We start from the raw sequence: 115,343 nt of genomic DNA, 5'->3' as shown, positions 1-115,343 counted from the left end.
CGATAATTCCTAAAAACACCTTCTGTATCTAACAAAACCGGAAATGATACATCAAGTTCATCTACAAAATCCCGAACACTTTGTTCACTCATTTCTTGACTGGTAATATTAACACCCATTACAACAACGTCTTCGCTATATTTTTTATGGAATTTATCTAGTTCGGGCATTTCATTTTCACAAGGCTCACACCAAGAGGCCCAAAAATTAAGAATAATCGGTCTACCTTTATAACTTGATAGTCTCGTTGGTGTACCATCTAATGCTGGTAAATCAAAATCTATTGCAGACTCACCAGCGCTATTATCCACACTACTTTGTTGTTCGGTAAAGTGCAGAAAGAAGGCCGTTATAACCAATGAAGCAATAATTAAAACACCCAGTGTTTTTTTCATTTTTTCTATCCCCATCTTCCTTTGGATATGGATCAAGCTTAATTTTCCTACTATATATTATTCTACTAACTCTTTATATCACTTATATTCAATAAGTTTCTACAATATGTAATTCTCCTCTAGTTTCAATAAAAAGAGTTCTAATCACGTTTCTTGGATGAGGTCGATTATTGAAAGTTTAATATATTATCCCTTTATTAGAAAACACATTGACTTCATAATGTTCTAGGTCGTCTTTGGATAAGTTTTCTGTTACATACTTTTCAACTTCGGCTATAACATTTTTATTATAAACTTCTATCCAGATAACTGGATCTGTATCGCCAATTTGGATGCTTTGCACTTCAAATTTATCCCATAAAGAATTAACAACTACCTCTGTACTATATGGCTCTTTTTGTGTATACCAAAATAACGCAGACCCTACAATAACACATGCTAAAATTAGTAATCCAAACTTGCTTTTCATCCCATTTTCACTCCCAGCGCTCACTATTTGTAATCCTTTGCAACCTATAATACCAAATAAATCCAGTATTTTATATAACTAAGCTGCTAAATATATCTACATTGCCTATATATCTACATTGCCTTAAAATTAAACAATATGGCCCTAAAAGTTGTCCCACCAACATTTAGACGTAGATACCATGCTAAGGCATTTTTTAGAAGTGAAATAGTATTTTTTCTTACTCTAAGCTGATTCCCTATAAGGTGAATAGTCCTTCGAAAGGGGAATTTCTTTTAGGGATAGGTTTAAGGGAACAAAAATAACCTGTTTTTAACTATCTGGACGTTGTTAATAATAACTCCCTAAAACGACCATTTAAGGGAAACGTCTTAAATTCAAAGATTAAGTCTTAGCTAGGGAAATGTGATGAAACGATGGATTTATCCCTAACATGAAAAATGAGCGCTAACCCTTGTTACAGGATTGCGCCCTTTAGTAGAATAATCTAACTGTATATTATATAAATGATGCTCAACTTTTTTAACACCCATCATATTAACTAGTCTTTATTTTTATTTGAATCCATTATTGATCCAATTACTATTCCAATAAGCATTCCTAATCCAGGTCCAAAAGCCCAAATTAGTGGAAATTCAAATAACATTCCAACAATAGATGAAAATGCAGCGCCTCCAAGCAATCCGAAGGCAACTCCAAAACCCACATATGAGTTCCTATAATTATTATCTTGTTTTTTGATAATATTATTCTTTTCAATCATATTTTACCACCTTCGCCTGATTTCAACCCTTTTACTTTTACTGTCCATTTTTCTTCAACTGGTTAAATATTTGCACAAAAATATGGCCCAGTGACAATAAACTCATTGGGATGTACCCTTTGTTTATTTCAATCTATAAATTAATTGAACAACGTCAGAAGAAAACTTTTTGGTTTCAACTATTTGTAACTTCATTCTCTTGTTTATATCTATAAATAAAGGTTTTCCTTCTCCCAAAATAATTGGATGAACAGATAATCTTAATTCATCAACAAGTCCTAAATTGATAAAAGTTGTAATAAGACTTGATCCACCATATAGCCAGATGTCCCTACCGGGCTTTTTCTTTAATCTATTAACTTCTTCAACAATGTTATCATTTATTAATATCGCTCGACTATCAGTTTCTTTTTGTGTTCTGGAAAACACATACTTCTCTTTGCTATGAACCAATTTCCACATTTCTTTATCGATATCCGAGTCTTCATTTTTTGGAATATATTGCCCCCATATATCGTAGCTTTTTCTACCATATAGTATAGTATCAATTTGATTCAAAAATTTATTGAAATCCATATCAGGATCCATAATGCACCAGTCAACTTCTCCATTCGGCCCTTCAATAAATCCATCTAAAGTAACTGCTAAATCTAAAATCACTCTTCTTGCTCTCTCGTTAATGGTCATATTTTTATCTCCTTTTATCTTATAGAATTTCCCCTAATTGCTAAGATTATAGGTATAAACTATACTATACGTAAAACATGACAAGTAATGACGTGATTAAATGAAAAAGGTGAAAAAATGTCAAAAGCCAAGCGTCTATTAGATATTCTTATGTTTGTTACGACTAAAAAAAAGTTTACTGCACAAGAAATAGCAGATGAATTTCATATATCCATTCGTACTGTACACAGATACATATTAGATTTATCTGATATGGGATTGCCAATTTACTCAGAACAAGGACGTAATGGTGGATATACAGTATTAACGAGTAGATTTCTTCCTCCAATTTTATTTACAGAAGAAGAAGCTGTTTCTATCTTCTTTGCTTTTCAATCTCTAAATTACTATCGCAACTTGCCATTTGATACTGAAATTTCCTCGGTTGAACATAAATTATATAGTTCGCTCCAGAGTGAAGCTAAAATAAAAATAGATAAAATTTGGTCTTATATTGCTTTTTGGAACCCCAAAAGAACGATTGATACTCCCCTTTTAAACGATGTTTTAAAGTATTCTATTGAGAATAGAAATTTACACATTCAATATGAATCTAGATCAGGTATAAGGAAAAAATACATCCGTCCTATCGGTGTATATGCCCATGATGGATTATGGTATTTGCCTGCTTACGATTATCATAAGAATAAAATATTACTGTATCGTGTAGATCGTATTCTTTCCATTTTATCAACTGAAGAAAACGAAGATGAATTCATGAATTTAAAAGAATGGTTCAACTTTATTGAAATAAAAAACCCGATTCGACTGCATGTGCATTTAACTATGGAAGGTGTCCGTCAATGTAAAAGTGTTCCTTATTTTGAGGGTTTTGTAGTCACGCAAGAAGATGGAACTGGATACATAGATACAATCATAGATAGTGGTGAACTTAATTTTATAACACCACTATTTTTAAGACTTGGAAGTCACGCACGAATTTCGGAACCAAAGGAATTAATCGTTGGATTACGTAAACAAGCGGAAGAAATTTTAACAATGTATCAAGATGATAATTGAAATATATTTTTTTTCCTAATCCACTATTAAAAATTAGGAGCACCTGTTTTAATGTTCGCCTTTTTTAACTTTTCTGCCCGTTTAGTTTAAGTATAGACCTTTATACTATCACTTTGCTTTAAAATTGTTATTAAACAATCTGGCCCTTAATAGAATACTTTGTTTCAATAAAGCCGACACAAAAGTCAATAGTGGCTACTATAAAAACCACTCCTAAACGCCCTTCAACACCAGGTCTTTCGTGTCGCTCAGTAGGTCAACCGGATTCATAGGCATAGATTAATATATATTATAGAGCTTCTTTCGTTAACCTCTCCAACTCTTCTTCAATTCTCCCCACATCAATTCTTTCAAAAAGTGGTTTTATTTCTCGAAGTGGGAAGGATAAAATCTCAATTTCTTCCCATTTAAGTTCTTCCAATCCCAACATCACTTTTATTTTTTCACTAGAGAAAGGTAAAAAAGGATTTAACAATTGTGCAAGGTTTGCAATGATATACACACAATTGGCCATCGTCTTATCACAGGAGGGCTTATCTTCTTTAATTTGAATCCAGGGCTTTAGCTCATCAAAATATTTATTTGCATACCGAACAAATTCAAAAATTTGCTCTAATGGCTTTTTAAATTGTCCCTCTCTTAGTAAGCAGCCAACTTCTTTATAGAGTACCTCCACCTTAACCTTGGTTTCTGAATCAATCTTCCCAAGTGGTGATGTACTTGCGTAAGATTTTTCAATAAACTTTAATGTTCGATTAACAAAGTTCCCATATGCTCCTAGCAATTCACTGTTGTGACTATAGATAAATTCGCGCCATGAGAAGTCAGTATCTCTATTTTCAGGGGCGTTGATCGTTAGAAAATACCGGATGGAGTCTGCATCATATCTTTCTAACATATCTGGAACCCACACTGCCCAGTTTTGACTTGTCGATATCTTCCGTTTTTCAAGTGTTAAATACTCATTGGAAATGATGTGTGTTGGTAAAGCTGGATTATTGGTACCCAGTAAAATGGATGGCCAAATGATTGAATGAAAAGGAATGTTGTCTTTTCCGTGAATGTAATAGGAAGTGGTCTCTTTATTCCAAAAGTCTTCTATCTTTTCGTTATGTTGCTTTGCCCATTCCTTACTCGCTGTTAAATAACCTGCAACCGCCTCAATCCATACATAAATCTTCTTCCCATCAAAACCTGGGATAGGAACGTCAACTCCATTAAGTAAATCGCGGGTCGCTGCTCGATCCGGTACGCCATCTTTCAAATACCTTGATGTTAAAGCAATGGCATTTCCCCGCCATCTATTTTCTTGTTCAGCTTCCTCCACTAATGCTTCCAAACGTTTCTGAAAATGACTAAGGGAAAAATAGAAATGCTCGGTTTCTTTTATAGTGGGTTGGTTCCCACAAATTTTGCATCGCTTTTCTAATAAATCCAGTGGATCTAAAATGGCAGAACAATGATCACATTGATCCCCTCGTGCTTTCGCGCCGCAATTCGGACACAGCCCTTCCACAAAACGATCAGATAGGAATTGTTGATCTGTCTCACAATAGGCCTGCTCTATTCTCTTCTTGTAAAGATATCCATTTTCTAGCAGTTTTAAGAATATTTCTTGGACGGATTTATGATGGTGTTCTGCGTCAGTCCGTGTATATAAATCATAGGTAAAGCCTAGCTTGCTAAAACTCTCTGTAAATTCTTTATGATAACGATTTGCTATCGCTTCTGTTGTTGTATTTTCTTGATTTGCTCTTATGGAAATGGGTGTGCCGTTGCAGTCACTTCCTGAAACATATAAGACCTTTTCTCCTTTCTGTCGGTAATGCCTTGCTAAAATATCTCCAGGTAATAATGCCGCTATATGGCCTAAGTGCAAGGAACCATTGGCATACGGCCATGCGCCTCCAATAAAAATCGTCATCTTCTCATCCTCCTAAACTCAAATAAAAAACCTCGCCCATAGACAAAATGATTGTCTAAGGACGAGGTTTATCTCGTGTTACCACCTTAATTTACTAGTAATTCGCATTACTAGCCTCCATAAGTACGAAGTGAAACACATCACTCTTATACTCTGACATTTGTAACGAGTGCCAAATCTCGTCAAAGTCTATTTCTTTATTAAAAAGTCGACTTTGCTGCTCAAAGGCCATTTTCAATCAACTATTCTCTGCCTCTTTTCAGCTACCGAAGCTCTCTGTAAGAAAATGAAGGTTGATTTACTTTCCTTATCGTCGCGTTTATGTAATATTTTTACTTATTATGACATAACTGTTTGAAAAATAACAGAATTTTTTAAAAGCTCCTTATGTGGCAGGATTAGAAGAAGCTGCTGCATGATCTGCTTTCACACAATCGATGGCAACCACGATGGCAAGAACAATGGTCTCCATCTCTTCTTCTTGTATTTGTACATGGTAGCTATCCCCCCAAGTAAACCACTTTTTGGACACTTCTCCCACGATCTTCCCATGTTGAAGAACTTGAAAGTCCATATCCCACCAATTTCCACGCACCTCAATACCTGCCGCATCAATAGTATATCGTGCCTTCAAAAAAGAAAATTCTTTGTTTATTGTAAGTATTTCTTGACCATTAACTTCCACCATAAACTTTGGCAAAAAGGTGAACATTTTTTTCGTGATGAGTGCCACTTCTTCTCTTTTAGGGTTCAAGATGGAGAAAGTTTTAGGCAGCCGCAAAAAGCTCCCCTCCACAAAATAGATGTCATTCTCCTGTTGATCCTTTACCGTGAATTTCTCACTTATGCTAAATACCTTTTGTTTAATGAATAGCTGTCTCATCTTACTTCCCCCTAATGGCTTTTATTAATTTACGTTTAAGTAGAAGAAATGGTTTCAACATTCATTTACTGATGTAAACATTTTATTTCCCCTCTAAAATATGTATACTTTTATACATTGGGCTTTCATTTTCATTTTCAAAGCTTTCTAGATATGCATATGGGTCTCATTGACCTATAGCCAAGATTAGTATTTTACTTACTTTTAAAAAAAATCATAGGGAGATTACACATGATAATTCGAGAAATGAAAAAAGAAGACAATGCAATAGTTAAAGAAATCATCCAAAATTCTTTAGAATCCCTTGGTTTAGCCAAACCAGGGACTGCATATTTTGACCCTCAACTTAACGACCTGCATGATTATTATTCTAATTTGGATCATGCTAAATATTGGGTAGTCGAAGTGCGAGAAGAAGTGGTTGGCGGAATTGGTATTGCGCCATTTAACAAGGATGAAAAAATTTGCGAATTACAAAAGCTTTATGTACGTACCAATGTGCAAGGGTTGGGAATTGGAAAAAAGCTGATGGAAACCGCTCTGTCCTTTGCCTCCCAACATTATGATAAGTGTTACTTAGAAACAACAAAAGAGTTGAAAACCGCTTGTGTATTATATGATAAATTTGGATTCACCTTATTACAGGAGCCACTACCAGGTTCTGAACATTCCGCAATGGATGCATGGTACCTAAAGCAGCTGACACCTAAAGGGGCTTAAAACCTATCCAACAGTAGATTTCAGACTATCAACAATCCAGTTACCTCTTTTATCACCAGTATGCTTACTTGCAAAAGAAGAAGTTGTAAGAGGATGTTGAATGCTGAACTCATTAAGGGATTTTATAAATAAGCATCACGACAGCCTAAATCTAAATTTAGCTTATTTTTCCACTACTAATATGTCCCCTCCTTCTTGGGAGAAAGAATCTTTGAACCAACCGGTATGTTATTTGACGTGCCATCTTTAAAATCTGTATCTACTTTATTAATCTTGTTTATTTCACCAATTAGCTCGCCTTTTGTTAAGGTTAATTTATCAACCCAATCCATATTTGTTTTATAAATCATCATATTGATAGATACCAGCTTTCGAATCTAGGCTTAATACCTCCTCTGTATCAATACTGTGAATTGCAACTTCCCCTCCACCCGTACATCCAATGAGAGATATTAATACACTTATTACTATTAAACATTTATTCAGCACATTTTTCTCCCCTTAGAGCCATGTCCTATATTGGATAGCCCTGCTTACTTCTTGATACCAATTATTTCAAACCCCCAACATTTACACAAAATGAAAATTCAAAAAAAGCTTACCTTTATATAGGTAAGCTTCCACAGGTCTAATTTAGGCAATAAAGATTTATGATATTACTTATGATAAGGAACATACCCCGACTTTTCGACCAGTGATTGGCCTTCTTCCGATTTGATCCATTCTAAAAATGATTCAAGATTGGGATTTGATGCACTGGAGAGATGCACAGCATAAAACGGACTGACAAATGGGTAGGTATCCTTTTGAATAGATTCAATGGAAGGTGCCACTCCGTCCACCTTTAAGTGCTTGATTTTGTTGTTTTGCACCATCGTTTCCGAGAAAAAGCGGAACGAGAAGCCAATGGCATTTTTCCTATTTTCATAGTCTAAGGTTTCGTCAATGATTCCCCCCATACCTGAAACTCGCTGGTCACTTGGCGGGTCCATTAATCGTTTGGTTCCCATTACTTTTCGAAGCATCTGCTGACTGCCACTGTCTTCTGGTCGTTGGAACGCTAGGATTGGCTCATCGTTTCCTCCAAGCTCTTTCCAATTCGTGACTTCACCAGAGTAGATGTTTTGAATATCCTCCACGGTAAGATTAGAAACGGGATTATCCTTATGGACAAAGAAGACAAAGGCTTCTTTTCCAACTGGCGTTAACACCAACTCTACGCCTTTTGCCTCGGCTTGAGACTGAATAGAACTTGGAGGTTCTGGTACAAATATGAGTTCTCTTTCTTCTTTAAGAAGACCGGCCCACGCTCCTGAGGTCTGTGTGGATTGCACTTCACTCATGGTCGAATCATATGTCCCTTCTGGGTATACAGCCTGCGCGAAAGAGGCAAATACAGGGTATAATGCCGTTGAACCGTCTAGCTTTAATAGTGGTTTTTCAAGCTGCAAGGATGCTTTTTCTCCCAAATCAGCAACCCGTTTATTATTTTGGAATGGTTCGTATTGTCCTAAATCGACATCTTGGGTGCTCATTATTTTTAAGGAATCTTGATACCAAGCTTTACTACCTTCAACTCCTACAAAAAGAATAAATACACTAATCAAACAGAGAAATGTGTATTTCACTACCTTTTTAGCAAACTGTCCCCACACCCATAGATTTGCAGAAATGAGCAGTGTGAGCACAAAGGCAGCTGAAACAAGACCGTATAGATCTTTCCCCGTGGATATCGTTAAAATAATTGATCCGTAAAACCCAAAATACAAAATAGCAATTGTAATAATAATGGATCCAAGAATTCTCATGTTTTCCCCTTTGTAAAAATGTTTTAGTAAAACTTACCCCAGGTGTAATTTTACACTAAAAAAGTAGAAGTATCCATATTATTTAGAATTTTATCGAAATTTTCATTAAATTCAATAGGCTTGTTTTATGTGTTGATTGTTCAGCCTTCCAATACATTACCGTTTTGCACGATTAGGAGAAAATCGATCAGGAGCCTCGGGCTGGACATTTAAAGTTGGTTCAAACTGGGCAAGAGCAATAATTAGCTTCTGGATGTAAAAGTAACTCACATCTACCTATGCCCATCTTTCCTCGCTTGAATATAGCCATAATACGCACATGTCCCATTTTGGGATAAGTCTTTTACTTCAAAGCCACACTTCTCATAGAAACTGAAATTGTTAGCGGAGGTGTGTGCAAACCAATCACCGTGGGGAAGTTTTTGAACACAAAGTTCTACGATTTTCTTACCGATACCATTCCCGCGATAATCTGATAAAACAACTAAGTCCACTATGTTAGCAACCATTATTTGATCTGAGATCACTCTAACCATCCCAATCATCTTGTTTTGGTCCCACACCGTAAATGCCCACGTAGAGTTTTTAAAAATAAGCGAAAACTTTTCTTTTTGCCAAGAGGGTGTATTCCTCGCCCAACCTGCATCCTCAAACAAAGCTTCCACATATTCAGCAGGAACCCCTTCTGTTCCTTCCCTTATTACGAAACGCTTAAAGTATTGGTACATTATTTTAACACCCCCTATAGTTAGGTCATTTTCCACTCTTTATAACTTTAAAAGATAAACTCGACAGAATAAAAGCCAGTATTATTAGGAGAGGCGCTACCATAAATAATCCTATAAAATCCGTTTAAGATTCCACGGGACAAAAGCATTCCAGAATATACCCATCGCCTTCCATAACACAACAAATATAATCCAAGTAAAAACAATATATAATATTTTTTCTAACCCAAGTTTCAATATAGACATTCTTTTTCCCCTTATTGCGAGATAAATGGCCGTTTATTGAACAAAAAAGCTATGGCCCATAGACAATTATAAATATCATTAAAGATAGGTTAAATACAATCAATATCTTTGTAAAGATATTCCTGAAAGCTAGAACAGAAAAAAACATAGAAATGACAAATGAAGAAATCCCAACTTTTGAGGGGAAATATGTCACATCTAAAATTCCTACCATGGGAAAAAGTAAAATGAGGATGGATATAGATGTAAATACGAAAGAAAAAAGAAATGCAAGAGTGAGATAAACGAATGTAGCCATACTTCTTATGTGTTCTTTTTGTTCAATATTATTTACCATTTTATCTCCTTTCTAAGAAAGTATTATTACTATCAATTAGTCAATAACTTTCGAGATAAATCTTCTGTCTCCTTCCCCGTCTTTAAAATAGTTGTACGGAATATATAAAAAACTCCCATTTAGTAAGTTTGCCAACAATAATCTCTACTCCTTTAATGAACATCTATTTAACCTTATCGGTATACTTTCTTCCCCTATGGGAAATATAAGGAAAAAAGTTTAGGTGTGTATATGACAACAGTTAAGCCCCATTTATCTAAGGTATTGAATGACAATTTATCGTCCATACAAAAGCTTTTTCATAATAATAAGGAATTAATTTTCCGACCACTCTTTTATCCAACTAATCCTTCCATATGTTTGGTGTATTTAGAAACTATTACAGATAAAAAAATGATACAAGAACATATCCTCAGTCCTTTATTAAAAATGGGACAAATTACAGGTAGCCATAATGAAGTCATTGAAAACACGATTGAAATTTCTAAAATCAAAACAGTTTCTCTTTTAGACGATGTAAAGAACGAATTGTCTGCTGGGAATACGCTCATCTTCATTGATGGGCTGGACCAAGCTATCGCGGCAGACACGGCCGATTGGAAGGATCGGTCCCTTGCCCCTCCACAGACACAGCGTGGGTTAAATGGTCCCCAAATTGGGTTTACGGAGCTGGCCTCTAATAATCTTTCACTTATAAAAAGAGTTATTAAAAATAATCAATTAACGATAGAAGATCAAAAGATAGGAACTGAAACAAATACGGGTGTATATCTCTTATATTTAGCCGATAAAGTGGATCCTGACATTTTGCATGACGTTAAAAGAAAAATGGAATCCATTGACCTTAAGTCTATTCTCGATTCATCTTATATTCAGGAAAGCATAACTAGTGATCAAATAACTCCATTCCCATTGGTATTAACGACAGAACGTCCGGATGTGACTTCTGGACACATTATAGAAGGTAAAATAGCGATTCTATGTGATGGCTCTCCGAATGTTTTGATTGTGCCGTCATTATTTATGCAATTTTTCCAAACAGCGGATGACTATTATGAAAGCTCAATATTCGACTTTGCACGATTAATTAGAATCATATCCTTTGTTATATCTATCTTCCTGATACCTTTATACATTTCCTTTACATTATTTCATCAAGAGCTGGTCCCTAGTGAATTACTCATTAGCTTAGCGGCACAGAGGCAAATTGTCCCCTTGCCTTTAGTAATAGAAGTGATTTTTCTTATGCTGATTTTTGAAGTGATCTTGGAGAGTTCCATCCGTTTGCCAACGGGGATTACATTGGCATTTTCAATCATAGGTACCATCATTTTAGGACAATCTGCCGCTGAAGCTGGGCTTGTTCAATTATCTACTTTAGTCATCATATCAGCTACCTATGTATTAAATTTTGCAGTACCCATTCACCCATTTGGAAATGCAATTAAAATCATTCGCTATATCCTGGTATTTCTAGCCAGTACCCAAGGTTTATTGGGACTCATCTTGGGAACCATTGTATTGATTAACCATCTGTCTTCTTTAAACAGTTTTGGTGTTCCATATTTATCACCAATTACACCAATAAATACAATCGATCTAAAAGATACATTTATTCGTTTTCCATTGAAAAAGATTATAAATACTCCAAAAAAATATAATAAGGATGACCTTAAATAAAGCGGTAAATGGGGGGATGTAATTGAAATATCTTTATATGCTTTTTATCCTATTATCAATGACTTCTATTTTTTTCACTCCTGCGGATAAGCATGAGTTAAACGAACTTTCCTTTTCCTTTGCGATTGGTCTTGATTATTTAAAAGATGGATATGAAGTATCCCTGCAATTAATCAATCCAGCTGCAATCTCTGGCAATGCACCCACTCAAAATTCACGCTATATTGTGTACAAAGCATCAGGAAAGACAATTGATACGGCACTAGAAAGAATTTCAGTTAACATTTCTCGATTTGTGCTTTTAAGTCAGGTGGATGTGGTTATCCTCAGTGAAAAATTAGCTCGTGAGGGGAAGATACAAGAGATTGCAGATTATATTTTGAACTCCCCGCAGATTCCTTCAAATGCATATATTGTAATAACCAGAGGTGTAAATGCTAGTGAATTATTAAAGGTCTATTCACCTGTAGAAGGAACTTCTGCGTTTGAAATAACAAATATTATAAAAAAAATCGGAAGGGATATTCCCAAAACCTCTTCTCAACTCAAAGTAGATGAGATAAAAGAAGGAAAGGATATAGCATTGCCTTTTATTGAATTAGTAGGTGATCTTGAACAAGGACAGGAAAATGGAAATTTCGAAACAACCAGCCCATCCCATACAGCTTATGGAGGATTGGCTTTATTTAAAGATGATAAGCTTACTGCCTTTATTGACTATAGAGATGGAGGATATCTGTCCTTATTACAAGAAAGCGCATCCGGATTCACAATAGAAGCTGGCTGTCCAAAAGAAGAGGACGATTATTTCGCTTATAGGGTTTTCAGTAATAATACTAAAGAAAGTAATATAGAAATCCAAGGAGAGAAATATATCTTTCATTTTGATTTGCGACTGAAAGGGGACATTAACCAGTACCATTGCAATTTGAACTTAGATGATCCTAGAGATGTTGAGAAGCTTGAAGAGAAAGTAAAAGAAACGATAAATATCGAAGTACAAGAACTTCTTAAAGTGGCTCAGGAAAATGAATTGGACCCAATTGGGTTAGGTCTTATACTAAGCGAAGATAATCCTAAAGAATGGAAGAAAATCAAAGATGAATGGCCATCACTCTTAAAGAACGCTGAAATTAAGCTTAATACAAAAATCTCCTTTCAACATCTTGGGAATTACAAGTCAGGACGTGAATAGGTTGGAAAAAAAACATATCATTGGATTATCAGAAATCATGTTTGCATTGCTTCTTTTTTTAATTGGTAGTTCAGTAATCTGGGGGATAAGTTTAACTGCAGAAAAGAATTCTTGGGTTGCCAGTCTTATTGCAGGTGTTATCGGTCTGTTATTATTTCATATGTTTGTTTATATTTGGAGGAATAATAATTTTCAAAACTTAGCTTTAATTTTAAATGAGAATCTTGGTAAACATGTTGGATTCGTTGTTTCTGTTGTTTATGTTCTGTACTTTGCTTATCTTGCTTCCCGCGTTTTATCGGATTTAACCTTTTTTATAAATGGTAAATTGCTGTATACGATGCCCCCCTTTTTTGTTAAATGTTCGATCTTTCTAATTATTGTTTATACCTATCTAAAAGGTATGGAGGCTTTCATCCGATCTGCAGTCATTTGGGGTACCATTACATTGCTATTTCTCTTAATACTCCCATTAATGATATTTTTTAGCGGAAGTTTTAACTGGGAATATGTAGAACCTATCTTTTCATTTAACTTTAATAAAATAGCTGAATCCATTCCCACTATGATTGCATTTCCTTTCAGCGAGATTATTGCATTTTTAATGATATTCCCTTTTTTAAAGCGTAAAGACAGAGGGGGGGTTTCAAAAAAAGGAAGCATCATTATAATTATTTTCACAGTACTAATGTCCATTTTCTCCTTTCTAATCATAGGCGTGCTTCACCCGTTATTGGCGAAAAATTATACTTTTCCTTTTATCACTACAATAGAAAGGGTTACTGTTTTTGATTTCATTGAAAGGCTGGACATATTTGCAGTTATTCTTTTTATCATTGGGGGATATTTTAAAATTGCTGTCTTCACTTTTGCAAGCATTCACCTTGCAAGGGAGAGCATCACACGAATGAACCTGAAATTTCTAGCTTTATCTATCCTAGTATTAATTTTTTTGTCCTCCTATCCTTTTTCAGAAAATATAGCACAGCATCTTCAAGTTGGTCTTGAAGTCATACCAGCCATAATCCACTTACCACTTGGGGTTCTTTTACCTATGTTGGTTTTTATAATTACGATTATCAAAAGGACAAAAGCATAAGTAAGGACTATAGCGATTCATGGCTTTATATACAAATTTCAAAATACTTGTATATAAAGCCCATTTGAGGAATCGCCAACTCTAGATAACTAGTAAAATTTAATTTCCGCTCCAAAACAAGAAGATTTATCTTTCATAGCCTTTGTCAATTTCCCCCTCAAATTCACTAGCCATTCAGGTTCATTTTTCCACTTTTCTTCTGCAGATCTTAATATACGGGCATAAGCATATAAATTTGCAAAGCGTTTACATGCTGGCAATAAAGATGTCATATCATCGGAAAGCTCATATTCAGTTAGATATCCTTCCATGAAGCATTGTTTTTTGGGTTGAAAAGAATCAGGAGTAATAGAATCTTGCAGGCTTTCTAGTGCTTGCTCGATATCCATTACATACCAATGATACATAGCATCGTCAAAATCAATAATGTTAAAGGACTGAAACTCTTCCTCGTAGAAGACATTATCCATTTCAAAATCATAATGAATGAGACCAAAATTCTTATTGGTAATAGGAATAGAATCAAAATAATTTTGAAGTAATCTTGCTTCCATTAATGCTTGTTTTTCATTTGGAAAATTTATTAGAAGAGCTTGAATCCAACTCAACACATCACTATATGACCAACGCTTGTTTATATTAGGTTTATACTCACTAGATAACTGATGAAGTTTCCCCAATGCTTTTCCATAATTAAAAATGAGAGTTTCACTTAAATCGGTTTGATTTAGTTGTACCCCTGCTACTCGTTTAAAGACGGAGGCATAGTATTCTCCCCATGGCGTTTGAGCTTCCACAAGTTCCACCCCATTTTTTGAGTGAACTGTTTCTAAAACTCCATACTTTTTAGAACTCAAGTAAGAAATAAATTCGAGTTCTCCTAAGATATTTTCTCTCGACTTCTCTGACTTGGGAGCAAATCTCAATAATTGTATTTTTCCTTGGGTCTTAAAAGGATAAATGGCATTGGAAGATATTCTATAATATTTAAACAAATCAAGAGATTCTTGATCATACTCCCAGTTTCCCAATAACATTTCTGCTAACGATGCATTATCAAAAAGAAATTTTAATTTCAACATAAACAGCACACTCCTATTTCTCTAAAAAGATTTGACGCATCTGGTTTACCTCCATGCAAATTTTGAAGATAACAACTGGAAAACAAAAGCCACAGAGTTATATTAAATAACCCTGTGGCTTGTATAATCATCAACAAACTTTAAATTGCCCGACCTTTTAAAGCACGAATCAACCAACCTCTGCTAAGTACAACCGTAAGAGTGAGTGGCAATTAAATTTAGTTTCCAAGGTTATCTTCTTAAAATTTGTCATTGCATATCCTCACTCCCTTCCTGAATATTATGAAAATTATACCATTTTAGATTTCCCATTTCAATCACTATTTTTATCAAAATTGAATGTTGCATTACATTACTCTGTAGCAAATTTTATGCAATGTAAAAATGCTGAAATTCCTCTTGACCCCGTTGCTATTATTAGTAGAAACGACGATGAGTCGACATAGAAAATGGGTCTCAAGAATATACCCTCTACATAGAATGTACAAGTTGTATCTATTAATTAATTGGGGTGGAATTATTGAGTATCAGTATTTTAGTCAGCTACATTTTCTTAGGGTTAACATTAGCTGCACCAATTGGTCCAGTTAATTCTGCTAGACTTGATAAAGGAATTAAGAACGGCTTTTGGCATGCGTGGATGGTAGGAGCAGGATCCATGATAGCTGATGCTATCTTTATGCTACTGGTTTATTTGGGGATGGTCCAATTTTTAGGCATTCCCATGGTCCAGATTTTCCTTTGGTTATTTGGCGGCTTTATCCTTATTTATTCGGGGGTAGAGAGTATATTAGGTGTAAATTCCATAAATTTGACTGCTATCAGAAAAAAAGAATCATTATTTAAGTGTTTTATCACAGGTTTTATCATGTCCATCACCAGCCCATTATCTATTCTTTTCTGGCTGGGTATCTATGGATCCATACTAGCAAAAACAGCACAAATGAACGGGACTGGTGATTTGTTAATCTATAGTTGTATGATATTCATCGGTTTAACATTGTGGGATATTTTTGTTGCTGCATTGACAACTGGTTTTCGTAGATTCTTGAGTTATACAAGCATCAAGGCTATATCAATCATCTCTGGTGTTTCGTTAATTGGATTTGGTACTTATTTTGGGTATCAGGGAATTAAAGCTCTCTTTAGCTAACAATTATTTAAGGTTAATACAAAAAAACAGCACCATTGAGGTACTGTTCCTTTTCTACCTTGATTAAGTTAAATTTCAATGATTATAGGTAAGATCATTGGCTTTCTTCTAATTTGAGTAAATAAATATTGGCCAACCGATTTTTTTATGCTTTGTTTAATTATGTTCCATTGGTGTTTATCTTCTCTTTTCAAATCGTTAACCGTTTTTATTATAAGGCTATTAACGTCTCTAAGTAGTTTTTCGGAGTCTCTATGGTAAACGAACCCTCTGGAAATGATGTCGGGATCATGGACTAGCTTTGCTTCCCTTTTACTCATCGTCAAAACAATTACAAGCATGCCATCTTCAGAAAGTTGTTTGCGGTCGCGCAGTACAATATCACCAACATCCCCGACTCCCAAGCCATCTATAAATGTGTTTCCTGTGGGGATTTTCCTAGTTTGGCGGGCAATGGAATCGGTGATATCTACAACATCACCGTTATTCATGATGAAGGTGTTTCCTTGCTCTATTCCAACTGATTCCGCTAATAAACTGTGATGATATAACATTCTATACTCCCCGTGAATCGGAATAAGATATTTTGGTTTCATCAAAGTAAGCATCAGTTTTAAATCTTCTTGGTAGCCGTGTCCTGAAACATGCATTCCAGATGAACTTCCGGTTCCGTAAATCACTTTTGCTCCGAGTGAAAGTAAATTGTCTACAACTCGTGTGACATTGCGTTCATTTCCAGGTATTGGACCTGCCGCTATAATAACTGTATCCTCCGGGAGGATTTCAACCCCTCGAAAATTTCCTGTTGATAGTCTAGAAAGGGCTGCTAATGGTTCCCCTTGACTACCTGTACAAAGAATAGCCACCTTTTCAGGAGCCATTTCATCGATTTCGTGTTGTTCTATTAACATTCCATCGGGAACTGTTAAATAACCTCTCTCCATGGCCACATCCACTACATTGACCATACTTCTTCCTAGCAACGCAACTTTTCGATGTGTTTGATGAGCAGCGTCAATCACTTGCTGAATCCTATTTATATTTGATGCGAATGTAGATAGAATCACTTTCCGTGTAGCTTTTCTAAAGGCATCCTCCACATGTTTACCTACCATTTGTTCCGACGGGGTAGAACCTGGACGCTCGGCATTGGTACTCTCAGACATTAGGAGAAGAACTCCTTCTTCGCCGATTTGGGCCATTTTATGAATGTCTGAATGCTCATTATTAGCGGGAGTCAAATCAAACTTGAAATCCCCCGTATGTACGATTTTTCCCTCTGGTGTATGAAAAACAACCCCCAGGCAATCGGGAATACTATGATTCACTTTAAAAAAACTTACACTTATTTCATCAAAGTTTAAGGTCGAATTCGAATCTATTTCAATTAGTTCCGTTTCCCTTAAAAGTTTATGCTCCCCTAATTTCAATTCAATCAATCCCAAAGTGAACCGTGTGGAATAGACGGGTACATTAAGTTTTTTTAAAAAGAATGGAATTCCTCCTATATGATCCTCATGACCATGTGTAACAATTAATGCCTTTATTTTATCTTTATGCTCAAGCAAGTAGGTGATATCAGGAATGATCAAATCTATCCCTAACAAACTTTCATCCGGGAACTTATTCCCACAGTCGATAATCACGATATTATTTGAATATTCAATGGCATACATATTTTTTCCGATTTCATTCAGCCCACCCAAGGCGAAGATAGATAATACATTCTCGTTTGTCCTCAAAGAATTTCCCCTCCAGATCGATATTTATTTTTACTATCTCCATTGAGGAATCTATTTATTAAAGGAGCTTCCGATTTACCTATTCTCTATGAACTCACTATAACTGTTTGCACTTTGTTAAGTATAAAAAAAGCGCTAATCCATGGTCCAGGATTGCGCCATAATGGAATGACTGTTATTTTGTATTATTTACCCCTAAAAAGTATAAGGCATCTTTAACAGTTGAAAAAGCATGTATGTTTTTCAAAGAAAAGTCATGTTTAACTGCTTCTAGCGCTAAATCTGGCCTTATCCCTGTCAATATGCACTTCACACCAAGTAACTTTAATACATTTTTTATATCAAATAGGTAGTTTATCACTAAATTATCAATATTATAAATCCCTGAGCAATCTATAATCAAACGGTTAACATCTTGCCCTTGTACATTAATAGGTACTAATTTCAAAAGTTGTTCCGCTCTTTCCTGATCTATTGCTCCAAACAAAGGAAGAATAGCAATACCATTCAAAAAGGGGACAATTTTTGATGCTAACTCATTGATTTGCCTATTCATTTCATACTGGACTTTTTCTTGTTGTTTTCTTCCGGTGATGTCTTTCACATAAGTTTGGATGGCTTTTGTTTCACCTATCTTAATGGGGTGACAATACAACTCAACATCAACTGAAGTGCCATCCATCCGATAGATCGTTTCTTCTATCACCTCAGCTGGTTTGCTATAAGCCCCCAATATTCTTTTGGTGATAGCGGGTTTTGAGGTATCTTTGAAGATATCTAAAGGACTTGCCCCAACAACCTCTTCCCTTGAACCACGAAAAAACTTTTCAGCAGCTTCATTTATATATAGTATCTTTAATTGTGAATGGACAATTAGTGGTTCAAGAGAATATTCAATCACTTCTTTATAATTTATACCTTCAATATTATCACTCATTATCTTCACTCCTTACATCAAGGGTAATTCATTTTAGAGATGTATCCAAGTAAAAAAACTTAATCTTCTTGTTTTTTTTCATAACAAGAGATTTTCAAATTCTAATACCCACCTGTTAAAGCAATTTTGCCAGCTCATAATATAAGGGAATTCCGATGATTAAATTTAATGGAAATGTCACCCCTAGCGATAATCCCAAATAAATGGATGGATTCGCTTCTGGTACAGATGTTTTTAAAGCGGCTGGTGCAGCAATATACGAAGCACTTCCTGCCAGGACGCCCATCAATGTAGCCCCTCCTAGTGATAAACCAATCATGCTTCCGATTAATACTCCTAATGTACCTAAAAACAAAGGGGTAATCAAAGCAAAAATCAACAGCTTCACTCCATGCTTTCTTACTTCTGGCAATCGTTGTCCCGCTATGAGTCCCATATTCAATAAGAATAGAATGAGGACACTATTGTATAAATCTATAAATAGAGGTTTAACCTTTGGGACCACCTCTTCTCCAAGAGCCAAGCCGATAAATAAACTCCCGAGTAAAAGCAAGATACTTTTTCCAAAGAAACTTTCTCTTATCACCTCTTTGTCAAATAAAGCAAATGATGCCGGGATAAACCCAATGCTATGAGACGGCACATTTAGTGAGACTTCGTTTTTTTCCATTATTTTCATTATCAAGATGGAAACCAATATAGCTGGACTTTCCATCAACACAACCATTGCATTCATAAAGCCTTCATAACCTGTGCCTTTGCTATCAAGAAATGAAATAGCGGCACCATATGTAACAATACTTATGGATCCATAAGTAGCTGCAAGACCAATGGAGTTTTTAAAGTCTATTTTCATAAAACGGAGTATAAAGAGAATGATAAAAGGAATCATCCCCCCTATTAGCAGTGTTGCCATAACCGGCCTTATTACAGTGTCAAGAGAGTACTGGGATAGTTCAATTCCCCCCTTTAACCCTATGGCAATCAGAAGATAAATACTCAATCCCTCACTTAAACCATTTGGAAACTTTAGATCTGATTTAAAAATGGCTGCCAATAGTCCCAATATAAAAAATAGGACAACAGGTGATAATAAATTTTGCATAATAATTTCTGCCATGGCCGTCTATCCTCCTAACTATTTCAAAAAAAATACCGACAAATTCAGAAAAACTCGCTCGTAATAAGCCAATTCTCCATCCATTTGTCGGTTTACCTCCAATTGTTTACACCTTTGGAAAGTCTCCCTGTTTCTTTATTTTTTTACAATCATCTCTTCGTAATTAGTACCTAGCTTGAACACCATGACCCTTTCTCCGGTTACAGTACTAATATCTGTATAAAAGCTTTTCGTTTCTTCTCCAGTAATTTGTCTAATAATCTCTTTGAGCTCTTCAATTCCAGACTCTACCAAATCGGAACGAGTTCTTTTTATGGATATCATCCCTTCTTTCGTTCCACATATAGTCAGCTCTGCAGGTGATAATATTCCTTTTAGATTCACAATGATCATATCACGCAATATATCTGTTTTTACTGACACAGAACCACGACCCAAATAGTCTTTTTCCCATTGTGTCAACGCTTTACTAATTTCAGATTCAATCAATCCTTTTGATTTCACAGTTATTCCTCCTCTTACATAACCAATAAAAAAATCGGCATACTTCTTAACATTATTCCCTTGTTAAGAAATATACCGATTTATCGTAATCTCTTCCTAGAAATGTGCCAGAAAAGACTTTTTCACCCTGCCAATCATCTATTAACAGTGTGCTAAAGCATTCTAAGTACTCAGAAAGAACCTTGATCTGTCGGCTATTCATTTAATTAATACTTTACTTATAAAGAGGAAGTATGTCAATCCCATAATAAATTATTCTTTATGGGTGATCAAAATCTTTCTTCACCCTCTTTCAACGTCCTCTATTGTTTTTTTGATATTAGTTCCTATCAACACCCAGGCCTCTTTCGCTCTTTCTTTTGGTCCTATATGGGTAAACGCATGGAAACACCCTTTAAAAAGCTCGTCCTGAACAGCTACCCCTGCTGCTTTTAATTTCTCTACAAAACACTCTGCTTCTGGCCTGAAAGCGTCATTTTCTGCGATTAGGATCAATGCGGGAGCTAAGTGCTCACTAATCTCAGCGCAAATAGGAGATGCAAGAGGATGCCTGGCTTGGTCTTTTCCAGTTAAATAACACTTGTTTATAAAATTTGCAAATTGCGGATATCGTGAACGCCAACGATAAGGTTCTGGTTTATCTGCATGGGCGGTGACAAAATCCAGCATCGGACAAGAAAGCACTTGTAATAGCGGCTGACTATCACCCATCTCTTTGAGGTAGAGACAAAGGGCCGCTGCGATGTTTGCACCTGAACTTTGGCCACCAACCATGATTTTTTCTGCATCAATATTTAATTCATGGGCATTTCTTTTCAACCATTGGATAATTTCATAGCCTTGTTCGATCGGTTTTGGAAAAGGATATTCCGGAGCTTTCGCATAATCAACATTAAGAACTACACACGCTGCCTTATTGCAAAGAAAACGGCAATACGGATCATCCATTTCCTTATTGTTCATTATAAATGCCCCACCATGAAAATTGATGTAAACAGGGAGCCTATTTTGTTTTGCTTCCAACGGATAATAGAGGGATATATTAGTACGCTGTACAGAGTTTTCAACCAACACATCTTTTTTCAGTTTTACATCCTCTACAGGAACCATAGGTATTTTTTGTGTTTGATTAGGGAAGGTGCGAAGTATTTTCACCACAATAGCAGTGAACATAAAGGTAACCTCTCTTTTTACGTCATTTTATTTTCAGCTGCTAATCTCGAATGAAGAGTCTACCTAAAGCCTTCTATATATAAGCAGGTCTGTTTACTGCATATAACCCCATATTTTAGTTTCCAACGAAGGAAGGTGATTTATGTAAACAACTCCATCTTTATATTCTTAGGGAAACCACCTTTATGTCCATTAACTGAATTCCATCATTTATTCAAAAAAAATTGACGCTTACCTATGTATATAATAGGTAGACGTCCAATAATCGGATAACTTCCTCCCCGCTGAATTATACTTAGGCGCAAAAAATCCATCTTTTACTCTTGATGGGAGGTATCGTTAAATCTTTTTTCACTCTTCGCATCTAACTTATTTGGCACCATTTTGTAGGATTGTATCTTAGGAAATATCACTCTCCGTTTATACACCTCGTTAATACAAGTATATCTAAGATATTTGGTGAAATATTATTACTATAAACCGCAAAGGGAGGTGGCTATAATGGATGCACAACGAGCACAAGAAATCGCTTCTTCGCTAACTATGGCTAATGTAACATATAATGGCGAAGGAATTTACATTGAGCACGTGGATCAACAATATGGAACAGCTACCATTCATTACCTTAGTAATCCAAATGAAAAATACAGTGTTCCTGTTACGAACTTAAATGAACAATAAAAGTATCCCTACCTCCACCTTAACAGGTGGTGGTTTCTAATTCTATTTACTACATAACCCACTACCATTATTGTTCAATGGCCGTGCCATTATGTGAGCTGACTTTCAGCTATTTTTAAAAATAACTAACTAGTTAGGAAAAGATGAATCAATTTGAATTAATAAAATATATTAGATTATCCGTCCATTCACCGAATTCATGTATGAAACCTTTTCTGATACATTCAAATTCCATACCAATGCTCTCTGCTAATTTAATGGAAGGTGTGTTATCGATGTTGATATGTGCCTCTATACGATGATAATTTAATTGCTCAAACGCAAATTTAATGGCTGCTTTTGCAGACTCCCTACCATATCCTTGTCTCCAAAACTGATTATGGATGGTATAACCAAATCGTGCCCATTGAAAATCGTCCCTCATAATGGTAGAAAAGTCTATTGACCCCAAATGAGTATGATCCATTTTCCGAAAAATCCCGAATATGTACACCTTATCATTTAGAGCCATTTGTTGATGATTATCTATCAATTCTCCAAACCAATTTTCAGTACAAATACTCATATCTATTTTACCTTCATCGTATTTATGTTGAGAAGGCATCCTACTCTTATATTGAGTAAGCCAGTTCATATAATCTTCTATACTATATGGCCTAATAATTAGTCTATCTGTCTCCATAGTATTGTTAAAACATTTCAATCAAACACCTCATTCCTCTTGTATCTACAAATAAGTGTTCCACCGTATGGCTTGAACAATGGATTTCTATGTCCTAATTACAGTGTCGGCATTTTTTAAAGGATGAAAGGTATTCATGTAATATTCTTCAGCCTTCCAATATCTCTTTTCAAATTTTACAAGATCAAGTTTGGCAGCTTCTGATTCGCGCGCAAATCTTTTATTTCGAGCACAATCTAAAAATATGATGTTGTGATAAAAATCTTTCCATTCTTTGCGTTGGAGGAACACTCCTTCTATTACAATCAACCCACCTTTAGGTAACTTAATTGTTCTAGTATCAAGTTCATCAGTTTTATCATCGTAAAATGGCAATTCAATATGGTTACTGTTTAAAAGTTTTTCAAAGAAATTTTTCCTCAAGCCATCTACATCCCACTGCAAATAAAAATACTCATACCATTCTTCAAATCCCGTATTATAACGTTGACTGCGCTTAACTATGTGATCATCAATATGAAAGATAGTAAACTCAATATTTTCCTTTTCAAGTAATGTACTGAGTTCTCCTACTAAAGTTGTTTTCCCGGAACGACTAAGGCCATCTATTGCTAATATGCTTCTTTGACCAGATTTAACTAATGCAAATAGGTTTGAAAAATTAAAATCATTCATTAACATGCCGATCCTTCCTCTGAATCCACTTGTTCAGAAATCCCCAAATTTAGGAAGAAGGATTTCCTTTTATCTCAAATCTCCCTATCAAATGTTAATCTTTAAATGCTAATCCAGCCTCTTCTAATGAAGTTTTCATTGTTGGTAAAGAAGCTGGTCCAATACCGTGGAGTTTAAGTATTTCTTTTTCGGTGTACATAGAGAGTTTTTGCAACGTGTCAATCCCTTCGTGAACTAAGGCACTTCTAGCAGGTGAACTTAATTTCGATAGGAAGCCACTATCGGGTTTATTCTGTTCATCACAAGTAGGACAACTAGGACAGTCACTACTTTTGAAATATTTATGCCCTTTTTCACAAACTCTTAAGGTTTTTTCTGTTTTCAAGTTTATCCCTCTTCCTATTCATTAGTGATACATGATTCATTAAGTAGTATGTTCTTACCTAATCCTTGTTTCGCATGGAAACAGCTTTTGCTTTATTTTGCGTGATATTCAATAAGTTAAGCATTTCCCCCATCACAGTAATGATGGATTTTTATGGGAGCTCAGATCAAACGTTAGAAAATGTATGAGAAGTTAGGAATTTAATAAGTTTTTCATCTGTTTGCTTTGAAGAATTACCTAGCCAAATGAGATGTCCCCATGTGTCAAGAAGACATAATTCAGAAGTATGAATATTTTTATGAGCATAATAAGGGTGTTCTAAAGGTACAGAACCATCATGTTTACTGTGCATAATAAGAGTTGGACAACTTATAGCCTGTAAATTATCAATAGCTAACTCATCTATCTGTACTAGGTCGATAAAGAAACCATATCCAGATCGTTGACGATTATTCATTTTTCTTATTGCTTCCACATCCTCTTTACTTAACATACCATTTGCTTCATCAGGTGTTAATTTACTAAAGGAAGGAAACATTTGATTAAAGATAAATCGCGGGAATAAATTATTTATAAAAGCTATTAATTTCCACGTGTATTTTTCTGTTTTAGGACGGAATAATACCCTTGCAGCTTTTAATTCCTTATCCTTCGGAGTAAGCCATTCTTTCGTGACAGCAGATTGTAAAGTAAGCGAACAAACCATTTCAGGATAATTAGCAGCAAAATATATACCACTAGGACCACCTGCGGAAATTGCCACAAGGTGGACTTTTTTTATATTCAAATGATTTAGTAACTTCATATAATACTCACATGCAACAGATAGACTTTCTCCTAATTCTTTGGACGTACCTCCATACCCTGCCCTTGAAGGAGTAATGATAGAAAAACCATTCTCTAATAATGTTTTATACCCTAATTCTTCCTTACAATTTGAATGTCCACCGTGCATGATAAAGATTGGTTCACCTTCACCAATAATAGAATATTCGAGAGTTACCCCATTTGCAGAAAATTTCTCTATTCTTCTCTCCATAAAACAGCCTCCTTTTTTACAAAGAAATCCTTCTGGGACAATCCTCTTGTTTTAATAAAATGGTCTTCTGCTTAATACCAATTATTTCAAACCTGTTTGGTTTCTACAAGCATTTCTTGCATACAAAGGACTTCCACCTCTCAGAATAGAAGTTGTAACTCTGTTGTAACTCCTCTTTTATACACTTCAACTATTAATGTAGAGGGGTTGATTTACTTTTATGTCTGGTAAACGTTTGTGGCTGATGTTGGTTGCTTTGATATTGGTATGTGCAGGTACATTGTTTCCAGTTTCTTATTCTGCCGCAGGACAGTTTTTAAACGGTTCATATGGTGGCAAACCATATAAGCTATATGTTCCAAATGGTTATGATTCCAATAAGAGCTACCCATTATATGTCATGCTTCATGGATGCACACAGGATGCCAGTCAATTTGCAACTGGAACTAAAATGAACGCCCTTGCAGATGAGAAACATTTCTTGGTTCTATACCCAGAACAAACAAGCAGCGGGAACTCAAATAAGTGCTGGAACTGGTTTGAAACTGCACACCAGTCACGTGGAAACGGGGAGCCTGCAATTATTGCTGGCATGGTAAATACAATAAAAAACAACTATTCCATTCAGGAAAATCAAGTGTATGTAGCTGGACTTTCAGCAGGCGCTGCCATGAGTGTCATCATGGGGGCCACTTATCCTGACCTCTTTTCTGGCGTTGGTGTTGGAGCAGGTCTTGAATATAAAGCAGCAACAAGTATGACTGGTGCTTTTACAGCGATGTCAAGCGGTGGTCCAAATCCAGTTCAGCAGGGATATGCGGCATATCAGGCAATGGGTAATCGCGCTAAAGTGATGCCCGTCATTGTTTTCCATGGTTCTTCGGACTATACGGTCTATCCTGTTAATGGCGATCAGGTTATATCACAATGGTCTATCACAAATGATTTTTCCCAAACCGGAACGAATAATGGCTGGATTGATGACCAACCTGAGCGAACAGAAAGCTTCACGGTGTCTGGAGGCAGAAGGTATAGTATCAGTGATTACGAAGGTGGGGACGGAATTGTCTGGATGAAGAAGGTTACGGTCCAAAGCATGGGGCATGCCTGGTCCGGCGGGAGCTCACAAGGAAGCTATACTGATCCTCAAGGTCCTGATGCAAGTAGGATGATGTGGGATTTCTTTAAATCTATTAATAATGACGGTGGTGGCGAAAACGATACAACTGCACCGATAACTACAGCAAATCCAAAAGGAGGGACATATAACCATTCATTACAGGTAGCGCTGCAGGTAAATGAAGAAGCTTCTACTTATTACACAATAGATGGTTCAGAACCGTCTATTCAATCCACAATGTACACGGAACCAATTCTAATCACAGATAATACTACCCTGAAATTTTTCAGCCGTGACCCATCTGGGAACTCAGAGTCCATTCAGCAGGAAATCTATGTGATCGATGAATCCGCTCCTCCAAGCGAAGGGCTAACCATCCCTTCACTTGCGACGGAAAATGGCTTCGCTGGCCAGCTCACAGCTGATGGAAAAGGAACAGGCGATATTAAGGTAGGTGATAAGGGCATGTACAACATAGACACATATAGGGGCATTATTTCATTTGATACGAGTACCCTGGGGCAAACAACAATAGAGTCTGCAGTCATCCGTCTGTACACCAAAACTCTCACAGGAAACGTTTCATCGATTCAAGCTGATATCAAAAATGGAACCTTTGGTACCGCGGCGATAGAACAAAGCGACTATTCCGCCATTGCCAGTCTTCATAACATTTTAAGTATACCTTCACCTCCTGCCTCCGGTCACATCGATTTAGCACTGCCGGCAAGCGCTTTGTCGGAAATCAATAAAAGCGGGAAAACCCAAATAAGACTGAAAGCAACAACCACTCCGGGCTTCAATATAAATCAAATTGAGTTCTATGGAGGAGGAAATGGCGAAAAGTCTCCTGTTCTTTTCATAAACGGGATAAACGAATGATGCAGTGCCAGCCTTCTATAAATTGAGCATATAAAAAAACGATTAGTGGGACTAACCACTAATCGTTTTTTGACATGCAACTGTCATCCAATACTTCCTTGCCACGATATTTTATGTATAAAATTACTTTACAGTCTCTTTCGTAACAATACAATAATCCCAGAAAGAAATATAAAGGATTCGTATAATTCACTCAAAGTTCAATCTAATATTAAGCGATCCTCAATACAGTAATCACTCCGGTTAAGTAGACAAATAATCTTCATTTATTTGATAAAAACATGAATTTCATCTTTATTACTTTTACTAATTTATCTAATAACATATTCGCTTTTTTCGTATATTCGCTTCCACCATCTTTAGACTCACCTAATATTTCTTCTATATAGGCTGTTACATAAACAACCATTGTCTGTGTTTTTTCGAAATACACCTCATATTATTCTTCTGGGACCATGCCAAATTTCGTAGCCTGAGCATCTGCGAACACACGAATGTCATCGGAAGGATAATTACTACTTTCACTTTTCATTTTTTGGATTTCTTGTAGCTCTTTTGAAATATCAATGTTTAAATCCTTTACTTCTTGTTCAGTTAATTTTGCTTTTATCGTTCCATCTAGATAGTCAATTATCCTATCGTCAGAATATAAGAACCGTAAATCCCCAACAGTTATTTCTTCACCTCTTACAATTACTGCAACTTTAGTATCATCATAATCCGACATCACACCTTTATAACATCCAACTACGACAAGCAAGCAAATTAGGGATAGATAAATAAACAACCTTTTCAAGTGGTCCTCCTTTCTATTTCAAAACCAGATGTATTACTAACCGCTACTAAAACTTTTTCGTCAAGAGAAAGACGCTTTTCCTTACTTTCAGAAAAGCGCCATATAATATGACACAACTGAGTATCTTTGATTGAATGTTATTTTTCAGGTTTGAAAATAGTTCTTTGGACAGGAACGCCTCCCATTGAAATATTTCGTTCTATGAAAATATAGGCACGACCATCTATAATAAATTTTCGATTTCCTTGATAACTGACCTTTCTTCCTCGTTTAATTAGTTCACCCTCTATAGCTTTAACGTATTCTGTAAAATCCGTATATCTCTCCTCAAGGTCAATGATAATATGGTCTTTTCTATATCCCATAAGCCAATTAAAACCAAACAAGCATAGTCCAAAAATTATTAATATTAAAGTTATCTCCATATCGGTTTCCCTCTTTTTTGTTCTTGAGTTTTATATCTCTCTAATATTACTATACGATTTAGAATATGTTTCGTTTCATAATCATCAAAGATACTCAATAAAATCCTAAGTATACTTATTATTTTGCGAGTAAAAAATAGCAACTGAACGAATTCAGTTGCTATCATTAACGGTATAAAAGAATAAGGAATATACCTACTTCCTAACAATTCATTTTGTCAAAACGTCCATTCATACTTTCAGCAATATTTTTTAGTTCCACTGCACGAGAAGCAATGAATGCTTTCATATACTTTTCTAAGAACAACTTATCTGCTAAAACACCAATTAGGCCGAATGGCGATTTGTACTGGAATTTATCGATCATTATTGTACCACCCGCTTCTTCGGTAAATTGATGGGTGTGAGTAAAGGATTGGAAAGCCCCCTTCACCATGATATCTACAAATTTATAAGGGGGTTCCATTAATACAATTTTGGCTGTCAACCTTTGCTTGATTCCAAAGTGAATTGCTTCCCAGGTAACAGTATCTCCTTCTTCTAATAACCCTTCTGTTACTCCACCAACAGCTCTTTCCTTTGTTTTAATGGTAGTTTGAGTATGTATATCTACATTCCTTGCTAAGTCAAAACATATTTCAACAGGGGCTTTAAAAAACTGTTGGTGCTCAATCACAGGCATGTAAGATTCTCCTTTTACTAGAACTCTCTAACAAAATTTTGTTGTACCTCATTTTCACAAAATCTCTGGATACTTGAAAACTTTATTTAACGACATTTTCTTTATGTTAATATTCAATTACTATCTCCCCTTCATCTGTAGGTACCTCAAATCCTTTAAGGAAGGAAGTTAACACTTCTTCTGTAATAGGGAAGGCAGCATTTGCATCAAGACGCTGACTTCGTATCTTGAGTCGTTTTCGCAAATCATTAGGATGAACTTTCAAATATATAAGTTTCCATTCCCCTCCATTCTCTTCTATAAGCCGTTTATATTTGGTTCTTCTTGAGCGTTGCCAAAAACTGAAGTCCACGACCACATGTTGTTTATCTTGAATTAATTTTACTAGTAATTTACACAACTTATTTTCTGCAGCTTCTTTGTATTCCTCATACTTATCGGTTGGATAGTCGATCCCATAACGACCATTCGTAGCCCAAATTTCTTCATCGATGGATAGACGTATAAAACCTTCTTCTTCTAATTGTTGAGCGAAAGTCGTTTTTCCAGAACCTGCTACACCGCACATCATTACAACTAATGAACGGAAAGTGTCTCGTTTACTAATAATTAGGTCATCAATGATAGACTTTTCAACCATCCGTATCCCCCCTACTTAAAAATAGAACTTTGGTGGAATTCACTTTAATCCTATTCTAAACTATGTATCTTCTTCTTTGGTAACCACTGCCTTGAAAATGTGACTTGTGCGTAATAAGAAAAGCGATAATTCAAAGAATGAATTACCGCCCCATATTTATTTTATAAAACGAAGAAAACGTTTTTTACCAATTTGTAGTACTTCACCATTCATCAATACGCGATCTAGTTCATCGATGCTTAATTTTTCTTTATTGAGTTGAACACCGTTTTGTCTGATTAAGCGCATGAATTCGCTTTTGCTTTTAACAAAACCTTGCTCGACTAGTTGCGGAATGATGGCTAGGACTGTCTCGGTTCCTATTTCTATTAATAACTCTGGGATGTCATCTGGTATTTCTTTTTTGCTAAAGGCCGTTTCATAAAATACGATGGCTCTTTTTGTTTCTTTTACTCCGCAGTATAGGTTTGTAATGATTTCAGCTAATTGAAGTTTAATATCTCTAGGGTTCGCTCCTTGTTCCAACTGTTGAATCCACTTCTGGATCTCACTCGGATGTTCATCCGTTGCTAATTCAAAGTATTTGATAATGAGTTCGTCTGGAACCTCCATCACTTTTTTAAACATTACTTCGGCTGGTTCGTTGACCCCGATGTAATTACCAAGGCTTTTACTCATTTTCTCTACTCCGTCCAACCCTTCAAGCAGTGGCATGAAAATGGCAACTTGCTTTTCTAATCCCCATTGTTTTTGAAGGGTGCGTCCCATGAGAATATTAAATGTTTGGTCTGTACCACCTAGTTCAATATCTGCTTGGATTTCCACTGAATCATACGCTTGCATTAGCGGGTAGAAAAATTCGTGAATGCCAATCGGCACTTGGTTGTTATATCTTTTTTGGAAATCGTCACGCTCTAGTATTCTTGCCACCGATGTTGTGGCTGCTAGTTTTATAACTTCCTCAAAGGTTAGTTTAAATAGCCATTCACTATTAAAACGGACCGTGGTTTTTTCTGCATCCAATACCTTAAAGATTTGCTCGCAGTATGTTTGTGCATTCAGTTTTACCTGTTCATCACTCAAAGCTTTCCGTCCTTTGGCTTTTCCTGTCGGGTCCCCGATACGCCCAGTGAAATCCCCAATGATGATGACGATTTTATGGCCTAAATCTTGCATTTGTTTCATTTTTCTAAGCACCACTGCATGACCCAAATGAATATCAGGAGCAGAAGGATCGAGTCCCAATTTTACAGTCAGAGGCGTCTGCGTATCATAGGACTTCTCCAATTTCGCCAATAACTCTTCTTTACTTACTATTTCTTGAGCACCCTTCATGATGATGGTCAATTGTTCTTCTGGTTTTACCAACATACTAACATCTCCTTGGAATATTATTTCTAATATTGCAAGCTCTATAAGAACCAAAGGAATAAAAAAAAACGCCCTTTTGGATTAACCAAAAGGACGATTCATCTCGTGTTACCACCTTTAATTCATAAGCAATTCACATTGCCTACCTTTGAAAGTACAGTCATATGACGTGACGTATGACGATACTCCAGCACATGATTACGGGTGCTTCACCGGTGTAGCCTACTCAGTTCAGTCATGACTTTTCGGTACACAGCTCCAAGATGTATTCACAATCGTTCAACATGCACCTCTCATCAGCCGGTAACTTTCTGTCTGTTTACATGATTGCTACTCTTTATTATCATAGCTTTTGTTCTTATACTCCGAAATGTTTAAAACAAATCTTCGTTATGCAGATATTAATAGTTATTCTATCGATTTATTACAAAATGTCAATAGATTTATTTTTGCTTATAATACGTAATCCCCAATGCAAAGGCAAGCACAAGGCCTTTGACTATGTCCATTGCATAGTAAGGAACGGACATCATGACAAGGCCATTTTGCAGGATACCGATTAATACCGCACCAATAAATGTGCCGAATGCATTTGGTTTGCCGGCTCCAAGGACGGCAAAGCCTATGAACGCGGCCGCAACAGAATCCATCAAATATGGTGTACCAGCATTGATTTCCGCTGTCATGATTCTTGATGCAAGCACCATCCCTCCGATTGCTGCTAATAAGGCGGAAAATAAATAAGCCGCTACTTTGTATTTGTTCACGGCAATACCCGAAAGCTTTGCCGCTTCAGCATTTCCACCGATGATGTACATGAATCTTCCATGTTTCGTGTAGGTAAGGAAAACATGCACCACTACCACAATCGTCAGCATGATGACGATTATCCATGGGACCTGTCCAAATTTCTGAAATAATGGACTGATGGTTCCCGTTGCAAATGTTCCATCAGGCATGACCATATTTTGTGAAATCGTGGAGCCTTTTGTATAGGTTAAAGCGATTCCCTGGATGATGAACATGGTCGCAAGGGTCATCAGCATATCAGGGATTTTCAGCTTTACAATCATAAAAGAATTGAAAGCCCCTACCAACAGTGCAGCTGCTATGGCTGAAAAGATTGCCACTGTTGTATTTTGCGAAAACCAGACAAACATGGAGATCACGATGGCATTGGATAGGGAAGCAACAGACCCTACGGATAAGTCAAAACCATTCACTGTCAGGGATATGGTGATGCCAATCGCGATAATGGTTACTATCGAAATGGACCTTAAGATATTGATGACATTATTGGATTGGATGAATGCTGGATTTGCTAGGGCAAACACGGCAATCAATACAAAAATAGTAATGATGGTCCCGTATTTGTATAAAAAATCAAACCATTCAAAACGGAATGTAGGTTTCGCATTCTCTTGTACTGGTATGTCAGTTTTCATTACTTTGTCCCCCTGTTGAGAAATATAAAAGCTCTTGTTCGTCTGTTTCTGCGGTGGAAAGCTCTTTTGTTACCTCGCCGTCGTAGAGGACATACACCCTATTGGTCAGGCCGACGATCTCAGAAAGCTCAGATGATGCGTAGATGATGGCTTTACCGCGTTTCGCAAGGGCAGCTATCAGTTCAAAAATGTCTCTTTTTGCGCCAACATCGACCCCTTTTGTCGGCTCGTCCAAAATGTAAATATCCGCATCGGAGACCAGCCATTTTCCGATGGCGATTTTTTGTTGATTTCCTCCTGAAAGTGTATGTACGCTTGTGTCGGGGGATGGCGTTTTAATGCCTAATGCTTGGATAAGCTCTTGGGATTTACTTCTCTGTGCTTTTTTATCAAGGAAATGTAAAGCTTTAGTGAACGCATGAAGATTTGCGGAAATTAAATTAGTTTGCACCGATTCATGGAGGATGAGACCCTCTTTTCTCCGCTCTTCTGGAATAAATGCCAGCCCGTTTTGCACTGCAATATGAGGGCTTTTCAAACTGACCTGTTTCCCTTTGATTTGGATGGTCCCAGTAGCTTTGGCTGCATCTCCAAACAACGCCTTGCACAGCTCTGTTTTTCCTGCTCCAACAAGTCCAGCTATTCCCACTACTTCTCCAGCCTTTACATGGAGGCTAATATCTTTCACTATAGCTTGGTCGCTAAGTCCTTCCACTTCTAGCAAAATCTCACCAATGGTAGGGTTGTGTTCCGGAAACTGCTGCTCCAGCTTCTTACCAAGCATCCACTCTACTATCTCTTCTGGTGTCAGTTGTGCAACCGTATCCCGTTTGACTACCTGTCCATTTCTCATGATCGTTATTTCATCACAAATCTCTACGATTTCGGGAATTCGGTGGGAGATGAAGATGATCCCTACCCCTGCTTCTTTCAATCTCTTGATGACGGAAAATAGTTTTTCTGTCTCCCTGTTGCTAAGAGGGGCTGTTGGTTCATCTAATATCAAAAACTTACAATCTGTTGAAATGGCTCTTGCCAGGAGGACCATTTGCTTCTCTGCTAATGTTAGCGAGCTTACAAGCCGTTTGGTTGAGATAGTACTATTCAATTTCTCCAATTGTGTGGCTGCTTTTTTATGAACATTTCTCCATCGGATCCACTGCTTGCCTCCGGAATGCTGCACCGTCTCTTGAAGCATGATATTCTCTGCTACCGTCAGAGTCGGAATCAAAGCCGCATCCACTTCCTGATAAACGATTTGCACGCCGGCTTTTTGGGAGTCAGTTGGTTTCGAAATAGATAGTTGCTTTCCTCCGAGTTTGATTTCCCCGTTAAAATGAGCGTACGCTCCAGCCAGCACCTTCATCAACGTCGATTTCCCGGCACCATTGGCTCCGATTAATGCGTGAACACTGCCTGGTTTTGCGGAAAATGTTACTTGGTCCAGTGCTTTCACTCCAGGGAATTCTATAGATATATCTTTCATTTCAAGTGTTGTGTTAGTCATTCTGCTCCCCCTTTCTTCCAACATACAAACACTCTCTCCTGATGAAGAGAGTGCTGTCTATTATTTTTTGTAATGCTCTTTCAATGTGTTCATCCACTCTTCTAAGAAGGCATCTGACTCTCCCCAGCCCTCCACGACTGATGAGAGGTTCCCCATGTTTACCGCTTCACTTGATTGTTGTAGCTCCTCTTGAGAGATTAAGGATGCTTCCAAATCATATGTTTGCGGCGTTTCTTCCCCTGCAAGTTTTTTAGCAAGTAGGCGAAGATTTACAGCACCGATCAGTTTCGGATCCACAGCTGCTGTGTATTTCCACGGGCTACCTTCTGAACTGATTTCCTGAAGGTCCGCATTGGAGACATCAATTCCATAAATCTTGATTTCTTCACGACTTGCTTCTTTTAAAGCACGAGCCGCTCCTACTGCAAATGCGTCCCATGTAGCAAAAATAGCATCTATGCTTCCTTTAGGGTGCTTGTTCAACATTGCCGCAACCGCGTTTTGTGTTTGAACCGAAGTATCTGCCGCCGCAACTCCAAAGCGTTCCACTTCATTCAGCCCAGGGTTGTTCTCTAATGTCTCTTTATAGATATTGTTGCGTCGAACCATCGGAGGAAAACCGTCTACCCACAGATACACCACATTTGCTTCCCCATTAAAATCATTCACCATTTGATCAAGCGCTAACTTTGCCAGCTCCTCATCATCTTGAGAAGTTAGCGTTACTCCTTCAATGTTTGCAAGATCTCCATTGGAATCAAACGTCACCACTTCTTTCCCACTATCGACAAGCTGCTGAACGCCTTCCACCGTTGCCGCATCATCGCCATGAGATATGACGACTCCGTCATAATCTTGGTTTACCGTTTGATTGATCGCATCATGGAATTTCGCACTGTCACCATTTGCAGTAAATACATCCACTGTAAACCCGAGTGACTCCCCTTCCTCTTTCGCCCCAGCTAAAAATTGAGCCGTATGATCATCCCCACCAATCTTACGGATCACCTTAATTTTTGCCCCTTCTCCATCTGCAAACTTCTCTGGTACATTTTCAATCGGACCAGTAGGCTTACTGCTAGCGGCAGAATCGCTGCCTCCGCTGCACCCTGTTAGTAATAAAGTCGCTGTTGTTATTGCTACAATTCCTTTTTTAAAAAAGTTTCTGTTCATTCTATTTACTCCCCTTTTTGTTTTAGTGCTTTAATAAAATAAAAAACCTCTCCAAGAAAGAGAGGTTTGAGCGCTAATTGAAAACAAAAAGACTTGTCCCTCTCTTATCTTTCAAAACATCACTGTTTTGCAGGATTTAGCACCAATTCCAAATGGAACGGTTGCTGGGCGTCATAGGGCCAGTCCCTCTGCCACTCTTGATAAGAGATCGAAATATTTAGTTTATTAAAAGAATTAAGTATTACTTTACCGCCTTAAAGAAGAAGTGTCAATGATTTTTCATTAATTTTTTTATGGATATTAAAACTAGGGGGTTTTCGAATTAATGTCCGCCATCTTCCCCTCCGTCTTCACTGTCTTCTGCACTATCATTATCTGCTTCCTCCGCATTCTCAAAAAAATCATTTATCTTTTCCACTATGCCTTGCTTATGAGGATTGTCTGTATTCATATTCTGAGCATTAATAAAACTTTCTATAGTAAAAATTTGTACCGCCTCTTGTTTACGCCTACCAATAAAGAAAAGATAAAGACAAATGATCGTTAATACTAACAATACAAAAACGATTGACAGCCATACCATTGGACTCAATGTTTTGCCCCCTTGTTTAACAAATAGGGAAAAAGATAAAGACTAGATATCCCGTTAAGAGAAATACATAAAAAGGTAGTTACGATACTATATGTGCCAGGCTGTCATAATAGTAAACAAAATGGGATTTAATGATGAACAAGCCGGAATTGGTCTTTATTTTGATGAGGAACTCTTCGTTCCAATATTTATGAAATAGGCGTACTCAAAAGGGCGACCATACGACCTCTTATGACACGCGTTTTATCCTCTTACATCCTTTTTCGCGATGAGGACCTCTCTTTTCTCTTTCTCCCCAAACTGGCGTCCTCATATGGCCGATGAGGACCTCTCTCCTCCCTTTCTCCCCAAACTGACGTCCTCATGAGGAAGATGAAGACTTCTCTCCTTAGATTTTATCTTATTAGAGGTCTTCATCTCACCGCACAGAAAATTAGTTACCTTCTCTCACAAAAAAAGAAAAGCCCCACCAAAATGGTGAGGCTTTCCCTTCATATATATTTATTTAGCTACTACATAAACACGCGTTTCATAAGGCTTCAATGTCAACTCAGACACATTTTCATGCGCAGCAACTTCATAGTTTTGAAGACGAAGGTCTGCAGATGCTACCTCAAGGGTTTCAAGCTCTACTGTTACTTCTTCTTCACTCAAGTTACAAAGTACAACTGCCACTTTATTATCAAGTGTTCTTGTGTAACCGTAAACTTGTGTATCATCTTCAAGAATCAGATTGTATTCGCCATAGACGAATACTTCTTCCTCTTTACGGATTTTAATCATGTCTCGATAGAAGCTCAATACAGAATTCGGGTCATTCCATTGCTTTTCCACATTGATGGTTTTGTAGTTTTCATTCACGCCCATCCATGGAGTCCCTGTGGTGAACCCTCCGTTCGGCTCGGCATTCCATTGCATAGGAGTACGAGAGTTGTCACGGCCTTTAGCCCATATGATTTCCATTACTTTTTGAGCATGCTCTTCGCCTTTTGCACTTTCAATGTCATAAAGGTTTTTCATGCCGACATCATCGTAATCGTTAATGCTGTCAAACTTCACATTCGTCATTCCAAGTTCTTGACCTTGGTAGATAAATGGAGTTCCTTGCATCAGGAAATACAATGCGCCTAGGGACTTCGCACTTTCCACTAGGTATTCTTTATCATTACCCCATGTAGAAACAGAACGAGCTTGGTCATGGTTTTCAAGGAATAGTGCATTCCATCCATTCCCTTCCAATCCTTTTTGCCATTTCGTCAATGTTTTCTTTAGCTGAAGAAGGTCTACGCCGCCTTCTGTTCCTTTTTCCCAAAGACCAAGATGTTCAAATTGGAAAATCATATTGAACTTACCGTTCTCTTCGCCAACCCACTCATCTGCTTGGTTCAGCTTCACACCATTTGCTTCCCCGACTGTCATGATGTCATAGCGTGCAAACGTTTGCTCTTTCAATTCCTCAAGATGCTTTTGAATTCCTTCCACATTCATCATGTAGTCAAAAGATGGAACATAGTCTAAACCTTTTGGGTTAGGCAGGTCTGGGAAGCCAGGCTCTTTTTTGATATGAGAAATAGCATCCACACGGAATCCGTCAATGCCTTTATCCAACCACCAGTTGATCATATCGTACAATGCAAAGCGAACATCTTTATTTTCCCAGTTCAAGTCAGGCTGTTCTGTTGCAAAGATGTGCATGTAATACTGACCAGTCTTCTCATCCAGCTTCCATGCTGGACCATTGAAAATACTTTCCCAGTTGTTCGGCTCCTTGCCATCTTTTCCATCTTTCCAAATATACCAATCGCGTTTAGGATTGTCCTTAGAAGATGCTGATTCAATGAACCATTCATGCTGATCAGAAGTATGATTGATTACTAAATCAATGATAAGCTTCATGTCGCGGTTATGCACTTCTTCCAGTAACTCATCGAAATCCGCCATGTTCCCGAAGTCTTCCATGATATCTTGATAATCACTGATGTCATAGCCATTATCCACATTCGGAGACTTATACATCGGACAGATCCAAATAACATCTATACCCATATCTTTTAAATAATCTAATTTAGAAATAACTCCTCGTAAATCACCGATACCGTCCCCATTGGAATCCATGAAACTTCTAGGATATACCTGATAGGCAACTGCTTCTTTCCACCATATCTTTTTCAATCTTGATACACTCCCTTATTAACTACTGCACTCAACAATGATAACGGTTGCATTTATTGCGTAACCGTTTGCACAAATCTACAAAAAAAAAATAACCTGGAATAATTCCACTACTTTACTATACCATCTTTTTCACTAATTTCAACTTAAATTCTGATTTTGTTTTTATTCATGAAATGAACATAGATGGTAACACTAACTGTTAGGAATATTTTAGGAGGTTTCGAACCATGAAATATTTATGGATTTGTTTGTTAGCCATCACGTTTATATTCACCCCCTTCACTACTAATGCCGCAATAAATGACCAACCAAAGGCAGCTTTTACAAGATACCACTCATTGTGGCTTTTTGATGGCAAAGAGGAGAGAGTCCTACACGAGAATATTAATGTAGGGAAATTCAGCTGGTCCTTTGATGGGAAATGGCTCGTATATGAAGCAAGACAGATAGATAAGGAATCAGAAGAACCAGAGATATGGTTATATAACACAGAAACCAACAGTTCCACCAAGCTCAAAATCGTTGGTCATGACCCATTATGGAATCCGGTTGACCATACATTTGCATTCTTGACTGGATCCATCCTGTGTGTAGTAGAACTCTCTTCTGGTACGCCGATTATTCATCAACTTACTGGTGGTGTATCTAATTTTACTTGGGACGGTAATGGAGTCAATTTGATTGCTTCAGCAAGTGCGGCATTATTTCCAGACGGTTGGAGCCATCCTAGACTCTACGAAGTCCATTGGGGGATAGAAAAAGAAGAACATGAAATGGATGTAAAAGTCACCCCTCTCCACACCATTGGCTCTCCCCTGAAGTATGAAGACATCTCTATCCTATCGGTGGATGTGGAGAACTTCTCCTGGTCACATGATGGAAAAAGCTTAGCAATGGTGGTCGCGCCGACTGCTTCGTGGTCTGCAGACAGCAACATGCTCAGTGTGTATGTGAAAGAAAACAAACTCTTCATACCACTTGGAGAAATCTTGCTTGATCCGAAATGGATAAAATGGGCGCCAACCAAGCCGCTACTAGCTTCTATTCAGGGCGGTGGCCGCATGACAGGGGGCGTCAAAAATAAAGTTTTAACGACCAGCACCATCATTCCTAATTATAAAAAGACACATACGCCAAAAGGGTTTGCGGATGTAGACTTTGACTGGGTGGATGATGAAAGAATTGTGGTGGCACGGGGCCGCGAAACCAGTGACAGCACGGAAAGATTTAACTCTTCATTATATTTGGTCGATTTGAAGGAAAAAAAAGACCAGAAAGTTTCTGAAACCCCTGATGGTTATTCTGATGGAGAACCTGTGGTGTTACGCAAGGGTGCTTCGTTGGCTTGGGTTCGGGAAGATGCAGATGGAAGAAGGCATATTTGGTGGAGTAAGTCAGATGGTACAGACGGACGTATGCTTGTGGAGAATGTGTTTGATGTTGTTTGGTTTGGGAAGTAGGTGGTTGGTTTTAGGGTTTGTTTTGTGGTGGATTACTTTTGGACTACTTAAGATATGTCGGAGCTGTGGAAGTTAGATTGTACGGCATGCTTATTTTAATGAAAAAGGGTTCAAAACAGTGTGATGTTGGGGTGGCTAAATGGATTCGGACAAATATCGGGTGAGTTTGGACATTTTTGAGGTAGAAAAATGTGGTGTTCGGACAATTGGACATGGCTGTTCGGACAGGAATTTACAAGGTTTGGACATTTCAGAATTTGGTTCGGACATTTGAAGCCAATCTTTGGACAAAATCGCAAAAACTTTGGACAACTTCGGTAAATCTTCAGACATTTACGTATCCGCTGCCGAATATGATACCGCCAAGATCACTAACGCATACGCGGAACCAAACAGAACAATAAAAAAATCCCGCCTCCAAAGCGGGATTTTCACTTTCTAAAAACTACGCTCTTGAAACGTAAGAAGCGTCAGTTGTATTGATGATCAATACGTCTCCTTCATTTACGAAGAACGGTACGTTCACTGTCACACCAGTTTCCATCACTGCTGGCTTAGATCCGCCGGAAGCTGTGTCGCCTTTGATTCCTGGCTCTGTTTCAGCCACTTTTAGTTCTACTGTATTTGGAAGCTCGACTCCAAGCGTCTCGCTTTGGTACATCATGATGGCAACTTCCATGTTTTCTTTCAAGAATTTCAATTCGTATTCGATTTGAGCAGATGGAAGCTCCAGCTGGTCATAGGATTCGTTGTCCATGAATACGTGCATGTCGCCGTTTGCATAAAGGTATTGCATTTTGCGGTTGTCGATCTGTGCTTTTGCTACTTTTTCTCCAGCACGGAACGTTTTTTCTTGGATGGCACCATTACGTAGGTTACGCAATTTTGAACGTACGAATGCTGCTCCTTTTCCTGGCTTAACGTGTTGGAAATCCATTACACGCCAAATGCCGTTGTCTACTTCGATGGTTAAACCTGTACGAAAATCATTTACTGAAATCATTTATTAGTTCCTCCTAAAGCTATGTAAAATAATGCCCTACACGTATTGTATCCTTGAGTGCCATACTCTAGTCTACACCACGTAAGATACATTTTTACAAAATAATAAGTTCTTTTGTAGAGAAGGAAAGTGTTTCGTTACCTGTTTCTGTAACGATCGTATCGTCTTCAATACGCACTCCGCCTAGTCCAGCAACATAAATCCCTGGTTCTACTGTTACAATCATTCCCGGTTCTAGTACAGTTTCTGATTTCACAGATAGAGAAGGACCTTCATGTACTTCCATTCCAAGTCCATGGCCTGTAGAATGACCGAAATACTCTCCATATCCTTTTTCCGTAATGTAATCACGTGTCAATGCATCCGCTTCACGGCCGGTGATACCCGCCTTGATGCCTCTCATGCCTCGTAACTGTGCTTCCAATACAGTATCATAAATCGTTCTCAGCTCATCGCTTGGCTCTCCAACAGCAAGTGTACGTGTGATATCGGAGTTGTAGCCTTTATAATAAGCTCCAAAATCAAGCTTGACAAACTCACCTTTTTCAATCACTTTATCTGAAGCGACACCATGAGGTAGGGCTGAGCGGTAACCAGAAGCAACGATAATGTCAAAGGATGAGGAAACGGCGCCTTGCTTTCTCATGAAGAATTCCAACTCATTGGAGACATCCAATTCTGTCAGACCTGGCTTGATGTATGTAAGAATGTGTTCAAAAGCTGCGTCAGCAATCTGTGTAGCTTCCTTTAATATCTTAATCTCTTGTTCACTCTTAATCAAGCGTAACTTTTCAATAACGCCAGAAACAGGGACAAGATCTGTTTTAATGGTTGTTTTGTAGTTTAAGTACGAGGAAAAAGTGACATGGTCCTGTTCGAAGCCAAGCTTAGCTACACCAAGATCTTTCACTACACTGGCAATTTCGTCTACTAGCCCACCTTTATGCTGGACGATATCAAAGCCTTCACACTGTTTGGCCGCTTGTTCAGTGTAACGGAAGTCCGTGATGAATACTGCTTTATCTTCTGTTACTACTGCCACTCCTGCCGATCCGGTGAAACCTGTGATGTATTGACGGTTCTTTCCGCTCGTAATCAGTAATGCATCAATACCTGAAGCTTGAAAGCTCTCTCTGAGTTTTGTTAATTTTGTCATCTTGCTATTCCCCCTTGTTCTGATTCAATAAAGCTAGTAGTGCTAGTTCGTAACCGTAAAAGCCAAGCCCCACTATCTGGCCTGCTGTTACAGGTGCGGTGACGGATGTATGTCTGAATTCTTCCCGCTTATGTATGTTGGAAATGTGCACTTCCATTACCGGTACAGATATGCTTGCAATGGCATCGCGGATGGCATAGCTGTAATGGGTGAAGGCGCCTGGGTTAATGACAATCCCATCATAGTGACCTTCAGCATCGTGAAGCTTATCGATAAGCTCCCCTTCGTGATTACTTTGAAAGCAAGTAAGTTCACACGAATGTTTGTCTGCAAATTCTTGAAGTTGCGCTTCAAGATCCTGCAATGTTTGACTGCCATATACTGTGGGTTCCCTTAGTCCTAATCGATTTAGGTTAGGGCCATTAAGAACAAGTAAGCGCATTCTTCAATCTCCTTTTCAAAACAAAAACACCTTTATTCCATAAGAAAAAGAATGTCCAATTACTGAACATTCTATCACATTCTTCTATTTGCTACTACTCATTAGATGAGGATTGTGTATGTTGTTTGGAGTGCTGATTTTGGTTCTGCATCTCATTGTGTTCAAAAGAAATGGAGTAGCCCACAAAAACCCCGAATAAAATGTATAGGCATACATTCGTCACGTTTGTGTTCAAGGTAAGTTCCATTACTGTCTTTATGGAAGGAAACATCGGATTCAATAGAAAGAAAACAAGGCCCCATAGCGCCAGTCCATAAACTATACCTATCCAGAACTGCTGGAATTTCTTAAATAAGGCGGCATAAATGAGAGCCGCCCCAATGCCGAACAAGCCCAGTACAATGACACTGATGATGTGCCCGAGCCACCCTTTCTTCCAATCCCCCAACGCCCAAGGCTGAAGCACCACATTCGGGCTGATTTCCGTGAAGCTGAACATGTACGCAAAATATCCAATCAAGCTCCAAAACACACCACCGACAAACCCGGTAATGATGACTTTTGTCATAAAGCTCATCGGTTCTTCTCTTTGGTTTTGTTCCAATTGCTTATTTTCACTCATCGCACTTCTTCCTCTCTTCCGCATGTATACACATATCTTTCCATAAGAAAAGCAGAACCATACAGAAAGCCCCCATTTTTTCCAACAAAGAATCTCAGGGAGTAGAGGTTTTTTGAAGATTCGGGTAGAATATTAAGTAATAGAAATTTTTTTCTTCTTAGAAAAGTTAGGTTGGTGCTATCATGTCAAAAGATTCAAAACCTGTTTATGGAGGACAGGCTGTGGTGGAAGGTGTGATGTTTGGTGGAAAACGCCATTACGTGACTGCAATCCGCAGGAAAGATAATTCCATCGAATACCTTCATGTACCAAGAAAAACAAATCCGACATTACAGACTTTAAAAAAGATCCCTTTTTTACGTGGTATCGTTGCTATTGTGGAAGCAGCAGGTAACGGATCCAAGCATCTGAATTTCTCCACGGAGCGCTATGATGTCGATCCAAGTCAAGATGAGGAAGAGATTTATAACAAAAAAGAGCCATCCAAACTTGAAATGATATTAAGTGTTGCTGCAGTTGGTATATTATCTTTTATCTTTGGTAAGTTCATCTTTACTCTTGTCCCCGTTTTCTTGGCCGAATTGACAAAACCGGTTTTCCCGGGTGATTTTGCTCAAGTTTTTATTGAAACGGTTTTTAAATTGATGCTTTTATTAGCATACATATACTTCATATCGTTTACCCCGATCATCAAAAGGGTGTTTCAATATCATGGTGCGGAACATAAAGTGATTAACGCTTACGAAAACGGGAAAGAATTAAATGTAAGCAATATCCAAGCACAATCTAGATTGCATTACCGATGCGGGAGCAGCTTCATCCTATTTACGGTTGTTGTTGGCTTCTTCGTGTACCTGCTTGTACCGACAGACCCTTTATGGGCGCGTGTATTGAATCGTTTAGCACTCATTCCAGTTGTACTGGGAATTTCTTTTGAAGTTTTGCAGCTTACTAATAAAGTGCGAGATATTCCTGTTTTGAAAGTCTTAGGCTACCCTGGACTTTGGTTGCAATTACTGACAACAAAAGAACCAACGGATGACCAAGTGGAAGTGGCCATCCTTTCCTTCAACAGACTTTTGGAACTCGAACAAGATTCGGAGAAAAAGATTACCGAAGAAATAGTATAAAAATCCGCAACAAGCCTTATCCTAGAAAATATACTATTAAAACAATCAGTGGTGGTAACCGTTAAAACAAGTAAACTGGTTACCTGGGAGGTGGCGAAAATGAAAAGAAGCTATCGAAAACCTATTTTCTATACACTCGTTTCCTTAGCAGCTTTTTATTTAATCATTCAGTTGTTCAGTAATCCAGGAGGGTTATTTACCAATCTCCTTTTAATTGTAGGGGGAGCAACCGTTTTCTATCTAATTTTCCGCTATTTTATCCAGGGAAGACTTGGAGGCAAAACGGATGCTAGGTATAGTAAAGCTGTCAAGCAATCGAAAAAGAGATATGCATCCACAGCAGGTACAAAACCAAATGTGAGTCCCATTACAAGCAGAGACCGGGCAAGCTCCAAACCTTCCGTACCAAAACGCAAAGCCCCATCCCATCTGACCGTCATCGAAGGGAAAAAGGGCAAAAAGAAAAACCGGGCTTTCTTCTAAAAAGAAAGTTCGGTTCTTTTTATTAATAGCACCACTTCATTAAAAATGCCTCTGCTCTTTTCTTACCGATTTCCACAAGTCCTCTTTTCCGTTCTTCTGTCAATGCAAACTCCGTCACGGCAATATGGTCCATGGGAATAAAAATGATGTCCTTCTCATGGCGGCTTGATATATGCTTTGCGTCATGTGCATCTTTCATTGTTTCAAACAAGGCACCAAACATTGTGATGGCATTATTGATCCGATTAACAGGACGGTCCTCCTGTTTCGCACTTAGCTGAATCCCTAGTACAGGCCTTACTTTAGGTATCCGGTCGTTATCGAAAAGCCAGATTGGAAAATTACTTAATACTCCACCATCAACAAATAGAAACGTCACTCCTTTTCCCTTAATTTTGACTGGCTCAAAAAAATAAGGGATGCTACAACTCATCCTTACCGCTTTTGCTACCGAAAACTTCTTGGGGTCCAGATGGTATTTAGGAAGATCATCCGGTAAGACTGCAATTGTTCCGCTGGTCAGGTCGGAAGCAATGATTCTGAGATGGTCTTTTGGAAGATCTCCAAATGTCCTCACACCTTTTTCTGCTAGTTTCTGTTCTAGCCACTTTTCTAACACGTCTCCTTTATATAGACCAAGTCTCCAATACAATAGGAGCCACTTGGTGATAGGTGATGGCACCAGTGTTCTTCTCTGATCAAGAAAGTTCATAATGTCTGTTTCATCAAGCATCTTATATATTTCATTGGCTGTGTAGCCGGCTGCGGTGAACGCAGCCACAATGGAACCCGCACTTGTTCCTGCCAGCCGCTGTAATTTCAGTCCCCTACTTTCGACTGCTTGCAAGGCGCCAATTAATGCAAATCCTTTTATGCCTCCCCCAGAAAACACACCGTCAATCTTCATTGGCATCCCCTCCATCACAATTACACCGAGTCTTACTTCTTCCTTTTACATCTTTAATAAGAAAGAAGGTGAATTATACCGTTTAACTTTTTGAAATCAAAAAAAGAGACAGACCCCTCTGCCAAATGACAAGGTCTATCTCCTTATTGATTATCTTCATTTTGCTTTTGGATGGTCTGCAGTGCTTCCACACGATCCTTCTCTTCTTCAAAGTATTGAACAAGATCTCCGATACGATCTATCGCATTCCAACTCAGGTGATGTTCGATTCCTTCCACATCCTCATAGATATTTTCTTCGTCCACACCTATTACTCTTAGGAACTGCTCGAGCAATTCGTGACGATATACCAACCGCTTACCGATCTTCTTTCCTTTGGAAGTCAGCACCAGGCCGCGATATTTTTCATAGATTAAGTATTGGTCCTTATCTAGTTTCTGAACCATTTTTGTTACAGAAGAGGGATGTACAGCCAATGCTTCGGCAATATCTGACACACGCGCATATCCTTTATCTTCAATTAACATGTATATCTGTTCTATGTAGTCTTCCATACTTGGGGTAGGCATAATATCCCTCCGTTTCCAATCCACGTTCTAAGCCGTCATTTAAAATGATACCCCAAGTCTCAAAGTATGACAAGTTAGGGTTTTATTACAGTAGAGTTTCCGATGAAAACCAGTCACATCCTATCATATTCGTAGGAATTAAAGTGGAAGATTTGAATATCTACTTTCACTTCTTTCAACGATTCTTTTTCCAGATAAAAGCTATTGGAAGCTTTTAATTTCTTAAATGCTTTAGGATGTTTCCTATACCATTTCTCACCAGCATTAAGTAAATCGAGTTTACTTTCCACCCCTTTATCATATAGTTCCATTACTTCCTTTTTTATGTTCTCTTCCAAGTTTTTTTTCAACTCATCTACTGAAACATCCTTTAGCTTTTCTAGCAAATCGGCCTTTGTGGATAGTTCAATAGTAAATGCCGGTGAAGGGGTACCTTTCTCATAGGTGATTTTTAATTTAGGGCTGGCAAGTTTCACTGCAGCCACTAGTTCTTCCCCATCCATCACCTCACGATCAATAGCAATTTCACCACCCACCAACCAGTCTAGAAAAACCGCATCATCTATAGGAATGTTTTTTACATACGATTGTTGTTGATAAACAGAGTACCCATTTAAGTAAAGCACTGGGAAATCCTTATCCGCTTGCCATGTACCATCATCAATGGAGACGGACGGAAGTTTCGCGATACCCATCGGCTCGTAATACGACCTCAAAAAATGTAAAAGGCTAGTTGGCTGTAATTCGTTTTGAGCAAGACCTTGTGTTTTTCCTTTGAATAATACCGTATATACGGCTGGGTAGTTAAATAAAGCTTTAACGGAAAAAATTTCTTCAATACTTTCTTCCGTCGTCACAACCCGCAGCGTATGTCTAAGTGATTTGTTTCTGGCTATCTCCTCTAAGACTTCCTTTGATTTGCTATTAATCAAACGTTGACTCACTAATAAGGTTCTTACATGTCCAAAATAGATCGGTGGTTCAGACTTCTTATATAATTCACTTACAGCAAGGTTTAACGTCTTTCCCCTAGCGGTTCCGACAAAGCTTGGAACTTCTTCAACCGGCTTTCCTCCTTCCTGTTTCGCCACATTGGCAAAATTCAACCCTTGGAGGTAAACGATATACTCCTCTTCTTTTTCATCATAGTCCATACCAATCGCTACTATGTAGGTAAGGTCCTGGATATTCTTTATGCCTCCGCAACCCGTAAGTAATAGAACACTTATAATGATGGGTATGATTCCTTTCCTGCTCAATTCTGCTCCCCCCTTGTGGCGTCATCCGGGCTGGTAGATGTGTTTCTCGATTTGTAAAATTGCACAGGCGGTCTTAAGAAAGATTTCACCGCTTCTTTTAGTTTCACTGGTGCCAGGGAACCAAAGTATGGAACCCCAAAAGAAGATAATGTTGAAAAATAAAACACGGTTAAGATGAATCCCAAGACAATCCCGAATAAACCAAAAAATGTACTCAATAAAATAACGGAAAAGCGAATGATGGTGATAGCTGAACTTAATGATTGGTTAACTAATGTAAAGGATGCAATATAGGTGATGGCAGCAACCACCAACATGGTGGGGGACGTCAATCCAGCTCTAATCGCAGCATCCCCGACAATCAATCCCCCGAGAACGGCTACAGTCTGTCCAATAGCCCTGGGAAGCCGTACACCAGCTTCATTGAAAAGCTCAAAGAGGAACAAAATGATAAACATTTCAATTGGTGCGGAAAGTGGCAACCCAAAACGTGAGACAGAGATGGTGGCAACAAGCAGATATGGGATTTGTTCGATATTGAAAGAAGAAAAAGCAATCCATAATCCTGGTAAAAAACCGGAAACCATTATTCCGAACATCCTAATCAATCGTTCAACCGAAACAAACGCAAAATTCATATAGGTATCTTCAGGCGATTTTGTTTGAAGTAGTAAATTTACAGGCGCAAATGACGCAGTCGGGTTTCCATCTACCAATAATGCAAAACGCCCTTGGTTTAAAGTTTGTACAACAAAATCCGGTCTACCTGTAAAATCCATGGTGGGAAAGACAGAAAATGGCCGATCACGAACACAGGATTCCAATTCATAAGCACTGGTCAAGATGTCCAATTCCACATTATTTAATTTCTTTCGAATTTCTTGCAGGACCTTTTTATCGATAACATCATCAAGGTAGAGCAAAGCCACTTTCGTCTTACTTCTCTTTCCTATCGTAAATTTCTCCAAGCATAGCGAAGGGGTATGCAATCTCCTTCTGATTAAAGAAATATTGGTTCTTATATCCTCAACAAAGCCATCCTTAGGTCCTCGAATGGAAGTCTCAAGAGCCGATTCCTCCGGTTGGCGCTTAGGAATCTCTCCAGCTTTCATACTTAAAAGGCTATTCTCTATGTAAAAAATCACATCTCCATCAAAAAGCAAAGAAGCCACATCTTCCAACGATTTGGAGGTGACCTCTTCCACTTGGAATAGAGTCTGCAGATGTAACTTGACGGAGGCTTCCTTACACTCGCTAAGCTTGGGTAAGATATATTGATTTAAATACTGAAGGTCGACGAGGCTGTCTATGTATAGAAGTTCAAAGGTTTCTGAATCTGTACGGTGTTGATTAAAAACTACATCCTGGCTATGACTAAATTGAGACTTTAGCTGCTCAACTTTTTCATGGATTCTATGGTTATGATCCTGACTTGTTGTATTTGTCATATGATTCCTCTCTTTTCCTCATCACAATTATCAGTAAGGCTGATATTAGTATTTGAAAAAGAAAGAACGCCATACATGCTGGTAAAAAATAACGATAGATAAACTCATAGAAATAAAAAGTTTCCACTTCGATCCACATTACCCCGAAAAAAATCAGATAAATCCCTCCAACTAATATCGGGTTCAACTTATAGTGCTTTTTCTTTTTGGTGAAGAATGCGGCAGCAAGGTATATGAATAATCCGATTCTTATGACGGCACCGCTAAGCCATTGATAGAGAGCAAAAAAGTCGAGATGTGAAATGTACTCCCCAATCGTTAATACCCTCCATTGCTCATAGGCCGGATAGCGGAAAAAGGCGGATTCAACCGGGCCAAATTCCATGATGGCAGCAGTCAATGGACCCAGGATTAAACCCGCCAATATGGTAAGCAGAATGAAGAGTTGATGGAACTTTATCGGAGATTGTGAGTAAGGTTGCAATAAAACGATAATATAGATTTCAAGCAATCCAGATAAAGTATAAATAACCCCTTTAAATACCGGCATATAGCCTTCACTCAACAATGGGAATAACAGGCTTGGATCCTTAATGGAGGTATTGGTGATAGCAATGAAGATACCAAAAAGCATTACTAGCGGGAGTAAAAATCCACTAGTAATAGCCATATATTTAATCCCGCCAAGTGTAACGACGAAACATACCAAAATCATGATGAAATTAATCATCGTAATAGATGCATCTGATAAGAAATAGGCATTCAGCCAAATCATTAAATCTCGTAAGGTGATGTAGGAAGCCGTGAAAAGAAACAGGACGACCGGGAAAGACAATATAGCGGATACTAATTTGCCAAAGCGTTTTTCAACCATAGGAAAGAACCCTTGATCAGAGCTGTTTTTGGCTATAAAATAAACCAACCATAAGAAAATAATGGCTATGGGGTAGGCAATGATAACACTTAACCAACTGTCCCTTCCCGCAGCATTCAAAAGGTTCGGTATTAAGATTACGTGGTTCAGTAATCCTGTTGATAATACCAACATCATGAACAGCTGTCTTGGAATCAGGATTTTCGTGACGTTTTGCATAGGCATCTCCAGCTTCATTAAAGTATGTTTAGCTTCACCTAAAATTGATAAATTATGCCATTTCTCAACTGGATTTTAAAACACAAAAAAAACGAGAAGAGACCTCTAAGGGTTCCTTCTCGTTTTTTAATCTACCTTATAATCCGCATTTCAGTTGCGCACCACAGTCTGTGCATGTATTACATCCACCGATTTCTTTTACCGTACCAACACGGCAGACAGGGCATGTATTCCCGACTTCTGATCCGTATTGAACATTGGTCGAGCGCAAATCGTTGATTGTTTCCACAAGTACGACCGGCTTTTTAACCACATCTTCCATTTGGATCTGTTCACCTTCGTCCATGGTGTTTTCTTCCGCTTTCAGGGTTAGGACTTGTGAGTCACGGCTTCCATCCACATAGACGGTACCACCCTTAGCTCCACCTTTATAGAGGCGTTCGTACACTTTTTTCACTTGATCCACTGTATATCCTTTTGGCGCGTTAACCGTCTTGGAAATGGAACTGTCAATCCAATTCTGAATGATGCATTGGACATCAGCATGTGCTTCAGGAGCAAGCTCCATCGCAGAGATGAACCAGTTTGGAAGGTTTTCCGCATCTGCTTCTGGATTCGCCTCCAAGTATTCTTGGACGATGTCCGCTTTGACTTCAATGAACTTCCCTAGACGTCCACTGCGGAAGTAAGAGAAGGAGAAATAAGGCTCAAGTCCAGTTGATACTCCTACCATTGTTCCTGTAGATCCAGTTGGAGCTACCGTTAATAGGTGCGAGTTACGGATACCTGAAGTCATGATGCCTTCTTTGATATCTTCCGGCATTTTGCTCATGAAGCCTGTTTTCGTGAATGCATCGCGAAGGCGATTCGTTTCCTCTACTGTTGCACCATCTAAGAACGGGAAGCTACCCTTTTCTTTTCCAAGTTCAACCGAAGCACGATATGCAGTAACCGCGATTGTTTCGAAAACTTTATCTACAAGCTCGTTACCTTTTTCAGAGCCGTATTCTGTTTCACAATAGATTAGAAGATCGTGAAGACCCATTACGCCTAAACCAACACGACGCTCTCCTAATGCTTGCTTTTTATTTTCCTCTAAGAAGTAAGGCGTAGCATCAATAACGTTATCCTGCATTCTAACACCGACTTCTACTGTTTGCTTAAGCTTTTCAAAGTTTACTGTTTTGGTTTCCTTGTCCGCAAATTGAGCAAGGTTGACTGCAGCTAAGTTACAGACAGAAAATGGTGCGAGGGGTTGTTCCCCACATGGGTTGGTTGCTACAACCTTTTGTCCGTATGCTTTTGCATTTGTCATATCGTTGGCATTGTCGATGAAGAAAATGCCGGGTTCAGCTGAGTATGTCGCACAGATATTGACTAAGTTCCAAAGCTCTTTTGCTTTAATTTTTCTGTATACTCTCACCTTGTGACCAAGTTTCTCCCACTCTCGCACATCTCCAACTTCTGACCATTGCTCATTGTAAACGGCCATCTCATCTTTATCATATGCTTCCACATCAGGGAAACGAAGATCAAAGTCAGCATCGTTTTCAACAGCTTCCATAAATTCTTTCGTAAGCGTAATGGAGATGTTGGCACCTGTCAGGAATTCTGGGTTATGAACCGTATACGTTCCGCCCACTTTAAGCTTCTGCTCTGCATCTTTGATGATGGCTTCTGTAAATCCGCCGTAACCAGGGATGTGTTTGAAGTTTGTAACAGATTGGTACATGGTGATTTCCTGATCTGTCAATGGTGTAAACTTCAGCTTATCCTCTGCCGCTTTTTTGATGCTTTCGTCATTTGTATTTTCAATTAGGTACCGAAGAATTCTAGGGTTTTGCATTTTGGAGATGATGAATTCTACGATATCTGGGTGCCAGTCTGCTAGCATGATCATTTGAGCTCCACGTCTTGATCCACCTTGTTCCACAAGATGCGTCAATTTTGCAATGTCATCCAACCAGGATACACTACCTGAGGATTTACCGTTAACCCCTCTTGCAAGGGCATTTCGTGGACGAAGTGTTGATCCGTTTGTACCAACTCCGCCACCGCGGCTCATGATTTCCATTACTTGTTTGCGGTGTTCAGAGATTCCTTCACGCGAATCTTGTACAAATGGCATCACGTAGCAGTTGAAGTAGGTTACATCTGTGTCTGCCCCAGCTCCGTACAACACGCGTCCTGCCGGTACGAAATTCATGTTAACTAGCTCATGATAGAACTTTTCAAACCATTCCTGGCGCTTCTCTTCTGTGGTTTCTACCGCTGCCAAGCCTTTGGCGTTACGTTTGGCAATTTGCTCGTAGAAGACTTCTAGCGGCTTTTCAATAACATCCAGGGAACGAACAACAACGCCCGTTTCGGCTTCACCTTGCTTTGTCAAAACTCCGCGATACTCTTCTTCAATTAATACGGAAGCCTTTTTGGTAGACCAGTCAATGTCTTGTATGTAACCAAGACCTCTTGCAGGGAATTTTGGGTCTTCTTTAATGGTTAGTACCACAAAGTCTCCAGCTGTAAGTGTTACTTTCTCGGTATCTTTGAATGCGTAACGATCGAGCATGACCAGGCGGGAAACACCTTTATGTGTGGTGGTCATGTCCTCTGTGATGGGGTGTACTTGAGGAAACAAGCCGATGTCCTTGTTCAAGCGTTCTACATTGATTTTCATTTTGTTTTCATTAATAGCAATGGTCATTATTACAACTCCTCTAAATCTCCTGATAAACTTTATAAAAATTCATCTTAAATTTAATTACACATAACTTACCATACATATACCCGTTTAGACAAGCATTACACCCATATATAGTATGTTTTTATTTTTCGACACTACTATATATTGATTTTCTGCGAAAGAAATCTAAATTTGTCAAATTGTAAAAGCGTCAATTTAGAGAGGAAATTCAAGAGAAACGAAGATTACATTCTATTTTCGATGCATAATGACCTTTTTTGTCGCTTGCGCATTTTTACGAAATATAGCGAGCCTATTGTATCAACGTTTTGAGAAAAACCTTCCTATTTGGCGAAAAATATTTTTTTATTTTCTTTTTTGAGTTTTACATATATAGTCGACTCTTTACACTACCCTACTACATGTAGTGCAAAACAAAAAGATAACGAGAATGAATTTCTCGTTATCTTTTATAATTCCACTCGTTTGTGGAATATTTCTTTTCCATAATTGCATGTACTTCAGCCAACTCTGCTTCCGTCAGCTCATGTGGTTCAAGCGTGATATTTAAGCCTTTTTCAAATCCCATATAAAACGCCTTTTTAGCTTCCTCCATGGTGACTGGGGTGTCACGTAGCGCATTGATGGCCACTGCTTTATTTTTGAAGTTCTTCTGCATCCGTTCCTTCACTCGTTCACTCGGGTAGTTGAATAGACTAAAAAGTAGATCCTCATCTATATCCAGGAGAATGGAACCGTGCTGCAGGATAACACCCTTTTGACGGGTCTGCGCACTGCCGGCAACCTTTCTTCCCTCCACTACAAGTTCATACCAGGATGGCGCATCAAAACATACGGAAGAACGAGGGTTCTTTAATCCTTCCTTTTCCTCTTCCGTTCTTGGAATCGCAAAGTACGCATCCAGCCCCAGCGCCTTGAATCCTTCCAAGATACCTTCTGAAATCACCCTATATGCTTCGGTGACCGTTTGCGGCATTTCTGGGTGTTCTTCAGATACGATGACACTATATGTCAGTTCCTTGTCATGAAGGACGCCTCGTCCACCTGTTGGTCTCCTTACAAAACCGAGTCCTAACTCTCTTACACGTTCCATATTGATTTCTTTTTCTACTTTCTGAAAATAGCCAACAGATAAAGTAGGAGGGTTCCAACCGTAAAAGCGAATGGTGGGAGGAATCTTGCCTTCACTGTGCCATTCTAATAACGCTTCATCAAGCGCCATATTAAATGCAGGAGATTGATCCTTAGAATCGATGAATCTCCAGATTTCATTGGTCATATTATGTACCTCATTTACTTCTATATGATAGATTAGTCTACCAAAACTCCCTTTTGATTTCAAAGTTAAAGCTTGGTATTTTTTAATCTGGATAGTAGAAAAGGATGACATTTCTCGTAAGCTTTTATATAATATACTTTGGTAGAAAAAGAAAAAGAGGGGTTGTCTAGTTTGGCTTTGTACGTAACATTAGGAATCTTGGCAGCATTTATTGTCTATTCAGTGATCATGTTCATCTACCAACGTAAAATTCTAACAACCTTAACGGAAGAAGAATTTCGCGCTGGTTATCGTAAAGCGCAACTGATTGATGTCCGTGAACCAAAAGAGTACGAAGGCGGGCATATCCTTGGCGCAAGAAACATTCCTCTATCTCAGATGAAAATGAGAATTAGAGAAGTACGCCAAGACCAACCAGTCTATATTTATTGCCAGAACACTATGCGCAGTGGCCGTGCAGCTCAAATGTTAAAGCGTAAAGGCTACACGCAGCTTTATCAACTTAAGGGTGGATTCAAGCGCTGGGGCGGTAAAATCAGAACGAAGAATTAATAGATAAGAGCACTCACCAACTGATACTGTGAGTGCTCTTTTGTGTTTATTGGGCAGTGTTGTGTAATGTTTGGTTGATTTGATCAATGTGACGACGCTCATGGAATCCTATCAATTGGACCCATTGCTGTGCGGAAAGATCGCCGATCCAACGATGTTTGAAGCCATATTTATGTAATGCAATATCGTCGACTTCTTGAATGAATGTATTTAGGTTAGTTCTGGATTGCTCCAATAGCTCGATTAGCTCTGCTTTGGTGTAAGGGTGTTCAGATGGCGTGATGTCTTCTGGCGCTTCCACCTTATATGTTCTATTGGCCAACATTTTTGCCAGGGGCAAATCCTTTTCTTCTACTTCGCTTTCCGATTCTATCGCTTTCTTTAAGCCGTTGGTTATCTTGTTTTCAATTAGGTAAAGGTGCTCAACGTTTTGAGAGACGGTCCAGAGGTTGTCGTGCTTTTGGTGCAGTTGTTCTTCTGAGATTCCTTCTAGTAGTTCAAGCAGCTCTTCTCTTGCTTTATAGGTTTGCTCATAGTACATTTGCTTTCCCTCCCTTTGTTTCTAATTTTATCTTAAGGCTTTTGGGGGAGTTTGAGAAGTGATAAGTAGTCGGGGCTGATGATGATTTTTTTGAGGACAGAGATGTTTTGTGGCCCATTGGGGTTTATCAACTAAAGTTTGGTGGGTTATCAACCGAGTTTTGATTTTATCAACCAGCTTTGGTGGTTTATCCACCAAGTTCTGATTTTCTCAACCAGCTTCGATGGTTTATCCACCAAGCTGCCAAATCTCCCAATCAACCCCATTCCAAGGTAGATTTTTTGTGAAATTGGATGTGAACTTATACTTCAAGGAACATTTGAGGGAGTTCTAACCCCAAAAAGGGATTAAAAGGACTCGCTTAACCAGTAGTGGAGGTGATATATCAAGGAAAAATTAAATATATTATGAAAAAAATTAATATATCATGAATTTTCAAGATTTATCATGAAATTTTGAAATATATCATGAAAAAACAGATTATATCATGAATTCGACACCATTCATCAGAATTCGATCCACAAAGTAAGGGCATTCTCTAACCACTTATCCCCCCTCTCCTAAATTCCAACAATCAAAAAAGAGAACAGGCGTCCCTGTTCTCTCTCTCCTTTCAAAATCCCAATCAAGCTTCCTTCTGATAACGCAACACAGGCTTACGAGCTGCAAGCGTCTCATCTAATCTCTTAATCACCGTTGTATGAGGTGCTTCTTGCACCACTTCCGGATTTTCTTCCGCTTCACGTGCAATCTGGATCATCGCTTCAATGAAGGAATCCAATGTTTCTTTTGATTCCGTTTCCGTCGGCTCGATCATGATGCACTCTTCCACATTCAATGGGAAGTAGATGGTTGGTGGGTGGTAGCCGAAGTCAAGCAGGCGCTTGGCGATATCCAATGTACGTACACCTAGCTTCTTCTGACGCTTACCACTCAAGACGAATTCGTGCTTGCAATGTCTGTCAAACGGAAGGTCGTAGTGCTCTGCCAGACGACGCATCATGTAGTTCGCGTTCAGTACGGCATATTCCGTTACTGCTTTCAATCCATCCGGCCCCATGGAACGAATATACGTGTAAGCACGTACGTTGATGCCGAAGTTTCCGTAGAATGGCTTCACACGGCCGATGGAATCTGGACGGTCGTAATCGAATCCGAATGTGCCGTCATCTTTTTTCACTACCAATGGCTTTGGCAAGTAAGGGATCAAGTCCGCTTTTACGCCGACCGGTCCGGAACCAGGGCCACCACCACCATGAGGGCCAGTGAATGTTTTGTGTAAGTTCAAGTGAACCACATCAAAGCCCATGTCCCCTGGGCGGGCCTTGCTTAGTACTGCATTCAAGTTTGCTCCATCATAGTAAAGCTTTCCGCCTGCGTCGTGGACAATGCGAGCCATCTCCAGGATGTTTTCTTCAAAAAGTCCAAGTGTATTTGGGTTGGTCAACATCAAAGCAGCTGTGTCTTCCCCAACTACTCTGCGAAGATCTTCTAAGTCTACCAAACCGTTCTCATCAGATTTTACCGTAATGGTTTCTAGGCCTGCAACTGTTGCAGATGCCGGGTTTGTTCCGTGCGCGGAGTCAGGAACGATTACCTTTGTACGGTTATGGTCATTGTTTGCTTCATGGAAGGCACGGATCATCATAAGCCCTGTCCACTCCCCATGAGCTCCAGCTGCTGGTTGTAGAGTCACTTCGTCCATTCCTGTAATTTCAATCAGGTGCTCTTGCAAGTCGTGCATCAACTCCAATGCCCCTTGGACAGTTGACTCATCCTGTAACGGATGAATATGTGCGAAACCAGGGAAGCGTGCCACATTTTCATTGATTTTCGGGTTGTATTTCATCGTGCAAGAACCTAGCGGGTAGAAGCCGGAGTCCACACCGTGGTTACGATTGCTTAATGCTGTATAATGACGCATGATATCAAGCTCGGAAACTTCCGGTAGTTCCGGTGCTTCCTCGCGGATGTATGCAGCTGGGAAAAGTTCCGCTAGATCCACTTCAGGTACATCGTTTTCAGGCAGGCTGTATCCGATACGACCTTCTCTGGACATTTCAAAAATGAGTGGTTGATTTTGTTTATTCATTGGTGATGAGCCCCCAATTCTTTCGCTAGTGTGTCGATTTCTTCTTTTGTACGCAACTCCGTAACCGCAAGTAACATATGGTTTTCAAGTTCAGGGTAGTATGTCCCTAAGTCGTAACCACCGATCAATCCTTTTTCAAGAAGCTTGCGATTGACTTCTTTGATTGGAGTGGAAAGCTTTACAACAAATTCGTTGAAGAACGGACCGCTGAATGTTACCTCCATCCCAGCCGCTTCCAATGTTCGCTTGGCGTATTGCGCTTTCTGGATGTTTTGTACAGCCATTTCCTTTACACCTTTTTTGCCCAGTGCCGTCATGGCTACAGAAGCAGCCAGTGCGTTCAATGCCTGATTGGAACAAATATTAGAGGTCGCTTTGTCACGACGGATATGCTGTTCACGTGCTTGGAGCGTAAGAACGAATCCACGTTGGCCTTCCTCATCCACCGTCTGCCCTACTAGTCTACCAGGAACTTTACGCATCAATTTTGATGTGACGGCAAAATAACCACAGTGAGGTCCACCAAATTGTGTAGGGATACCGAATGGCTGTGCATCACCTGTAACAATATCAGCGCCGAACTTTCCTGGAGGTGTCAATGCTCCAAGTGCCAGCGGGTTAGAGGATACAACGAACATTCCTTTGTCTGTATGTGCAAGCTTCTCAATCTCTTGAAGCGGTTCGATTTGACCAAAGAAGTTTGGATATTGAACCATGACTGCCGCAACGTCTGAAGACATCATTTCTTCAAGTGCCGCTACATCGGTCACTCCGTCTTTTGTTGGAATTTCTACAACTTCCACATATTGACCTTTTGCGTACGATGTCACCACCGCTTTCGCTTCAGGATGTACAGCACCAGAGATAAGCACTTTCTTCTTTCTTGTATGGCCGCAAGCAAGCATTGCTGCTTCTGCGAAGGAGGTTGAGCCATCATACATGGAGGAGTTCGCAACGTCCATTCCCGTTAATTCGCAGATCATTGTCTGGAATTCAAAAATTGCCTGTAGCTCACCTTGGGAGATCTCGGGCTGATAAGGTGTGTATGCTGTGTAAAATTCAGAACGGGAAATGACGTGATCTACGATAACCGGCATGTAGTGATCATATACGCCTGCTCCCAAGAAAGAAGCATGCTTTCTTAAATCTTTGTTTTTTGCTGCCAAATCACTAAGTTCGCGCATTAATTCTGATTCAGATTTTGCCTTTTTGATTTTCAGTTCTCCGTCATAGCGGACGCTTTCCGGGATATCTGAAAATAGTTCTTCTATATTTTCTACACCTATTACTTGCAGCATTTCCTGGATGTCTTGGTCTGTCATCGGTAAATAACGATGTTTCATGTGAGTTCCCCTCTCCGGTTTGTTATGGGTTATTTAAAAGGCAGTTTATTAAAATGAAATGTTTCTAGCTGTTGCTTGAAGCAAAAGGCGTAGACTCCAGCGGGAGAGTAGCGACATCTTTAGACCCCTCAAGTGTTGCAAGGACGCTCAAGGTCGCCCCGCGGAAAGCGAAGCGTTTTGCGGAGAGCAACAGCGACATTTAACACCTTATTTCGAAAATCTAGTTTTTTGGTCTTTGGTAAAAAGGTGTTTTAACGACTTTTGCTTTTAGGCGTTTTTTACGCACCTGTACTTCTACTTCCGTTTCAAGCTCTGTGAAATCTTTTTCCAGTAGCGCGAGTCCGATGTTTTTCTTTAAAGTAGGAGACTGTGTACCTGTTGTCACCTCTCCGACTTTTTCATCCCCGACGAACACTTCATAGCCATGTCGCGGAATCCCTTTGTCTATCATTTCAATTCCAACCATGCGGCGAGGAGCTCCGTTTTCACGTTGTTCTTTTAGTACTTCTTTTCCAAAGAAATCTTCTTCTTTGTTCGTCTTTACCGCGAAACCAATCCCTGCCTCGATGGGAGTAATGTCTTTTGAAAGCTCCTGGCCATATAAAGCAAGGTTGGCTTCAAAACGTAGTGTATCTCTGGCACCTAATCCGCAAGGAACAAGTCCATCCTCTTTTCCAGCATCAAGCAGCATGTCCCATAGTTGTACTGCGTCCTCTTGCTGACAATAGATTTCAAAGCCGTCTTCGCCTGTGTAGCCGGTTCTGGAAACAAGCGCACGTACCCCATTGATCTCAACATTGTCATTAAATTTAAAAAATTTGATTGCTGAAAGGTCTGTGCTTGTCAGCTTTTGAAGGATTTTCTCTGCTAATGGTCCTTGGATTGCCAGTTGCGCAATGCTTTCAGAGATATTGATTACTTCCACTTCTTCTGTTACGTGGCTTTTTAACCAGTCGAAGTCTTTTTCAATATTGGAAGCATTCACCACAAGCAAATAATCTTCGTCCGCCTTTTTGTATATGAGAAGGTCATCCACTGTTCCTCCGTCTGGATAGCACATCGCTGTATACTGTGCACCGCCATCCTTCAACTTGGAAACATCATTTGTCATCATTTTCTGTAGGTAAGCTAGACTGTCTTTTCCTTTTACTTCAATTTCTCCCATATGAGAAACATCAAATAAACCGGCTTTGGTACGTACCGCTTCGTGTTCATCTTTGATACTTGAAAATTGAACCGGCAAATCCCATCCACCAAAATCGATTGTTTTTGCACCATGGTTTTTGTACGCTTCATATAATGGTGTTTTCTTAAGTTCAGTCATTACTTTTCTCCTCCTTTTTCTTCCCAAGGCTCTGTTAAACACCGCTGTTGATTTCCGCCCTAGGCTTCGCTTTCCTAGGGGCGTTTGGGGAGCCTCCTCGGCTTCGCCTGCGGGGTCTCCCCTATACGCTATCTCCCTTAGGAGTCTTCGCCTATTGCTTCAATCAACAGCTAGGTTGCTTAGAATCAACCATATGCTTTAACAGAACCATTTCCAAAAAGAATTTCAACCTACTAATTTCCTTTTACTCCTCAAAAAAGGACAGAGAAACTCCTTTTTCAAAAAAAGAGTTCTCTGTCCCTTGCACCTGAAAGTTTACCTTATGTAGAAGGCTTTCCCCTTTGGTGGTTTGTCCATGCAAACATGAATAAACGCTCTCCAGAGTTGCGTCCAACAAGAGTCTTTTTGCCTGAGAGATTCACATATAGTCTGCTTGCTCCTTCGGCGCTGCCGTATCTTGATGGACAGTCTCTCCCCTTGTTCTCATTCGCAATATAATATTTTTTTCAAACATGGTCATACTAGATAAGAAGCTACAACATTCATGTTTATTTTGTTAGGTAAAATCGCCTTTCAAAGCTCACTATTATCCTACCATTAGACAAAGGATTCTGGCAATACAAAAACACTGATCATTATTATTTTTATATAGCTAAATGTTCGGCTTTAAACAAGTGATTTATCAATATTTTCTAATGAAAACGCTATCCTTTTACAACATACTATAAATTGGATAATTCAGAAAGGATGCACATCGATGAATGTAGAGATTATTTTTGATAAGGAATGGCAGGAAGAACTCCTGAAACGAATGACAGACGATGGACCTTGGGCAAACTTCGAGTTATTCAAACTAGCATTGGAAGTAGAAAGCCATCTTAGCATCCCTGAGTTTGAAGGGCTGCTTGCTCCTTCCCACCTACCACAGCTGACACCACTTCCTCATCAGTTGGAGGTAGCTAGAAATGTAGTGGAAGAAATGAACGGCAAAGCCATACTTGCGGACGAGGTAGGCCTCGGCAAGACAATCGAAGCAGGTCTTATTCTCAAAGAATATATGATTCGTGGACTGGTAAAGAAAGTATTGATCCTAGTCCCAGCTTCCCTTGTATCCCAATGGGCCATTGAGTTGAATCAGAAGTTCTACATTCCTGCAATCGGACAGAAGAAAAGCTACGTGTGGGAGCAGTGTGATGTGGTGGTGTCTTCTATTGACACAGCTAAACGAAGTCCTCACCGCGAGATCATCAATAGTCTTGAATATGACATGGTGATCATTGATGAGGCTCATAAACTGAAAAACAATAAAACAAAAAACTATGAATTTGTGCAGAATCTGAAGAAGAAATTTTGCCTACTCTTAACGGCCACCCCTATCCAGAATAAAGTGGAGGAGATCTTCAACTTAGTTTCTCTACTTAAACCAGGCCATTTGGGAAGTGAGAGCAATTTTTCCGAGGTATTTCGCGCAAAGGATCGAAAGCTGGATAACGATGAGTATTTAAAAGAACTGGTGAATAAGGTCATGATACGTAATAGGCGTGGTGACACTGGTATTGATTGGCCTAAGCGGAATGTGGAGTCGTGTCTCATTGAGTTTTCAAAAGAGGAACAGGACCTTTATGATGCGATCAATCAGTTAAAGGCTGATCCTTATGTACCGATTACAAGTCAGTTTTCTATTATGACGTTGCAGCGGGAAGCATGTAGCAGTCGGGAAGCCGTTTACTATACGGTCAAGAACATGATTGAAAGGAAGCAGCAGGATAATCCGCATTACCAGCCTTCACAGGGCCTTCTGAATATATTTAAAAAGATTGATTTGGTTGGAAGGAATTCAAAAGCTGAAAAAGTGTTGGAGCTGATTCGTAAAGTGAAAGACAAAGTGATCATCTTCACAGAATACAGAGCCACTCAGATGTATCTCCAATGGTTCCTGAAGCAAAATGGCATTACCTCCGTTCCGTTCCGCGGTGGATTCAAGCGTGGGAAGAAGGATTGGATGAGGGAATTGTTCAAAAATCATGTACAGGTGCTGATTGCTACAGAGGCCGGGGGTGAAGGGATCAATCTTCAGTTTTGTAACCATATCATCAATTATGATTTACCTTGGAATCCCATGAGACTGGAGCAACGTATCGGACGTATCCATAGGCTTGGACAGGAACGGGATGTTCATATCTACAATTTTGCAACAAGCAATACTGTGGAAGAGCATATTTTAAAGCTGCTTTATGAAAAGATAAACCTCTTTGAGCGGGTCATCGGAGAACTTGATGATATCTTGACGAAGATGGAAATCAAAAACTTGGAGGAACATATCCAGGATATTATGCTTCACTCCAAGTCTGAAGGTGAAATGAAAATAAAAATGGAAAACCTCTCATCTATCATTGAATTTGCGGATCAGATGAAAAAGGAGGAAGAACCACATGCAGCAGCGGGAAATTCATAGATTTTTGGAGCGTTATTTTACAGCAAACAACTGTGAAATAGTCGAAAATACCAATAGTCACCTTGCCGTCCAGTTGACCATTGATATGGACAAGGAATTGATGAACCGTCCTTTTTATTGGCACTATCTCGAGAAAACGGGCGGCGTGCCAAATCCGATGAAAATGACCTTGATCACAGACAGCAACAAAGCACCTGAGGGCCTTAAAGGCGACCATGTTCATTTCGGCTCCCCCAGGATGCACCAAATTTTCGAGTCCGCGAAGAGTCTTGCAGGGTATATTCGGTTGTATGAAAATGTTCCTTCTCATACAGGCGGGGGTCATCTTCCCCTTCACCCTTGGCTAAATGTAAATATGAAGGTAAGTTATCAGTGTGACCGCAAAAAAGATGTGATTATGTCTCTGGGAATTCATCTCATTACAGGGACCATCCTGGAAAAATTTCAAAATGAAGTGGAAAAGATTAATTTGACACCGAAAATTCCTGATTTTTGTTTCACTATGACCCCAATTATCAAGCCGGCAAGTGGTCTTTCGAGGCTTGAGCATTATGTAAATGGATATATCGCAAGTCAAGATCATCAATGGGCAGAAGACGCGAGGAAAAGGTGGGATCAAGATCTTCAGCTCTTAAAGCATTTTTATGAAGATGATGAAGAAAAACCTGAGTCTTATGAAACCGAGATGAAGGCCCTTCAAGAGCAATATGAGCCTAAAATTCACGTAACGATTATTAATGGCGGACTTTTTTATCTGGGTCCATCTTTTATCAATAACATACACAGTGGTAGATGAAGACTACCACTGTGTATGTTTATTTACGTTATATAGGAGTAAATCCAGTACATATGTAGGACACTTACCATGCTGTATACGCAAACGGCGGTCAGGCAGACCACTTTAAGAATGGCTGATTTGAGTTTGAGGTTATTTTTTATGAAGAACAGTAGAAGTGTAGAGATGCCAAGTTTAAAGAGTAAAAATAAGGCCGGGCTTGTTTCATAAAGGGATTTCATCAGTGGGTTTCCTTCGTTGATTAATTGGAAGTGCAGGCCAAAATATGTGGCAACTCCGTCAAAAATGTTTAATAGCAACAGCGCAATCAATAGCTTTTTGACCATGGCACACCTCCACCTCGAATTTGTTCTCTACCAAGAACAATTATACTCTACTTACTCGTTATCGAGCAAGTCGTATGTTCTTTTTCAAGAACAAAAATTAGTATTATTTCTCCAGTGTATCCACTTTAGGGTAGGATTATAAGATGGAGTGTCGGTGCGTAAGGTTTTTGAGTGTGTGCTGTTAAGATTTCAGATGCCAGTCTTGGTGAGGTTCTGCTTATTCTGGCATCGTTCGGCCACTTCGATGCCAGATTTGTTGGATTTCTCATTTATAGAGGCTATAGTATTAAAACCAAACTTTATTCATTTTCTCCAAAAACTCTTTTGTAATGGGATAACCTGAACTTTCTCCAATAACTGAATCAATTCCACAATGGGGGCATATGGCTGTTTGATCTTGATCAATCCATTCGGTTATAAGAGTAGGGCTGTAAATTTCCAGACAGAAAAAACACCCACATTTCTTATCCTCTACTAATTCATTTTTATGAAGACTGCTGAATTTGTGCGCATTAGCAATATTATCACCCACACTATATCTCCTCTCTAATTTCAAAAAATAAGAGTCCACCTCATTAAGACAAGGTGGACAATCTACTATCTATTTTATCGGTATCCAAATCTCTGAGTAAAGATCTGGACTGGATGGATCTTCATCTGTGTATAATTCAAAATCCGGAGCCCCAGAATGCTCATAGCTATTGGATGGAAACCACTCCGAGAAGATGCGTTTCCATGTGTCTTGCATGGCATGGGGCATCGGTCCATGTACTTCGAAGACTACCCATTTGGAAGCGGGGATCTCCAACCTTTCCAACTCCTCAGGGATGTCACCCTCCATGGCCGCAGCCACCCAATAGTCCATCACTTGCTCAGACTTCATTTCTTCTGTTGTCCCTCCGCATACACCGAGAACTCCTTTGATCGGACCATTATTGAGCTGGAATAACTTATCTGTAAAGCCTTCTTGGTTCACGTCCTGCCAAAATTTAGGTATCTCCATGGACTGTTCATCGTTGGCACAAGAGAATCTCCTCTTTTTTCCCGCAACTGTAAATGCCTCTTTGTTCACTACACTATACTTCATCGGTTCTGCCCCTTCCAATGTCACCTGGATGACCAGGCGGTTATAAGTTTGCAGCTTCCCCTCATGCCTCCGCACTTCGGTTGGAGAAGTGCCGTGTTGCCTGCGGAATGCTTTTGTGAAAGCCTCGGGAGTGTCGTAACCATATTTGTAGGCGATATCAATGATCTTGTGATCCGTTGTTAGTAATTCCTGTGCTGCAAGCGTCAACCTTCTTCTTCTCAAATACTCTGCAACAGAGGTATCTGTCAACAATCCGAAAGCTCGTTGAAAGTGAAAGGTCGAAAAATTGGCCTGTCTTGCGATATCTTCCATCGAAATATTCTCCAACAAATTCTCTTCCATAAATTCGATTGCTCGTTGAATCGATTCCACCAACGCCATATTGGCCTCACTCCTTATGTCTATCCTATCAGTGGAAATAGTTGGTTTCCTGTTCGTTTGTGCTTCGTTTTGGCAGGATTAGGTGAAGCGGATATCTGAGATTTTTCCACATTCCGTATAACCAATTTCTTGATAAATTTTGTTTGCAGAGGGATTCTTTAAATCCGCATATAGCATCGGCGTAAGACCTTCTCTAATTATTAATGAACTTACCTCAGCTACCAGTGCACTTGCATATCCTTTTTTCCTTAAAGAAACTGGTGTGAAAACACCATTTATCCGTCCATGCCTAGGAAAGCGATGCGCGATATTGGCCATAGAGACAATTTCACCTTCTACTCCCCAAACATACACATTTCCTGATTCAATCATTTTTCTAGCACTCTTCTTTTGCGATTCTAGATCAACTACGTCACCAAATGCTTCTTCTATAAACTTCGTCAAAAAGAAAGCAACCTTCTCTAGGTGTTCCATGTTAGCAACCATCGCCTCGCCTGGAGTCATTATATTTTTCTTAACAAAAGGACAATGATAGGCTTCCATTTCCATATAAACATGCCACTGCTTTTGCTTACCTTTTGCATACCCCTTCGCAAAAAGGTCCGCAGTTTGGTTGGAGCCCGTCACTCCCTGTATATCTCGACTTCCTAAGTAATCCACAAAACTTTCAATGAGCTTTTCTTTTTCTCCTTCTTCCATATCATTGGATATCCAGCACCAACCATTATGATTTGGCGTTTGAGCATAGATCATCTTATTGTCTATAGAACTGATGCAGAGCGCATTTTCTGTTTCTATAATTCGATGAATGAGGTTATACATTACTTCATCTTTTAAAAATTCACTATCATTAAGTATTCTGCTGTCCTTGTCAAAAACCGAAAACATCCTTCCATCCCCCTAACTCCTATACCATTGTCATACTTCTCAACCGATCTGCTTCTCTAATATTGTCATGCAGATAGGATTCCGTCTTTGGATGTTTCATAATTTCATCGGTGGTTAGCCAATGAACGGCTTCCACCTCATCGGGACTTTTAGGATAGGGCTCTCCACTCTCCCATTCACAAAGGAAAACAATGTCCACTACTTCCCTGCCATCCGCCAACACAAAGGAGGTATTGCGCACATACATCATCTTTTCATGAACGCGGATGCCCACTTCCTCCATCAATTCCCTTCTCAAGGTCCGCTCCAAAATGTCAGAGGAAGCGCCTTCCTGATCAACCGTTCCACCAACAAAAGAAAGCATTCCTGCTGCATGCTCCTCTTTATGGCTCCGCTCTATCATCAGCCACTTGTCCCCCTTGTAGACAGCACCTTCCACATTAATTAAAAACATCATAATCCCCCTTATTTTCTTGCTTTGATTATTACTGTCGACGGAAATCTGTGAGCCTTATAAAGAGAATAATATCGGTCCGAAATGGGTGCATCCTCTTCTTTGTATCTTTCACCCACTTCACTTTCCACCACATTCTCGATAGTGAAACCCGCTTGAATCAGTTCATTTATGTAGGTTCCTAGTTTTCTAGTGTGGATTGTCATTGGTGCATCTTCCCCTTTGAATTTTTCAAAGGTCTGGAGTCCTTCTTCCTGGTAGGTGCCTTCTAACGTCATGACACCTTTTTCACTTTTAATATATGGGTATAATGGATGGTCCCAACTGAAAAGGAAGCTTCCTCCCTTTTTTAAATAAGAATGGATTAAAGTCAAAGTTGTTCTCAAATCTGTCGTCCATCCCAGTGCATAAATGGAATAAACACAATCAAAATAGTCTTTAGGAAGATTTATATCTTTTTCCATAGGCGCACAGAATAAACGAGGTTCCAATCCTTGAAGTGTTTTTTCAGCAGTTAATTTCTGCTCAGAGGAAAGGTCCACTCCCCATAATTCGGTTGCACCTTTCTCCTCCGCCATGTATTTCAAGGAATGGCCACTTCCATACCCAATATCCAATACTTTTTTATTTTGTAGATCATCCAAAAGCTTCAATTCATCTTCCGTTTGGGAGAATGGGCCGTAACTCGGTAGGGCATCCACCCCATTAAAATAATGTGCGACCTTGTCCCAACTTTTGCGATTACTTTCTACTAGTTGATTCATTTGAATTACCCCTCTATATCTTTAATAAATGCGATTAGCCTGCTTGCTTCCTTGAATCCCATCCCGATGTGAAAATCATAGCTTACATCATTGTGCAAATGAATGTCCGATCCCATCTGCTTGCAGCCCTTTTCTTTAAGCCATTGTTCCCCTACTTTTACTAACTTTGTGGAGTACCCTTTCCTTCTATGCTGCCGCTTTACATATACCCCTTCTAAATAGCCAGTTGGAGAAGATTTTGTACCTTCTACATAATCCACTCTGATGGAGAGGTGGATGAAGGAAACAAACTCAGAACCTAGTCGGTAGAATAACACTTTGTCACGTTTAGAAGCCATGATTTGTTGGAAGGACTCGTGCAGTTCACCCTCGGTGCTTTCCGGCCAGAGGTCTAACGCCATTTCGGTGTAATGTTCTATATGGTTGTTCGAAGCTTCTACTACGCCCGATTCATCTTTACCTTCTGCCGTGTTAAGTTCCAGCTTAGCCAATTGCTCTCCCCATGGAGCTATCTCCGTTTCCACAAAACCGGCATTCTTATATAACTTTTTAGCTTGGTGGTTTTCCGCTTCATAACCAATCATGACTAGAGGGATGGAGGTGGAGTTTCCGATTTTTATGTCTTTCAACACTTCTGTAAGAGCGGCTTTTCCATATCCTTTTCCTTGTGATTTTTCGTCTATCATCAAACGGTAAATCCAGTAATTTCCGTCATCCGGATCAATCCCATACAACGCGAACCCTACCATTTCCTCTTCTGCATAAACCCCCATCGCCTTAAAATCCGGTAAAAATTGCACTTGTGCAATGGAATAGAGGTTTGATGCTACAAAGCTTTTTTGATCCTTTGAAACTTTTAATTGGATGGCTGTATCCCAATTTTCAGCTGTAATCTTACGTAATTTAATTTTTTTCATGATTTTCACCCTCTTTCTTGCTTGCGTATCGTAAGGATAGGTAGATAAATAGAACAAAGGCTGATATTCCTAATACTATATATGGAAGGATATCCGTCCAATGAAAAGGTGCTTCATGGAGGTACTTCGCTTTCACCCATTTCTCTTGCTGCTCCTCTACTGCTATGGCATCAACAGAGTCGATGCCTTTAATGGCGTAATATTTCGTACCCTTCTTATAATAATTGGACGCGTCCCCATAGTAGGCTCCCGTCCTATCATTAGCCATGCGTTTTACCTTACCAATTTTCTTCCCTATGTCTGAAGCAGCCACAACTTCATCAGTGACTTCGTACACCCCACCTTCCCATACAACGAACTTATATGCCCAGCTAAGCGCTTGAGCTGTAGAGGAAGCAATTGTGAAGCAAATTACAAACAATAATAGACCCCTTTTCATCTCACTTCCCCCCATCTTTTTTCCCTACTATTACTTCCACTTCCTGTAGCCTAAAACCTTCTCTTTATTTATTGTTTCCTATTGCATTTTGGAAAATCTTTCTTTTTATTTTACCAAAAGAAAAAGCAGGAGAACTTCTTTTTTAAAAAGAAATTCTCCTGCCCTATAAATGTTTAGATGGCCCATTCTCCATCTGTCATGATCGCTTCCCGCGCACCATCTTCTGTTTCCCCTTCAATGCTCAGCTGTTCTGAACCAATCATGAAGTCCACATGAATCATGCTGGTGTTGATGCCTTTGGCTTCTAGTTCTTCTTTGGTCATATTCGCTCCGCCTTCAATATTGATTGGGTAGGCGGATCCTAGTGCCAAATGGCAAGATGCATTTTCATCAAACAGGGTGTTATAGAAAATCACTTCTTGCTTGGAAACTGGCGAACTGTGTGGGACAAGTGCCACTTCTCCTAAATGAAGCGCACCTTCATCTGTTTCTAAAAGCTTTTTCAACACTTCATATCCTTGCTCTGCAGTAAACTCTACCACTTTACCTTCCTTGAATGTAAGGCTGAAATTATCTACTAGGTTTCCGTTCAGGTTTAAAGGCTTTGTGGATGCCACTACTCCGTTTACTCCGGATTTCACAGGAGCGGTGAACACTTCTTCTGTTGGAAGATTCGGAACGAAATAGGTACCTTGATCATTGTTCATTCCACCGCCCAACCAAACCTGTTCTTTTGGAAGCTCAATGGTCAGCTCCGTTCCAGGAGCTTTGTAATGAAGCTTTTTGTATTTTTTCGAATTCAGCACTTGTAACTTCTCTTGCAAAGTTTTGATATGGTCATTCCATGCTTCAACAGGGTCGTTTTCATTGATGCGTGTCACCTGGAATATGTTCTCCCATAGGCTTGCAACCTGTTCTTTTGGAGATTTGTCAGGGTAAAGCTTAGCTGCCCATTCTTGTGAAGGGACGGAAACAATCGCCCAGCTTACCTTAGCAGTTTGAATGTATTTTCGGTAGTTTTGCATTGCTTTTGCCTGAGCTTTATTAGAAATGGATACCCGCTCAGGATCCACGTCTTTAAGCAGGTCTGGATTGGAAGCAACAATTGACATAAATGCCGCTCCTTCTTCTGCCATCTCTTCCATTCCTTTAACTTTCCACTCGCGGACAGTTTGGAGAGAGTCGGTGGAGGCCGTTTCATATGTAATCTTTGTTAGTTGCTCATCGTTCCATTCAGTATGTACGTATTTGGCCCCTAGCTTGTAAGCAAGTTTTGCGACCTCTCTTACAAATGGTGCTGCGGATATAGGTGCATTGATGACTAGAGGTTGGTTTTCTTGCAGATTGATCCCAACTTTTAACGCAAGTTCTGCATATTTGGTCAATTTTTCTTGTATCACTATGTATTTCCTCCTTTTGGCTGATGAGAATATTGTATCATAGGATGCGGATTGTAGGATTAGGGAGATTTTATATCTTTTCACAAGGAGAGTTTCACTGGTTACTTGAGGATTGTGACTTTTAAAAGGGGGATTGTGACTATTTTTAGAGTCATTATGACTTTTCCAGGGCTCATTGTGACTTTTTCAATCATTATTGTGACTTTTTCACTTTCAGCTTACCGCACCAAACAAAAAAGGCCAACTCCCCCTAATAAGGTAAGTTGGCTCCACAATAATGCTTACACATTAAACTTCTCTTTCACAAATGCTACCACTTCTTCTGCCGTGCTCATGCTAAGGATCTCTTCACGGTAGGAAGCAGCTTCCTCCTTGGAGATGCCACGCAATTGGCTTCTTGCAGGCAGGATGGATGTCGCGCTCATGCTGAACTCGTCCAGCCCTAGCCCAAGAAGGATTGGGATTGCGATTGGATCGCCAGCCATTTCTCCACACATGCCAGCCCATTTGCCGTTTTTGTGTGCAGCCTGGATGACATTATCCACTAGGCGCAAGATTGCAGGGTTGTATGGTTGATACAAGTAAGATACCTGCTCGTTCATACGGTCCGCTGCCATTGTATATTGGATTAAGTCATTGGTTCCGATGCTGAAAAAGTCTACTTCTTTGGCGAAAATATCAGCCATGACAGCTGTTGATGGAATTTCCACCATGATACCGATCTCGATATTCTCGTTTACAGTCGTACCGTTCTTCACAAGCGCTTCTTTTTCTTCTAAAAGAATGGCTTTTGCTTGGCGGAACTCGTCCAATGTTGCAATCATCGGGAACATGATTTTCAGGTTTCCGTAAGAGCTAGCACGCAACAAAGCACGAAGCTGTGTACGGAAAATATCTTGTTCTTCTAGGCAAAGGCGAATCGCACGGAAGCCTAGGAATGGGTTCATTTCTTTTGGAAGGTTCAGATAAGGAAGCTCCTTATCTCCGCCGATGTCCAATGTGCGGACAACAACCGGTTTTCCTTCCATGCTTTCAAGAACCTCTTTATAGGCTTTGTATTGCTCGTCCTCTGTCGGAAGTTCTGTTCTGCCCATGTATAAGAATTCAGTACGGTAAAGACCGACACCTTCTCCGCCATTGGCAAGAACGCCTTTCACATCTTTCGGAGTACCGATGTTGGCAGCAAGTTCGACTTCTTGCCCGTCAGAAGAAAGACTCTTCTCATTAACAAGCTTAGCCCACTCTTTTTTCTGCTCTTCATGCTTCTCTTGTTTTTCTTTGTAAGTAGCAATTTCTTCTTCTGTCGGATCGACGATTACCACACCATCCAACCCATCAACAATGACCATCGTGTCATTTTGAATGGTTTCCATGACGTTCTTTGTTCCAACTACTGCTGGAATTTCCATGGAACGTGCCATGATCGCGGAGTGGGACGTACGTCCACCGATATCAGTCGTAAATGCTTTTACATATTGACGGTTAAGCTGTGCAGTGTCAGAAGGAGTCAAGTCTTCTGCGATGATGATCACTTCTTCCGAAATAAGTGCCGGATTAGATACAGCTACACCCAATAGGTGGGCAAGTACACGTTTAGTAACGTCGCGGATATCGGCTGCACGTTCCTTCATGTACTCGTTATCCATCTGCTCAAACATGTTGATGAACATACCTGCTGTTTCATCTAGCGCAAACTCAGCGTTTACACTGTCATTTGAAATTTTATCTTTAATTGGATTTAAAAGTTCCGGATCACTTAATACAAGTAAATGGGCAGAGAAGATTTCCGCTTTGTCTGCTCCAAGCTCCTTGTTTGCGTGGTCCTTGATTTTTTCCAATTCACTTTTAGAGATTTCTACAGCTTTTTCAAATCTTTCCACTTCCGCTTGGGCATTGTCGATCGTCTTTTTTTCCACCGATAGCTCTGGGTTTTCCAGACGATATGCTTTCGCAATGGCAATCCCGCTAGAAGCAGGTATTCCCTGGATCGTGTTTGACATTATTCCCCTAACCCTTCTGATTTCAAAGTTTCTTCGATTGCAGAAATTGCCTCGCTCTCATCAGAGCCTTCTGCAACAATTTTGATTTCCGCGCCTTGAGGGATTCCTAAAGACATAACACCCATGATGGATTTCAGGTTTACAGATTTACCGTTATACTCAAGGTTAACGTCCGCATCAAATTTACCTGCAGTTTGTACCAATTGAGTAGCCGGACGTGCGTGAATTCCTGAATCTGCTGTTACTTTGAATGTTTTTTCTGCCATTTGTAATCAAACTCCTTTGGGATATGTGTATTTTTAGATAGTACTTAATGTACTTGGTTTTTTACACTGTTTCAACCGATAGGTATACAGAGCAAAAAACCTGATCAGAAACTATTCAACTAAAAGAACCTTGTTTCCCTTATTCCTATACCCTGTAGCTTTCACCAGTAATCGTGATGAATATGTAGGAAAGAATATAGAAAAAGGCATGAGAGAGGGGCTTGTCTCTATAAAAGGGTACACTTGTCCCCTTAGTATGGATCAAAACCTCTTCACTCATGCCTGATCGTATCAGTAACACGTAAAGTTCTTATCTATGTTGAAAGCATTTGCATGAACATTTAGTTGAACGCTTCTTAACTGTCCGTTGAGATTGTAGCATAAAAAACAAAAGCTTGGCAATACTTTTGACTCATACTCCATTCTTTTTCTTCTTAAAAAGCATCATGATTGCATAAGGGATCACCCCGAAGAGCTGAAACGCAATTGGAGAACGCTCTTGCTTTTTAAGTTCTCTTTGCTCCCGCTTTACTTCTTTTGGCTGATCCATGTAGGTTACAAGCTGCTGTGTCACATATTTCACGTAATCATTCGTCTTCAATTCAATCCACCACCAAAAAATTTCTTATATCTTTAGTGTGGACTGTTATTCCATGTTTTAATCGCGTTATGTACGGCTTCTGTTGCATCTTTCAAGGTCAGCCCGGTTGTATTCACCGTGATGTGTGCTTGATTATATAGAGGTAAACGTGTGGTAAAAAGTTCTATGACCTCTTCTTTTTTTTTCTGTTTTACAAGCGGTCTGGTTGTATCATTTTCCAACCGCTCCCAAATCACTTCCGGGTCTGCGTATAGAAATATCATACAGCCATTTTCTTTCATCCAATCAATGTTTTCCTGAACTGTCACTATCCCCCCACCAGTTGTCACCAGTGTATTTCTCACAGCTAGTTCTTGTAGGGTCTTTGTTTCCTGCTTTCGAAAATAACCCTCTCCATATTGTTCGAAAATATCTTTTACTTCTAACTTCATGTTCTGTTCAATCAGTGTATCTGTATCGACGACAGGAAGACCTAGTTTGGTTGCCAACGCCTGTCCGATTGTCGTTTTCCCCACTCCCATAAATCCTGTAAGATAGATGCTCTTCACTTCACTTGCCTCTCTTTCTTATTGGATGCTTATTTATATTATAGGGGAAAACTAGCCCTCTCTCCACCTCTTCCTACTTAAAACAGTGCCTCCCGATAAAGGAGACACTGCCAAAAAGTCTTCCGTTTAGTTATCAGGCATGACCCAGATAACTTCTGCAGTCCGAATAAAAAAGCTTGAATCTCCAGCAACTAATACAACATGATCTGGTTTAACATCCTTCAGGTTACCTCTTATTGATCCCCGTGTCGTCTCAATGACCACTTCGGTTCCGATGATACTTCTTAAGGTATGATACACATAGGGTTCTATCACCATATATTGAATAGGCATCCCATTGTCCGCTTGATTCATTAGGTATTACCTCCTTTGTTACACGGTACATTTATATGAATAGGACAACGGGATGGTGAGTTATGAGATGAAATTAATTGCTTCATACCAACCCAGCACCTTCTTTTCTTCTATATCGTATAGAATGGTTGCTTTGTACTCCCTTCCAATACTGGTTGTGCAGACGATGATAATCTCCCACTCCTCAGCAAGTACTTTTACAGTAACCGTAGCCTCTCCCCCTGGTAATACAATAGACGAGGCAATATCCTCCCTTTCCTCTTCCAACTGCTGCTCCACTATGTCCCATGCGTATTTCATCATGATTTCCAATACAAACTGTTGATCAGATTCGTGATAAAACATTCTTTCTAGCCGGTAGTTTTCCACCTGATGGAGCAAGAAGGAGGAGAAAATGACACTCATGACCAGCGTGACAGGAAAGATATATCCGTTATCCCGTCTATTCCTCACCCCAGCTATTACGGATTGCCCCAACTTTGAATTCATGGATCATTCCGTCCCTTCCCTTCACCCAGAATATGGCTCCATTTTTCTCTTCTTTAAAAGAAATACTTTCTACTCCATGTAGGAGTAATTCGTGTCCTGATCCATTGACCCGCCGCCTGACATTTTTCTGAAAGTATTCATAGGTGACCCTTTGATCAGCTTGATTGATGATGACCATTGTATTCCCCTCCACCGACACTCTCTTCGCAGTACGAACTTCCCTTGTAGTCTGCTGAATAAATACCTCGAGCTCCAAAGGATGAATACCCTCCCCCTTTTCTGTCAAAAGAGAAAGGTTTTTAAGTAGAAGCGGGAAAAACGCTGTAAGAATAAGGATCACCGAAAAACTAACCAAAACTTCCAATAGTGTAAACCCTTCATTTTTACGGAAGGTGTACATACGCACACCTCTCCACCTCTAATGATCTATAATTTGTATAGGAAACACACAACATCGGGGGAACGGTATCTTCCACCAATGTGAGAGCATATGAGGTTCCGTTTTTATTTACCGTATTTTCTTCAAATAATATTGCCCCTGTGCGTATACGTTCCAGCTCCAGCGTCAAAATGAACCTAGCTTGTTGATCGAGGATAAACCCCTTCCGTTCCTGATTCATTCGCACTAGGCCTGGAAGCAGAACAGAGGCGATTACCATCCAAACCACGAGAGCAGCTAAGACCTCCACTAATGTAAATCCTTTAGAGTTTTTCCACATAGAAACGCCCTTTTCCTAAAGTGAAAACGTATTGATAATTTTCCGTTCCGTCAACAAAGATTCCGATGGCGCCAGCCTTATTGATGCTTCCATTGCCATTGTAAGTCAACCTCTCCCCCATAGTACGTGTATCTATCCTAATATCACGGTGATACTCCCTATAAACCAGTTCACGGATTGGGAAGGTTCCTTGACGGATACGGTAATAGTTATTTTTGGGGGTGAAAATGATATTAACGTTTGTTTTCGTGCTTATTGCATATTGCTGGGCGAACAAGAGATCATTGCTTAATTGCTCACTAAATTGTTCTCCCACTTTATTTTTGTTGGTAACATTTAGATTTAGGATGGTCACAGAAAGAAGGATAGAAACGAGAGAAAGAACCAGCATGGATTCCATGAGGGAGTAGCCTTTTGAATCCAAGTATCTATTAACCGCCATTGGCTACGGCCTTGTTATTGACAATAGTAATGGTATTTCCGTTCGGACAGTTTAATGTGTGCTCCTCATCAAAACGGTCTTCAAGATATTCTGGAGAGTTCAAATCATCGATGGAATTCGGCTGGCTGCCTGTATCCAGTCGATATGCCTGAATTTGGGCATCCACCATGCTGAGCAGGGCCTCACATCCCTTGTCCCCGATGATGCTTGAATTCTTCGTCACGTTCGGAATCATAATTAAAAGCAGCACGGTAATGACTAACATGACCAAAAGCATTTCCACCAATGTAAAGCCACGTTCATCATTTAATAGTTTTCTCATCTATAACCCTCCTAATAATTGAAACATCGGAATGAAAATACATAGATATAACACAAACAAAAAGAAACCGATCCCTAAAAATAGTACAGGCTGAATTCTACCCAGTAGCCTTTCACTTTTTTCCTGCATTTTCACTAACAGCAGCTTGCTGTACTGCTCAAGCTCCTGCCCTAACTTCCCATTCTTTTGCCCATGCACGATAACGACATCCAAGCCCTTCACAAATACTTTCTCGCTTTCCACCAACTTCTCCAATTTCTCCCCTTCGACCAAACGGTTACGAAATTCTTTCGCTTTCGAATGGAAAAAAGAATGGTAGGGTTGTTGCTCGAATACAGCTACGGCCTCATTGATAGTTAAACCACTTAAAAGCAAGCTGCTTAATTGTTGAGTGAAATAATGGGAATAGTGAAGGGAGAGAAATGTTTTGACAAGAGGAAACTTCATCAGCAAATCCACCTTTTGAGATGGATTCAATCTTTTTTCATAAAGTTTATAGAATAGATAAACTGTAAAGGAACCGAGAACACACCCCATCAGCACAATGGGAATTTGAACTACAAGAAAGAAAAAAACGGAGATAACTGGACTTAAAGATATGTTCATCTGGGAAAACAGTAGGTGAAACTGTGGCAGAAGGACCATTTGTACAAAGACAAGCATGATAACCACCAAAAATAGAAGCAGGATCGGATACCTGAGTATGGAGAAAATCTTATCGCGGTAATACCTCTTTCGTTCAAGCAGTGCTCCCCCTGAGCAAAAAGCCTGCGCAAGATTTCCATGCTTCTGGGAAAAGAACAACAAAGATAGAATATCCTGATTGAAACCTAACCCTCCCAGGACTTGATGAACACTGTACCCTTTTTTCAGTTCCGCAATGGCATCCAGCAAGCTTCTTTTCTTTTCCGCTTCGAAGTGGATACTCATCAACTCCAACGCTTCCAATAATGAATAGCCATTGGTATAGAGGTCCCCCATCCGTTTAAGGAAATCTTCTTGAGCTTTAAGCGGCCAGCCGCTATTGCCCCTTGCCATCATTCACCCACCTTTCATATTCCTTTTGGTGAATGAAGCCCAAGGCTATTCCCTTTTTAATCACTTCCTTCAAAGTCGGATAGCTCAATTCCACCTTTTCCCCTTTACACTCCCCCATCACCTTGGACAGTTCCCTCCCATACAGAAGTTCATATACACTGGCCAAACGATGATGCCTGTATTTCCTGCAAAAAGATGTACATTCCCCCTTGCAATATGGACATTTCAACTCGACCAGCCTTTGTGCCGAAATAGCGATCAAAGTCTGTTCTAACTCCTGTTGACTGACTCCAAACTCCAACAGTCGATGTACCGCTCCTTTTGCATCTCGCGTATGCAAAGTGCTTAACACCAGATGTCCCGTTAACGCTGCCCTTATAGCAATTTTCGCGGTTTCTTCATCCCGGATTTCCCCGACCATGATGATGTCTGGATCATGTCTGAGAATAGCCTTTAAACCTGCCGCGTACGTTATCCCTGCCTTTTCATTTACCTGCACCTGCAGAACATGCCTGCTTCTACGCTCTACCGGATCCTCAAGCGTAATAATATTCCTTTGCAACAATCCCTTTGATTCTTCCAGGATGGAATACAAAGTGGTGGTTTTGCCTGAGCCGGTTGGTCCGGTGAACAGGACAAGGCCATGTGAATGCTTCATTAAGGAAAATAACTTCCTTGTGGAGTTCGGGAATAAGGAAAGACGTTTTAAAGGGAAGTGGCTGTCATCATGCGGCAGGATCCTGATGACAAGGCTTTCTTGGTTAACAGTGGGCAAGGTTGAAAGTCGTAGATTGATGTGTTTGGAGTCAATGTAAAGGTTTAAGGCGCCATTTTGTGGCTTTCTTGTTTCTCCTATATCCATTTCGGCTTGGAATTTAAGGTGGGATAGCATCCGTTCATAGATTTGTAGAGGGAGTTCTTCCTGGTCATAGAGGTAGTGGTCCAGACGGAAAAGTACTTTGGCGGACATTTCATGTGGTTTGATGTGAATATCTGATACACGTAAGCCTATAGCTTGGCGAACAATCTCTTCACACTTTTTTTCAATATTCATTTGTCACCTCATTTTGTGTTGGTTTGTTTGTTGGATGGGAGAGGGTGAGCTTGGTCTCTTGAGGAAAAGAAAAATGGTTGGATAGGGGGACAGATCTTAACATGTAAGTCTAAGAGCTTTATACCTGCAGGTTATACATTTCCATGGACTCCTTTTCAAAGATTTCCTGCTCTTATCATTTTCTACATAGTTTGACAGATTCCTGCAAGGTTTTTTATTTTTTTTGAAATCAGGCAAAAAAATGCCCGCTTCTTCCATACTTACTTAAAAAAAATGAGACCAAACCTTTCATCTGAAAGATTTAATCCCCTTTAAATATTCTTCCACTAATTTTCCGATCTCTTGGATAGCCTTTTTGCCACTAGCATTAACAAGCAAGTCATCGACAAGTACCGCGATCGTCAGTTTCTTCCCCCCCAAGGTGAAAACTCCGCAATCATGCTCTACACCTGGCAGCTCCCCAGTTTTGTTAGCAATCTTCATCGCTTCAAGATCCATATGAAATGGAAGTTTATCCAGGAGCTGTTGACCACCAAGGATACGCAGCATCATTTGTCTGCTCACATCCGAAAACACAGCCCTTTCGGAATCTTCCATATGCAAAAGCTTTAAACACGCTACCATATCCTGTGCACTTGTCTTGTTATCGAATCCGGAAGTAGCCGCTTTGAAATCCATCATCTTCCGCTCAAGACTTGTCATTTCCACCCCCTGCTCTGTACAGAATTTGCCCACAGCACTCATTCCGACGATGTCGATGACCTTATTGGTCGCGGTATTATCCGATACCACAATCATCAGCGTCAACAAGTCCCTTAAGGTAAAACTTGTTCCACCGTCTAAGAATTGACTGACTCCCGCTCCACCGACTCGATCTTCTTTGTCGATGAAATACCTGTCATTTAGGTTCAAACGACCTGCTTCTACTTGTTTAAATGCCGCCATCATAATGGGAATCTTTATAAGACTTGCCGCCTTTTTTTGAGTATTTGCATCAATCTGCAGCTGCCGGCCACACTCATCTTCCATCATAAAACTAACGTGTCCGGCAGTGGAATCCACCACTGCCTGAACACGTTCCTTCCATTCTAGCAAGCTTGCATCAGTTCCCATCATGCGCACTTGCCACCATTTCCCTTACTTTATCTGGCCCGACAATTTTTTCATTATATAAATGACATGCCACATAATGCCTATCTTCCACTTCCTGCCATTCTGGAACTGATTGGCTGCAAGCTTCCATCGCATGCGGACAACGGGTACGGAAGACACAGCCGCTTGGTGGGTTGATTGGGCTTGGTATCTCCCCTTGGACAATCTGTCTTTCCCTTCTGTCTTCCACATCCGGGTCAGGTATTGGGATGGCGGATAGCAAGGCTTGTGTATAAGGGTGTAATGGCTTTTTATAGAGCGCCTTGCTTTCGGTCAATTCCATCATCTTCCCTAGGTACATGACCCCTATTCGATCACTGATATGTTTGACCATGGATAGATCGTGGGCAATAAACAGATAGGTCAAGCCTTTTTCTTTCTGGAGTCGTTTCATTAAGTTCACTACTTGCGCCTGTACGGATACATCCAATGCAGAAATCGGTTCATCTGCAATAATGAAGTCCGGATCCAATGCAAGTGCACGGGCAATGCCGATACGCTGCCTTTGTCCACCGCTGAATTCATGCGGATAACGGTTCGCATGCTCACGGTTCAGGCCCACATCTTCCAATAGTTGATAGACACGTTCCGTACGTTCTTTACTATTTTTATAGATTCCATGCACTTCCATCGGTTCGGAAATGATCTCTTTTACCGTGGAGCGCGGATTTAAAGAAGCATATGGATCTTGAAAGATCATCTGCATGTTTCGGTGGAAAGCAAATTTCTCTTTCTCGGTAAGAGTATGAACATCTTTTCCGTTAAAGTTTACTTCCCCTGCCGTTTTGCCATATAATCCGATTATTGTCCTACCAGTAGTGGATTTCCCGCAACCTGACTCACCAACAAGACCAAAGGTTTCTCCCTGATAAATATCAAATGAGACGTTGTCTACTGCTTTTAAGGTTTGATTTTTCCCCAGAAAAAAATACTTTTGCAAGTTTTTCACTTGTAGTAGTTTCTTTTGCATGATTATTCCCCGTCCTTTTGCCAGTACCTTCTTGCTGCACATAATTCTTTTTCATAGATGGTATTTTCCATTGGAAGAATTTCAATATCCCGACCTGTTTTTGGTGAGTGTAAAAGTTTGCCCTCTCCGTGATAGATTCCGACATGATGAATCTTGCCTTTGCCCTCTTCATAGGCAAAAAACAGAAGGTCACCAGGTTCCAATGCGTCAAGTTCCACTCTTACTCCCTCTTTAGCCTGGTCATGGGCATCACGGGGGATGATATAGCCACTAGCTTTGCACATCGTGTAACTGAAGCCTGAGCAATCCATTCCATATCCACTCATGCCCCCCCACAAGTATGGAAGACCAATGAATCTTTCACCCGTTCGGACGATATCTGCACCTGAACCCCTTGGAATGGAAGCAAGCCCCTCATAAACAGAAGTATCATCCGTTCTTAGTAGTCCAACACTTCCATCAGGAAGTTGTACCTTCACCTTTTCTTCCCCTTTATCCACTACAGGCAAAATAGTCTGGAAGCTAAGCTCCAGTAACTCCTTATCCTCCGTTGAGAATAAAGTGGTGAGGTTGTTTGTCACCACTGCAACCGGACTATCTGCAAGCTTCCAGTCCGTTACTTCTGTAATCTGACACTTCGGCACCCAGCCAGGATATCCCCTATCATCCTTCGATGAGCCTTGCGTCAATGCAATAATATGATAATAATTTTCCTGTTCCTCAAGAACGAGAACCTCTTGCCCGTATAGCAGTTGAGATTGGATGAGGTTTGCATCACAGAGCTCTAACCTTGTCTCAAAATTCAGCGAATCCAACCAACTACTGATATCAGTAGGATTCGATATAGCTTTTTCGTCCAGCTTTCTTGCTGAATCATAAGAGGTCCAAATGGTGGCTACCGGTACATTTATGACAAATTTACTCAATGCTGACTCCTCCTTTGACATTCACATCACTAATTCCTAAACCATAAGTAGCCGGGAAACGGATCGTCCGACCGTTATAAATGATACCGCCCGTAACGATATCTTCCGCTAACATAAGGGGGGCATCAAAATCAAATCGTGTGATATTGCTCTTACTTGCAGCAAAATGGGCGGCAGCCGTAATGCCAAGTCTGGTTTCAATCATGCTTCCAACCATGCACTCTACTCCAAATGCCTCTGCAATACTATTGATTTTCTCCGCCTGGAAAATCCCTCCTGATTTCATCAATTTGATATTGATCAGGTCAGCACTCCGCGTTTTAAGTACCTGTAGTGCCTGTTCTGGTGTAAAGACACTTTCATCCGCCATGATTGGTGTTTCCACTGCATCGGTTACTTGTTTCAACCCCTCCACATCATGGGCAATGACAGGTTGCTCGACAAGCTCGATATTCAATCCCAGATCTTCCATTTTGCGAATGCCGCGAATTGCTTCTTTAGCCGTCCAGCCCTGGTTGGCATCGAGACGAATTTCTATTGTATCTCCTACACGCCTTCTGATTTCTCTTATTCTAGCAATATCTGTCTCCATATCGTCTTTTCCTACTTTAACTTTGAGAACACGGAAACCTCTTTCCATATAAAGCAATGCATCCTCCCCCATCTCCTTCGGGGAATTGACGCTGACGGTGAAGTCTGTTTCAAGCTCGCTCTTGGAACCTCCCAAATATTGATATAGAGGCAGCCTGCTATGTTGGGCCAAGCAATCATAGATGGCCATGTCGACCGCAGCCTTTGCACTTGAATTACGAACAAGTGATTTATGTAGTTTTTGCAGTAATGGTTCATAGTTCAGGAGATTTGCGTTTAATAGGGTTGGTTTCAATATTTGTTGAATGGCATATTCTACACTATCAAGGCTATCCCCTGTGATGACATGTGTAGGTGGTGCCTCTCCCCATCCAACCAGACCATTATCACAGGTGATCTTCACTACCACAGCTTCCGCTACATACACGGTACGCAATGCTGTTTTAAATGGTTTGGACAGAGGTACTTCGGTTCGAAAAGTTTCAATTTGCTGGATGTTCATGTTCCTGCCCCTTTCATTCCACTCCTGGTTGGATGGTTAATGTCTTGTTGTATGTGTTCAATTCCGCTTTTGAGCCGTGTGGGATGGCGATATTCGGAGAGCAGTGTCCAAATTGAAAGCCGCCCATCGTCGGTTTGCCTGCATCTTTCACGTGTTGAGAGATGACCTCCTCAAGCGTCAAGGATGCTTTTCCCTCATCTGGCACACAATTATGGAAGTCCCCAATAATAATACCTTCCGCGTCGGCGAATTTGCCCGCCATTTTCAGCTGGTTTAGCATTCTGTCTACTTTGTATGGCTGTTCATCAATATCTTCAAAAAAGAAGATTTTTCCCTTTGTATCCAATTCAAACTCTGTTCCAAGCGAACTGACCAACAGTGTCAGATTTCCCCCGACAAGTTCCCCGCTTGCCACTCCCTCGTTCATCACTTCTAGAGAAGACAATTCTTCTGTATAAACCATTTCAGTTGGGTCAAACAACTGCTGAAAATAAGCTTTTGATAGAGGGTGTATGCTATCAAGCCCTATATCTGAGCTCAGCATCGGACCGTGGAAGGAAGTCAAACCAGCTTTTTGATAAAATGCCTGATGTAAAAATGTGATATCACTATATCCCCAAAAGATCTTTGGGTTATTTTTTATAATGTCATAATTTATGTTGGAAGCAATCCTTGCCGTTCCAAATCCACCGCAAGCACAGAAAATGGCTTTTACCTCTTCATCCTGAAACATCGCATGCAGATCGTCCAGTTTTTCTTCGTCTTTGGATGCAAGGTAGCCGTATGGAGCATCCACATATTTACCCATCTTTACTTTCAAACCCAGTTCCTCTTCCAAAAAAGGGAGTGCCCGTTTCAACTTCTCCTGTTTCGGTGGACTTGCAGGTGCGATGACACCAACCGTGTCTCCTTTTTTCAAACGCAGCGGCTTCATTTTCGCCACTCCTCTCCTTTATTAATTTCCGTCAAACTATGTATATGTAAGGTGATGCTTGATTCAGTATGTATCCAATTTCAATGAAAAGGGTGTTCAGTGAACACCCTTTTCCTGTTAAAACTTATACCCTATTATTCTTTGTCCGCCCATTTAAGCTCGATGTATCCTACAGGATGGCGAACGATTCCTTTAACCGCTTCGTTTTGAAGATATACATGGTTGTAGAAATACAACGGTATGATCGGCATTTCTTCAAATAATACCTTCTCTGCTTCATACATGTGCTCAAATCGTTTTGCTTCATCTGCTTCGTTAAGAGCATTTTGAATCAGTTCATCATACTTGGCATTTGTCCAGCCCGTACGGTTCATGGAATGACCAGTTTGGAAATTCTCCAAGAAGTTGATTGGATCTGCATAGTCAGCCAAGAAAGAGCTACGGGAGAATTGGAATTCAAGGTTTCTTTGCGCATCAAGGAATACATTCCATTCCATGTTTGCAAGTTTGACATCCACTCCCAAATTGTCTTTGAACATTTGTTGAAGTGTTTCCGCAATACGCTTATGCTCATCACTTGTGTTATAAGTCAATGTTACTTCAGGTAATGTTTCATACCCTTCTTCTTCCATTCCTTTTTCAAGTAATGCTTTTGCTTCTTCTGCATTAAACGTTAAAAGATCTCCGTTAGTTTCGCGAAAGTCATTTCCGGATGGATCGGTGAATCCTGTGGAGACAAATCCTTTAGCAGGCTCTTCATCTCTTTTTGTAATATAGTCGACGATATCCTGTTGGTTGACAGCCATCGCGAACGCTTTACGAATATTGGCATTTTGGAAAGGCTCCTGCTCCACACCGAAACGGAAGAAATATGTTCCTGCTTGCTCCCCTACATTCACTTTACCTTCTTGGAATAGCTGCTCACTTACATCAGCAGGAACTCCTGAAGTATCCAAGTCTCCAGTTTGGTACATTTGGTATTCTGTATTAGAATCATTCACCATAGCCCAGTGAACTTTATCAAGCTTTACAGCTTCTGCATCCCAATATTGATCGTTTTTAGCCATAACAAAATGGCTTTCATGCTCCCACTCGGCAAGGTTGAATGGACCATTTCCTACAAAAGAATCCGCTTCTGTAAACCACTCTGGATTTTCTGTAGCTACCTTCTCATTGATCGGGAAGAAGGCTGGATTTGTGATGACACTTAAGAAATATGTTTGTGGAGCTACAAGTGTAACTTCCAAAGTTTTTTCATCCACTGCCTTTACTTTCACATCGTCTGCAGATCCTTCGCCGTTGTTATACGCTTCTCCACCTTCAATGAAGTAACCAAGGAATGCAGCAGGAGATGCTGTATCAGGGTTCAAAAGACGTTTCCAAGCGAATTCAAAATCTGCCGCTGTCACGTCGTCTCCATTAGACCATTTTGCATTGTCACGGATATAGAATGTGTAAGTTTTCCCGTCTTCGGATACATCCCATTTTTCCGCAGTAGCTTCTTGTGGCAGGTGCTCGTCATTTAAGCGAGTCAGTCCCTCCATCAAGTTGTTTAAAGCATTCCAAGAATAAGAGTCAAATCCGATTGGCGGATCCAATGAGGTTGGTTCAGATCCGTTATTCAGACGCAGAACCTTCTCTCCCGATGCGCTTTCGTTGTTGTTTGAGCCTTCGCTCGTGTCGGTGCCTGCGTTGTTGCTTGCGGTACAGGCTGCAAGTACGAATACCAGCATGGCCGCCATTAGTAATGACATTACCTTTTTCATGTGTTACTCCCCCTTTTTCATACTTAAATGTGTAAGACGCCGCTGTTGATTTCCGCACCGGGCTTCGCTTTCCTAGGGGCGCTGCTGGAGCCTCCTCGGCTACGCCTGCGGGGTCTCCACCTAGCGCTATCTCCCTCAGGAGTCTTCGCCCTGTGCTCCAATCAACAGCTAGGAAATTCTATTTCACTATAAGTCTTACCTTATAGTAGAAATCACAGTTCTTACGGGCTTAGGCGCTCTTGGGTCCTGAAGCCAACAATCCACATGATGTTCCTCAGACAAAGTTGTCTTCATCGGATATACGCGCTCACAAACCTCCATTGCATACTCGCATCTTGCAGCAAATGCACAGCCTACCGGTGGTGAAAACAAATCTGGCGGCGACCCGACAATAGGTACCAGTTCTTCATCTTCCAAATCAAGACGAGGAACAGAGTTTAATAGACCTTTCGTATATGGATGCTCCCCCCTATAGAAGATCTCTCTCCTATTCCCGGATTCGACTATCTTCCCTGCATACATGACAGCCACACGGTCTGCCACTTGTGCCACCACCCCGAGGTCATGGGTGATTATGATGATGGAAACGCCTGTCTTTTTTTGAATATCCTTAAAAAGGTTTAAAATCTGCGCTTGGATTGTCACATCGAGTGCTGTTGTCGGTTCGTCTGCTATCAATACTTCCGGCTGGCAGACAAGGGCCATCGCAATGACGATTCGCTGCCTCATTCCTCCACTGAACTGGTGAGGATATTGCTTCAGGCGTTCTGTTGGACTTGGTATCCCAACAAGATTAAGCATGTCCACTGCCTGTTTCTTCGCTTCTGCTTTGGATACCTTTTTATGCTGGATGATCCCTTCCATGATCTGATCTCCAACTGTCAACGTCGGATTCAACGCTGTCATAGGATCTTGGAAAATCATGGAGATATCTGCGCCCCTGATTTTTCTCATCTCCGGTTCGGACACTTTTGTGAGGTCCTTGCCTTTAAAAAGGACCGAACCTTGAGTAATGCGTCCTGGGGGCTCAGGGATCAAACGCATGATACTTTGGGATGTCACACTTTTCCCACAGCCTGACTCTCCTACGATCGCAAGTGTCTCTCCTTTATGGAGGTCGAAACTAACACCTCGAACCGCTTTCACTTCTCCCCCGTAGGTTGTAAAGGAAACATGTAAGTCTTTAACTTGCAGTACTTTTTCCATGATGTCACTTACCTCCTCAGCTTTGGATCTAGTGCGTCTTGTAATCCGTCTCCAAGCACGTTAAACGCAAACATAGTCATGGAGATGAAGAATGCCGGGAAGAAAAGGCGCCACCAATGTCCGGAAATGATTGTGGATAATCCATCATTGGCCATTACACCCCAACTGGCATATGGAGCCTGTACACCTAGGCCAAGGAAGCTTAAAAATGCTTCTGCAAAAATCGCTGCGGGTACTGTCAATGTCATTTGCACAATGATGGGTCCCATTGTATTAGGTAGAAGATTCTTTCTGATTATCCGAGAGGTCTTCGTTCCAAATGTTTTGGAGGCGAGCACAAACTCATAATTCTTGATTTGTAGCACCTGCCCCCGGACTATCCTTGCCATACCGACCCAACCTGTTACAGTAAGCGCAATGATGATGGTCAATAAGCCAGGTCCCATTACTACCATTAATAGAATGACGACTAATAGATAAGGAAGGCCGTATAATACTTCCACCACCCGCATCATGGCATTATCGGTTCTGCCGCCTTTGTAGCCGGCTATTCCCCCGTAGATAACCCCGATGATAAAGTCGATCAGTGCGGCCATCAAACCGACAAACAGGGAGATTCTTGCACCATACCAGGTACGTGTGAATACGTCTCTCCCAAGTTCATCTGTACCGAAAAGGTGGGTAGATGATGGAGGCTGATTCTGATTGGGCAGGTTTGTCTGTGTCACACTATGGGAGGAAAAAATCGGACCGAAAATAGCCATGATGGTCAAGAACACTAAAAAAACCAACCCTGCCATCGCCAATTTATTTTTCACAAGCCTCCGCCAAGCATCTTGCCAATAGGAAAGACTTGGACGGACCACAGCTTCTGCCTCCCCCTTATTTTTATCAACGGGTTTGAACCATTCATCCGGGACAGTGTTATGGTTATTTTCTTGCAGTTTACGTTGAGCCATATTAGTTCCCCTCCTTTTTATGAAGCTTGATACGAGGGTCTAATATCCCGTAAGCTATGTCTACAAGAAACAGCATCATAATCAAGAAAGCACTATAAAATACTGTCGTCCCCATAATGACTGGATAGTCACGAGTATTGATACTTTCCACGAAGTATTTCCCCATTCCAGGTATCGCAAAGATCTTCTCGATAACAAACGTTCCAGTCAAAATCCCTGCGGCAAGAGTCCCAAGGATCGTGACGACCGGAAGCAACGCATTTCGAAGAGCGTGCTTAAACACTATTTTCACAGGGGATAATCCCTTTGCCTTGGCAGTTCGTATGTAATCCTGTGTCAGCACTTCCATCATGCTTGCCCTCGTCAATCTTGCAATGATTGCCATTGGTCCGGTTGCAAGAGCCAAGGTCGGCAAAATCATATGTTTCCAGCTCGTCCAGGTGGCAGGGGGAAGCAAACCCCAAGTAACGGCAACCTGCTGTATGAGCATGGTTGCAAGCACAAAGTTCGGTATGGATATTCCGAAAACGGCAAAGGTCATGGCCATGTAATCAATGACACCGTTTCGTTTCAGTGCGGCAATCACTCCCAAGAAGATCCCTGAAATAACCGCAATCGCCAAGGTGATCATACCTAGTTCAAACGAGATCGGAAAGCCGCGTCCCAACATGTCATTCACCGTCTGGGACGGCTGTTTAATCGACGGTCCGAAATCCAATGTCACTAACGTCTTTAAATACATCACATATTGCACAGGTATCGGCTTGTCCAAATGATAGTGCGCTTCTAGGTTGCGTTGGACAACATCGCTTGTAGAGCGCTCTTCGTTGAGTGGCGAACCCGGAATGGCATGCATCAAGAAGAAGGTCAATGTGATGATGACCCATAAAGTTATGAGCATTGCTAGTAATCGTTTTGCTATAAAAGTTCCCATTCTCCCACTCACACTTTCTTCACTATAGGGTTTTTTATGTAAGGCTGTTTTCTAATAAAATGTTGCTATTGGCTCTAAAGTTTGACCGTTCCTTTTCTCTCCAGTCACTCGCTTTAATCCAGTTATTTGTATGTTTTTCTAAATGGAACAAACTTTGTTAAACAGCCTTATGTAATTTTGTGGAAATTATCAACTGAATGTCGTTCTCATTGCCAATTCTGTCATCACAAGCATGGCCTGATAGGCTTCTTTTATATCTTTTGCTTGAAATTTAACGATTGTCGTGCCCGGCTCTATTTCGGTTCCAGGCATAAGGTTCGCCCATTCCGCTTGCCCGTAATTGGCAAATTCAATACGAAGCGTCGGATGATCAGGCGGTACCAGCGGTGTTATAGTATGTATGTCATCCAATGCCATGGACGTTCGTTCTTTAATTAGCTCTTGTGCTTTAATCGGAGTCAGTGATTTCGCAGCGGAACGTGAAGCAGCCTCCTTGACCACTGCACAATGTATCCCAGGGATGAGGCTTTCTGCTTCAAGTGCGGTTTGGTCATCTCCAGCCACCATGATGACGGGTACGCCATAATAGCCAGCTACATATGCGTTAAATCCCAACTCCCCAACTTGCACATCATTTATGTACATATTTCTCACACCAAAGATCATGGAGTGAGTCATGACACCTTTCACGGAAGCCCTAGCATGATACCCCACAAAAATAGCAGCATCAAAGCTTTCATCCAATCCCTGCACCATTGAGAACGGTTTGACATCTCCTGTTATCAATTTGACTTCAGGGTGCAAATCTTCAATCAGGATGTTATTCATTTTGGAATGGCTGTCATTGACGACAACCTCCTTAAATCCTTTTTCAAATGCTGTGGTCACAACTGCATTTGCTTCTTGGGTCATTATTTTACGACCGCGTTCATAGTTATGCAGCCTAGAATCGACGTGGGTATGATCTACTAGGCCACTAATTCCTTCCATATCAACCGATATATATAAATTCACCCATTTACCTCCTTTCGTGTTACAATTTTCTTAATATTATAACAGTATTATGTTTATGATTCAATCAAACTAGGAAAATATGAGTCTAATTATTCAAACTTTTTATACAAATGCAAATAAACCTTTTAAAATAAAGAGTTAGTTTGAAACAATCGACAATCTTTATACAAGTTTATGGATGATTATGATAGAGAATCATATTAGAAAACGTATTTCAATAAAACTTTTTAGTATATTTTGGCATTTTGTTTCATAAAAAAAGATCCAGACTGGAGTATTACTCCTTGTCTGGATCCTTCCAATATTATTTTAGAAGCTTCAACGATTCCCTGATAAATGCAGGAATGTCATCTGGTGTTCTACTAGAAACCAGTTGGTCATGACATACGACCACTTCCTTGTCATGGAAATGAGCCCCTGCATTTTGCAGGTCGACCTTGATAGATGTATAACCCGTAATGTCTCGTCCTTTAAGAGCTTCCGCCGTGATAAGTAATTGCGGACCATGGCAGATAGCAAAGACCGGTTTCTTATCATCCATGAATGCTTTGGTAAAGGAAACAAATCGATCATCTGCCCTAAGTATGTCGGGTGAGAATCCTCCCGGTAGCAACAGGGCATCGAAATCTTCGTGACTAACATCGTCAATTCCTGCATCAGTCGTGACTTCCACTCCATCTGTTTTTCCTTTGACCGTTTCACCCTTAGATTTTTCGATTACCGTTAGCTTGTGACCTGCCTCCTCAAAGGCTTTTGCGGGTTCTGTGTACTCGGAATCTTCAAATTCATTGGTTAATAGTACTGCAATTTTTTTACTCATGATAGAACGTCTCCTTTATATTGGGATTACTCTGTTTGATGCTTAAAATTGCGAACCAACAGAGCCATTTAACTACATATGTGTTAAATTACCCGCCATCTGACAAACTAAACGTTCCATTACGCATCCGGCATTAATTGCTGAAAGATGGTATCCTTTTGAATCGGATAAACCTCCCTACCTGCCACATCATTAATGATGGTCTGATTTCGCATGACGGCCAGACTTAAATTGGTCGCTGCAGTACCATGGGAATGCTCAAGGTTCGTCGATATATACATTTGGTTCTGCCTTTCTTCCTTCCAGACCAACCTAAACTTCTCATCAACTTTGAATTCTTTTTCACTTTCCCATACAATGTCATCCTTATTACTCCAAATCCACTCAGGAATATGAGGCTTGTATCCGGTTGCGAGCACCACTTTCTCCGCTTGAACCGTAAACTTCTTTTCTTTTTCCCACTGCTTACAGGACACGCTTAAACAGTTATTTTCCACTTTCACAGAATTCATTTCTGTTAAGGGCTGGATGGTGATTTTTTTGTCCCGGCCTTCCACGGACCGATTGTAGAGAAGGTCATAGATCTTCATTAGCGTTTCTTTATCCACACCATTACGGACAGAATCCAACCTTTCTAAGGCTTCTTTCCGCTTTTCGTAAGAAAGTCCATGAAAATAATGCACATAATCTGGTGAAAAAACCTCCTGCCCGAGTTTAGCGCTTTCTAGTTGAGAAAAAATTGGTGAACGAGTGTACCACGTAAGGGAATATTTATGATGTTTTTGATCCTCCAGCAATTCGTAGAAAACCTCTGCTGCACTCTGTCCGGAGCCCACCACAATAATTGAAGAAGATGCTTTAATATCTTTTGCAGCATGCAAATAATTACTTGTATGCACAACATGTTCACTTTTCTCGATGTTGTCTGGAATAAATGGTACACTGCCTGTCCCGACTACAATATGCTTTGCAAAGTAGGTACTGACTTTCTTTGTCGCAGTCTCTCTCACCCTCACTTCATACATATCACCTTTGTAGGAGACTGCGACCACCTCCGATTGAAACTGGCAATTCATTAGGTTAGCTGAAACCCACTTCGCATAAAGGTTATATTCTCTTCGCGGAATATCAAACCGTCTATAAAAGAAAAATTGAAACAGCCTGTTTTGTTTATGTACATAATTGAGAAAGCTGTACTTGTTTGTAGGGTCTGCAAAAGTAACCAGATCCGCTATGAATGGAACCTGCAAATCAGATTGTTCAATAAGCATACCTGGATGCCAATTGAAGCCTTCTTCTTTATCAAAAAAGATGGATGTAAGGGTGGGCTGTTCCTCGATTAATGCAGCCAATCCCAAATTAAAAGGACCAATTCCTATTCCTATAAGGTCATACATTCTATGCTTTGTCATTAGGCTCCCCCATCTTATCTATAATGTCTTATTTATACCCTTTTTTCCTGAAAATACTTTACTTCGGAGCATAAAAATAAAAAGGGGACAGAGAAGAGTCTCTGTCCAAAAATCCCGTGTACGAAAGGAGAAGGAAGCTGCACACGATATATTTTATGCAATAATCTACGAACTGCTTGGTCATCTATCTTCTATACAAACGCACATTTTTCAATGTGATGGTAGTAAAACGGTGACCGTTGTCCCAACCCCTTCTTCACTTTCAATCTTAAGTTGTCCCTTATGTTCCTGGATTATCTTTTTAGTAATGGTCAAGCCAAGACCCATCCCCTTTTCTTTTGAGGTGAAAAAGGGGTCTCCAAGCTTTTCAAGATTGGAAGGGCTGATACCGTTACCCCCATCCTTTACTGTGACAATAACACCTTCCATACGGTCATGCTTTCCGCTTATTTCAATTTTCCCTCCTGCTGGCATTGCTTCCATTGAATTTTTGACAAGGTTGATGAAAACCTGCTTGAGACTGTTCTTATCACCCCTAATTAACATATCCTCATGCATATCCAAGATTTCTAGAGTGATATTATTATTTCGGGCTTCATTGCTCACCAGTTTTATCACATACTGTATGATATCCAAAATTGGAAGGAGGGTGAGTTCCTTCGTCTGCGGCTTGGAAAGCACCAACAGTTCAGAAACGATTTCATTTATTCTATCGATTTCGGATAGCACCATTTCCACATGTTGTCGGTTTGCTTTGCCTGATTTTTGAATCAGCTGGATAAAGCCTTTAATCGCTGTCAATGGATTTTTTATTTCATGGGCAATACCTGCAGAGAGTTCTCCTACCACAGATAATTTTTCTTTTGTGACCAACAGCTGTTCCGTCTTCTTCAGCGAGGATATATCCCTCCCTATCGTAACAAGCGCTTTCCTGCGACCATCTGGGTAAAATAGGGGGACTTTAATAACATCAAACGTCTTTTGTTCACCATCCGCCAAACAGAATGACTCTTCTTCACGGGAGGTTTGACCTCCCTCCCAAGTCTGCCTGTCGGTTTCTGTACAATATTCAAAGGCTTCCTTGAAGTGAGGTGAATATTCTCCGAGCTCAAGGTCTGTCTTCCCTTTATAATTGATATTTTGCAAATCATAAAGAGCAAGACCGTAGTCATTCGTTTGAAGCCACCTGCCCTGCCCATCCTTGAAACAAACAAAATCAGGCATATTATTGATAAGCGTGGAAAGCTCCTGCTCCTTTTGTTCCAGCTCCTTCAATGCTTCGTGCTTCTTCAACATCATATACAACAATACAGTTGTTATGAGGATAAACAACCAGCCTTTGAGCAAATTTATATATTCTGCTATAACATGATGATTATTTTGATTTAGGACATATAACCAATAATCTGTTAAGCCAATCCATACAATTCCAAAGAACAGATAGATTAAAGGTATAAATTTTAGCCATTTCCTTTTCATAAAATACCTCTTATATCTTAGATGATTGATTTTAACGAAAGTAATAACCTACAAAAGGTCATTTTCTTAATTATATCTTTTAATGCTTGATATAGATACAAAGTCCCACTTGGGAAAGTTATCTGCTAAATTACTGAATTACACTATTTTTTCATTATACACTTTCCTGAACCGGGATTTCTACTTACTTTTGTAGTATAGCGCTTTCTTCCTATTAACTTCGAAAAGGTTTATGCCTTTATCATAAGGGTATGTATCCAGTAAATATAGATTTTCCCAGGAGGGGTTAGAATGGAAGATAAAGATGTAAGGGTTGATAAAAGGGAAACAAAAGAGGATAGAGGAATGGTTGCATCTACATTCATCAAATACACAGCTTATCTAATCATATTTTTCGGGATCATCTGGTTCATTATTAGCTATTTACTTCCAATGATTCAGTAATAAACATAGCACAAAAAAAAGCAGGGCTGGCGTTCATTGGACGCTTGCGCTGCTTTTTTAATGATTAGTATAAACTAAAATTAACGTAAAGTTTTTTCCCTGGGAACTACCCAAATTAAAGAATTGTTCCTGAAAATTGTGGCATTTGCAAGGTGATGGACTTGATCTGTTCACCGTCAATGTCCACTGCCCACAACTTATAATTCGGTTTCCCTCTTAGCCAACTCTGGTCTTGAATGAATAATACTCGATCTTTATCGCGGAAGAATACTGGTTCTGTAATCAATGTGCGAAAGCTTGTTATCGGTTGCACTTCATTCCCAGCAGTATCCATTGTGTACATCTCATAAATAAATTGAGACTTTTTGCGAGGATTTTCACTTGCTGCAGAGAACGCAACTAGGCCTCCCTCAGGAGATATTTTCGCACTGTATATAATATTGGTCTTAAAATCAAAGTTCGGGTTTACATATTCTTTTTCCTTAGTATCTGTGTCCATCATGACAAATGAAGAACTTAAACCTTCCTCCTCATCCAGCACCCATTCCACAAACCCAAGTTTCCCCCCATCTTCTGTTAGGGATAAACTTCTTTTCTTTACGCTTTCATCATGTGTGAGCCTTTCTTTATTATCTCCTACAACAGAAATTGAATATAGATCAATGTTTGTTGGTCCCTCATCCAGTTCAGTTCCTTCTTTATAATCTTGCGCTACAAAGTAATAGATGAATTGATCATCTTCAGAAAACACTGCGTCCGTTATGAGCTCATCTTCATCTGATAGCTTTATTAAGTTACTGCCGTCACTATCCATAAGATATAAAGATTGTTTTAAAGAACCCTTTCCTTTTTCTTGGGAAAGAAAGAGTAGTTTATCTCCATTAGAAGAATATCTGGGGTGCACGTGACTTTCAGCCTGTCTTGGATAGGTTAATTGATTTACCTCGCTGCCATCCACATTTGCTTGATACAATGCTCCATCCCCACTTTGATAGAACGGGAATACAATAGATTTGTCATCCGGCGATAAGGTGACCGTTTCCCCGAAACCATTATCAATCGGTAGCCAAGCACGTGTAAAACGTTCAGAAAAGAAATATAAGAGCACGGAAATGATGATGACAAATCCGATGAGAGCTATCGTGAACAATTTTAATGTTTGTTTTTTCATAGTCGGCCTCTCTCTTTCGTAGTGGATGGTGATAGTTTATCCCGAATGGGAAATTTTACTTACAACAAATAAAAAAAGCAACCTAGTACTGGTTGCTTCTGACTGTTGTTAAACTATAAATTAGATAGGTTAACACTTGAAACAGTTGATCTCCGTTGAAGGAGCTTCGCTTTCCGCGGGCGGTCCGGAAGCCTCCTCAGGCTACGCCTTGCGGGGTCTTCCCTGTCCCTTTCTCCCGCAGGAGTCTCCTCTCCTTCCACTGCGATCAACTAGAAATTTTTATCATTGTTGGACTTTGTCTACACACAAAAGCACCTTGACCCGCTTCTTACTTTATTTTGCTGCCTTCACGATTTCTTGCAGGATAATGTCAAGTGTATTAGGTGCGCTATCCTCTGCCATCTTTCTTTGCAGCACTTCTTTATTTGTTTTTAAGGTATTTAATTGCTTACGCAGAGTGTCACTTGTTAACTCTTCTTCAAATAAAACCTTGGCAAACCCTTTTTTCTCGAAGGATTGTGCATTTAGTATCTGGTCACCTCTACTCGCATTTCTGGAGAGAGGAATCAACAGCATCGGTTTCCGCAAGGCGAGAAATTCAAAAATTGAATTTGCCCCCGCCCGGGAGATGATAAATTCCGATGCAGCCAACACATCAGGAAGTTCCTGATTGATATATTCAAATTGTTTATACCCTTTGACTCCTTGTAGAGAACTGTCCACATTTCCTTTCCCGCAAATATGAACAATTTGGAATTGATCTGTGAGTTCATCCAAGATCTGACGCAAGGTTTCATTTATTTTCTTGGCACCTAGGCTTCCACCCATAATCGTGAGTATTGGCTTTTGCTCGTGAAAACCGAGCAATGCCCTCCCCTCTTGGGCTTTTCCCTTAAACAACTCTTCACGGATAGGTGAACCTGTGAAAAGGACTTTATCTTTCGGAAAATGCTTTAACGTCTCATCGAATGTGACAAAGACTTTTGTTGCAAACTTTGTGGCAATTTTATTGGCAAGTCCCGGGGTAATGTCCGATTCATGAATAATAACCGGTATTTTCAACATCTTGGCTGCCATCACAACGGGAACTGTCACAAATCCGCCTTTGGAGAAAACAACACTTGGCTTTTCTTTCCTTAAGATGAACAGCGCCTCCATTGCCCCCTTAATAATGCGTAAAGGATCAGAGAAGTTCTTCCAGTCAAAGTATCTGCGAAGCTTTCCACTGGAAATGCCATGAAAAGGTATCTTCTCATTGCCTATAATTTCTTCTTCAATACCATTTTTAGAACCGATATATGTAATATCCCAACCAGATGCTTTTAATTTGTTTATAATTGCGATATTTGGTGTGACATGTCCTGCAGACCCTCCACCTGTGAATACTATTTTTTTATTTTTCATCATATCAACATCCTTCATGTCATTCTCTACTCTATATTATTATCGAAATAAGATGGAAAGGCAAAGCATTTAGTAAAAGCACAGGCTGAGAACCATATTTTCTGTTTCGTCAGCCTGCCCTTATGCTTTATTTAATCCCCCTTGAAGGCAGTGACTGTTTAGATAATTGATAGGGAAGCTGTTGCAGCGACTTTGTTACATTTTCTAATTTCTGTTCAATACGGTGCAACAAATAGAACGTTACGACAATCGGGAATCCCACTTCGCTTATCCATGTCCACCACTGATCCATGGCCAATTCCTCCTTTCTTCTGAAATAAGAAAGGCCTACCATAAAAAGTAGACCTTTCTTGTCCTCGTTATACTATTTCAAATTCTGTTACATTACGCTCAATGATCCTTGCACCATTTTTTTCAACAAAGTTTCCACCTTTGGATGTGAAAACATTCGCTCCAATAATGGCATCCATCGCAAGTTCAATTTCCTCAGCTGTTAAATCTATCTTGGGATCGTCAACTAAAATCTTCACAGCCGATCCTTCTTCATTTAAGAAGAGCAATTCCAATGTAAACATTAGGGTTCCTCCTTTCTATTTTAGTTCCGTTTTCGTTACCCTAGGAAGTGCAACTCACTGCGTCTAACAGTCGATACTGGTGTTGTTTGCAAACCAGAAATCGCTCCTGCTGCTTGTAAAAGTGCTGTTGCCTCCGCATCCACCTTTACGTTGTTGTAGTTCTTAGTACGGTACATCAAGTTTCCTCTGCCATCCTCTCCAAGTTCATACATAAGACGAAGTTGGACATTTTCTACTGCGTAATCTGCCATGTTCTCACCCCCTTTCACCTTCTATATAAAGAAAAAATGGGGAAAAGTAGTGAAAGGCTGAAAGAAAAACAAAAAAACATTCCGGACAATTTTTGTCTCCCGGAATGTTTGGACAGATATTATGAAACGGATTTCTTTAAATCCACCTTTGCTCTTTGTCTATTCAGCTTTTGTAAAGCCGATTCGTTATAGCCAACAATCAGTTTTTTACCACTTGTGATGATAGGTCTTCTTAGCAGCTTAGGTTCTTCAATAATAAGCTTGATCAGTTCGGATACGGTCAATTCGTTTACGTCGATTCCAAGATCTTTGAATGTTTGACTTCTTGTTGCCAAGATTTCATCTATCCCCTCTGTAGTTAAAGAAAGGATTTTCATCATCTCATCGTGGTTAGGGGTTTCCCTGAAGATGTGCTTTTCTTGAAACGTGATATTGTTACTCTTTAGCCATTTCTTTGTTTTTCTGCAGGATGTACAACTTGGATAACTGTAAAAAGTGATTTCATTCATTTTACTTACCTCCCCGTTTTTTATGATCATTTTAATAAGTTTTTATGTTAATCTCATTGTATACTATTTGTATAACTTTTGTACAGCAAAAAGATAATTATTTTTTTGAACAAAAAACGACAACTGTTTTATTAACTCTTTAAATGCAAGACGAATGTTTCTTTTTGCTTTATAATGGAAATAAGAATCATAGAAAAAGAGTTGTATAATCTGGCTAAGGCTGGAGAAAAATGTACTTATCATGCAATCGTCACAAACTAGAAACAAACGCTTATTTACAAGTAAAGTATTGGTACATTATAATAGGTAAGTGACAAGCATAAGGATTAGTGCGTAAGGAGGGGATACATATGGATCGTATGTACCGTGTAATGGGTTTCTGGACAGGGATTTTTGCAGTTATGTTTTATCTTGGCCACATGACTCAAACGTCTTTACTTTTCTTCGGACAAACGGTATTCTTCATTTTATTAAGTTATCTTAAGCTATCTGAACGTATGTACATCTATATTTTCGGAGCATATTTAACAATTTTCTTTGTTGCCTTCTCGTATTGGACAACATTTATGATGGTGCCTGGATCTGGTGGTCATTAAACATACGTACCTAAACAATAAAAAGCGATTGACTTATGTCAATCGCTTTTTATTATTTCGTCTTGCTTCCTTCGGGGCGATGCGAGCCTCACACCGTTAAAGGGTTTCAAGTTACCGCTACCTCTCCTAGAGGACAAGGAAGGCTTCGGCGAGGATTCATCGCGCGAAAAAAATGTGTTCCGTCAACAGGGGGGGCTCTATTTTATTATAGTACTGGTTGATTTATTTAATAAATCGCTCCACACGTTTGTATTCTTTTCATGTACCAGGACGTGGAAGGAGTTGCTCCAGCTGCTGTCCATGATGAGGGAGCGGATGGCTCTGTTTTGCTTGCTTTTTTCTGAAAAAGGGTTGGGATCCTGATTCTCCTGCAGATAATCAAGTATCCCTGCTGCCACCAGGAATTCCCCCTGCCTCATTGTACATATATGTTCAAGTCTCTGCTCTAAAAACACCTTTTCCAACGCATCGAGATGTACATGGGTAGTGAGGTCCATATCATATGGATGCAACAGTGGATTTGTCACCATGGTATGTTGGAAATATCCCCTCAAACTGTCACCTTTACGCTCCTCATGAACCAAATCTGAGAATCTATAACCATAATCGACCGTGATGATACTCCCTTTCTCCAGTTTTTTTGACAGCATTTTCGCATAAGCAATCATTGCAAGGGGAACTTCCAATCGTTGTCCCTCCACAAGGGTAATGTCATGAAAAGTCAAATAATCACTTATAGCCGGATTTACTAATGGGATCCTTGTTTCCACCAGATTGCTCTCATTATCCATTGTCACAAACACTTCTTGTATCACCCCACTTACACATTCCACAACATGAACAGGCAGGGCATCAAAAAGTTCATTAGAGAAAATAACACCATTGTGTTTTTCTTTTGGAATTTCATCAATGGAACGGCAATAAGTAACACGTGCGGATCTTGGAATGGCTTTTCTTTGCAACGAAATATGAAAAGGACTTGTCTCCACCATGATGTATTCAAGTTTATCAAAGAGGAGAGGATCTATCCTTTCCACCTCTGTAAGGAGTTGAGCAGCAAATCTACCGTTTCCACCACCTATTTCAATCAGCACAGGCAAAATGTTTGCCTCATGGAAATAGTGTATAAAGAGCTTGGCGAAGATTTTTCCGTATATATCGTGAATGTTACTTGATGTAATAAAATCCCCTTTCGCCCCCACCTTTTCTTTATCCTTCATATAATAGCCATGTACAGGATGATAGAGGACTTCCTCCATAAATTGTGCATAGTCTAAACGTAGGGCAGGGGCGCTCTCTATCTTTTCTTTTAAATGCTTAGGTACCATTTTAGAAGCCGTTCAAGAAAGGATTACTATCCATTTCCCTTTCTATGGTTGTGGTCATCCCGTGGCCTGAAAGAACAGTTGTCTCCTCCGGTAGGGTCATCAGCTTGTTGTGTATGCTTTGTATAAGTTGATCGTGGTTACCGCCTGGGAGATCGGTTCTTCCGATACTCCCTGCAAAAAGGGCATCTCCCGCAAAAACTACCTTGCTTTCTTTGTGGTAGAAGCTGACACTTCCTGGGGAATGTCCCGGAGTGAAGAGAACATCAAGCTCGAAATTGGAAAATGTCAATTTCTCTTCCCCCTGGATAATATGATCTGCAGGGTCGGCTTTGATTGGGCCGAGCTGGAAGAACTGAGAACCATTCAAACTGGGATCCATCAACCAATTCTTTTCTTTTTTATGTATGTAAACTGGAATATCCCACTTGCTGCGAACCGCATCCACCGCACCGATATGATCGAAATGAGCGTGGGTTAAAAGAATTGCCAATGGTTGCAGGGACTTTTCTTCCAAATAAGCATTAAATGCATCCCCCTCGCTCCCTGGATCAAAGATAAGGCACTCTTTCTTATCATTGATTAACAGATATGCATTAGTTTGTAAGGGCCCTAGTGGCAATTGAGTCCATTTCATTTTTCTTCCACACCTTTCCTTGAAGTATCTATTCATCTATTTTACACTAAGAAGTAGAACTTGAGAAACGAAAGGAAACTGCCGATGAAGTCGATGTATGGATTAGAAATACAATGTGCAGATGACAAACCGCAATACTTTCAGAACCTCCTCTTGCAAATGAAACAGATTGCCAGTATTTTTGATGTGGATGACAATCTACTTATCGCAAATACTGCGATGGAAGCAAAGGTTGTAAAGAACATGCTTGCGGATCGTTGTATTTTAGAGGAAACCTATGTACTTTCTTTATTGGAAAATCCGATTGCCAGTTCCTTGTTTACTGATTATGGCTTTATAACGGAAAAGAATAATCACTTTCTGTATCAGGATATGGTTTCTATTTTTCGGATTGAAAGCGGTAGACAGGAAGATATCAACATGTTTCTTATACAATTAGAGGAATCCATTATCGCAATGGAGGAACAATATAAAAAATCGTATATTATTGACAAAGAACATAAAGAATATATTATAAAAGTAGCCAAGGCTTATGACATAGAAGTGTCATTTTTTGACCTCGACAAATAGTAAGAAAACATTTAAAATGTAAGTGGAGTGTAATGTGCCATTACATACTTTATTTTTCGTGATTTCTTTCAAATAGAAATGATTTCTGAAAGGGGCGTTAACCTTGCCATTAGTTATTATCTTTGGACTTGTAACAATTTTATGTGTACTAGGACTTGTCCGTTCCCTGAAAGAAAAAAACTTCCTAGGAGTTCTTTTCGCTTTTGGAACCGTTGCAGTGTTTGGTTGGTTTACCGTAATGACTATCATTCAACACGGTTATCCTGTAGCACACTAATTAAAAATTGGAGCGCCTTGCGCTTGCACAAAAAAGAGTATTTTTCCTTTAATGGAAGAATACTCTTTTTTGTGTAGGAGAGGTTAATAAGCATTTTATTTATAATTGAATATACTGAAAATATATGGATTCCTCGTTAGTTTGTGACCGGCTTGGAAATAATAAAGATAAAAGGTTTTTTAACAAGGAGGGCGATAATATTGGCAGTAAAAACTTTATGCGGAACTTGTCACGGATCAGGAAGAAAGAAGCTCTTCATACTTCCCTTCTACAAAAAGTGTACAAAGTGTCAGGGGCAAGGAAGGATAACAAAAGGATTTTTTATGTAGGCAAAAGCCAAGCAATAGGTTGCTTGGCTCAGACTGTTGACAAACCCTATTTATTTTTAGGATTCCTTTTAACTATTGATCTTCGTTCCAGACGCTTCGCTTTCCGCGGGCGGTCCGGGAGCCTCCTCAGGCTTACGCCTTGCGGGGTCTCCCATGTCCCTTCCTCCCGCAGGAGTCTGCGCGTCTTCCACTACGATCAATATGGTTATTGCATACCTTGAAGGTTGAGTAACTTTGTCTACAAACTGAGCCAAGCAAAAGGTTGCTTTGCTTTGTTTGTTTTATATTGAATTTGATCTTTTGGATTCCACAGCACGCAGCTTGTCATCCATTTGTACACTCTTGTCACGACGGTCATCTATTCTTATGTTGGTTGCCACCCGATGCAGGCCTTTCTGGAAGGGAGCTTCATGAATAACTTGAATGACGTGCATAAGCGTCGGAAGTTCTCCTTCGATAATGGTGCTCATCGGAGTTAATTTATAGTTAATCTTTCCTTCTTCTTTAAATCCCTCTAGAATATCTTGAATCTCCGCTACATAATCACTCACACTTGGTCCGTTTGTTCCAATCGGAATGACGGTTACATCTACTATGGCCATTTCCTTGATCCTCCTCTAGAATACTTCCACTAAATTTAGCATTTCACCCGTAGATGGTATCAGTATTTGTTCTAATTGATATCCATATAAACACAATAGACCATTCGGGGAGAATTTTATCGGTTTATTTTCCATATCTTCATATAATACTTTTTTTGTCCCCTCTGCAACATCAACCTCTACAAATTGAAAGCCTCCCGCGTATACATCAATACTTCCCGCACTTATTGGCTCAAATGTAAAAAACCTTTCCGTCCCCACTACATAAGCCGAGTAAGGGATGAGGTAGTTGGAATACATGGTTAAAAGTGGTGCCTCATAAGAATAGACGCTTTCAAAGTCTGGAAGACGATAAAAGGTGTACAATCCAATATGCTCGTCTTTTACGTCTCCAACTGTAAATAACAGTTTATGATAGGACTGAAACGTTACTATTTTCTCCAAGATCTCTTTGGCTTCGTTCGTTGTAAGATTATATGAGAAAAAAGGTGCTTCCAATAGTGGCATTTCCTGATTCCAATTGATAAACCCCACTCTCTCTTCAGACAGCCATTGAACAAATGGGTCGTCCACATTCTTTTTTATCATATTTTGTGTAGGTACATCAAGAATATAGGTGTCATAGGACCAATCTTCTTTAAAGGAAGACACCAGCAGTTTTTCCCCTGTGTAAGGATCCCAAGAAGTAACTAGGTCAATGGAGTCAACAAAATTCCACCCCGCTATTAATTCTCCATTATCAGAAACGATACTTAATTTTCCTTCTGTATAAGATGGGGCAGAACGAATTAAAAATAGGTCAAAATCACTATTGGCAGTGACGGAAATAATGGTTTCCGCTGATTCGAAGAACAGCTCTGTTTCCCCACTCAATATATGGAAAGATAGCACTTTAGACCCTGTTCCATCATTTTCTATATATAATATTGTTTCATCATTCAGCCATTCAGCTACAGTACTGAATTGTTCAGCAGGTATCGAGAGCATTTCTAAAGTTTCATTATGAAGTATTAAAGGATTGAAAGGTTTAGGTTTCGCATGGTTAGATAGTAAAGGTGCATTGCTGACTTCCTTGGGGGTTGGAGGAGATTGACATCCAGACAACATACAAAGAACTATTGTAATAATAAATAAGACTCTTTTCATTGCACCCCTCCTTTTTCCCTATCTTACTAACGATTATGAGGGAGGAAAGGTTTCAATACAAGAGAAAAATATTTTTATTCCTAAAGTAATATTTACGAATTCTCGTGTTTATAAATACTCTATTTAATGTTAACCTAAAAAGATTTAGGTGATTCTGTCACGGGAAAAAGGGAGCCACTCAGCTATCTTATGCCATTGGTGGCCCACCGTTCAGCTTCTCCCGACGTTGTCGTTTCATTTTTTCCTAAATGGCAAGACTTCCTTATAGATATAAGGAAGCCAAGAAAATACCCAATGTTTTTGGGTAGATTGTATCATATTGCGATAATGGAAGAGGATTGATACCCTTTCCCAATTCAAGTGTAAATCCTGGTTTCCTAAACTCCTGTATGAACCAATCCTTAAATCCCGCATGGCTATCTACATATCGCACGCTCTTATACGTACTTACGTGCTCAAACTCGATCGCTATCCTCTCGCTATCAGGCGGTTCTAACCCTTCGTATCCCCAGTAGAATTCTTCTCCCTGTGTATGAACAGCAATTACCCTGTCAAAGTTCTCCTTTGCTGCAAGCTCCCTCATTGCTTGTGCCTCTGGCTCTGTCAAAGGGGAGTCTCCAGGGTAATCTCGTGGGGAAGGTACCTTTTCTTCCTTTCGGACTTTCTCCACCATCCAATTTGCAGGAAAGTGTTTGTTCAGGTCCACCCCTCTAATATTTGCTTTCCATCCCATGAAATCTGCTCGATCTTGATTGATCTTTTTTACCATTTGTTTGAAGGGCTTCAGATTAGGGGGCCCATTAAGCACCAGATCGACACCATCCGGATTGACCATTGGGACAATGGACAGCTCCGTCCCTTCATATAGTGGAAGGCATGGCAGCCCTCTCAGTGGAACACCATTAGTGAGGGCAAGTAGATAATCATTAAGGAGGTTCATAATTACAGCACTTGTTATCCATTCGTTGGCATGAAAGCTCCCGTTCCAATGAACTTTTTTGTTACCTTTTCCTATTCTCATGTGATGGATAGGCTTCCCCATCACGGATTGTCCAACAGAGGTACATTCCAGGAAGGGGTATACTTCTTTTAATTTGTTAAGATCATGTAGAAAAGTATCATAATCATATAACTTCTTTGGATTTACTATTGGCCTGCACACTTTTTCAGGAAGACAAATCACTTCTCCTGGTTTCAGTCGCGATGGATCTTTATCTTGATTCATCAAAAATATAAAGTCCATCGGGATTCTTTTTTGATGGATTATAGATGATAGGGTGTCACCATCTTTCATCTCATAAGTTGACTTGATATAACCTGGTATGAAAATTGTATCTCCTTTAGTAAGAAGGGATTCTGAAGGTAGATCTTTATTTGAATCCACAACCAATGAAAAGGGTATCTGGAATAATTGACTGAAATACCATAGAGTATCCCCTCTTCTGCTCACTACGTCCAACGTATACTCACCACCTAATAAACACGTCTATACCTAAAACTTATGGATGTTCATAAAGTTTTAGAACGCACTTAAAGCTGGTATGAAATCAAACAAAAAATGCTGCCACGAAGATTTAACCAATCTTCATGGCAGCATTATTTTAGTTATTCATCAAGCTTACTCTCATCTAGTTGAATGGATGTTCCATCATAAAAGCGCAGTAGGTCTCCGTATATAATCTTATCAGAGTACTGAAGCTCTTTCTTAGCTTTTTCCATATATGGTTCACATGCTTCTTGCTCTACTTCTTCTTCTGTTTCTTTATCATAACAAGCATTCTTGGTGTAAACCACTTCATCCGTAACAAAGCTTCCATCACGGAATACTACAAAGTCATTACGTTCTTCAGAGAATAAGTCCTCACCGAATTGTATATCGTTTTTCGTTTCCATACCAATTAAATGTTTGATGGTAGGCTTGAGGTCAATTTGACCTCCAACAGTATCAAATTCCTTAGGATTCTTATCCGTGACACCAGGGATATGAACAATCATAGGTACACGTTGTAGCTGTGCGTTATCAAAAGGAGTAACTTCTTTACCTAGATACTGGCCCATTGCTTCATTATGATTTTCTGAGATACCATAGTGGTCACCATACATAATGATGACGGAGTTCTCATATAAACCAGCTGCTTTCAACTCATCAAAGAAGGTTTTCAGTGATTCATCCATGTAACGAACAGTCGGGAAATAGCGATTTAACGTACGACTGTTGGAATCAAACTCATCAACGAATCTGTCTTCTTCATCCAATACGAATGGGAAGTGATTAGTCAATGTAATGAACTTAGCATAAAACGGTTGTTGAAGTTCCTTCATGTGAGGAACGGATTGTTTGAGGAATTCCTCATCTTTCAACCCCCAACCGACAGAGTTTTCTTCATTGACATCATAGCTCGCAATGTCAAAGAACTTTTCGTATCCTAATGAGTCATACATCACGTCACGGTTCCAGAAACTCTTGTTGTTTGCATGGAACACAACTGGAGTGTAACCTTTCTCCTGAATGGCATTAGGAGTTGCTGTGTGGAAATCATTTGTTCCATGTGTAAAGAAAACAGCACCCCTGCCAACAGGATATAAGGAGTTATCTAATAAGAATTCAGAGTCAGACGTCTTCCCTTGCCCTGTCTGGTGATAAAAATTGTTGAAATAATAACTTTGATCTTTTAACTCGTTCAAAAATGGAGTAATTGGTTCACCATTGATCTCATTATCAATGACAAAGCTTTGTAATGACTCCATTTTCACAATGATGATATTCTTTCCTTCTGCAACTCCATACAAGTCATCGTTCGGAGCTTTGTAATTGGCATTTATATAGTTTTGAACTTCTGCAAGCTCACTTCCATCTGCCATCGCACGCTGGGCGCGTGTCTTGGATTGAAGCACAGCATCATACACGTGATAGTTGTAAGTCCCTAAGTTTTTGACAAGGATCTCACGGTCAAAAGTACGTGTTAATAGCTGTGGTCTTTCCGTTTCTGCTAATCCCAAGTTAAACAGGAAGATACCAACAATGGAAAGGAAGTACATTTTACGTACTTTCGGTCTCCAGGTAGACATACTCACAAATTGTGGTGTCCATTTCGCTAAAGCAATCAGGATGACCACGTCCGTAAACATCAACAAGTCCATTGGAGTCATCAGTTCTGTGATACTTCCGCCAAGATCACTCATGTTTCCAGATTGGAAAAGCAACGGGATCGTGATGAAATCATTAAAGAAGCGGTAATAAACGGCGTTTGCATACAACACAAACGAAACGATGAAACTTGTGATGATCAAATATCGTTTCATACCCTTTTCCTTAAAGAATAGGGCTAAGCCGGCTATCAGTAAAATAAAACTTAACGGGTTAATAAATAGGATAAATTCTTGTTTAACGGATTCAATTGTAATATTAAAGCTTGTTTTATAAACAATGTAGGTTTTTACCCAAAGCAGTACAACTGCAATAAGAATAAAAGGCACTTTAGATTTAAAGGCTTGCTTCATCTTTTTAACCTCCTTAAAGCGAAAGACAGGGAAGCTCTTTATTTTATTATTGATAATAATTCTGATTAGATGTATCACTTACCAAAATTCAGCATGTAAAAATTTCGGCTACGACATATCTTAAAACTTTTTTTACAAAAAATCAATGGATAATTAATACTGCATTTACAGGGAAGAAGTAGAATAATAGTGTTGGGCTGGTTTTGCATCTATATATAATAGACGGAGTACAAGCAAAAAAGTTTCATGAAAAAGAGAAGTTATTGAATTCTAAATAGTCAAACAAAAGGAGGCTTCTGATTAAGAAGCCTCCTTTACGTACTATGCTTGCTTCTTTCTACATTTTTACCCATGTGGAAGCAAGAATAAACCATACACTTTTTTACAATTTCGTCTTTGCTAAATAGGCAGCACCAATCACACCAGCGTCATTTCCTAAAGTAGCTTCTGCAATTTTCACCCCAACCTTGGTTCTAGGGAAAAGATACTTCACAAAATGTTCACGAACTGGGTTCAATAGCTTATCCCCCGCTTTTGAAACCCCACCGCCGATGACGATCTTCTCCGGATTCATCGCATTAGCCAAGTTGGCAAGTGCCAGCCCTAAGTATGAAGCAACTTTGTTTACGACAAGTAAAGATACTTCTTCTCCGGAATCAGCTTGCTCGAAGATAACCTTTGCGGTCAATCCTTCTTGTTTAGCCACTTCTTCCAGCTTACTTCCCGGATTTTCCTCCATCGCTTCCTTTGCAAGCCGCACGATACCCGTAGCGGATGCAATCGTTTCCAGACAGCCCGTTTTACCACAGTTGCAAGGAGCACCACCTTCTGCAAGTACAGTAATGTGTCCGATTTCCCCACCGGCACCATTAATTCCGTGGACAATCTCTCCATTTGTGATGATACCTCCGCCAACTCCTGTTCCGAGCGTTACGCAAATAAGATCCTTGGACCCCTCACCTGCACCTTTCCACATTTCGCCAATAGCAGCAAGGTTCGCATCATTATCTACAACTACCGGTAGACCTGTTTCCACCTCGAGAAGATCTTTTAAAGGATAGTTCTCCCACCCTAAGTTAACGGCTTCATAGATTAAGCCCGTTGCCATATTCACTGGGCCCGGTGCACCCATTCCAAGCGCTTTCAATTTTGATTTGGATTCGCCAAGTTCCTCAAGTTTACTATCGATCGCTTTAGCTATATCGGTAGTGATATATTTTCCTTTCTCACTGATATTCGTTACGATTTCCCATTTATGGGCAATTTCGCCGTATTGAGTGATGAACGCCATTTTAATGGTTGTTCCACCAAGATCAACACCAACTAGCCATTTGTTTTCCATTTCCATTCACCTTTTCTTTATGTTAATTTTGACAGCTCTTGTCTTAGTATCATCATGGCAGACTGGAAGAGTGCGGCATCCAACATGCCTGATCGGTACAGTTCCCTTACCTCATCTTCCATCATTTCTATGTCCGCGACTTTGTCACCTGTGTAGATGAATGCACCATAGTTCTTCAGTAGCTGTCTTACATCATACATCGTTTTCATGAATTCACCTTTTCTATGGGCTCTTTTTTAAATAGACTGTTGCAAATCACTAGTAAAAAGTCGGCAATAGGACTTTTCACTGCTTACATACTCTAGATATGCATGTAGTAAATTTAGTATTGCAGGGAAAAGAGCACGACAGTAAATTGGGCAACAACGTTTACTAAAGTAGCCTTTCTATATTACTGCATTAAAGGATATGTACTTCATTTTTAGTATAAAGGAATCACTTGCAACGTCAAGCACGAAAATACGCAAAAAACGGGTGGGGAAATATCCCATCCGTTTTATGGCAACATTCTATAAAATTGATCTTATCTATCTGGGTCTTCGGGATGCAAAATCGTCGGCCTCCTGTTTTTCAACGGAATTGGGGAACGTATCAACACATCTCGGAATCCTCGGTAATTAAATGGTATAAATGGCCATAGGTATGGAACATTGTACGATTTCATCATCATCAGGAAAAGAACAAGGATAACCATTCCCACCATGAAGCCTATCACACCAAACATGAACGTCAACAACAGCATGACAATTCGAAACAGCCGGTTTGCCAAGCTAAGTTCATAGCTCGGTGTAGCGAATGTGCCGATGGCGGCTATTGCCAGGTAGAGAATGATTTCCGGGACAAACAGACCCACCTTTACTGCCACATCCCCAATAAGGATTGCGGCAACGAGTCCAAGGGCTGTACCCAAAGATGTCGGTGTATGAATGGCTGCCATCCTCAGCATATCTATCCCGACCTCAATAATGAGGATTTGGGCAATCAATGGAACCGCGCCAACTTCGCTGGGACCAATATACGACAATTGCTCCGGCAATAACTGTGTATTTGTAGCAAGCAAGTACCATAATGGCAAAATAAATATGGATGCCCATACAGCGAGGAATCTTACCAGCCTCAAGTAGGCTCCAACCACAGGTTTATTTCTGTACTCTTCCGCATGCTGCAGATGATGCCAAAATGTCGCCGGGGTTATAATGACACTTGGTGAATTGTCCACGATTACCAATACATGGCCTTCATATAAATGGGCTGCAGCCGTGTCCGGTCTTTCTGTGTATCTAACTGTTGGATACGGGTTCCAATGCCTGCCTCCGACAAATTCTTCTAACGTCTTCTCTGCCATTGGCAATCCGTCTGTATCAATCTTTTCAAGCGACGCTTTTATTTCCTCTACAAGATGTGGGTCTGCCAATTCATCGAGGTAACATAGACTTATATCCGTCTTTGACCTTCTTCCCACCTGCATATATTCCATTCTGAGTGAGCTGTCCCTCACTCTCCGGCGAATCAATGCACAGTTGAAAATCAACGTCTCGACGAACCCATCCCGTGACCCACGAACCACCCGTTCCATATCCGGCTCTTCAGGCCCACGAACAGGATACGTCCTCGAATCGATGATGACAGCTTCTTCCAGGCCCTCCACTATCATAACTGTAGGTCCAGCCAGCACCTGATCAACGACTTTTTCCAAATCGTCTGTTTTATCAATTTCGACATAAGGTATGTAAGTTTTTAACAGTTTATCAAGTGGTTTCTCCTCAAGGTCTTCCGGCAATAAGTCGGACAGGAATTTCATTAAGAACAACATGATATCATCTTTACCGAACCCGTCCACCAGGAACATGGCTATCCTTCTTCCAGCATAATGAAGGTCCAGGAAGATCAAATCAAAGCTCTTATCCACTGCCATTCTATCTTTTAAATACCCAACATCCTTTTCAAAATCTCCTGACATCTTCTTCGTCGGTTTATGCCAAGTCAAAGTTCCTTCCTCCTAAAGTGTGACCTAACTTAAAATCATCACCTTTTATCTTTTCATTTTTTGCCAATAGCCTTAAAATAATTCAAACTTCAGAAGGATTTCTTTGATTTCTCGAAAAAAGTAAAACCGGGCAAGAAAAAGCCGTCCTTTTTTATGAATTGAATAGTTGGTTTCAGTTAGATTCAGGGTTCCAGTCACAGATTCCGGGCTCCATTCATCTTCTATGAGTACCGCTTTTGCTATTATTTAATAAACAAGCACCATAAACGACTTCCCTGTTAAAAAGGAAGTCGTTTATGGTGCATTTAAAAACCGGTGACTCTAGTCACCCTCTACCATACGATTGATTTCGGTCTGTAAATTAATATAGTTCTCGCCTTTAGAATCAAGTTCCACTGCTTTGTTAATGGAGGAAGATGCTTTTTGTGTTTCATCAAGTTCCAAATAGACAAGGGCCAGGTTATAATATGCTTCATGAAATTCCGGAGCAATAGCAGTCAATCTTTCTAATTGTTCCCTAGCTTCCTCTATCCGACCTTCCTTTATATTAATAAAAGAAAGGTAGAAAAGTACTTCCGGGTATTCCTTTTCCTTGTCTTCCAGTTGGGTAAGCAGGCCGCGCGCCTCTTCAAAGTCTTCCTGCTGAATCATCGTTTCAGCTTGGGACAGTAGCAGGTTCGGGTTTTCGCTGTCATAGCCTTGGATGAGCAAAAAATATGTCAGTCCCACAGCAGCCCCAAGACCTAATACACGGGGAATTGTTTTTTTATGCTTAGGTAAGTGGACAACAGCTGAAGCTAAGAATCCGCCTATCAACCCACCAATATGTCCGGCATTATCAATTCCCGGGATGGTAAATCCGATAGCCAGGTTGATTCCGATCAGTACCAGGATGTTCATCCCCATCGTCCGGAAGAACAATTTTGGATACGTCATACCAACAAACAATAGAGCACCAAAACACCCGAAGATCGCGCCGGATGCTCCTGCAGAAAGGGACGATGTGAAAACAAAGCTTGCAAGGGAGCCCGCAAACCCCGCAAATAAATAGATAAGTAAGAATCGGGCATTTCCATAGATCCTCTCTACCGCACTCCCTAAATAAAATAAGGCCATCGTGTTCAGCAGAAGATGCAATACACCAATATGAAGCACAATCGGTGTGAAAAAGCGCCACCATTCCCCTTCTAAAATTGCTGGGTTATACTTGGCACCATATTGTACAAGTGTCTCTGGGTTCTGACTCCCACCGTTTGTTTCCAAGAGATAAAACATGACAAGATGCAAAAAGATGAAAAGATAAGTAAATAACGGTTTCCCATGTTGGAAGATGGATTGTTCCATCTTCACCCTTTGAGATGAAGCATTTAGGACGCTTTGCTTAAGATGATAAAGTCCTTGTTCCTCCATCACTAAGTCCTCTTTTACTTCCACCTCGTCCCCCGTAATATTGGAAATTTCATTTAATGCTCGATGTAGGTTCCCTTCATGCACCACTATGGAATGAAGCTCCGCCTTATTTTTAATAAAAGGCTCTTCGATTCTGAACTCCCAATCGTCTACTGGCGGATAAGAGGAGACATATATATTAAGCGCGTGCAGACTGCGCTTTCGTAACTGATTTTTAAAATTCACCACATGATGGGAGGCATTTTCTATATCGCGCTGAAGCCATGTGCTCCAATCCAGATCATGCCGATAAAGCCGGATAATCGGTGCTTTCTTGTGGTTCAACCCTTCTAACCAAACCTCCATTTGATCTGGTGATATATGTAATATTCGATACTCCTTTTTTATCACAAAGTGTTGTACGAGTTGCCAAAATACTATATCCTGTTTCAAATCCCCACCTCCTCGTTCCTTTATTTTATATGGTAGGTAAGGAAAAGTAAAAATATAACTAAAGCCTTTTATCTGAAAATCATTTATTGGATTCGAAAACGGCCCGCTATCACAGACATTGATTTGGAAAGGGCACTCAATTTTTTTCCGATGCCATTCGTGTACTCCAGCTGAATCACCTGATTTTCACTTGCTATAAGCATCTCTTCTGAACTAGCGGAGGTTTCCTGAGATACTGACAGCAAACTATCCGCTGCTGCTTCTAAATTAGGCAGGAACTCTTTCCACCCATCCAAATCAGAATTTATGTTGGATAATTTAAAACTAACGTTTTCCATTTCCAACATCAGCTCATCGAATGTGGTTTTTGAATGCTGTACAGCATATAGATTATCCTTTATTTTTGTATGCATGTTTTCAAATTCCTTCACCGCATCTGTGGTTACAAACTCCATATGCTCTAAGGAACTGGTGATTTCTTCTGTAGCTGTCGCTGATTGGTCCGCCAGATTGCGCACCTCATTTGCCACCACCGCAAAGCCCCTTCCTGCCTCTCCTGCACGAGCCGCTTCAATGGTAGCATTCAAAGCCAATAATTTAGTCTGATCTGCAATCCCTTTAATCAACCCCACAAGCCCTGTAATGGAAGCGGAGTAATCTTTTACATTTTTTACTGTGTTGGATAATTGTTCAAAATCCTGGCCTATTTGATGCATGGTGAAAGTCAAGGTATGCATATGTTCTTTTCCTAGCTTCGCTGAATTAGTCATACTTTTGGAGCTTGAAAAAACGTTATGTATATTGTTTTGCATATCTTCTATCAATTCTTTCATCTCTTTAAAACTATGTACGCTCACTTCCGAACTCGCTGCTGTCTGCATTGCTCCTTCTTTTACGAGATTTATGGATGAGATGAGTTGGTGATTGGAAGCCATGGAATCGTCAGAAGAGAGTCCGAGCTGGACTCCTGTCTCTTCGAGTTCTTTTGTCGTTAACTTTATTTCATTCAAGACTTGGGTCATATTCATTATCATGGAATTGTAACTCTTATTTAACGATACAATTTCTGGGATGGTTGTGTTGATGCCCGATGAAAACTTCAAGTTCCCTTCTCTGCCTTCCCGCATTGCTCCCCGTAAAAGGGACAGGGATTTGGTAAGGGAACGAACGAATAATATACTAATAATCGCAAAGATAACGACACTGACGACCACTACGACCAATGTAAAATAACCCATTTCATGTACTTGGCTCAAAAATGACTTGGTAGGTACAATAAGGGCATATATTCCATCAAGCTCTTTCATTTCTCTAAAGGTGATGGTATACTCCACCCCATCCAATGTATGAATGATAACCCCGCTTTTCTCTTGCACCATGTCCTCTATTATCGTTCTATTCAATTCCGGTATGTTGCCTTGACTGACTTTAAACGGCTGAATCTCATTCTCTTTCATATAAAAGAAATCCGTGATAATTCCGTCACCTGCCAGCTTTTCTTTTTGAGAACGGATATTTACTTCTAGCTGCTGCATAAAATATGCTTCATCGCTAATATATGTGAACTTTAAGTTTTCAGCTATGTAGCCCATAAGCTCCACTTCTCTTACTAACCGATTCTCTATACTATCGATCGTCATCTCTTTAGCCTTCATGTAAGAACTGAGACCTACGACCGTTATAGATACCAAAAGCAGCGTAGTAAATAAAAGGAACAGTCTTGTTCCTAGGTTAATTTTTTCTAGCATTTGTGAAATTTTTCTAAGAGAATTACTTTTAAAACTCTTTAATCGCTTCATCGTTTTGCTTCCTCCCGCTGTACAAATAAATTCATCAGACTAAATTATAGAGGAAGAATATTAATACAATGTAAAAAATATGTAATTTTAACGTATGAATAAGGGCAAAAGAAAAACCGCCAGATATAACTGGCGGTTCATCCACGGAAAACGGTCTGTAAAAAGCGATCTCGGACAAATGGTAAGTCCATACCAAATGCCACCACAAATCTTCTTATGCTACTGATACCCAAAATGTAATTCAGGATTTTATAGCGATTATTATAAATCGCATATGTACCTACAATGATAAATAACATTCTTAGTAAGAATCCCATCTTCATCCCTCCTATCCTTATTTTGCATAGAAATGAAAAAAACATGCCTCCTAGGAGACATGTTTTTAGATATATTTTTAGGACTAGTATTACATCACTGTCGCTTGCAATAACGGCATCGCTTTTCCTGTAGCGAAAATCAACAGCTGATAAGGATAATCAAAATACTTTATCCTTTATTTCTTTAAGCACCTTTACTGAGTGGCGGAACTGCTCGCTCTCTTTTTCATTCAAATCAAGTTCGAGGATCTCTCTAATTCCATTTCGGTTTACTATCGCCGGCACCCCGATATAAATATCCTCACTATCATATTCTCCATTCAGAAAAGCAGAAACCGTCAAAATGGAATTTTCGTTTTGAAGAATTGCCTTTGTCAGCCTTACAAGTCCCATGGCAATTCCATAATAGGTAGCACCTTTTCTCTCTATTATATGATAAGCAGCATCTCTTACACTTACAAACAATTCATTCAAATCTTCTTCTTTATATTTTTCCTGTTTTGCCATCAATTCCAGGATCGGTTTGCCACCGATATCCGCCTTGCTCCATACCGGTAATTCCGTATCCCCGTGTTCACCAATGATATAGGCGTGAACATTTCGTGCATCCACTTGAAAATAATCTCCAAGCACATATCGGAATCTTGCTGTATCAAGGATGGTACCTGAGCCGATCACCCGCTCTTTTGGCAGGCCAGAAAATTTCCAAGTGGCATAGGTCAAGATATCAACCGGATTTGTCGCCACAAGGAAAATGCCATCAAACCCGTTACCCATCACTTTATCTACAATGCTTTTAAATATTTTTGTATTTTTTTCTACTAGATCTAATCTTGTTTCACCAGGCTTTTGATTGGCACCTGCACATATCACCACAATGTCTGCATTTTGACAATCCTTATAATCGCCATACCAAATTCTTGTTGGAGTTGGTGCAAATGCAATTCCATGATTAAGATCCATTGCATCGCCTTCAGATTTCTCTTTATTTAAATCAATTAAAACGAGCTCTTCTGTCACCCCTTGATTCAATAAGGCAAATGCATAACTTGACCCGACAAACCCTGTTCCTATTAGAGCAACACGACTAATTCCGTTTCTCATGGTATCTCCTCTTTTCACCTTGGTTACTATTACATTTTCAGTATAGCAGAAAAGTTTGTGAAATAGTGAGCAATATTCATCTATTTTGTTAACGAACGAAAAAGCTTAGAAACATCATCAATATGCTTGCGAGTAGGATCGACGAAATATTCACTACATCATTATTTACAAAAGACACACCTTTTACTAGTATGGTCGGCTGAAGGCAGTGAATCTTTTTTTCCACCAGCTTCCCGCACTCTTTACATCGATAAGCTGACTGGACAGTCGCTCCCAATATCGTATCGATGAAACAGCCTACCACTCCAAAAATAATGATCCAGAAGATGGCCATTGTGGTAATCCCGTCCCACAAAAAATAGGATGCAATAGCAATCAAGGACGCCCCAGCAATAGCGGCAAGGGTACCTAAAGAGGATATGGCACCGGAAGTTCCAGGCTCCACTTTTTCCAATCGCAAGATAGAGAACGGCTGTTTTCTGCTTAGCGTCCCTATTTCTGATGCCCATGTATCAGAATTTGCAACCGCAATGGACACTACAAACCCATATGTCCAATATTCTGCCGGGAAGAAATACGCCATCATCCCTATAAGTGCAGGCACACCACCGTTAGCCAGTACCTGAACCATGTCACGGCGCGAACCTTTCTCATGCATATCTTCCATGTTCTCTTTTTTCTTTCGATTGTATTTACTCCAGTAGCTGGAGGTGACAAAGAACAGCCCTATCAATAGAAGTCCGTATCCTTGAAAGCCCATGGCAATGAAGATCCCAACTAAGAAAGTTCCAATCGCACCTGAGAAAGTCAATGCTTTCCACGTAAATCCAATCCAAGCCAATACTACAATTCCGACTATTAATACAATGTCATTCTCTAACAGTGCAGTCATACTCATCCTCGTTTGTCACGATTTTATGTACAGGGATATCATAACTATCTCTAGGGACTTTTTTTACTAATTGTTGTGAAAATGCCAAAGATACCTTAACGCCTGTAAAATCTACTAAATAACGATCATAATAGCCACCACCAAAGCCGATCCTATAGCCCTCTTTATCAAAAAGCAATCCTGGAACCAGCATCAAGTCGATGGATTCCTTTGGGCAGGCACTGACTTCTGACAATATTGGCTCTTTCAAACCGTAATAAACAGTTTCCAGCTGCTTAAAGTCATCCAGATAATAGAATCCCATCCTTTTGTCCTTTGGAAAACATTTTGGCACGACCACTTTCTTTCCCTCATGCCAAGCTCGGATGATGATGGATTCTGTATTCACTTCGGGGAAGCGCGAAATGGTAACACCGATCGTTTCGGCTTCTTTCCATTCTATTGAAGCAAAAAGCTTTTCTTGGATCTCTTTACACCACTTTCCATAACTTAATCGGTCTACCCCAACCAACATAGCTTTCATTTCTTCCCTTAATTGACCCTTATCATTCACTTTTATTCACTCCTAACAAACCATCTCTCCTACTACCATATCAAATAACCAATGGAAGACAACAGAGAGTTATACAAAAAACAATTATTAAATGGAAATTCCCTCTGTTGTCTGGAGGGCAGGGTGTGAGACTCCAGCGGGAGGTAGCGGTAGCTTGAGACCCCGCAACGAAGTGAGGAGGCTCAAGCACTCGCCCCGCGGAAAGCGAACACCCGGAACGGAAGACAACAGAGAGTTATAAAAAACAATTATTAAATGGAAATTCCCTCTGTTGTCTGGAGGGCAGGGTGTGAGACTCCAGCGGGAGGTAGCGGTAGCTTGAGACCCCGCAACGAAGTGAGGAGGCTCAAGCACTCGCCCCGCGGAAAGCGAACACCCGGAACG

General features: G+C 39.9%; 115 protein-coding genes, 2 pseudogenes, 3 riboswitches and 2 other annotated features (1 of these 122 running past the window's edge). Of the genes and pseudogenes, 18 read left to right on the top strand and 99 right to left on the bottom strand.

Annotated elements, in window-relative coordinates:
• The 4 genes from EKQ44_RS14160 to EKQ44_RS14145 all read right to left on the bottom strand — a co-directional run.
• A protein-coding gene (locus tag EKQ44_RS14160; protein WP_237664201.1) for a TlpA disulfide reductase family protein crosses the window boundary here: on the bottom strand, positions 1-395 show its 5' portion. 115 nt of this gene lie to the left of the window's left edge; only the first 395 of its 510 coding nucleotides appear in the window; its start codon is at positions 393-395; the stop codon falls past the left edge of the window.
• Positions 396-573: 178 nt separating this feature from the next.
• Positions 574-864: a hypothetical protein gene (locus EKQ44_RS14155; protein WP_237664200.1), complete on the bottom strand. Its 291-nt coding sequence runs from the start codon at positions 862-864 to the stop codon at positions 574-576.
• Positions 865-1,405: 541 nt separating this feature from the next.
• Positions 1,406-1,627 carry a hypothetical protein gene (locus EKQ44_RS14150; protein WP_237664199.1) on the bottom strand — a complete coding sequence of 74 codons (222 nt, stop codon included), beginning with the start codon at positions 1,625-1,627 and terminating at the stop codon, positions 1,406-1,408.
• Between the two features lie 123 nt (positions 1,628-1,750).
• Positions 1,751-2,314 carry a dihydrofolate reductase family protein gene (locus EKQ44_RS14145; protein ID WP_237664198.1) on the bottom strand — a complete coding sequence of 188 codons (564 nt, stop codon included), beginning with the start codon at positions 2,312-2,314 and terminating at the stop codon, positions 1,751-1,753.
• 117 nt (positions 2,315-2,431) lie between these two features.
• Here EKQ44_RS14145 and EKQ44_RS14140 point away from each other — a divergent pair, with 117 nt between their 5' ends.
• A complete protein-coding gene (locus EKQ44_RS14140) occupies positions 2,432-3,373 on the top strand; it encodes a helix-turn-helix transcriptional regulator (RefSeq protein ID WP_237664197.1) in 942 nt (313 codons plus the stop codon).
• 289 nt (positions 3,374-3,662) lie between these two features.
• Here the strand turns inward: EKQ44_RS14140 and metG are convergent, their stop codons facing one another.
• Entirely contained in the window at positions 3,663-5,297 is a 1,635-nt protein-coding gene (gene metG, locus EKQ44_RS14135) for a methionine--tRNA ligase (protein WP_237664196.1), read from the bottom strand.
• 54 nt (positions 5,298-5,351) lie between these two features.
• Positions 5,352-5,620: a binding site (T-box leader), on the bottom strand.
• A 62-nt stretch (positions 5,621-5,682) separates the two neighbouring features.
• A complete protein-coding gene (locus EKQ44_RS14130) occupies positions 5,683-6,180 on the bottom strand; it encodes an LURP-one-related/scramblase family protein (protein ID WP_237664195.1) in 498 nt (165 codons plus the stop codon).
• A 231-nt stretch (positions 6,181-6,411) separates the two neighbouring features.
• Here EKQ44_RS14130 and EKQ44_RS14125 point away from each other — a divergent pair, with 231 nt between their 5' ends.
• Positions 6,412-6,900 carry a GNAT family N-acetyltransferase gene (locus EKQ44_RS14125; RefSeq protein ID WP_237664194.1) on the top strand — a complete coding sequence of 163 codons (489 nt, stop codon included), beginning with the start codon at positions 6,412-6,414 and terminating at the stop codon, positions 6,898-6,900.
• 656 nt (positions 6,901-7,556) lie between these two features.
• Here the strand turns inward: EKQ44_RS14125 and EKQ44_RS14120 are convergent.
• Positions 7,557-8,708, bottom strand: coding sequence for a PstS family phosphate ABC transporter substrate-binding protein (locus EKQ44_RS14120; RefSeq protein ID WP_237664193.1), 1,152 nt, complete (start codon positions 8,706-8,708; stop codon positions 7,557-7,559).
• Between the two features lie 272 nt (positions 8,709-8,980).
• Complete coding sequence (locus EKQ44_RS14115; RefSeq protein WP_237664192.1) at positions 8,981-9,436, bottom strand: GNAT family N-acetyltransferase; 456 nt, start codon at positions 9,434-9,436, stop codon at positions 8,981-8,983.
• A gap of 814 nt (positions 9,437-10,250) precedes the next feature.
• Between EKQ44_RS14115 and EKQ44_RS14110 the strand changes: the two genes are divergently transcribed.
• From EKQ44_RS14110 to EKQ44_RS14100, 3 genes are read left to right on the top strand one after another with little or no spacing between them, the layout of a single operon-like run.
• Positions 10,251-11,699, top strand: a complete 1,449-nt coding sequence (locus EKQ44_RS14110) for a spore germination protein (RefSeq protein WP_237664191.1) — start codon at positions 10,251-10,253, stop codon at positions 11,697-11,699.
• A gap of 22 nt (positions 11,700-11,721) precedes the next feature.
• On the top strand, positions 11,722-12,894 hold the full coding sequence (locus EKQ44_RS14105; protein WP_237664190.1) for a Ger(x)C family spore germination protein: 1,173 nt from the start codon (positions 11,722-11,724) through the stop codon (positions 12,892-12,894).
• 1 nt (position 12,895) lies between these two features.
• Positions 12,896-13,993 (top strand): GerAB/ArcD/ProY family transporter, encoded by a 1,098-nt coding sequence (locus tag EKQ44_RS14100; RefSeq protein ID WP_237664189.1) that lies wholly within the window; start codon positions 12,896-12,898, stop codon positions 13,991-13,993.
• A gap of 89 nt (positions 13,994-14,082) precedes the next feature.
• Here EKQ44_RS14100 and EKQ44_RS14095 read toward each other — a convergent pair whose 3' ends face one another.
• Entirely contained in the window at positions 14,083-15,075 is a 993-nt protein-coding gene (locus EKQ44_RS14095; protein ID WP_237664188.1) for a phosphotransferase enzyme family protein, read from the bottom strand.
• Positions 15,076-15,595: 520 nt separating this feature from the next.
• Between EKQ44_RS14095 and EKQ44_RS14090 the strand changes: the two genes are divergently transcribed.
• Complete coding sequence (locus tag EKQ44_RS14090; protein ID WP_237664187.1) at positions 15,596-16,228, top strand: LysE family transporter; 633 nt, start codon at positions 15,596-15,598, stop codon at positions 16,226-16,228.
• Positions 16,229-16,296: 68 nt separating this feature from the next.
• Here EKQ44_RS14090 and EKQ44_RS14085 read toward each other — a convergent pair whose 3' ends face one another.
• The 5 genes from EKQ44_RS14085 to EKQ44_RS14065 all read right to left on the bottom strand — a co-directional run bounded on the left by EKQ44_RS14085 (position 16,297) and on the right by EKQ44_RS14065 (position 21,704).
• Entirely contained in the window at positions 16,297-17,970 is a 1,674-nt protein-coding gene (locus EKQ44_RS14085) for a ribonuclease J (RefSeq protein ID WP_237664186.1), read from the bottom strand.
• Positions 17,971-18,145: 175 nt separating this feature from the next.
• Positions 18,146-18,907, bottom strand: coding sequence for a PAS domain S-box protein (locus tag EKQ44_RS14080; protein WP_237664185.1), 762 nt, complete (start codon positions 18,905-18,907; stop codon positions 18,146-18,148).
• A 115-nt stretch (positions 18,908-19,022) separates the two neighbouring features.
• Positions 19,023-20,027, bottom strand: a complete 1,005-nt coding sequence (locus tag EKQ44_RS14075) for a sodium-dependent bicarbonate transport family permease (protein ID WP_237664184.1) — start codon at positions 20,025-20,027, stop codon at positions 19,023-19,025.
• 135 nt (positions 20,028-20,162) lie between these two features.
• Positions 20,163-20,531 carry a Na-translocating system protein MpsC family protein gene (locus tag EKQ44_RS14070; protein ID WP_237664183.1) on the bottom strand — a complete coding sequence of 123 codons (369 nt, stop codon included), beginning with the start codon at positions 20,529-20,531 and terminating at the stop codon, positions 20,163-20,165.
• 282 nt (positions 20,532-20,813) lie between these two features.
• Positions 20,814-21,704, bottom strand: a complete 891-nt coding sequence (locus EKQ44_RS14065) for an alpha/beta hydrolase (RefSeq protein WP_237664182.1) — start codon at positions 21,702-21,704, stop codon at positions 20,814-20,816.
• A 501-nt stretch (positions 21,705-22,205) separates the two neighbouring features.
• Between EKQ44_RS14065 and EKQ44_RS14060 the strand changes: the two genes are divergently transcribed.
• Entirely contained in the window at positions 22,206-22,385 is a 180-nt protein-coding gene (locus tag EKQ44_RS14060; RefSeq protein ID WP_237664181.1) for a small acid-soluble spore protein H, read from the top strand.
• A 148-nt stretch (positions 22,386-22,533) separates the two neighbouring features.
• Here the strand turns inward: EKQ44_RS14060 and EKQ44_RS14055 are convergent, their stop codons facing one another.
• The 4 genes from EKQ44_RS14055 to EKQ44_RS14040 all read right to left on the bottom strand — a co-directional run bounded on the left by EKQ44_RS14055 (position 22,534) and on the right by EKQ44_RS14040 (position 25,166).
• The gene (locus tag EKQ44_RS14055) at positions 22,534-23,067 is read right to left on the bottom strand and encodes a GNAT family N-acetyltransferase (protein ID WP_237664339.1); all 534 of its coding nucleotides are present in this window, start codon (positions 23,065-23,067) and stop codon (positions 22,534-22,536) included.
• A gap of 87 nt (positions 23,068-23,154) precedes the next feature.
• Positions 23,155-23,742 (bottom strand): kinase, encoded by a 588-nt coding sequence (locus tag EKQ44_RS14050; RefSeq protein WP_414491324.1) that lies wholly within the window; start codon positions 23,740-23,742, stop codon positions 23,155-23,157.
• A 94-nt stretch (positions 23,743-23,836) separates the two neighbouring features.
• A complete protein-coding gene (locus tag EKQ44_RS14045) occupies positions 23,837-24,127 on the bottom strand; it encodes an RNA polymerase alpha subunit C-terminal domain-containing protein (protein ID WP_237664179.1) in 291 nt (96 codons plus the stop codon).
• A gap of 166 nt (positions 24,128-24,293) precedes the next feature.
• Positions 24,294-25,166 (bottom strand): alpha/beta fold hydrolase, encoded by an 873-nt coding sequence (locus EKQ44_RS14040; RefSeq protein ID WP_237664178.1) that lies wholly within the window; start codon positions 25,164-25,166, stop codon positions 24,294-24,296.
• 220 nt (positions 25,167-25,386) lie between these two features.
• On the opposite strand from EKQ44_RS14040, the gene EKQ44_RS14035 reads away from it, so the two are divergent.
• Entirely contained in the window at positions 25,387-27,168 is a 1,782-nt protein-coding gene (locus EKQ44_RS14035; protein WP_237664177.1) for an extracellular catalytic domain type 1 short-chain-length polyhydroxyalkanoate depolymerase, read from the top strand.
• 439 nt (positions 27,169-27,607) lie between these two features.
• Here EKQ44_RS14035 and EKQ44_RS14030 read toward each other — a convergent pair whose 3' ends face one another.
• The 10 genes from EKQ44_RS14030 to EKQ44_RS13985 all read right to left on the bottom strand — a co-directional run bounded on the left by EKQ44_RS14030 (position 27,608) and on the right by EKQ44_RS13985 (position 37,971).
• Positions 27,608-27,964: a hypothetical protein gene (locus EKQ44_RS14030; RefSeq protein ID WP_237664176.1), complete on the bottom strand. Its 357-nt coding sequence runs from the start codon at positions 27,962-27,964 to the stop codon at positions 27,608-27,610.
• A 137-nt stretch (positions 27,965-28,101) separates the two neighbouring features.
• Entirely contained in the window at positions 28,102-28,389 is a 288-nt protein-coding gene (locus EKQ44_RS14025; protein WP_237664175.1) for a hypothetical protein, read from the bottom strand.
• Positions 28,390-28,591: 202 nt separating this feature from the next.
• The gene (locus EKQ44_RS14020; protein ID WP_237664174.1) at positions 28,592-29,071 is read right to left on the bottom strand and encodes an SRPBCC family protein; all 480 of its coding nucleotides are present in this window, start codon (positions 29,069-29,071) and stop codon (positions 28,592-28,594) included.
• Between the two features lie 106 nt (positions 29,072-29,177).
• A complete protein-coding gene (locus EKQ44_RS14015; RefSeq protein WP_237664173.1) occupies positions 29,178-29,711 on the bottom strand; it encodes a P-loop nucleotide/nucleoside kinase family protein in 534 nt (177 codons plus the stop codon).
• Positions 29,712-29,867: 156 nt separating this feature from the next.
• On the bottom strand, positions 29,868-31,082 hold the full coding sequence (gene tyrS, locus EKQ44_RS14010) for a tyrosine--tRNA ligase (protein ID WP_237664172.1): 1,215 nt from the start codon (positions 31,080-31,082) through the stop codon (positions 29,868-29,870).
• Positions 31,083-31,168: 86 nt separating this feature from the next.
• Positions 31,169-31,438, bottom strand: a binding site (T-box leader).
• An 87-nt stretch (positions 31,439-31,525) separates the two neighbouring features.
• Positions 31,526-32,527: an ABC transporter permease gene (locus EKQ44_RS14005; RefSeq protein WP_237664171.1), complete on the bottom strand. Its 1,002-nt coding sequence runs from the start codon at positions 32,525-32,527 to the stop codon at positions 31,526-31,528.
• A complete protein-coding gene (locus EKQ44_RS14000; protein WP_237664170.1) occupies positions 32,517-34,034 on the bottom strand; it encodes a sugar ABC transporter ATP-binding protein in 1,518 nt (505 codons plus the stop codon). Before EKQ44_RS14000 ends, EKQ44_RS14005 begins: the two co-directional genes overlap by 11 nt.
• Before the next feature lie 60 nt (positions 34,035-34,094).
• Positions 34,095-35,207: a sugar ABC transporter substrate-binding protein gene (locus EKQ44_RS13995; protein ID WP_237664169.1), complete on the bottom strand. Its 1,113-nt coding sequence runs from the start codon at positions 35,205-35,207 to the stop codon at positions 34,095-34,097.
• A 101-nt stretch (positions 35,208-35,308) separates the two neighbouring features.
• Positions 35,309-35,414, bottom strand: a riboswitch (SAM riboswitch).
• Positions 35,415-35,529: 115 nt separating this feature from the next.
• Positions 35,530-35,799 (bottom strand): hypothetical protein, encoded by a 270-nt coding sequence (locus tag EKQ44_RS13990; protein WP_237664168.1) that lies wholly within the window; start codon positions 35,797-35,799, stop codon positions 35,530-35,532.
• 501 nt (positions 35,800-36,300) lie between these two features.
• On the bottom strand, positions 36,301-37,971 hold the full coding sequence (locus EKQ44_RS13985; protein ID WP_237664167.1) for an alpha-glucosidase: 1,671 nt from the start codon (positions 37,969-37,971) through the stop codon (positions 36,301-36,303).
• A 230-nt stretch (positions 37,972-38,201) separates the two neighbouring features.
• Between EKQ44_RS13985 and EKQ44_RS13980 the strand changes: the two genes are divergently transcribed.
• A complete protein-coding gene (locus EKQ44_RS13980; RefSeq protein ID WP_237664166.1) occupies positions 38,202-39,434 on the top strand; it encodes a TolB-like translocation protein in 1,233 nt (410 codons plus the stop codon).
• A 445-nt stretch (positions 39,435-39,879) separates the two neighbouring features.
• On the opposite strand, the gene efp is transcribed toward EKQ44_RS13980, so the two are convergent.
• The 4 genes from efp to EKQ44_RS13960 all read right to left on the bottom strand — a co-directional run bounded on the left by efp (position 39,880) and on the right by EKQ44_RS13960 (position 42,657).
• A complete protein-coding gene (gene efp, locus EKQ44_RS13975; RefSeq protein ID WP_237664165.1) occupies positions 39,880-40,437 on the bottom strand; it encodes an elongation factor P in 558 nt (185 codons plus the stop codon).
• Between the two features lie 94 nt (positions 40,438-40,531).
• Complete coding sequence (locus tag EKQ44_RS13970) at positions 40,532-41,593, bottom strand: M24 family metallopeptidase (protein WP_237664164.1); 1,062 nt, start codon at positions 41,591-41,593, stop codon at positions 40,532-40,534.
• 4 nt (positions 41,594-41,597) lie between these two features.
• Positions 41,598-42,035 carry a type II 3-dehydroquinate dehydratase gene (aroQ, locus tag EKQ44_RS13965; RefSeq protein ID WP_237664163.1) on the bottom strand — a complete coding sequence of 146 codons (438 nt, stop codon included), beginning with the start codon at positions 42,033-42,035 and terminating at the stop codon, positions 41,598-41,600.
• Positions 42,036-42,129: 94 nt separating this feature from the next.
• Entirely contained in the window at positions 42,130-42,657 is a 528-nt protein-coding gene (locus EKQ44_RS13960; protein WP_237664162.1) for a YqhR family membrane protein, read from the bottom strand.
• Between the two features lie 182 nt (positions 42,658-42,839).
• Between EKQ44_RS13960 and EKQ44_RS13955 the strand changes: the two genes are divergently transcribed.
• Positions 42,840-43,787 (top strand): DUF1385 domain-containing protein, encoded by a 948-nt coding sequence (locus tag EKQ44_RS13955; protein WP_237664161.1) that lies wholly within the window; start codon positions 42,840-42,842, stop codon positions 43,785-43,787.
• A 99-nt stretch (positions 43,788-43,886) separates the two neighbouring features.
• On the top strand, positions 43,887-44,270 hold the full coding sequence (locus tag EKQ44_RS13950; RefSeq protein ID WP_237664160.1) for an SA1362 family protein: 384 nt from the start codon (positions 43,887-43,889) through the stop codon (positions 44,268-44,270).
• A 22-nt stretch (positions 44,271-44,292) separates the two neighbouring features.
• Here EKQ44_RS13950 and EKQ44_RS13945 read toward each other — a convergent pair whose 3' ends face one another.
• The 7 genes from EKQ44_RS13945 to EKQ44_RS13915 form a co-directional block, all read right to left on the bottom strand.
• Complete coding sequence (locus EKQ44_RS13945) at positions 44,293-45,177, bottom strand: patatin-like phospholipase family protein (RefSeq protein ID WP_237664159.1); 885 nt, start codon at positions 45,175-45,177, stop codon at positions 44,293-44,295.
• 143 nt (positions 45,178-45,320) lie between these two features.
• On the bottom strand, positions 45,321-45,746 hold the full coding sequence (gene mntR, locus EKQ44_RS13940; RefSeq protein WP_237664158.1) for a transcriptional regulator MntR: 426 nt from the start codon (positions 45,744-45,746) through the stop codon (positions 45,321-45,323).
• A 113-nt stretch (positions 45,747-45,859) separates the two neighbouring features.
• Positions 45,860-47,005: a Ger(x)C family spore germination protein gene (locus EKQ44_RS13935; RefSeq protein WP_237664157.1), complete on the bottom strand. Its 1,146-nt coding sequence runs from the start codon at positions 47,003-47,005 to the stop codon at positions 45,860-45,862.
• Positions 47,002-48,453, bottom strand: coding sequence for a spore germination protein (locus EKQ44_RS13930; RefSeq protein ID WP_237664156.1), 1,452 nt, complete (start codon positions 48,451-48,453; stop codon positions 47,002-47,004). Before EKQ44_RS13930 ends, EKQ44_RS13935 begins: the two co-directional genes overlap by 4 nt.
• Complete coding sequence (locus EKQ44_RS13925; protein WP_237664155.1) at positions 48,425-49,546, bottom strand: GerAB/ArcD/ProY family transporter; 1,122 nt, start codon at positions 49,544-49,546, stop codon at positions 48,425-48,427. Before EKQ44_RS13925 ends, EKQ44_RS13930 begins: the two co-directional genes overlap by 29 nt.
• A 136-nt stretch (positions 49,547-49,682) precedes the next feature.
• Entirely contained in the window at positions 49,683-52,250 is a 2,568-nt protein-coding gene (locus EKQ44_RS13920; RefSeq protein ID WP_237664154.1) for a vitamin B12-dependent ribonucleotide reductase, read from the bottom strand.
• Positions 52,251-52,692: 442 nt separating this feature from the next.
• Positions 52,693-53,529 carry a lipoate--protein ligase family protein gene (locus tag EKQ44_RS13915; RefSeq protein WP_237664153.1) on the bottom strand — a complete coding sequence of 279 codons (837 nt, stop codon included), beginning with the start codon at positions 53,527-53,529 and terminating at the stop codon, positions 52,693-52,695.
• 171 nt (positions 53,530-53,700) lie between these two features.
• Between EKQ44_RS13915 and EKQ44_RS13910 the strand changes: the two genes are divergently transcribed.
• A complete protein-coding gene (locus EKQ44_RS13910) occupies positions 53,701-54,081 on the top strand; it encodes a rhodanese-like domain-containing protein (RefSeq protein ID WP_237664152.1) in 381 nt (126 codons plus the stop codon).
• A gap of 46 nt (positions 54,082-54,127) precedes the next feature.
• On the opposite strand, the gene EKQ44_RS13905 is transcribed toward EKQ44_RS13910, so the two are convergent.
• The 4 genes from EKQ44_RS13905 to gcvT all read right to left on the bottom strand — a co-directional run bounded on the left by EKQ44_RS13905 (position 54,128) and on the right by gcvT (position 59,381).
• Entirely contained in the window at positions 54,128-54,622 is a 495-nt protein-coding gene (locus tag EKQ44_RS13905; protein ID WP_237664151.1) for a DinB family protein, read from the bottom strand.
• Positions 54,623-55,247: 625 nt separating this feature from the next.
• Positions 55,248-56,714 (bottom strand): aminomethyl-transferring glycine dehydrogenase subunit GcvPB, encoded by a 1,467-nt coding sequence (gene gcvPB, locus EKQ44_RS13900; RefSeq protein WP_237664150.1) that lies wholly within the window; start codon positions 56,712-56,714, stop codon positions 55,248-55,250.
• On the bottom strand, positions 56,711-58,057 hold the full coding sequence (gene gcvPA, locus EKQ44_RS13895) for an aminomethyl-transferring glycine dehydrogenase subunit GcvPA (protein WP_237664149.1): 1,347 nt from the start codon (positions 58,055-58,057) through the stop codon (positions 56,711-56,713). The genes gcvPB and gcvPA overlap by 4 nt, the downstream gene beginning before the upstream one ends.
• A 220-nt stretch (positions 58,058-58,277) precedes the next feature.
• On the bottom strand, positions 58,278-59,381 hold the full coding sequence (gcvT, locus tag EKQ44_RS13890) for a glycine cleavage system aminomethyltransferase GcvT (RefSeq protein ID WP_237664148.1): 1,104 nt from the start codon (positions 59,379-59,381) through the stop codon (positions 58,278-58,280).
• A gap of 292 nt (positions 59,382-59,673) precedes the next feature.
• Positions 59,674-59,765, bottom strand: a riboswitch (glycine riboswitch).
• A 3-nt stretch (positions 59,766-59,768) separates the two neighbouring features.
• Positions 59,769-59,868: riboswitch (glycine riboswitch) on the bottom strand.
• Positions 59,869-60,138: 270 nt separating this feature from the next.
• Between gcvT and EKQ44_RS13885 the strand changes: the two genes are divergently transcribed.
• A complete protein-coding gene (locus tag EKQ44_RS13885) occupies positions 60,139-61,836 on the top strand; it encodes a DEAD/DEAH box helicase (protein WP_237664147.1) in 1,698 nt (565 codons plus the stop codon).
• Complete coding sequence (locus tag EKQ44_RS13880) at positions 61,814-62,632, top strand: YqhG family protein (RefSeq protein ID WP_237664146.1); 819 nt, start codon at positions 61,814-61,816, stop codon at positions 62,630-62,632. The genes EKQ44_RS13885 and EKQ44_RS13880 overlap by 23 nt, the downstream gene beginning before the upstream one ends.
• A 23-nt stretch (positions 62,633-62,655) precedes the next feature.
• Here EKQ44_RS13880 and EKQ44_RS13875 read toward each other — a convergent pair whose 3' ends face one another.
• The 35 genes and pseudogenes from EKQ44_RS13875 to EKQ44_RS13705 form a co-directional block, all read right to left on the bottom strand.
• On the bottom strand, positions 62,656-62,958 hold the full coding sequence (locus EKQ44_RS13875; RefSeq protein WP_237664145.1) for a DUF5658 family protein: 303 nt from the start codon (positions 62,956-62,958) through the stop codon (positions 62,656-62,658).
• Positions 62,959-63,244: 286 nt separating this feature from the next.
• Complete coding sequence (locus tag EKQ44_RS13870; RefSeq protein ID WP_237664144.1) at positions 63,245-63,490, bottom strand: cytoplasmic protein; 246 nt, start codon at positions 63,488-63,490, stop codon at positions 63,245-63,247.
• A 69-nt stretch (positions 63,491-63,559) separates the two neighbouring features.
• Positions 63,560-64,426, bottom strand: a complete 867-nt coding sequence (locus EKQ44_RS13865) for an AraC family transcriptional regulator (protein WP_237664143.1) — start codon at positions 64,424-64,426, stop codon at positions 63,560-63,562.
• Between the two features lie 78 nt (positions 64,427-64,504).
• On the bottom strand, positions 64,505-65,314 hold the full coding sequence (locus EKQ44_RS13860; RefSeq protein WP_237664142.1) for a GNAT family N-acetyltransferase: 810 nt from the start codon (positions 65,312-65,314) through the stop codon (positions 64,505-64,507).
• A gap of 19 nt (positions 65,315-65,333) precedes the next feature.
• Complete coding sequence (locus EKQ44_RS13855) at positions 65,334-65,768, bottom strand: NUDIX hydrolase (protein ID WP_237664338.1); 435 nt, start codon at positions 65,766-65,768, stop codon at positions 65,334-65,336.
• A gap of 11 nt (positions 65,769-65,779) precedes the next feature.
• Positions 65,780-66,532 (bottom strand): class I SAM-dependent methyltransferase, encoded by a 753-nt coding sequence (locus EKQ44_RS13850; protein ID WP_237664141.1) that lies wholly within the window; start codon positions 66,530-66,532, stop codon positions 65,780-65,782.
• Positions 66,533-66,537: 5 nt separating this feature from the next.
• Positions 66,538-66,945, bottom strand: a pseudogene (gene aac(6') / locus EKQ44_RS13845) (aminoglycoside 6'-N-acetyltransferase); the annotation flags it as partial.
• Between the two features lie 60 nt (positions 66,946-67,005).
• Positions 67,006-67,449 (bottom strand): annotated as a pseudogene (locus tag EKQ44_RS13840) (GNAT family N-acetyltransferase); the annotation flags it as partial.
• Positions 67,436-67,888: a hypothetical protein gene (locus EKQ44_RS13835; protein ID WP_237664140.1), complete on the bottom strand. Its 453-nt coding sequence runs from the start codon at positions 67,886-67,888 to the stop codon at positions 67,436-67,438. The pseudogene EKQ44_RS13840 and the gene EKQ44_RS13835, both read right to left, overlap by 14 nt.
• Before the next feature lie 173 nt (positions 67,889-68,061).
• Positions 68,062-69,291, bottom strand: a complete 1,230-nt coding sequence (locus tag EKQ44_RS13830) for an aminopeptidase (protein ID WP_414491323.1) — start codon at positions 69,289-69,291, stop codon at positions 68,062-68,064.
• A gap of 278 nt (positions 69,292-69,569) precedes the next feature.
• Entirely contained in the window at positions 69,570-71,288 is a 1,719-nt protein-coding gene (ptsP, locus tag EKQ44_RS13825; protein ID WP_237664138.1) for a phosphoenolpyruvate--protein phosphotransferase, read from the bottom strand.
• The gene (locus EKQ44_RS13820; protein WP_010194663.1) at positions 71,288-71,554 is read right to left on the bottom strand and encodes a phosphocarrier protein HPr; all 267 of its coding nucleotides are present in this window, start codon (positions 71,552-71,554) and stop codon (positions 71,288-71,290) included. The genes ptsP and EKQ44_RS13820 overlap by 1 nt, the downstream gene beginning before the upstream one ends.
• A 412-nt stretch (positions 71,555-71,966) precedes the next feature.
• Positions 71,967-72,155 (bottom strand): YqzE family protein, encoded by a 189-nt coding sequence (locus EKQ44_RS13815; RefSeq protein ID WP_237664137.1) that lies wholly within the window; start codon positions 72,153-72,155, stop codon positions 71,967-71,969.
• Positions 72,156-72,187: 32 nt separating this feature from the next.
• A complete protein-coding gene (locus tag EKQ44_RS13810; RefSeq protein ID WP_237664136.1) occupies positions 72,188-72,703 on the bottom strand; it encodes a shikimate kinase in 516 nt (171 codons plus the stop codon).
• A gap of 126 nt (positions 72,704-72,829) precedes the next feature.
• Positions 72,830-73,057 carry a YuzF family protein gene (locus EKQ44_RS13805; protein WP_237664135.1) on the bottom strand — a complete coding sequence of 76 codons (228 nt, stop codon included), beginning with the start codon at positions 73,055-73,057 and terminating at the stop codon, positions 72,830-72,832.
• Between the two features lie 60 nt (positions 73,058-73,117).
• Positions 73,118-73,546: a competence type IV pilus minor pilin ComGG gene (comGG, locus tag EKQ44_RS13800; RefSeq protein WP_237664134.1), complete on the bottom strand. Its 429-nt coding sequence runs from the start codon at positions 73,544-73,546 to the stop codon at positions 73,118-73,120.
• Positions 73,500-73,946 (bottom strand): competence type IV pilus minor pilin ComGF, encoded by a 447-nt coding sequence (comGF, locus tag EKQ44_RS13795; RefSeq protein ID WP_237664336.1) that lies wholly within the window; start codon positions 73,944-73,946, stop codon positions 73,500-73,502. Before comGF ends, comGG begins: the two co-directional genes overlap by 47 nt.
• Positions 73,930-74,265 (bottom strand): type II secretion system protein, encoded by a 336-nt coding sequence (locus tag EKQ44_RS13790; RefSeq protein WP_237664133.1) that lies wholly within the window; start codon positions 74,263-74,265, stop codon positions 73,930-73,932. The genes comGF and EKQ44_RS13790 overlap by 17 nt, the downstream gene beginning before the upstream one ends.
• On the bottom strand, positions 74,249-74,707 hold the full coding sequence (gene comGD / locus EKQ44_RS13785) for a competence type IV pilus minor pilin ComGD (RefSeq protein WP_237664132.1): 459 nt from the start codon (positions 74,705-74,707) through the stop codon (positions 74,249-74,251). Before comGD ends, EKQ44_RS13790 begins: the two co-directional genes overlap by 17 nt.
• Positions 74,697-75,029: a competence type IV pilus major pilin ComGC gene (gene comGC, locus EKQ44_RS13780; RefSeq protein ID WP_237664131.1), complete on the bottom strand. Its 333-nt coding sequence runs from the start codon at positions 75,027-75,029 to the stop codon at positions 74,697-74,699. The genes comGD and comGC overlap by 11 nt, the downstream gene beginning before the upstream one ends.
• Positions 75,030-76,070 (bottom strand): competence type IV pilus assembly protein ComGB, encoded by a 1,041-nt coding sequence (gene comGB / locus EKQ44_RS13775; protein WP_237664130.1) that lies wholly within the window; start codon positions 76,068-76,070, stop codon positions 75,030-75,032. It lies immediately after the preceding gene.
• Positions 76,051-77,121 (bottom strand): competence type IV pilus ATPase ComGA, encoded by a 1,071-nt coding sequence (comGA, locus tag EKQ44_RS13770; protein ID WP_237664129.1) that lies wholly within the window; start codon positions 77,119-77,121, stop codon positions 76,051-76,053. The genes comGB and comGA overlap by 20 nt, the downstream gene beginning before the upstream one ends.
• A 288-nt stretch (positions 77,122-77,409) precedes the next feature.
• Entirely contained in the window at positions 77,410-78,237 is an 828-nt protein-coding gene (locus EKQ44_RS13765; RefSeq protein ID WP_237664128.1) for a serine hydrolase, read from the bottom strand.
• Positions 78,224-79,243 carry an ABC transporter ATP-binding protein gene (locus EKQ44_RS13760; protein ID WP_237664127.1) on the bottom strand — a complete coding sequence of 340 codons (1,020 nt, stop codon included), beginning with the start codon at positions 79,241-79,243 and terminating at the stop codon, positions 78,224-78,226. Before EKQ44_RS13760 ends, EKQ44_RS13765 begins: the two co-directional genes overlap by 14 nt.
• A gap of 2 nt (positions 79,244-79,245) precedes the next feature.
• Positions 79,246-80,169 carry a C40 family peptidase gene (locus EKQ44_RS13755; RefSeq protein ID WP_237664126.1) on the bottom strand — a complete coding sequence of 308 codons (924 nt, stop codon included), beginning with the start codon at positions 80,167-80,169 and terminating at the stop codon, positions 79,246-79,248.
• Positions 80,162-81,262 carry a dipeptide epimerase gene (locus EKQ44_RS13750; RefSeq protein WP_237664125.1) on the bottom strand — a complete coding sequence of 367 codons (1,101 nt, stop codon included), beginning with the start codon at positions 81,260-81,262 and terminating at the stop codon, positions 80,162-80,164. Before EKQ44_RS13750 ends, EKQ44_RS13755 begins: the two co-directional genes overlap by 8 nt.
• A 13-nt stretch (positions 81,263-81,275) precedes the next feature.
• The gene (locus tag EKQ44_RS13745) at positions 81,276-82,196 is read right to left on the bottom strand and encodes a S66 peptidase family protein (protein WP_237664124.1); all 921 of its coding nucleotides are present in this window, start codon (positions 82,194-82,196) and stop codon (positions 81,276-81,278) included.
• A 134-nt stretch (positions 82,197-82,330) separates the two neighbouring features.
• Entirely contained in the window at positions 82,331-83,962 is a 1,632-nt protein-coding gene (locus tag EKQ44_RS13740; RefSeq protein ID WP_237664123.1) for a peptide ABC transporter substrate-binding protein, read from the bottom strand.
• A 195-nt stretch (positions 83,963-84,157) separates the two neighbouring features.
• Complete coding sequence (locus tag EKQ44_RS13735) at positions 84,158-85,168, bottom strand: ABC transporter ATP-binding protein (protein WP_237664122.1); 1,011 nt, start codon at positions 85,166-85,168, stop codon at positions 84,158-84,160.
• 8 nt (positions 85,169-85,176) lie between these two features.
• A complete protein-coding gene (locus EKQ44_RS13730) occupies positions 85,177-86,127 on the bottom strand; it encodes an ABC transporter permease (RefSeq protein ID WP_237664121.1) in 951 nt (316 codons plus the stop codon).
• Between the two features lies 1 nt (position 86,128).
• Complete coding sequence (locus tag EKQ44_RS13725) at positions 86,129-87,061, bottom strand: ABC transporter permease (RefSeq protein ID WP_237664120.1); 933 nt, start codon at positions 87,059-87,061, stop codon at positions 86,129-86,131.
• Positions 87,062-87,250: 189 nt separating this feature from the next.
• The gene (locus tag EKQ44_RS13720) at positions 87,251-88,075 is read right to left on the bottom strand and encodes a M55 family metallopeptidase (RefSeq protein WP_237664119.1); all 825 of its coding nucleotides are present in this window, start codon (positions 88,073-88,075) and stop codon (positions 87,251-87,253) included.
• A gap of 304 nt (positions 88,076-88,379) precedes the next feature.
• On the bottom strand, positions 88,380-88,895 hold the full coding sequence (locus EKQ44_RS13715) for a type 1 glutamine amidotransferase domain-containing protein (RefSeq protein WP_237664118.1): 516 nt from the start codon (positions 88,893-88,895) through the stop codon (positions 88,380-88,382).
• A 119-nt stretch (positions 88,896-89,014) separates the two neighbouring features.
• Complete coding sequence (locus tag EKQ44_RS13710) at positions 89,015-90,307, bottom strand: lysine N(6)-hydroxylase/L-ornithine N(5)-oxygenase family protein (protein ID WP_237664117.1); 1,293 nt, start codon at positions 90,305-90,307, stop codon at positions 89,015-89,017.
• A gap of 210 nt (positions 90,308-90,517) precedes the next feature.
• Positions 90,518-91,786, bottom strand: coding sequence for an ATP-binding protein (locus tag EKQ44_RS13705; protein ID WP_237664116.1), 1,269 nt, complete (start codon positions 91,784-91,786; stop codon positions 90,518-90,520).
• A gap of 291 nt (positions 91,787-92,077) precedes the next feature.
• Between EKQ44_RS13705 and EKQ44_RS13700 the strand changes: the two genes are divergently transcribed.
• Positions 92,078-92,230, top strand: coding sequence for a hypothetical protein (locus EKQ44_RS13700; protein ID WP_169817892.1), 153 nt, complete (start codon positions 92,078-92,080; stop codon positions 92,228-92,230).
• Between the two features lie 115 nt (positions 92,231-92,345).
• Here EKQ44_RS13700 and EKQ44_RS13695 read toward each other — a convergent pair whose 3' ends face one another.
• From EKQ44_RS13695 to EKQ44_RS13670, 6 genes are all read right to left on the bottom strand, one after another.
• Positions 92,346-93,401, bottom strand: coding sequence for a TolB-like translocation protein (locus tag EKQ44_RS13695; protein ID WP_237664115.1), 1,056 nt, complete (start codon positions 93,399-93,401; stop codon positions 92,346-92,348).
• A gap of 333 nt (positions 93,402-93,734) precedes the next feature.
• Positions 93,735-94,805 carry an undecaprenyldiphospho-muramoylpentapeptide beta-N-acetylglucosaminyltransferase gene (locus EKQ44_RS13690; protein WP_237664335.1) on the bottom strand — a complete coding sequence of 357 codons (1,071 nt, stop codon included), beginning with the start codon at positions 94,803-94,805 and terminating at the stop codon, positions 93,735-93,737.
• A 127-nt stretch (positions 94,806-94,932) separates the two neighbouring features.
• Entirely contained in the window at positions 94,933-95,097 is a 165-nt protein-coding gene (locus EKQ44_RS13685) for a YvrJ family protein (RefSeq protein WP_082153495.1), read from the bottom strand.
• A 67-nt stretch (positions 95,098-95,164) separates the two neighbouring features.
• A complete protein-coding gene (locus EKQ44_RS13680) occupies positions 95,165-95,380 on the bottom strand; it encodes a DUF2922 domain-containing protein (protein WP_237664114.1) in 216 nt (71 codons plus the stop codon).
• Between the two features lie 35 nt (positions 95,381-95,415).
• Positions 95,416-95,631 carry a DUF1659 domain-containing protein gene (locus EKQ44_RS13675; protein WP_237664113.1) on the bottom strand — a complete coding sequence of 72 codons (216 nt, stop codon included), beginning with the start codon at positions 95,629-95,631 and terminating at the stop codon, positions 95,416-95,418.
• Between the two features lie 119 nt (positions 95,632-95,750).
• Positions 95,751-96,140, bottom strand: coding sequence for a Spx/MgsR family RNA polymerase-binding regulatory protein (locus tag EKQ44_RS13670; protein ID WP_237664112.1), 390 nt, complete (start codon positions 96,138-96,140; stop codon positions 95,751-95,753).
• Between the two features lie 350 nt (positions 96,141-96,490).
• Between EKQ44_RS13670 and EKQ44_RS13665 the strand changes: the two genes are divergently transcribed.
• Positions 96,491-96,736, top strand: a complete 246-nt coding sequence (locus tag EKQ44_RS13665; protein WP_010194612.1) for a DUF2626 domain-containing protein — start codon at positions 96,491-96,493, stop codon at positions 96,734-96,736.
• Between the two features lie 197 nt (positions 96,737-96,933).
• On the opposite strand, the gene EKQ44_RS13660 is transcribed toward EKQ44_RS13665, so the two are convergent.
• Together EKQ44_RS13660 and EKQ44_RS13655 are read right to left on the bottom strand one after the other, a co-directional pair.
• Complete coding sequence (locus EKQ44_RS13660; RefSeq protein WP_237664111.1) at positions 96,934-98,064, bottom strand: class I SAM-dependent methyltransferase; 1,131 nt, start codon at positions 98,062-98,064, stop codon at positions 96,934-96,936.
• 1 nt (position 98,065) lies between these two features.
• Positions 98,066-98,698 (bottom strand): MBL fold metallo-hydrolase, encoded by a 633-nt coding sequence (locus EKQ44_RS13655; RefSeq protein WP_237664110.1) that lies wholly within the window; start codon positions 98,696-98,698, stop codon positions 98,066-98,068.
• A 60-nt stretch (positions 98,699-98,758) separates the two neighbouring features.
• Here EKQ44_RS13655 and EKQ44_RS13650 point away from each other — a divergent pair, with 60 nt between their 5' ends.
• Complete coding sequence (locus tag EKQ44_RS13650) at positions 98,759-99,268, top strand: hypothetical protein (RefSeq protein WP_237664109.1); 510 nt, start codon at positions 98,759-98,761, stop codon at positions 99,266-99,268.
• A gap of 103 nt (positions 99,269-99,371) precedes the next feature.
• On the top strand, positions 99,372-99,545 hold the full coding sequence (locus EKQ44_RS13645; RefSeq protein WP_065240317.1) for a DUF2759 domain-containing protein: 174 nt from the start codon (positions 99,372-99,374) through the stop codon (positions 99,543-99,545).
• A 610-nt stretch (positions 99,546-100,155) separates the two neighbouring features.
• Here EKQ44_RS13645 and EKQ44_RS13640 read toward each other — a convergent pair.
• The 13 genes from EKQ44_RS13640 to EKQ44_RS13580 form a co-directional block, all read right to left on the bottom strand.
• The gene (locus EKQ44_RS13640; RefSeq protein WP_237664108.1) at positions 100,156-100,476 is read right to left on the bottom strand and encodes an MTH1187 family thiamine-binding protein; all 321 of its coding nucleotides are present in this window, start codon (positions 100,474-100,476) and stop codon (positions 100,156-100,158) included.
• Between the two features lie 15 nt (positions 100,477-100,491).
• Complete coding sequence (locus EKQ44_RS13635) at positions 100,492-101,622, bottom strand: YqgU-like beta propeller domain-containing protein (RefSeq protein ID WP_237664107.1); 1,131 nt, start codon at positions 101,620-101,622, stop codon at positions 100,492-100,494.
• Positions 101,623-101,884: 262 nt separating this feature from the next.
• Positions 101,885-103,081: a M14 family metallopeptidase gene (locus EKQ44_RS13630; protein ID WP_237664106.1), complete on the bottom strand. Its 1,197-nt coding sequence runs from the start codon at positions 103,079-103,081 to the stop codon at positions 101,885-101,887.
• Between the two features lie 146 nt (positions 103,082-103,227).
• Positions 103,228-105,123 carry an LTA synthase family protein gene (locus EKQ44_RS13625; protein WP_237664105.1) on the bottom strand — a complete coding sequence of 632 codons (1,896 nt, stop codon included), beginning with the start codon at positions 105,121-105,123 and terminating at the stop codon, positions 103,228-103,230.
• A 382-nt stretch (positions 105,124-105,505) separates the two neighbouring features.
• A complete protein-coding gene (locus EKQ44_RS13620; RefSeq protein ID WP_237664104.1) occupies positions 105,506-106,465 on the bottom strand; it encodes an ROK family glucokinase in 960 nt (319 codons plus the stop codon).
• Positions 106,466-106,482: 17 nt separating this feature from the next.
• Positions 106,483-106,674: a YqgQ family protein gene (locus EKQ44_RS13615; protein WP_237664103.1), complete on the bottom strand. Its 192-nt coding sequence runs from the start codon at positions 106,672-106,674 to the stop codon at positions 106,483-106,485.
• 314 nt (positions 106,675-106,988) lie between these two features.
• Entirely contained in the window at positions 106,989-108,425 is a 1,437-nt protein-coding gene (locus tag EKQ44_RS13610) for a spore germination protein (protein ID WP_237664334.1), read from the bottom strand.
• A gap of 348 nt (positions 108,426-108,773) precedes the next feature.
• Complete coding sequence (locus EKQ44_RS13605; protein ID WP_237664102.1) at positions 108,774-110,294, bottom strand: rhomboid family protein; 1,521 nt, start codon at positions 110,292-110,294, stop codon at positions 108,774-108,776.
• An 83-nt stretch (positions 110,295-110,377) separates the two neighbouring features.
• Positions 110,378-112,093 (bottom strand): methyl-accepting chemotaxis protein, encoded by a 1,716-nt coding sequence (locus EKQ44_RS13600; RefSeq protein ID WP_237664101.1) that lies wholly within the window; start codon positions 112,091-112,093, stop codon positions 110,378-110,380.
• A gap of 137 nt (positions 112,094-112,230) precedes the next feature.
• Positions 112,231-112,410, bottom strand: coding sequence for a hypothetical protein (locus tag EKQ44_RS13595; protein ID WP_237664100.1), 180 nt, complete (start codon positions 112,408-112,410; stop codon positions 112,231-112,233).
• Between the two features lie 159 nt (positions 112,411-112,569).
• The gene (locus tag EKQ44_RS13590) at positions 112,570-113,514 is read right to left on the bottom strand and encodes an L-lactate dehydrogenase (protein ID WP_237664099.1); all 945 of its coding nucleotides are present in this window, start codon (positions 113,512-113,514) and stop codon (positions 112,570-112,572) included.
• Positions 113,515-113,602: 88 nt separating this feature from the next.
• Positions 113,603-114,406, bottom strand: a complete 804-nt coding sequence (locus EKQ44_RS13585; RefSeq protein ID WP_237664098.1) for a DUF92 domain-containing protein — start codon at positions 114,404-114,406, stop codon at positions 113,603-113,605.
• Positions 114,384-114,959 carry a 5-formyltetrahydrofolate cyclo-ligase gene (locus EKQ44_RS13580; protein WP_237664097.1) on the bottom strand — a complete coding sequence of 192 codons (576 nt, stop codon included), beginning with the start codon at positions 114,957-114,959 and terminating at the stop codon, positions 114,384-114,386. The genes EKQ44_RS13585 and EKQ44_RS13580 overlap by 23 nt, the downstream gene beginning before the upstream one ends.
• Between the last annotated feature and the right edge of the window lie 384 nt (positions 114,960-115,343).

Origin of the sequence: Sutcliffiella horikoshii (genome assembly GCF_021991925.1) — a bacterium.
Taxonomy (GTDB): domain Bacteria; phylum Bacillota; class Bacilli; order Bacillales; family Bacillaceae_I; genus Sutcliffiella_A; species Sutcliffiella_A horikoshii_F.
Note: the sequence above shows the minus strand (reverse complement) of the source record. Positions and strands in the feature narration are given on the sequence as shown.

Coding starts and splice junctions, on each gene's coding strand:
- EKQ44_RS14155 (WP_237664200.1), bottom strand. CDS start 864: ATGAAAAGCAAGTTTGGATTACTAATTTTAGCATGTGTTATTGTAGGG.
- EKQ44_RS14150 (WP_237664199.1), bottom strand. CDS start 1,627: ATGATTGAAAAGAATAATATTATCAAAAAACAAGATAATAATTATAGG.
- EKQ44_RS14145 (WP_237664198.1), bottom strand. CDS start 2,314: ATGACCATTAACGAGAGAGCAAGAAGAGTGATTTTAGATTTAGCAGTT.
- EKQ44_RS14140 (WP_237664197.1), top strand. CDS start 2,432: ATGTCAAAAGCCAAGCGTCTATTAGATATTCTTATGTTTGTTACGACT.
- metG (WP_237664196.1), bottom strand. CDS start 5,297: ATGACGATTTTTATTGGAGGCGCATGGCCGTATGCCAATGGTTCCTTG.
- EKQ44_RS14130 (WP_237664195.1), bottom strand. CDS start 6,180: ATGAGACAGCTATTCATTAAACAAAAGGTATTTAGCATAAGTGAGAAA.
- EKQ44_RS14125 (WP_237664194.1), top strand. CDS start 6,412: ATGATAATTCGAGAAATGAAAAAAGAAGACAATGCAATAGTTAAAGAA.
- EKQ44_RS14120 (WP_237664193.1), bottom strand. CDS start 8,708: ATGAGAATTCTTGGATCCATTATTATTACAATTGCTATTTTGTATTTT.
- EKQ44_RS14115 (WP_237664192.1), bottom strand. CDS start 9,436: ATGTACCAATACTTTAAGCGTTTCGTAATAAGGGAAGGAACAGAAGGG.
- EKQ44_RS14110 (WP_237664191.1), top strand. CDS start 10,251: ATGACAACAGTTAAGCCCCATTTATCTAAGGTATTGAATGACAATTTA.
- EKQ44_RS14095 (WP_237664188.1), bottom strand. CDS start 15,075: ATGTTGAAATTAAAATTTCTTTTTGATAATGCATCGTTAGCAGAAATG.
- EKQ44_RS14080 (WP_237664185.1), bottom strand. CDS start 18,907: ATGAGTGATAATATTGAAGGTATAAATTATAAAGAAGTGATTGAATAT.
- EKQ44_RS14075 (WP_237664184.1), bottom strand. CDS start 20,027: ATGGCAGAAATTATTATGCAAAATTTATTATCACCTGTTGTCCTATTT.
- EKQ44_RS14065 (WP_237664182.1), bottom strand. CDS start 21,704: ATGTTCACTGCTATTGTGGTGAAAATACTTCGCACCTTCCCTAATCAA.
- EKQ44_RS14060 (WP_237664181.1), top strand. CDS start 22,206: ATGGATGCACAACGAGCACAAGAAATCGCTTCTTCGCTAACTATGGCT.
- EKQ44_RS14055 (WP_237664339.1), bottom strand. CDS start 23,067: ATGGAGACAGATAGACTAATTATTAGGCCATATAGTATAGAAGATTAT.
- EKQ44_RS14050 (WP_414491324.1), bottom strand. CDS start 23,742: ATGAATGATTTTAATTTTTCAAACCTATTTGCATTAGTTAAATCTGGT.
- EKQ44_RS14040 (WP_237664178.1), bottom strand. CDS start 25,166: ATGGAGAGAAGAATAGAGAAATTTTCTGCAAATGGGGTAACTCTCGAA.
- EKQ44_RS14035 (WP_237664177.1), top strand. CDS start 25,387: ATGTCTGGTAAACGTTTGTGGCTGATGTTGGTTGCTTTGATATTGGTA.
- EKQ44_RS14025 (WP_237664175.1), bottom strand. CDS start 28,389: ATGGAGATAACTTTAATATTAATAATTTTTGGACTATGCTTGTTTGGT.
- EKQ44_RS14020 (WP_237664174.1), bottom strand. CDS start 29,071: ATGCCTGTGATTGAGCACCAACAGTTTTTTAAAGCCCCTGTTGAAATA.
- EKQ44_RS14015 (WP_237664173.1), bottom strand. CDS start 29,711: ATGGTTGAAAAGTCTATCATTGATGACCTAATTATTAGTAAACGAGAC.
- tyrS (WP_237664172.1), bottom strand. CDS start 31,082: ATGTTGGTAAAACCAGAAGAACAATTGACCATCATCATGAAGGGTGCT.
- EKQ44_RS14005 (WP_237664171.1), bottom strand. CDS start 32,527: ATGAAAACTGACATACCAGTACAAGAGAATGCGAAACCTACATTCCGT.
- EKQ44_RS14000 (WP_237664170.1), bottom strand. CDS start 34,034: ATGACTAACACAACACTTGAAATGAAAGATATATCTATAGAATTCCCT.
- EKQ44_RS13995 (WP_237664169.1), bottom strand. CDS start 35,207: ATGAACAGAAACTTTTTTAAAAAAGGAATTGTAGCAATAACAACAGCG.
- EKQ44_RS13980 (WP_237664166.1), top strand. CDS start 38,202: ATGAAATATTTATGGATTTGTTTGTTAGCCATCACGTTTATATTCACC.
- efp (WP_237664165.1), bottom strand. CDS start 40,437: ATGATTTCAGTAAATGATTTTCGTACAGGTTTAACCATCGAAGTAGAC.
- EKQ44_RS13970 (WP_237664164.1), bottom strand. CDS start 41,593: ATGACAAAATTAACAAAACTCAGAGAGAGCTTTCAAGCTTCAGGTATT.
- aroQ (WP_237664163.1), bottom strand. CDS start 42,035: ATGCGCTTACTTGTTCTTAATGGCCCTAACCTAAATCGATTAGGACTA.
- EKQ44_RS13960 (WP_237664162.1), bottom strand. CDS start 42,657: ATGAGTGAAAATAAGCAATTGGAACAAAACCAAAGAGAAGAACCGATG.
- EKQ44_RS13955 (WP_237664161.1), top strand. CDS start 42,840: ATGTCAAAAGATTCAAAACCTGTTTATGGAGGACAGGCTGTGGTGGAA.
- EKQ44_RS13950 (WP_237664160.1), top strand. CDS start 43,887: ATGAAAAGAAGCTATCGAAAACCTATTTTCTATACACTCGTTTCCTTA.
- EKQ44_RS13945 (WP_237664159.1), bottom strand. CDS start 45,177: ATGAAGATTGACGGTGTGTTTTCTGGGGGAGGCATAAAAGGATTTGCA.
- mntR (WP_237664158.1), bottom strand. CDS start 45,746: ATGCCTACCCCAAGTATGGAAGACTACATAGAACAGATATACATGTTA.
- EKQ44_RS13930 (WP_237664156.1), bottom strand. CDS start 48,453: ATGACAAATACAACAAGTCAGGATCATAACCATAGAATCCATGAAAAA.
- EKQ44_RS13925 (WP_237664155.1), bottom strand. CDS start 49,546: ATGCAAAACGTCACGAAAATCCTGATTCCAAGACAGCTGTTCATGATG.
- EKQ44_RS13920 (WP_237664154.1), bottom strand. CDS start 52,250: ATGACCATTGCTATTAATGAAAACAAAATGAAAATCAATGTAGAACGC.
- EKQ44_RS13915 (WP_237664153.1), bottom strand. CDS start 53,529: ATGACCAATGAAATCTGGAGATTCATCGATTCTAAGGATCAATCTCCT.
- EKQ44_RS13905 (WP_237664151.1), bottom strand. CDS start 54,622: ATGTACTATGAGCAAACCTATAAAGCAAGAGAAGAGCTGCTTGAACTA.
- gcvPB (WP_237664150.1), bottom strand. CDS start 56,714: ATGAATAAACAAAATCAACCACTCATTTTTGAAATGTCCAGAGAAGGT.
- gcvPA (WP_237664149.1), bottom strand. CDS start 58,057: ATGAAACATCGTTATTTACCGATGACAGACCAAGACATCCAGGAAATG.
- gcvT (WP_237664148.1), bottom strand. CDS start 59,381: ATGACTGAACTTAAGAAAACACCATTATATGAAGCGTACAAAAACCAT.
- EKQ44_RS13885 (WP_237664147.1), top strand. CDS start 60,139: ATGAATGTAGAGATTATTTTTGATAAGGAATGGCAGGAAGAACTCCTG.
- EKQ44_RS13880 (WP_237664146.1), top strand. CDS start 61,814: ATGCAGCAGCGGGAAATTCATAGATTTTTGGAGCGTTATTTTACAGCA.
- EKQ44_RS13875 (WP_237664145.1), bottom strand. CDS start 62,958: ATGGTCAAAAAGCTATTGATTGCGCTGTTGCTATTAAACATTTTTGAC.
- EKQ44_RS13865 (WP_237664143.1), bottom strand. CDS start 64,426: ATGGCGTTGGTGGAATCGATTCAACGAGCAATCGAATTTATGGAAGAG.
- EKQ44_RS13860 (WP_237664142.1), bottom strand. CDS start 65,314: ATGTTTTCGGTTTTTGACAAGGACAGCAGAATACTTAATGATAGTGAA.
- EKQ44_RS13855 (WP_237664338.1), bottom strand. CDS start 65,768: ATGTTTTTAATTAATGTGGAAGGTGCTGTCTACAAGGGGGACAAGTGG.
- EKQ44_RS13850 (WP_237664141.1), bottom strand. CDS start 66,532: ATGAATCAACTAGTAGAAAGTAATCGCAAAAGTTGGGACAAGGTCGCA.
- EKQ44_RS13835 (WP_237664140.1), bottom strand. CDS start 67,888: ATGAAAAGGGGTCTATTATTGTTTGTAATTTGCTTCACAATTGCTTCC.
- ptsP (WP_237664138.1), bottom strand. CDS start 71,288: ATGTCAAACACGATCCAGGGAATACCTGCTTCTAGCGGGATTGCCATT.
- EKQ44_RS13820 (WP_010194663.1), bottom strand. CDS start 71,554: ATGGCAGAAAAAACATTCAAAGTAACAGCAGATTCAGGAATTCACGCA.
- EKQ44_RS13805 (WP_237664135.1), bottom strand. CDS start 73,057: ATGAATCAAGCGGACAATGGGATGCCTATTCAATATATGGTGATAGAA.
- comGG (WP_237664134.1), bottom strand. CDS start 73,546: ATGAATTCAAAGTTGGGGCAATCCGTAATAGCTGGGGTGAGGAATAGA.
- comGF (WP_237664336.1), bottom strand. CDS start 73,946: ATGTACACCTTCCGTAAAAATGAAGGGTTTACACTATTGGAAGTTTTG.
- EKQ44_RS13790 (WP_237664133.1), bottom strand. CDS start 74,265: ATGTGGAAAAACTCTAAAGGATTTACATTAGTGGAGGTCTTAGCTGCT.
- comGD (WP_237664132.1), bottom strand. CDS start 74,707: ATGGCGGTTAATAGATACTTGGATTCAAAAGGCTACTCCCTCATGGAA.
- comGC (WP_237664131.1), bottom strand. CDS start 75,029: ATGAGAAAACTATTAAATGATGAACGTGGCTTTACATTGGTGGAAATG.
- comGB (WP_237664130.1), bottom strand. CDS start 76,070: ATGATGGCAAGGGGCAATAGCGGCTGGCCGCTTAAAGCTCAAGAAGAT.
- comGA (WP_237664129.1), bottom strand. CDS start 77,121: ATGAATATTGAAAAAAAGTGTGAAGAGATTGTTCGCCAAGCTATAGGC.
- EKQ44_RS13765 (WP_237664128.1), bottom strand. CDS start 78,237: ATGATGGGAACTGATGCAAGCTTGCTAGAATGGAAGGAACGTGTTCAG.
- EKQ44_RS13760 (WP_237664127.1), bottom strand. CDS start 79,243: ATGCAAAAGAAACTACTACAAGTGAAAAACTTGCAAAAGTATTTTTTT.
- EKQ44_RS13750 (WP_237664125.1), bottom strand. CDS start 81,262: ATGAACATCCAGCAAATTGAAACTTTTCGAACCGAAGTACCTCTGTCC.
- EKQ44_RS13745 (WP_237664124.1), bottom strand. CDS start 82,196: ATGAAGCCGCTGCGTTTGAAAAAAGGAGACACGGTTGGTGTCATCGCA.
- EKQ44_RS13740 (WP_237664123.1), bottom strand. CDS start 83,962: ATGAAAAAGGTAATGTCATTACTAATGGCGGCCATGCTGGTATTCGTA.
- EKQ44_RS13735 (WP_237664122.1), bottom strand. CDS start 85,168: ATGGAAAAAGTACTGCAAGTTAAAGACTTACATGTTTCCTTTACAACC.
- EKQ44_RS13730 (WP_237664121.1), bottom strand. CDS start 86,127: ATGGCTCAACGTAAACTGCAAGAAAATAACCATAACACTGTCCCGGAT.
- EKQ44_RS13725 (WP_237664120.1), bottom strand. CDS start 87,061: ATGGGAACTTTTATAGCAAAACGATTACTAGCAATGCTCATAACTTTA.
- EKQ44_RS13715 (WP_237664118.1), bottom strand. CDS start 88,895: ATGAGTAAAAAAATTGCAGTACTATTAACCAATGAATTTGAAGATTCC.
- EKQ44_RS13710 (WP_237664117.1), bottom strand. CDS start 90,307: ATGACAAAGCATAGAATGTATGACCTTATAGGAATAGGAATTGGTCCT.
- EKQ44_RS13705 (WP_237664116.1), bottom strand. CDS start 91,786: ATGAAAAGGAAATGGCTAAAATTTATACCTTTAATCTATCTGTTCTTT.
- EKQ44_RS13700 (WP_169817892.1), top strand. CDS start 92,078: ATGGAAGATAAAGATGTAAGGGTTGATAAAAGGGAAACAAAAGAGGAT.
- EKQ44_RS13695 (WP_237664115.1), bottom strand. CDS start 93,401: ATGAAAAAACAAACATTAAAATTGTTCACGATAGCTCTCATCGGATTT.
- EKQ44_RS13690 (WP_237664335.1), bottom strand. CDS start 94,805: ATGAAAAATAAAAAAATAGTATTCACAGGTGGAGGGTCTGCAGGACAT.
- EKQ44_RS13685 (WP_082153495.1), bottom strand. CDS start 95,097: ATGGATCAGTGGTGGACATGGATAAGCGAAGTGGGATTCCCGATTGTC.
- EKQ44_RS13680 (WP_237664114.1), bottom strand. CDS start 95,380: ATGTTTACATTGGAATTGCTCTTCTTAAATGAAGAAGGATCGGCTGTG.
- EKQ44_RS13675 (WP_237664113.1), bottom strand. CDS start 95,631: ATGGCAGATTACGCAGTAGAAAATGTCCAACTTCGTCTTATGTATGAA.
- EKQ44_RS13670 (WP_237664112.1), bottom strand. CDS start 96,140: ATGAATGAAATCACTTTTTACAGTTATCCAAGTTGTACATCCTGCAGA.
- EKQ44_RS13665 (WP_010194612.1), top strand. CDS start 96,491: ATGGATCGTATGTACCGTGTAATGGGTTTCTGGACAGGGATTTTTGCA.
- EKQ44_RS13660 (WP_237664111.1), bottom strand. CDS start 98,064: ATGGTACCTAAGCATTTAAAAGAAAAGATAGAGAGCGCCCCTGCCCTA.
- EKQ44_RS13655 (WP_237664110.1), bottom strand. CDS start 98,698: ATGAAATGGACTCAATTGCCACTAGGGCCCTTACAAACTAATGCATAT.
- EKQ44_RS13640 (WP_237664108.1), bottom strand. CDS start 100,476: ATGGCCATAGTAGATGTAACCGTCATTCCGATTGGAACAAACGGACCA.
- EKQ44_RS13635 (WP_237664107.1), bottom strand. CDS start 101,622: ATGAAAAGAGTCTTATTTATTATTACAATAGTTCTTTGTATGTTGTCT.
- EKQ44_RS13625 (WP_237664105.1), bottom strand. CDS start 105,123: ATGAAGCAAGCCTTTAAATCTAAAGTGCCTTTTATTCTTATTGCAGTT.
- EKQ44_RS13620 (WP_237664104.1), bottom strand. CDS start 106,465: ATGGAAAACAAATGGCTAGTTGGTGTTGATCTTGGTGGAACAACCATT.
- EKQ44_RS13615 (WP_237664103.1), bottom strand. CDS start 106,674: ATGAAAACGATGTATGATGTAAGACAGCTACTGAAGAACTATGGTGCA.
- EKQ44_RS13610 (WP_237664334.1), bottom strand. CDS start 108,425: ATGTCAGGAGATTTTGAAAAGGATGTTGGGTATTTAAAAGATAGAATG.
- EKQ44_RS13600 (WP_237664101.1), bottom strand. CDS start 112,093: ATGAAGCGATTAAAGAGTTTTAAAAGTAATTCTCTTAGAAAAATTTCA.
- EKQ44_RS13595 (WP_237664100.1), bottom strand. CDS start 112,410: ATGGGATTCTTACTAAGAATGTTATTTATCATTGTAGGTACATATGCG.
- EKQ44_RS13590 (WP_237664099.1), bottom strand. CDS start 113,514: ATGAGAAACGGAATTAGTCGTGTTGCTCTAATAGGAACAGGGTTTGTC.
- EKQ44_RS13585 (WP_237664098.1), bottom strand. CDS start 114,406: ATGACTGCACTGTTAGAGAATGACATTGTATTAATAGTCGGAATTGTA.